We start from the raw sequence: 112,646 nt of genomic DNA on the forward strand, positions 1-112,646 counted from the left end.
GTCGAGGCGCTGCGCACCATCGAGGCCGAGGCGTCCCGCGCGCTTGCCGAGATGCGCGCGATGGTCCGCGTCCTGCGCCGCAACGAGCCCGCCGATCTGGCGCCCAACCCGCAGGTAGCCGACATCGGGCGGCTCGCCGGCCAGTTCCGCACCGGTCCGGCCGTCGACGTGGAGCTGCGCGGCGACCTCGACGACCTTCCGCCCACTGTCGGCTCCGCGCTCTACCGCCTGGCCCAGGAGTCGGTCACCAATGCCCGTCGCCACGCGCGCCACGCCACCCGGATCGAGGTCAGCGTCGCGGCCGATGACACGTCAGTGCGTTTGCGGGTCAGCGACGATGGCGAGGCCGGCGCCGCCCGTCCGACCGGCTCGCCCGGTTTCGGCCTGGTGGGCATGATGGAGCGCGCCGACCTGCTCGGAGGCACCTGCGAGGCCGGCCCCGATCCCGACAGTGGATGGACCGTCACGGCCGTGCTTCCGCGCGAGGGGGTCGGCGCGTGACGGTTCGCGTGCTCGTGGCGGACGACCAGGAGATCGTCCGTACCGGCCTCACCATCATCCTGAACACGCAGCCCGGCATCGAGGTCGTCGGTGGAGCGGGCGACGGCCGCCAGGCGGTCGAACTCGCCCGGCGGCTCCGCCCCGACGTGTGTCTGTTCGACATCCGGATGCCGGGCTTGGACGGCATCGAGGCCACCCGGGCGCTCGCCGGGCCAACGGTCCCGGAGCCGCTCGCGGTGGTCGTCATCACGACCTTCGACCTCGACGAGTACGTGTACGCGGCGCTGCGGGCCGGCGCCCGCGGCTTCCTGCTCAAGGAGGCCGGCCCTGACCTGCTCAGCCAGGCCGTGCACGCCGCCGCCAACGGGGACGCGCTGATCGCGCCGAGCGTCACCACGCGGCTGCTGAAGGCGTTCGCCGACGTGGATCCGGCCGCACCGCGCACGCAGCCCATCGAGGCGCTCACCGACCGGGAGGAGCAGGTCCTGGTCGCCGTCGCGCGGGGACGCACCAACCAGGAGATCGCCGACGAGCTCTACATCACGTTGAGCACTGTCAAGTCGCACGTCACCAGCCTGATGACCAAGCTGGGGGTGCGTAACCGGGTCGAGGTGGCGATGTGGGCGTACGAGACCAACCGCCGTCGACGGCACTGGTGACCGGCGGAAGTACGACGACCGTCTCCGACCATGGGCCAACCCGATCGCGGCCCTTGTGCCGATGAGCGGGGGCGGGTGCGGCGTCCACCATCGGTGGCATGACGATGCGCGAGTGGCGGCTACCGGCCGCGTTGATCCTGCTGGGCCTGATACCGATGCTCGCCGGCGCCGGACGCCTCACCGAGCTGGGCAGCGGACCGGAGGTCACCGCGGCCAACGCGCGCTTCGTCGCCGATCCGCTGCCGGTGGTGCTGCACATCGTCGGCGCGGTGGTCTACACGATCCTCGGTGCGTTCCAGTTCGTGCCCCGTCTGCGACGTCACTCTTGGCACCGCCGTGCCGGCCGCGCGCTCGTCCCCTGCGGGCTGACGGTCGCCTTCACCGGCCTGTGGATGGCCGTCGCGTACGACCTACCGGCCCATGACAACGACGTGCTCGCCGGCATGCGACTCGTCTTCGGCTCGGCCATGGCCGGCGCGATCCTGCTCGGCCTCGCCGCCGTGCTCCGCCGGGACATCGCCCAACACCGCAGATGGATGGCGCGCGGCTACGCGATCGGCCTCGGCGCCGGCACCCAGGCGTTCACCCACGCGCCGTACCTCATCGCGACCGGTGAACAGCCCAACGGGAACCTCCGGGCCGGCCTGGTGGTCGCCGGCTGGTTGATCAACCTTGCGGTGGCCGAGTGGTACCTGCGCCGTCCGGCTCCGGTCGTCACCGCGGCGGCCCTGCGCCGAGCTGAGCCCGAGCGGCAGAAAGGCTGAGGGGCTGCGGTCCCCCTGTCGCACCTGACGGTGTGGCTGCCGTGCCGGCGGTACGGCAGCCACACCCTGGCGTCACCTGTTCTGCTTCTCCTGGCACGGCACGCAGAAGCGAGCGTGCGGGAGAATTTCGAGCCGCTCGGCCGGGATGCTCTGGCCGCACCTGTGGCAGGCACCGTAGGTGCCGTCGCTGATCCGGTTCAGCGCACCGGTGATCTGCTCGATGTTCTGACGGGTGGCCAGCAGCAGCGCGGCCTGGTTGTGGGCCTCGCCGGGGTCGCCGGTGTCCGCGTTGAGCTCGGTCAGTTCCCGCAGCCGAGCCGTCTGGGTGGCGAAGTCGTCCGCCAGGGACGCTCGCAGGTCAGCCAGCCAACCCTGGTCGAGAGTAGGACGATGATCGACGCTCATGATCTGCCTTTCAAGGGGAATGGGCGGGAAAACAAAAAGGGCCGAAGCTTGGATAGCTTCGCCCTGGCGGTCGTTCTGGATATGCAACGACTCCGCAGGTGGGCCTCGGCCGGTTCGCGTCGGGCTCAACATTGTGTGCGTGGGCACGGTGTGCGGCGCGCGGACGACCGGCACCCGCATGTCGGCCTTGGGACGGGTCGCCGTCGGCACGCGCACAGCAGCGCCCGCCGCCACCTCGGTGGCGGCGGGCGAGCGGAGAGTCACCGGCGGCATGCCCCCACCATAGAGCGGGGTTGCCCTAATGCCAACGGTCGCGGTGGGACCTCGTTCCACCACTTTTCGCCACAATAGGGCCGTTGCCCGAACTCGGTCGGCGACCGTCCGGTTCTCCGTCGGCACGGCGTCGCCGGTTGGTCAGCTCGGGGTGAGGAGGCAGAACTCGTTGCCCTCCGGGTCGGCGAGCACCCGCCACGGGACGTCCTGCCCCAGGTCGATGGGGGTCGCGCCGAGACTCCGAAGCCTGGTTTCCTCGGCCTCCGGGTCGTCACCGGGGTACGGACGGACGTCGAGGTGGACGCGGTTCCACACGCTCTTCACATCAGGGGTACGGACGAACTCCAGGTAGGGGCCGACGCCCTTGGCGGAGCGCAGTCTCGCACCCTGATCGGTCACCTCGTGCAGTGTCCAATCCGTGGCCTCGCTCCAGAACCGGGCCATGGCTCGCGGGTCAGCGCAGTCGACCACCACGGCGGCGATCGGTCCGGTGTCCCGGTAGAGCTCTCGGGGCTCCAGCACGCAGAACTCGTTGCCCTCCGGGTCGGCCATGACCGTCCACGGCACGCCGCCCTGACCCACGTCGGCAACGGTTGCGCCCAGATCCGTCAGGCGGGCGACCACCTGCGCCTGGTGGGCCGCCGAGGTGGTGGCGAGGTCCACGTGCACGCGGTTCTTCACCGTCTTGGGCTCCGAGGAGACGACGAGGTCGACGCAGACGGCGACGGGGTCAGGGTAGACGAAGCCCTCGGGTTCGAGGTTGGTCACGCCAGGTCCCTCACTGGAGATTTCCCAACCGAGCGCCTGCGCCCAGAAACCGCCCAGTGCGGAGTCGTTCCGAGCCTTCATGTTGATCTGAACAAGCCGTGTCGCCATGCCGCGATGCTAGGGCCTGCGTCGAGGTCTCGCTGACCGTCATCGCCGCCGACCCCCGCTACCGTCTGCGCTCGTCCGGGGGCTGTTCCTTCGTCAGGTGCAGCAGCCACCCCTCGCCGGTGCGGATGAGCGCGTATCGCCGGCGACCGGCGCGGCCGTGCAACGTGAACAGCATCCGGCGGTCGGTGCGGTCATGCTCCTCCCAGGTGCCGATGTCGGCGATCGACTTGTCGACGTCCTCGTAGGTGAGGTGATCGAGGTCGTGGTCGGGCACGGCGATCGCGAGGCGGTTGTCGCTGGGGCTGTCCGGTAGACCGCGGGGCACCGCCCACGAGCGCAGCACACCGTCTTCTTCGAGCCGCAGGTCGAAGTGCGGTCGTGGCTTGCGGTGATGATGCAGGACGAAGGCGGGTGCCACTCCCTCATTGTCGGTGCCGACCGGCCCTGCCGCTTGTTAACGCGGCCACCTTATGAGGCCTGGTACGCCTTCCAGTCCTCGATCTGCGTGAGCGGAACCGGCACGGGCCGCTCCACCACTGTCGTCAGCTCGATCCGCCGGCCCTCGGCCGCCGACCGGAGCAGGCTGGTCATGGTTTCGAGTACGTGCAGTGCGACGTCGCCGTCAGCGCGCGGTGGGCGCTGACCGTCGGCCCTGACCAGGTCGATCAGACCGATGCCCCGGGAAGCCTCGGCGTAACCGGCCCGCGGGTCGAGAGCTCGCCATTCGGTGTCGCCGAGCGCGAAGAGGCGGACCTCACCGTCGAAGTAGTTCGGATCGGGTACGGCGAGCGTGCCGGCCTCGCCGTGCACCTCGATCGGCGCGGCCGTCGTCCGGACGCCGTCGAAGCTCGTCGTGATGGTGGAGAGCGCACCGTTGGTGTGCTCGAGTACGCCGGTGAGGTGAGTGTCCACCCCCACCGGGATCCGCTGCCCGGTGCGGGGGCCCGAGCCGATGACGCGCTCGGCGCGCAGGCGGCTGGCGGCTCCGGTCACCGCCCGGACCGGCCCGAGCAGGTGGATGAGCGCCGAGATGTAGTACGGCCCCATGTCCAGCAGCGGGCCGCCGCCCGGGGCGTAGTAGAAGTCGGGGTTGGGATGCCAGCGTTCGTGACCCGGAGTGACCATGACGGCCGAGGCGGACATCGGGCGGCCGATGACCCCGCCGTCGATCGCCGACCGTGCCGTCTGCGTACCCGTACCCAAAACGGTGTCCGGCGCGCACCCGACGCGGACACCGGCCGACGCGGCACGTTCGATGATCGAGCGACCGTCCGAGAACGTCACGGCGAGCGGCTTTTCCCCATACACGTTCTTGCCGGCGTCGATAGCGCCCAGCGAGATGTCGGCATGGGCGGCAGGGATGGTGAGGTTGAGCACGGTCTGCACGTCCGGGCGGGCGAGCAGACGCTCGACGCTCATCGCCTCGGCTCCAGGAATCGTGGCCGCGACCTCGGCCGACCGGGCGGCGTCGAGGTCCGCCACCGCGACGATGTCGACCTCGGGGTGGGCCGCGAGGGTGTCCAGGTACGCGCGGGAGATGACCCCGAGACCTATGACGCCGACGCGGTGCGGGTCGCCCACACCATTCCCCTCTCGATCACGGTACGGACATCCGCGTGCTCCAGCACGTCGAGGCTGTGCCCCGGGGTCGTCACGACGATGCGCCCGGCACCCCACTGTCGGGTCCAGATCGCCGGTGAGGTGACCGGCCGACGCCACGGATGCCAGGCCTGCGTCGGGTGGGTGGTCACGGCCAGCACGTCGATCAGGTCATCGTGCAGCACCCAGTACTGTTCGGTGACCAGGTCGAAGTCCTCGATGCCCGCGGTGATCGGGTGCTCCCGGCCGAGGTCGGTGACGCGCACCGTGTGCGGCAGGAAGTTGTCCTCCGGGCCACCGTGACGCTCACACGGCTCCCGGCCCGGATGGGTCGCGAACTGGCCGCCCACCAGGTGCAGGTATTCGGATGACGCGCGGAACGAGTCGACGATGCCGCCGTGCCAGCCGGTGAGACCCGTGCCGGCGATGACCGCCGCGCTGAGGCCCGCCACCTGGTCCGCGGTGATCTGCGACATCGTCATGCACTGCACGACGAGGTCGGTCTCGGCCATCTCGGCGGCGTCGGCGTAGATCTCCGTCGACTCCTCGACCCGCACGGCATAGCCGCTACGTTCGAGGAAGGGGAGGAACAACTCCGTCGCCTTGACCGGCTGGTGCCCCTCCCAACCGCCCCGAACCACCAGTGCTCTCCGCTGCGCCACCGTCGCTCCCTCCCACGGGTCCGTCGCCACCGGGCTGGCCGCTCCCGCCCCGACGACGTGCCGCCGATGCCCGTACGTGTCGAGCACCGAAACCCTACCCGTGGTAGCCGACGAAGCCGACTGACGCGAGCTTCCGGATTCCACTGTGGCCGGTCGCCGTACGATGCACCGGTTCCGGACCGGCGCAGGGGATCCGAGCCGGTCGGGTCGCAATAGCGGGTGCCGTGGCGGGATCTGCTGATCAACCGCTACGGCGGTTACCGTACTGGCGAGGGCTCTGGACCGAGCCGCGGCCACCGAGGTGCTGACCCTTTCCATGCGGCTGCGGCGAGGCCACCTTGCCCTTCGCGCGTCGGGCAGCCCGATTCGTGGGAACGGCAGACGCCTCCGCCTCCGCCTCCGCCTCGGCCTCGGTCTCGGCCGTTGTCGAGGTGTCGGCAGCCGCCGTGGGGTCGTCTTGGGCGGGTTCGTGCTCCGGCATCGGCTTCTCCTTGGATGTGGTGGGGTCCTGCGGGCCATCGACGGCCGGCGGCCGTGGACTGATCGACGCCGAGGTGCGCGCCTTGACGGTAGCGCAACGCCAGACCCAGGCGAGGTGTTCCCCCGCTCCGTGCTGGCGGGCACGCTCGTCGCCGCCAGCCCCGCCCACACTCGCAGCCAGCCGGAATGCGAGTCCTCCCGCCTCGGCCGTCCGCTGCCGTGACCGCCGCTGCCTAGGCCACGCCGGCGGTGACAGCGCAAACGCTGTCACCGCCGGCTCACCACCGTGCGCCGTGCTGGTGGACACGAGTCCGTTACTACGCCGGCTTCGCGTTCCGGGGCCACTCCGCAGCCTCCGGGAGCAGGTCGAAGATGCGGCCCATGGAGTACGGCTGGTACGTCGTCTGGGACTCGGCGATCTTCTCCCAGTCGGAATTGGTGAACTGGAACATCCACAGGGCGTCCAACTCGAAGTCACCGTGCCCTTCGGGAAGGTGTTCGAACTCCTGCTTCATCTCGTCGACATCGAGGCCGGCACTCGTCGTGTGGCTCTCGAGGTGAGAGCGCGCTGCCTCGTCGAGCATCAGCAGCTCAGCGATGGTGTGTGGCACCGGCGTCACTCCCCTGGCCAGCAGGTCACACAGGTCGACGCAGGTCTGCGCGAGCCGAACGAAGAATTCTGGCGGCTGAGCGATCAACGAAGCCGGAAACCCGACCGCGGGACCTTCGATCCCCCACATGAGGCCATCCGCCTGATCAACGAGGACCTCCGCCATACCGCACAACGACTCGTAGAGAGCAGCAGCCCAGCGAGGGCCGACGCCCCACATGGGACATACGCACACTTCTTCGTCGTCGTCCGCGCTCTCCATCAGGCAGCGGCACGATCCGCCGGGACCGCACTGGCCGCTGCCGACATCATCACCTCGGCGTTCGGCATACGATGGACAGCCGTCGCAGTAGTCGCACCCATCGGCGGGACACTGCGCGGCGGGAAACAACCCCGCCCAATCGATCTTGCTGCCATCCCTCGGCAGGTCGGGGACGTCGAGTTCGCTCACGAACCAGGTGGCAAGGAACTGCCGTTCATCGGTGACGTCGACGCGCTGTTGCGCTGCTTGCTCAAGCCCGGCTCGGACGCTTGCCGGCAGACTGAGCCAGAGGCCGGAGAAGTTCTCCTGCCCCTTGTCTGGAGAGTTCAACAGGTTGCAAATGGCGATCGCCTGGTGTGGCCAATCGAGCGTCGCGATGGCATCCAACTCGTTGCCGTTGCCTTTGTCGACGATTGCCATGACACGCGACTTGGTGGTGGTGTGTTGGGGCACGAAGGCGATTACTTCTCTGGGCACGACAGCTCCTCCCGGGCGCGCATGAGGGCACGCTGGGCTACGAAGTAGGAACAGAGGTCCGCGCTGGTTGTCCCGGTGCTTCCGTGGACTCCGCTTCGCGGGACATCAAACTAGCATGCCTGTCAATTGCAGGACCGGGCTGCGAGCCGGAGCAGAGCCGATCGCTGAGGATCCGCATCCGCCACGAACGGGTAGTTGCCGCTGAGCAGCCTGCCGTCGAGCCGGGTGAGATAGCGCAGCGGGCCCCGGTTGACGGCGTCGCCGGTGCGCCCGACGCGGGCCGTCCTCCGGACAACGACGGATCGCCGACATGCACAATCCATCGTTGTCCGGCCGGGACGACCACAGTCAAGTGGCCGTCACGTCGAGACGACCGTCAGACGGTGGTGCGGGACCACTGCTGGTTGGTGCCGGAATTGCACGAGTACTGCTTGAGGACCACCCCGTCCGCGGTCGCCGCGGCCGGTACGTCCACGCACTTGTTGCTGTGTCGTGCCCGGAGCTGGAAGTAGCCGCCGTTGGTGACCATCTGGAACTGCTGGTTGGTGCCGGTGCCGCAGGTGTACTGGACGAGCTCGGCGCCGTCGGCGGTCGACGCGCTCACCACGTCGAGACACTTTCCGCTGTTGCGGCTGACGATGCGCCAGTAGCCGCTACCGGCGTCCTGGAACTGCCACTGCTGCCACGCACCGCCGCTGTACGTGTACTGGCCGACGCGCGCGCCGTTGTCGGTGTTCGGCTGCTGGACGTCCATGGCCTTGCCGCTGTGCCGCGCATCGATCCGGTAGAACGTTCCCGTCGTGGGCGGAGGCGTCGTCGGGTCGCCGCCGCCGATGGTGTCGCCATAGGCATAGCGGATCCGGTCGGCGCCAGAAGTGTTGCGGATGGTCAAGTTGAGATTGGTGCCGCTGCCGCTGAGGGCGAACATCGAATACCAGTCGTGACCGGAGCCGGAGTTCTTGCCGCCGAGGGCGGGCCAGTAGGTGCCGCCCATCTGGTTGTCACGCATGACCTGAGCCATGGCGCGGATGTGGCGCACGAAGTTGTCGGTGCTGTTCGCGTCGGCGTAGTTGAGGCCGTTGTCCATGGGCCCGCCGAACTCGGTCGCGACCGCCCGGGAGGCACAGTTGCCCAGACGCGTCTGCATGTGGCTTCGCCAGGCGTCGTAGGTCATCGAGCCGTAGAAGAAAGCGTAGTGGTGGAAGGACAGCAGGGTCGAGTTGAAGCGGCTGTCGTTGCAGATGTCGCGCAGGTCCTGGCTTGCGCCAGTGCCGCCGATGAGCACCCGGCTGGGCACGGCCGAGTAGTGGGTGCTGAGCCAGTTGGCTGCGATGTCGCGCCACTGTGCCGAGCTGTAACCGCCCGGCTCGTTCATTGGCTCGAAGTACACGTTGGTGTTCGAACCGTAGGCGCTGGTCACGCTGGACCACATCGTGTTCCACGCGGCGAGGTTCGCGATCCTCGCGCCGGAGGAATGGTCCGTCCAAAAGGCGAGGATGACCTTGAATCCACGGGCAGTTGCGGCGTCAATGGCGCCCCGGTAGGCGTTCCACCAGGTGGTGTTGGCCACTGTCTGAGTGTTGATAGGCAGCCGGACGGTGTTGATCCCCATGGTGGAGGCCATGTCGTCGTAGAGGGCGTTGGCCTTGGCCTGCACTGTCGCGTAGCTGTCGGATTGGCTCAGGCCCTGCACGACGAGCGGGCTGGTGCTGAAGTTGTCACCCAGTTGAGCCCAGTTCATGCCTCGGAACTGGTTGGTGGCGGCGGCGGCGGGCGACGACGCGACGACGATCACGCCGCCAACCATCGCCGTCATGGCGGCCACCAGGGCGATCAACGTCCGGCGCATCGACCGGCTGATCCGTTTCATGCGTTGTCCAATCACTAGTTCGTGCCTCTCCGGGCCCGACATGTTGAGGGGTTAGCTGGTCACGCGGAAGGTCGCGTCGGCGCGGCTCTGCGCGTCGGACACCGGGTCGAGCCGGAGCAGGTAGGCGTAGTGCCGGAGGTAGCGGTCCGGGTGGCTGTAGGACTGGAACGACGTCCACGAGGAGTTGGCGAGACCGGCGACCTGCCGGAAGGTGGCGTCGGCCGCGAAGGTGGCGGTGCCGTCGTTGGCTTCCAACCGGAAGTCGTATCCGTAGTGGCGCAGGTAGTGGCCCGGATAGTTGACCGACTGGATGGAGACGGTGCCGGAGCCGACCAGGCCGGGCACCACCCGCCACTGGCCGTCCTGGGCGGGGCTGACGTTCGGGTCGATGCGGACGTCGTAGTCGTAGTGCCGCACGTACCGGTCCTGGAAGTTGTACGACTGGATCCGGTTGACAGCTGCGGCGGGCCAGCGGGCGAGCACCCGGTTCTGTTCGGCAGCGGTCAGGTTGAGGATTGAACCGTGCCGCTTCTTGGTGCCGCCCATCGCGTACGAGCCGGACGCCGGCAGCCGGTAGGCGCTCGGGCTCGACGGGTTGGTGGTCAGGACGGGCAGGTAACCGCGTCCGCTGGCGTACTGGTCCAGGTAGAGCACCCACTCGTTACGGGCGTTGACCTTCATCCACATCGGCCCTTCGACCTGGGCCCCGGTCAGCCCGATGCCGGACAGGTTCCCGAGGTTCGTCCAGGTGCCGAGGAGCGAGTTGCTGCCCTCGAGGGTGATCTGGGCGTCCCGGGAGGCCCGGACGTAGCGGTAGGCGCCGACACCGGATGGCACCTCGACGATCTGCGTGTCGATGATCTCCTGGTTGCCGGGTCGGCTGACGTAGATCTGCGGAGTGGTGATGCCGCGGAAGTCGGTCGTGCGCGCGTAGTAGATGCGGTGCTTGGCCGCACCGTTGAGCGGGACGTTCGTCGCCCAGTAGAGGACGTAGTCACCGGTGTCCGGGTTCCAGATCGCCTCCGGGGCCCAGGCGTTGCGTCCGTCCGGGATCGCGCCGGCTACGTTCAACAGCCACGGTGCCGACCAGTTGACCAGGTCGGTGGACTCCCACACGACGAGGCTCCGGCTGCCGTTGTTGATCGCGTTCGACCAGTCCTGACCGCACGCGATGCACAGGTCGGTGGCCACGATCCAGTACCGGTCACCGCCGGGTGAGCGGACCAGGGCGGGGTCCCGGACGCCCCGGGTGCCGATGGGTGAACGCAGCACGAGCCCACCGTTGTTCAGGTCGGTCCAGCGCAGGCCGTCGGTGCTGTGGGCGAGGTAGATCTGCTGGTCGGTCGACGACTCGCCGGTGAAGTGCGCCATCAGGTAGCCGACGGTCGGGTCGAGCGCGGCTGCCACCTTCGGTGTCGCCGCCGACCAGGTGGTGAACAGCAGGCATGCGGCGATCGCCACCGCGCAGAGCCGGGCGAGGACTCTCGACATGGGTCTTCTCTCCTTCGCGGGGCGCGGACGAGTCAGCTAGAGGGTCGGTACGACGGGGCGGATGGTGCCGTCGGCGTTGAACTCCATCCGGTCGATGGCGGTCTCACGGTTGGTGCCGTTGCCGGTCGGCACGGCGAACCGGTGGTAGGCGATGTGCCAGGTGTCGCTGCCGGGTGCGCGGACCACTGAGTGGTGGCCGGTGCCCTTGATGCCGACGTCGAGGCGTTTTTGCAGCACCACGCCGCGCCTCGTCCACGGCCCGAGGGGTGATGAGCCGGTGGCGTAGGCGACCCGGTAGTCCTCGCTGCGCGTGTCGTTCTCCGACCACATGAAGTAGTAGAGACCGTTGCGCTTGAACACGAACGGGGCCTCGTTGTAGCCCGACGGGGTGATGACCCGCGCCTGCGCCGCGTCGAAGGAGACCATGTCGGCGTTCAGCCGCACCGCCCGCGCGACGCCCTGCCCCCAGTACAGGTAGGACTGGCCGTCGTCGTCGGTGAACACCATGGGGTCGATCGTCTGCCCGCCGGAGAACTGGTCGCTGCGGATCAGCGGTCGGCCCAGCGCGTCACGGAACGGTCCGGTGGGGCTGTCGGCCACCGCCACGCCGAGCTGTTTGGCCGTGTTGCCGCTGGCCGCGCCGCCGCTGAAGTAGAGGTAGTAGCGGCCGTTGGCGGTCGCCACCGCCGGCGCCCAGGCCGAGTTGTCCGCCCAGGACACGTCCGGACCGTGGTCGAGGATCACGCCGTGGTCGGTCCAGTTGACCAAATCGGTGGAGGAGAACGCCTTGTAGTACGTGCCGGCCCAGCTCGCGTAACCGTCGGTGGTCGGGTACAGGTAGTAGCGGCCGTTGACGACGGCGATGTGCGGGTCGGCGAAGAGGCCGGGGATCACCGGCCCCATGGTGGTCCTGGGTGCCCAGGGCGCGACGGGGCGGAAGGAGCTGTCCGCTCGGAAGGCGGCCGTGTCCTGGTAGGCGTCGAGCCAGAGCGCGAAGTCGCGGTGCCGGATCCGCCGGTTCGGGTAGTTGTACGAGACGAGCGCCACCGATCCGCTGACCGAGCCCTCCACGGCGCAGAAGGTGGCGTCGGCCCGGAACGCCGCGTCGCCGGTGTTCGCGTCGACCCGCAGCCGGTAGTCGCGGTGCCGCAGGAACATGCCGGTCTTGGTCTGGAACGAGTAGCAGATCGGCGACGCCAACCCGTTGACCACTGTGAAGGTGGCATCCAGCTTGGTCTGGTTGGTGCTGCTGGAGGTGACCGGGTCGAGCTGACCGAGATAGTCGATGTGCCGCACGTACCGTCCGGACTGGTTGACCGCCTCCAGCGAGACCGCTCCGGTCGGCAGCGTGGCGGCTTGGGCCGGCCCGTCGGCCACCACCACAACAGCTGCGGTGGCCACGGCGGAGAGCACGAGGAGGCAACGGAGACGCGTGGTCGATGCCACTGTCATACGTCGTGGAACCACCATCCCGACCCCTCTCGAAAGATCATCTATGTTAGCGTTAACAAGAACGGGCCGTACCCTGGCTCGGGTTTTAGCGGTTCAGGTAACCGGCGACGCGCCCGCACGGGGCACCCCTGGCGTGACACGCGACTACAGGCACAATGTGTTCGGTTCGTAAATTTCGCGTTGCGGACAAGTGTTAGCGATCGCATAGACCAGTGTCAAGGGATCAACCGTGGTCGCTCCCCGGCATCCGGCGAAGCCGGTTGTCACGCTCGATCCGCTTCGTGGGTGCCCTGCTCTCTGAGCGCCTGACGCACCTGCCTGAGCGCGAAGCGGGCCGATCGTGGGGTGCTGCGGGATCTCGCGTCGTGGGCCCCGATCGCCTCGGAGCAGGTCATCCGCGACGCGCAGCGGGTCCTGCGGCAGTGACACCCGAATCGTCGAGTCCGACAACACGGACCCCCAGTCGCCGGGTGTGCCCACTGTGTCTCTGCCGGCGAAACCTGAACTGGCCGCGGTGTCGTCGACAGTGGTGCGAGGGTTAGCCGTGTAGGGCGGCGATTAGCGCGTCGGGTTCGACGGTGGTTGGCCGATCGCTGACCTGCCCGTCGCCGAGTTCGATAACCCGCCACACGCCGTCGGCGCGTAGGGCGAGGTCCACTGTGACAAAGGGCAACCCGAGCCCGGCGATCATCGGGGCGACCGGCTCCAGGTCGACCTCCACCGAAGGGAAATCGTTCGGGGTGTCCGGATGTGGGCCGACCAGGACGCACTCGCCGTTGACCCACCAGGTGCGTACCTCGGCGGAGGTGAACCGCTCGAAGCGACGCAGCACGAACCCGCCCACGAAGTCGTCCTCACGCAACTCCAGGAACCGGCTCGCCACTCTCCGGACGGCCACCGCGTCGTCGAGTTCGGGGATGAAGGCGGCGTCGTCCCAGTAGTGCTTCATCGACTTGGTGTAGTCGCGCAGCACCGCCGGTCCCGCACCGAGCGCGACACGCGCACGGTCAAGATCTGCCTGCTCCGAGCCGTGGGTCCACACCGACGCCGGGGTGACTGCCGCCAACGCGGCATACCAGCCGGGCAGCTCGTGTGCCCGCCGATACTGCTCACCACCGGTTCTCAACACCACACCGCGCTCGGCGAGAGCCTCGGCGAACGCCGCGTACCGCTCGCTGCGCAGCATCCAACCGCGGTAGACCGCCACGCCGCTGCCCGAGACCGAGGCCACCGCCCGACGTACGTCAGCGCCCCGCGCCAAGGCGTCGTGGTCGACCACCGCCACCTGGAATCCCGCAGCACGGGCCGCTTCAGCCTCGGCCACGAAGTGCTCGTCCGGGCGGCGTGGACGTAGCGGGTTCGCGGGAACGATCAGGATCACCTCCGTATCCTGCCCGCGGAAACTGGTTGCCTGTCGCCGGGGTCGCGCCGACGATCAGTCGATGCCCAGTGACCAGGCAACCCCTGACTTCTCGATCAAGCCCACCCTCACCGGTGAGCGAGTGATCCTGCGGCCCTTCGTCGACGACGACCTGGACACCTTCTGGGCGGCGGTGGCCGACCCCGAGGTGGCCAGGCTGACCGGCAGCCCGGCCGACGACGCTCCCGACGAGGAGCGAATGCGTTCCTGGTACGGCAGCCGCAACGCGCAGACCGACCGACTCGACCTGGCGGTCGTGGACCGCGCCACCGGGGCCTGCGTCGGCGAGGTGGTCCTCAACGACTGGGACCCCGACAACCGGAACTGCAACTTCCGCACGCTGCTCACCGCCGCCGGCCGCGACCGGGGCCTGGGGACCGAGGCGGTACGCCTGGTCGTCGGCCACGGTTTCGAAAGGCTCGGCCTGCACCGCATCTCGCTGGAGGTGTTCGCCTTCAACCCCCGGGCCTGGCGGGTGTACGAGAAGGTCGGCTTCGTTGCCGAGGGTGTGCTGCGGCAGGTCCTGCGCGACGGCGACGACTGGGTTGACGCCACTGTGATGTCGATCCTCGCTCCCGAGTGGGCGGAGCACCGGGGACACCCCGAGCGCCGAGGCTCGTAGCAGCGGTCGAGGACCGAGGGCGTCAGCTCTGGATGGAGAACGTCGCGACAACACCGTTGTGGTCCGACCTGGTGCCACCGACGATGTCGTAATCGGTCATCCACATCAACTGGCGTTCGGGCAACCGCTTCCAGAAGTAGACGTAGTCGATGTGCCGGTTGCCGTGCGTTCCGGTGCCCTTCTCGCCGTACAGGTTGTAGTTGGAGCGCAGATTCGGTAGCTCGTTGGCCTCGAAGACCTGCCACGGGAACTTCGCGTACCCGTAGCTCCGGTCGGCACTGAAGTCGACGTTGAGGTCTCCGCTCACGATGACCTGGCCCTCGTCCTGCTTGTCGACCGCCAGTTCCTTGAGACCCTGGAACTGCGCCTCGGCGCACCTGGTGCGCGGCAGGTCCTCCGGCCGGCCGGCGGTTTCGATGCTGGCCACCGCGTGGGCGTTGATGTGGGTCACGTTGCGGCCAGTGGACTTGTGCCGGTACGTGACCCAGTTGTTGTACCGCGCTGGCGGCACCTCGCCCGGACCGTTGGTGTCACAGACGAAGATCGAGCCCCTGTCGAGTACGTCGAACATGCTCTTCTTGGCGATCAGCGCCTCGCCGGCCTGGTTGGTGCCGCCCGGCGCGTACAGCCACCAGCCGTTGTCGGCGGCCCAGTTCGCCAGGAAAGCCTTGCGGGCGCCGACCTCGTTGAGTCCGACGAGGTCGGCCTTGGACGCGATCAGGTTCAGGTCGTGCACGAAGTCGGCCTGGCTCAGCCCGTAGTAGATGTTCAGCGTGGCCGCCTTGAAGCCCACGCTCGCGGCAGCGGCTGGTGCGGCCGGCAGCAGGGCCGCCACCAGCGCGACCGCGCCCGCGAGAGCGACCAGGGCGCGGGTCGCCCAGTCCGTTGTGCTGCGCATCGAATTCCCTCCGGATAGGCCGCCGGCGATGGCCGGCCAACGGACACTATCGACTGGAGCCGACGCGACGCCGAACATCCGGTGACGAAGCACCGACAGACCTGCGTCGGCCAGTGCCGGTCGACCAGATCCCCCATCGGCAGTGGTGGAGCTACGCGAAGGTAAGGCCGTCGGACCGGGCGCGTTTGAGCTCGGAGAAGGCCCGGCAGCCGGCGAGCAGGCGAGCGCCGTCGAAGACACGGATGGCCTCCTCGCCACGAGGGATCGAGGTCAGCACGGGGCCGAAGAAGGCCACGTCGTCGACGACGACAGTGGGGGTGCCGAGGTCCTCGCCCACCAGTTGCTGCGCGTGGGCGGTGCTCGCCCGCATCTGCGGGTCGAGGTCGCTGCGGTGGGCGGCGTCGGCCAGGTCGGCCGGGAGGCCGGCCTCGACCAGGGCCAGCGGGACGACGGTGTCGAAGTCCTTGTCGTCGGCGTCGTGGATCCGGCGGCCGAGCGCCGGGTACAGCCGCGCGAGGGCGGCGGAGCCGTGTTGCGCGGCCGCCGCCACACACACCCTGGCCGGCCCCCACGCCCGGTCGTTGAATTCGCGGTACCAGGGCTCCAGGTCACGGTGTTCGTTGATCACCGCGAGGCTCATCACCTCGAACCGCAGGGTGAGCGGCCGCATCTTCGCGACCTCCATGAGCCAGCGGGAGGTGATCCAGGCGAACGGACAGGACGGGTCCACGTACGCGGTGACCACTGGAGCTGACGTTCGAGGCAATTTGTCTTCCACGGAAGACAATTTATCTTCCTCGGAAGGTAAGATGCAACTGTGGAAGACGACCGGATCGCCGACATCGTTGGGCAGTGGGGTCGCGAGCGACCAGACCTCGACCCCACCCCGCTGCTGATCATCGGTCGCATCCAGCAGTTGGCCGCCGTACTCGATGAGGCCCTGCGGCCGCCGTTCGCCGCGGCGGACCTCGGCAACGGCGACTTCGACGTGCTCGCGGCGCTGCGCCGCGAGGGTGAGCCCTACACGCTCACGGCGGGCCAGCTGAGCCAACGGATGCTCGTGACCACCGGAGCCGTGACCAAGCGGGTGGACCGACTGATCGCCCGCGGCCTCGTGTCGCGCTCGGTCTCCACAGCCGACGCGCGCGGCAGAGTGGTCGGGCTGACGCCGACCGGCGTGGCGTTGACCGACCGGCTCATCGAGGAACATCTGGCCAACGAGGCGGCCATCCTTCGCGGCCTGACCGACAGCGACCGCCGAACCCTCGAGCGCCTCCTGGAGGTGATGAATCGAACCCTGACCTCCGGAGATCGTGGACCCGGGGGCGGCGGCCACGACGGGTGACGCCCTCGGTCATGATCGGCCAGTCCTCGGATTACCATTCCGCCATGGACGACACCACCGGCGGCGTACGCATCAGACGCGGTGGCCCGGCCGACGCGCCCGCCGTACTGGACATGCTCGACTCCGCGGTGGTCTGGATGAACGACCGCGGCAACACCGAGCAGTGGGGCACGACGCCGTTCTCGGAGAAACCCGAACGGGCCGCACAGGTCGATCGGTACCTGACCGAGAACCTCCCGTTCATCGCGGAAGTGGACGGGACGCCGGCCGCAGCCCTGGTGTTGGATTCCGGGCCCGACCCCCGGGCACCGATCGCGCCCGCTGAGGAACCCGAGCGGTTCGTCCGCCTCCTGGTCTCCGACCGACGATTCGCCGGCCGGAAACTCGGGTCGGCTCTGTTGGCACACGCAGTGGAGGAAACCCGGCGAGCCGGCGTGCGGTTGCTCCGGGTCGACTGCTGGGCGGGCGGTGACGGCGAGTTGGTGGCGTACTACGAGCGCCACGGGTTCACTCCCACCGAGACCTTCCTGGCCGGATCCTGGCCGGGGCAGGTGCTGGCCCAGCGGGTCGATTGAGCCGTGCGCCCTTTGCCACTGAGCGTGGGGTGGGGGCCATCGGACCGATATTCGGGCGTCTCGCCGGGGCGCGTCCACTAGCGTCCCGCCTCATGGAGAACACCACGGTACGCACTGAACGCCTCGAACTCCGCCCGGTGCGGGACGAGGACATCGATCGGATCCTGGAGTACCGAAACCTACCGCAGGTCACGCGCTGGCTACTCCGTACGCAGGTCGACAGTGCGTCCTTCCGCGCGGCATGGCGACGCGCGGCCACCGACCCCGACGATCACAGCATGGCGGCCACGCTCGACGGCGTGGTGATCGGAACCGTCTCTCTCGGCGTCGTCGACGGCATGGGTCAACCCGGCATGCCACAACGGACCGAGGCTGAGCTCGGCTACATCTTCGATCCCGCCTACGGCGGACGTGGGTACGCGACCGAGGCGGTGACCGCAGTGGTGGCGCACGCGTTCGACCGGCTGGGCGTTCGGAGAATCACCGCCGGCTGCTTCGCTGACAACCTCGCCTCGGTGCGAATCCTCGAGAAGGTCGGCATGCGTCGTGAGCAGCACGGCGTCGGCGACTCCTGGCACGCCGAACTGGGCTGGGTGGACGGCTACACCTACGCGCTCCTCGCCGAGGCATGGCATCGAGAGGCGGCACCGTCGGAGCAGCCGGTCGCGTCCATACCGGTGCCGCGAGCACGGTGAACCTGTAGCGTCACGGCGAGCTGCCTGCCGGCGGTGGCGAGGCTAGCCGCTGGTGGACTCCAGCTGATCGAAGGCCATGCTCCACCAGGACTTCGGGTCGGCGAACGCGGACGAGTCGACGCCCATCAGTTCCTCGCGGATCGCGGCAGCGCGGGCGGCTCGAGCCCGACCGCCCGGGTCCGTGGCGATGAGCTGCCCGAGCCGGTAGAGGAACTCGACGAACGCCGCGAATGTCGCGTTGACCGCCTCGAAGTTGGGGGTCTCCAGGTCCAGCAACACGACGGCTCCGGTCAGCGCGTCGAGGCAGAAGAGCAGCTGCGGGTCCTCCGGTGAGCTGCCGAGGACGATGTGGATACGAGGGCTGGCATCGCCGACCTCGATCTTCAGCTTGGAGAACAACTCCATGCCGGAGACGTTGACGTCGACCGTGAACAGGATCGGCACGTCGACCGGGATGGCCCCGAACGGCGGGAAGACCTCTGGCGTCAACGGGCCGAGGACGTCCTCGAACCGGTCGAGCGGGAAGTAGACCATCCCGTCGGCGCCCCAGAGCGCCGTGAGCTCCTCATGTGTGGCGGTCAATCGTCCGTCTCCTCGTCCTCGTCGCCGGGCGTGGTCAGGCCCTGCTCGTCGAGGAAGCCCCACCAGTCGTCGTCGTCGTAGCCAACCTCGCCGTACCCGGCGCCGAAGACGTAGTAGGCGAGGAACGAGTCAAGGTCCGGCGCGACTTCGAAGAACGCCTCACGCATGAACCACTCGTCGGTCGTCTCCGCCGGGAAGTACCAGACCGCGCCGGTGTCGCGGCGGATCAGCAGCGGCTCTTCCTTCAGTGTGCCGAAGACCAGCCACTCGGCGGGTTCGTCAGCGACGCCGGTGAACTCGGGCATCTGATCGAGGTAGCCCTGGATCTTGCCGATGTTCGCGGCTGCGGGCAGGTCGAACGAGCCAGCCAGGATGCCGTCGGCGGTCTCCAGCAGCTCCCGGACCGACTGCGGCAGACCAGCGGGTATCCGCTCAGCCGGAGCGCCCTGGTCGATCTGTGCCCAGACCAGCGTCGCGGGCTGGTCCGCCTCCAGGTCGGTGCGCAGCTCCGCGATGAGCTCCCGCAGCTCGGGATTCAATCCACTACCTCTATTCGGATCGGCGTGCCGTCGGGCAGCTTCATGATCTGTTGCCAGATCTGCTGACCGACATCCCGGTTCGTGTCGCCGTGCAGCAGCTTCAGATTACTAACGTCGTCGGGGCCACCGAGTTGCAGCTCCCACACATGGTCGGGCTGCTGCAGGCGGAGCCGCTCGGTGAGTTTGTTCGACAGCTTCTTGTCGTGGGGCCAGTACTTGTCGAAGATCTTCTGCCGGATGCGCGCCTTGTAGCCTTTTGTGATTGTTTCGTCCCGGGCGACCGGATTGGCCTGCTTGAACAGCTTGCCCTCGTCGCTGAGCTTCTTCAGCGCGTTCATCTTGCGGTCGAACTGGGCCCGCGCGTGCATCGACTTGCGCTTCACCTTGATCGTGACCTCGGGCAGGTCGTTGTTGCGCACCACCGGCTTGGCGGAGGCCTTCTGCACCGCCGCGCGGACAAGCTTGCCGCCCTTCGGCTTGCCCGACCCGCCACGTTGTTTCGAGCTTTTCGGCGCCCTGCTAGGCATCGAGAAGCTCCTGGATCACCTGATCGATCAGCAGGCCGACGATCTCCCGCGTGATCATCTGGAAGATCGGGATCTCGGCCAGCGACACGCCGAACGTGACGACGGCGGTGGCGATCGCCTGCGCCACCGCGAACGCGAGGATCGCCAACTGCACGATCACCTGGATCTTCAGCGCGAGCACCATCGCGGCGGCGATGATCATCCCGGTGCCGATCAGCATCGCGGCCTGGGAGTAGTCCGGCAGCGCGCCGGGACCGCTCTCCGGTTTGGACCACCACTTCTGGAACGCCTGCATCGACTCGCCCTGGTGCTGCGACCAGACCGCTGCCGCAGCCGAACCGGCCTCCCCGGAGGCGTCCGCGACCGTGCCGGAGAAGTCCAGCCAGGCCTGGCCCATCTCGAACAGCTTTTCCTCGTCGGCCTCGGGCCAGGTGTAGCCGATCCAGCTGAGCGCCGTGATCAGCTCACCCGGCAGTTGCAGTCCCATGTCGTCACCCCAGCATTCCCTGGATGTCTCGCAGCGCGCTCACGGAGGCTTCCTCGACCAACTCGAAGTTGTCGGCCATCTTTGTCAGGTCGCTACCGGCCGAGCCGATCTCTTCGGCGGCCACGCCGATGCAGTCCAGGACCCAGGCTGAGGTCTCCGTGTACGCGATGCCGATCAGCGAGCCGATGTCGTCGGCGCCCCACGGCTCGCCGTATCCCTGCATCTGCGCCTCGAAGCTCTCCAGCTGCCCGATGAAGCGTTCGGCGGCGCCGATGACCTCGTCGCCGCCGGAACGCAGCAACGCGGGCTCGACCTCGAAGCCGTTCATCGGGAACCTCCCCGGGCCATCCGCTCCTGCGCGTCAGTGAGCGCCTGCAGGAACGCGCCGAGCCGTGGCACGGCCGTGTCTCGAACCTGCTCCAGCTGCTCGGTGAGCTGCGAGAGGTCGCCGGAGGCCGGCACCGGGCCGGTGCCGCGCATCGAGTCGATCGCCGCGTTCACGGCCGCGATCACGTGGTCGCAGACCTCGGCCGAGCCGAGCCGCATCATCCGCGGGTCCAGCGTCAGCGACTCCAACCGGCCATCAGCGCCAAACTCGGCACGGACCTGTCCCTCGGCGGACTCACCGACCCGACGCAGGCGCGCGGCCTCCTCGTCCTCCGGCGCGTTGCCGGCGGCGCGCAACGCGCCGACCGTCGCGTCCAGCATGCGAGCGAACTCTCCGCTCGCCGGCTCATTCACCGACATGCGCCCTCCATCGATCGCCTCCGAGACAGTGGAAAGCGTAGTCAGACCCGGCAAATCGTGTGGTCCCGGGAGACGGGTACCCCATCGAGGGTTGTCGAACGGTGCGAGCCGTCTACGGACCGGGGCGACCGGGTACCCCCCCGCGCGCGCTGTGGGTGAAGCTGGCCGATGGCGCCACCGTACGTTGCTTCAGGCGGTCGCCAGACGGACCATGAACTGGCAGCCGTCGGAGGTGTTGCGCACCTCGACCCGACCGCCGTGCGCCTCCACCAGGCCATGGACGATGGCCAGGCCGAGCCCTCCGGACGCCCCGCCGTCACCGGGGCCGGGCGTGCGGGCCGGTTCACCGCGGAACGCGATGTCGAACAGGCGGGGAAGGTCGGCCGGGGGGATGCCGCCGCAGGTGTCGGCGACCGACAGCCAGGCGTGGTCGTCCTCCCGGCCGGCTTCGATGCGTACGGTGCCGTCCTCAGGGGTGTAGCGGACCGCGTTGAACAGCAGGTTGGCCACGACCCGGGCCAGCTCCGGTTCGCTCGCGGCGACCGTCGGCCACCCCGACTCGCTGGCGATCAACGTGATTCGGCGAGCGTCCGCCAACGGGATGGTGCTGGCGAGCGCGTCCGAGACCACCTCTCCGAGCGGCACCGCCGTCAACGACAACCGCAACGCTCCCGCGTTGATCCGGGACAGCTCGAACAGGTCGTCGACGAGTCGGGTCATCCGGTCGGTCTCCAGTCGGATGCGTCGGTGGTACTCGTCGACAGTGTCCGGATCACGCACCACCCGGTCCTCCAACGCCTCCGCCATGGCCCTCAGCCCGGCGAGCGGGGTCCGCAGGTCGTGGGAGACCCAGGCGACCAGGTCACGCCGGCCCTTCTCCAGTTGCCGCTCCCGCTCCCGGGCCTGGTCGCGCCACACCGCGGCGCGGGCCAGCCGCCGGCCGAAGTGCCCACCGACGGCGAGACTGACCACCGCTGCCGCCGCGACGGTGATCAGGACCACCTCAAGGTCGTGCGCGGAGAGGAACATCGCTTCCGCGACCGCCATCACCCCGACGGCGACGGCGACCACAGTGGTGGTGAGCAGCACGTTGAGGTGCACGGTGATCGAGCTGCGCCGGAGCGCACGGAGCAGCACCGCGCCGGCGAGCCCGATGCCGAGCGCCGCGCCGAGGGCGATCGCGAAGATCAGAAGTACGTCACGCATGGGCGGGCTCATAGCGGTAGCCGACGCCCCAGACCGTCACGATCCGCCGCGGATCGGCCGGGTTCGCCTCGATCTTCTCCCGCAGCCGGCGTACGTGCACTGTCACTGTCGAGTGGTCCCCGAAGTTCCAGCCCCAGACCTGCTCCAGAAGCTCGGCCCGGCCGAACACCCGGGACGGATGCCGCATGAGGTGGACGAGCAGGTCGAATTCGCGCAACGTCAGGGCCAGATCCGCACCGGCGAGGCGGGCGGTTCGGGAGGCCGTGTGCACCACCAGGTTGCCGTCGGTGAGCGCCTCTGGCCGCTCGGGTGGCGCCCCGGCGCCGGCGCGACGGAGCACCGAACGGACCCGCAGCACCAGTTCCCGGGGTGAGAAGGGCTTGGTGAGGTAGTCGTCCGCGCCGAGTTGCAGCCCGAGGATCCGGTCGGACTCGTCACCGCGCGCGGTGAGCATGACGATCGGTACGCCGTCCGGCCGTACCCGCAGCGCCCGGCACACCTCCAGGCCGTTGATCAGCGGCAGCATCAGGTCGAGCACTACCAGGTGTGGCGCCTGCCGCTCCACGGCCGCCAGTGCCGCCGCACCGTCGGCCGCGAGGCTCACCTGGAAGCCGTCGTTCTCGAGGTAACGACGGATGACGTCGCTCACGGTCTGATCGTCGTCGACCACCAGCACACGCTGTGTCACGGACCGTCCCCGTTCCGCCCCGTCAACGTCTCCCCCAGATGTCCATCGGCCCAGCGTAGCCAGGCACCAGACTCCGCCCGCACCGGCAAACCTTGCGAGGTTCTTACGGCTGCGCGCGGAGACCCGCCCAGGCGTACGCGAGGTCATACGGTGACCGGAATGCGGATCCTTGTCACCGGTGCGGCCGGGTTCATCGGCTCACACGTCGCCGACCTGCTCACCGACGACGGGCACGAGGTGGTGGCGGTGGACGCCCTCCTGCCCGAGGCGCACGCCTCGACGGCGCCGCAGTGGACCGAACGGCACGACCTGGTGGTCGGTGACGTACGCGACGGCGAGCTGCTGACCCGGCTACTGGCCGGCGTCGACGCTGTCTGCCATCAGGCAGCCATGGTCGGCCACGGCGTCGACCCCGCCGACGCCCCCCGGTACGCCGCGCACAACGACCTCGGCACTGCCACCCTCCTCGCGGCGATGCACGCCGCCGGGGTGCGCCGATTGGTGCTGGCCAGCTCGATGGTGGTCTACGGCGAGGGTCGCTATCACTGCCCCAGCCACGGGATCGTCCGGCCAGCCAGCCGCCGGGTCGTCGACCTGGCCGAGGGCCAGTACGAGTCGACCTGCCCTCGCTGCGACCAGGCGCTCTCCCCCGGTCTCGTGCCCGAGGACGCGCCGTTGGAGCCGCACAGCACGTACGCCGCCACCAAGCTGGCCCAGGAACACCTCGCCGGCGCCTGGGCCCGGCAGACCGGCGGATCGGTCTGGGCCCTGCGCTATCACAACGTCTACGGCCCGCGAATGCCCCGCGACACCCCGTATTCGGGCGTCGCGTCGATCTTCCGGTCGGCGCTGGCCGCCGGACGACCGCCCCGGGTGCTGGAGGACGGCCGGCAACGTCGCGACTTCGTGCACGTGACCGACGTGGCCACTGCCAACCTGCTGGCCCTCACGACACCGGCACCGGATCCCCTGACCCCGATCAACGTCTGCTCGGGCGAACCACACACCGTCGGCGAGTTGGCCCACGAGCTGGCGTCGGCGATGGGCGGGCCACCGCCGGTCACGGTCGGGGGCGGGCGGGCGGCGGACGTACGGCACGTCGTGGCCGACCCGGCACGCGCCGCCCGGGTGCTCGGTTTCACCGCCCGGGTCGGCTTCGCCGCTGGCATCGCCGACTTCACCACCGCGGTGATGCGGGAACCGGCATCGGTCACGACACCGTCCACAGTAGGTGGTTGACGGCGAGAGCCGTGGCGGCCTGGGCGGCCAACCACCACCGTCGGTGACAGTGGGGCAGGTGCGCGGTGGCTACCAGCAGCCAGACGGCGAACGGTAGCCAGATCCGCTCGACCTCGGCCTTGCTGAGCCCGGACAGGTCCGCCGCGAGCACCGCCGCCGTCGCCGCGAGGGGCAGCCACACGGTGGGTCCGGCGCTGGCGATCCGCTGTCGGAGGGCCGTCGCGAACGGTGCCTGCGGTGCTCGGATCGACACGGCGGCCACCGCCCGCCGCAGCGCCGGCCCGACCACCGGGCCGGCCGAGAGCAGCAGGGCGGCGAGATTCGCCCAGACCCAGTAACCGTACGGACGTTCCGCCGCCCAGCCCTGGTAGTAACGACGTGCCACCAGGTGGTAGCCGTCCAGCCACCAGAAGCCGGCGACAGTGAACACGGCGACGACGGCCGCGACCGCCGTCGCCGCGACCAGGAACACGGCGAGGCGGTCCCGCGCCCGGAGCAGCACCACTGTCAGCGCGAGCAACCCGACCAGGACGAACCCGTACGACAGGTAGAGCGCGAAGCCGAGCAGCAGCCCGCCCAGTGCGGCCCCTGGTCGGCCACCCACCGCCAGCAGCGCCAGCCCGGCGGCGACCACCGCGGCGAAGATCCCGTCCGCGGACGCGCCCACCCAGACCGCCCCCGGGAGGAGCACCAGGAACGGCCACACCGCTCGGGCCGCGTCCTCGGCGCCGAGTGCCCGCAACGTCACCGGAACCGACACCGACACCGTGGCGCCGAGCAGGACGCAGGCGAGCCCGGCGGCGGTCCCACCACCCAGGCCGATCCGCTCCAGCCAGACGAAGAACAGCAACGCTCCCGGTGGGTGGGCGGCGGCGTGGGTGGACCACGAGTCGGGCTGGAAGTCGAGAATCCGGTCGGCGAAGCCGGACAGCATGATGCCGACGTCCGTCACCCGGGGCACCTCGTGCAGGTACTCGGCCTGCACGGTGAGCCGCTCGGTCAACCCCGCGGACCAGCCGTCCACCAGGGCCAGCGACAGTGTCCAGAGCAGCGAGGCGAGGTAGCCGACCGCCAGCAGCCGCGGCCACGGCGTGTCGGTTCCCCAGCGCACGCCCCGCCAGACGAACAGCGCCGCGACGAGAAGCGCGGCGGGGGTGCCGGGCCCCAGATGGGGCTGCCAGGTCGCGTAGAGCGGCGCCGCGTCGGCGTGTAGCCGTACGCCCTGATGGTTGAGCAGGGCGCCGACGGCGACGGCGAGGGCGAGCACTGCCACCTCGGCGCCGAGGACGATCAGGTCGGCGGACCGGGTTCGTCCCGGCCGGGTCATCATGGTCATGGTGACGGCCGACGATACGACCTCCTACCAGGCATTCGGCGGCCAGACGGTGAGACGTCAGCGAGTCGTAAGATCCGTTGCCGTGTAAGCGATTCGTAAGGAGAAACGGCGGTCCGGACGCGCGGTGGCGGGCCTAGCGTCGCCGGTATGCACACAACGATCGACGTGGTGTTGCCGTGTCTGGACGAGGCGGCCGCACTGCCTGCCGTACTGAGCGGGCTACCGCCCGGCTACCGCGCCATCGTGGTCGACAACGGCTCCACCGACGGTTCGCCGGTCGTCGCGGCCGAGTACGGGGCCCGGGTCGTCCATGAGCCGCGACGCGGGTACGGGGCTGCCGTGCACACCGGCCTGCTGGCGGCGGAGGCGGATCTGGTCTGCGTGCTCGACGCGGACGGTTCGTTCGACCCGGCCGAGTTGCCCAGGCTCGCCTCGGCGGTGCTCGACGGGCGGGCCGATCTCGCCGTGGGGCGGCGTCGGCCGGTCTCGGCGGACGCCTGGCCGTGGCACGCCCGCGCCGGGAACGCGGTGGTCGCGGCCCTGCTGCGGCGTCGCGGCGTGCCGGTGTACGACATCAGTCCGATCCGGGTGGCCCGCCGGGCGGCGCTGCTGGGCCTCGGTGTCGACGACCGCGCGTTCGGCTATCCCCTGGAGTTGCTGCTGCGTGCGGCCGGAGCGGGCTGGCGGATCCTCGAACTGGACGTCGCGTACGCACCCCGGGCCGCCGGGACCCGCTCGAAGGTCTCCGGGTCGGTCCGGGGCACGCTGCGGGCGACCCGGGACTTCGCCGGAGTGCTGCGGGCCGACGCCGGTGGTGGCCGGTGAACGTCCTGCTCCTGGTCGCGAAGGCGCCGGTCCCCGGGCAGGCAAAGACGCGCCTCTGCCCGCCAGCCGATCCCACCCAGGCAGCCCGGATCGCGGCGGCGTCGCTGTTGGACACCCTCGCGGCGGTGCGCGCCACCGCCGCGACCATTCCCGTGTTGGCCCACACCGGTCGATTCGCCGACGCCGAGTACGGCGCGGAGTTGACCGCCGCGTTGGCCGGTTGGCACCTGCTTCCGCAGCGCGGTGACACGTTCGCCGACCGCCTCGCGAACGCCCACGCCGACACCGCTGCGGCATTTCCCGGACGGCCGGTGCTGCAGATCGGCATGGACACCCCGCAGATCCGGCCGGCAGTGCTCACCACCGCGCTCGACCGGCTCGCCGAACACGAGGCGGTGTTCGGGCCGGCGCTGGACGGCGGTTGGTGGGCGCTCGGGTTGCGCGATCCGAGGCACGCCAGCGCATTGCGCGACGTACCCATGTCGACAGACGACACCGGGCACCGCACCCTCGCCGCGCTGCACGGGCGCGGCGTAGACCCGGCGATCCTGCCCGTGCTGCGGGATGTCGACGACTGGTCGACGGCGCTGGCGGTCGCGGACGACCTACCTGGCACCCGGTTCGCGAACGCCGTCGCGTCGGTGGGCGGCCAGCTGCTGAGCGGACACCCCCGGTGAACCCGACGATCAGTCTCGACGGTTTCGACGTGGTGCTGGGCAGACTCGGCGGGTGGGCCGCCGACCAGGACGCGTACGGCACGTCGGTCGGCCCGAGACCTGCGACCCCACCCGACCACTGGCTGGTGCACACCGACGGGCGACGTGACCTGTTGCCGGTACGGCGCTGGCACGGTCCGCCCGAACCGGCAGTCGAGTCGGTCGCGGCACGCTGCACCGGGCCCACGATCGACCTCGGCTGCGGCCCTGGCCGGTTGACCAGGGCACTCGCCCAGCGCGGCCTCGTCGCACTGGGGGTGGACATCTCGGCCGAGGCGGTACGTCTGACCCAGGGGCGGGGTGTGGTGGCTCTACGACGCGATGTCTTCGAACCCCTTCCCGGCGAGGGGAGGTGGGCGCACGCCCTTCTCATCGACGGCAACATCGGCATCGGTGGCGACCCGGTCCGCCTGCTGCGCCGGTGCGGCACCCTGATCGCGGCCGACGGAACGCTGCTGGTGGAGGTGGAACCCCCGGGGGCCGGGCTGTGGCAGGGACAGGCGTACGTCCTGTCCGGGACCTCCGGCGATCGGGAACTGCGCGGGCCGGCGTTTCGCTGGGCGCGGGTCGGGGCGGAGGCGGTGGCCCGCGCCGCCGCCGCTGCCGGCCTGCGCGTCGTCGACAGTTTCCGGTTCGGTCAACGCTGGTTCGCCGAGTTGGCACGCTCTTGATCCGCCGGCCCCGCGTCCCCGCCCCCGAGGACTTCACCGCGCCCTCGCACTCACCGCTGGTCACCGCCCGGCTCGGCCTCTGGCTCGGGGTGGCGTTCGGGCTGTGTTTCGGCACCGGGCTTCTCAGCCACTACATCCAGCACCCGCCGGGCTGGTTCACCTGGCCGACCCGACCGGTCAACCTGTACCGGATCACCCAGGGCGTTCACGTGCTCTCCGGTGTCGCGGCGATCCCGTTGCTGCTGGCCAAGCTGTGGAGCGTCTATCCCCGGCTGTTCGTCCGTCCGCCGGTGCGTCAGCCGATCCGGTTGTCCGCCCACGCCCTCGAACGGATCTCCGTTCTGGTGCTGGTCTGCGGCGCGTTCTTCGAACTGGTCACGGGTCTGTTCAACGTCGCCCAGTCGTACCCGTGGGGGTTCTTCTTCCCGACGGCGCACTACGCGGTCGCCTGGCTGGTGGTCGGGGCGATGCTGCTGCACGTCGCGGTGAAGCTCCCGGTCGCCCGCGCGGCGCTGAGCACCCCACTACGGCGCAGGAGGGCGGTGCCGACTGCGACACCGGGGCCGGACGATCGGGAGTCGTCGGAGCGACGGGCGTTCCTGCGTACCTCGGCGGGCGTCGCCGGCATCGCCGTACTGGCCACCGCCGGGGTCACAGTGCCATGGCTGCGTCGGGTCTCGCCGCTGGCGTGGCGTTCCGCGTCCGGGCCGCAGGGCGTACCGATCAACCGCACGGCGGCTGCCGCGCGCATCGTCGTTCCCCCGGACTGGCGTCTGGAAATCGTCTGGTCGGGCGGGCGAGGCAGCCTTTCCCTGGCCGACCTGGCGGCCCTGCCGCAACGGACGGCAGAACTGCCGATCGCCTGCGTCGAGGGCTGGAGCGCCTCGGCCCACTGGACCGGCGTGCCCGTCGTTCAGTTGCTCCGCTGGGCCGGCGCCCCGACCGGCCGACCGGTTCGGGTCACCTCACTGGAGACCGACGGCCTGTACGCGGCCAGCACACTCCCTGCGGCCCATGCCCGCGACCCGCTGACCCTGCTCGCCCTGCGGATCAATGGTGAGCAACTGTCTCCCGACCACGGTTACCCGTGTCGACTCATCTCGCCGAGCCGGCCGGGAGTCCTGCAGACCAAGTGGGTGGCCCGGCTGGAGGTTCTGCGGTGAGAACCGTTCGGCTGCTCCTGTTCGTGGTCGGTGCCGCGGCCACCGCGTACGGCGGTTGGTTGCTCCTCCCCCAGTTCGGCCCCGCCCTGCCGTGGCTGATCGGCGGCCCGGTGCTGCACGACGTCCTGGTGGCACCGCTGGTCGGACTGGTCGGGGTGGCGCTGGGTCGACTGGTGACGAACCGGCTGCGCCTGGCGTGGATCGCCGCGGGCCTGCTGGCCAGCGCCACGTTGGTGCTGGTCGCGGTGCCCCTGCTGTGGCGACCGCCCTCGGCGCCTCCGAACCCGGGCCTACCGGACCGCGACTACCCGTTGGGGCTCGCCGTCGGGCTGGCTGTCCTCTGGGCCGTGATCGTGGTCGTCCTGGTCGTCGCCGCCATTGTCGACCGACGCGTCGCGCACCGACGGGCCGACCGTCGCTGAGTCGACCCCCAGCCGCTTTTCACTGTTCGCCCAGGAGGGGTTACACATGTCAGCAGGAGACACCAGCACGACCGATCGCCCGCCGGTCGCCGTGATCGGTGGATCGGGGTTCTACGAGTTCCTCGACGACGTCGCCGAGGTCACAGTGGACACACCGTACGGACCGCCGAGCGACGTGCTGTCCGTCGGGAGTGTCGCCGGGCGGCCGGTGGTGTTCCTGCCGCGCCACGGACGCGGGCACGCCCTTCCCCCACACCGCATCAACTACCGGGCCAACCTGTGGGCGCTGCGGGCACTCGGCGTCCGCCAGGTGCTCGCACCGGGCGCCGTGGGTGGCCTGCGACCGGATCTGGGGCCGGGGACGCTCGTCGTACCGGACCAACTGGTCGACCGGACCAGCGGCCGGGAGCAGACCTACTACGACGGACAGCCGCGCGCGGACGGGAAGCCCTCCCAGGTCGTTCACGTGTCCTTCGCCGACCCCTACTGTCCGGTCGGACGAGCTACCGTCCTCGACGCCGCCCGATCCGCCGGTTGGCAGCCGGTCGACGGCGGAACCATGGTCGTCATCGAAGGGCCCCGATTCTCCACCCGTGCCGAATCGCGCTGGTACGGGCGGGAGGGCTGGTCGGTCGTCGGCATGACCGGCCACCCGGAAGCGGTGTTGGCCCGCGAACTGGCACTGTGTTACACCGCGCTGTCAGTGGTGACCGACCACGACTCGGGCGTCGAGGTTGGCCAGGGCGTGACCCAGCAGGAGGTGTTCACTGTCTTCGCCCGGAACATCGACCGCCTGCGGCTCCTGCTCGGCGACGCGGTGAAGACGTTGCCGGAGGACCAGGGAGCCTGCCCGTGCGGACAGGCGCTGGCAGATATCGAGCGGTGAGCGTCGTAAGAGTTCCGAAAGGGTTCGCGAACAGTTCGACGGCGGTTCCGGCCGTACGCTGCGGGGGTGATAAAGCGGATGTTCCGGTCGCCGGTGGTCCGAGCCGGTCTCGCCGTCGTTGTCGTCGTGGCGATGCTGGGCCTCTACTGGTTCCAGCCGTGGAAGCTGTTCACCGACACCTACGTCGACGAGGCGATTCCCCGCGTAGCGGCGACGTCGGCCGCGCCGACTCCGGCGTCCGCGACCCCGGAGTCCTCGACGCCGGCCCCCGCGACCTCGGCAGCCACCCCCGCGGCGAACGAGATCCTGACCGTCGGCGAGTTCGTCACCCATGAGCACCGGACGACCGGCACTGCCGAGATCCACCGGCTCGCCAACGGGAACCACCAGCTGGTTATCCGAGACCTGAACACCTCGAACGGTCCGGACCTGCGGGTGTGGCTGACCGACCAACCGGTCATCCGGGGCACAGCCGGCTGGCGGGTGTTCGACGACGGCGAATGGGTCGAGCTGGCGAAGCTCAAGGGCAACAAGGGCAACCAGGTGTACGAGCTACCGGCGTCAGTCGACCCAGCCGACTTCCGCAGCGTCTCCATCTGGTGCAAGCGGTTCGCGGTCTCCTTCGGCGCGGCAGATCTCACGAGCGCCTGACCGGCCCACCCGGGGCGCAACCTGCCGGACACGGCATTGACATCTTTCACTGCGCGATCTAGCGTCGGGGCGAATCGATTCGACGCCGAGTCGGGTGTTTCGGCACCGTCGGGCGAACGGTCACGTGGTGTTCGGGCGCACTGTGATGGCCACCATCGATTCGACGACGGACTGGTCCTGCGTGGGCGGCGAGACCAGTGACGGAAACCTGTGTCGATGAGCCGGCCGGGGCGCCGCCGGCACATCGCGTCCTCTGGGGTTCGCCCGCGGCGAACGTGGTCGACGGGGTGACCAGCGGTGGCGCGTCGTGGCGGCGTACGGGTTGCCGTGGACCCCTTTCAACCAGTTCGTGCCGAGTGGCGGGAGCCCCTTCATGACAAGACGTAGACCCATCCTTGGACTGCTCGCGACGGCGGTGGCCGTCGTCGTGACAGTGAGCGCGGGAGCACTGGCCGGTGGCGCGAGCACCACCGCGTCGGCCGCGAACATCGGAGTGGCCGCAGCGACCGCCGGGTGCGGCAAGGCGCCCACGTTGACCAGCGGCCAACGGTCCATCCAGAGCAGCGGCCAGAACCGTAGTTTCATCCTGAGGATTCCTGACAACTACGACAGGAACCACGCCTACCGGTTGATCTTCGGTTTCCACTGGAACGGCGGCACCGCCAACGACGTCGACGGCGGTGGGTCCGACGGGGCAGCCTGGTCCTACTACGGGCTGCGGCAGCAGGCGAACAACAGCACCATCTTCGTCGCCCCCCAGGGCAACGGCAACGGCTGGGCCAACCCAGGCGGCCAGGACGTCACCTTCGTCGACGACATGATCAGGGTGATCGAGGCAGACCTCTGCGTCGAGACCACGCAACGCTTCGCGCTCGGCTTCAGCTACGGCGGCGGCATGAGCTACTCGCTGGCCTGTTCCCGACCAAGCGTCTTCCGCGCTGTCGCTGTCTACTCCGGCGGGCAGCTCAGCGGGTGCGGCGGCGGCACCCAGCCGGTCGCGTACATGGGGATCCATGGCATCGGGGACGCGGTGCTCAACGTCTCGGCCGGACGGTCCCTGCGCGACACGTTCGTGCGGAACAACGGGTGCACCGCACAGAGCCCACCCGAACCGAGGGCGGGCAGCCTGACCCACATCACCACCACCTACTCCGGCTGCCGGTCCGGCTATCCGGTGGTCTGGGCCGCCTTCGACGGCGGGCACACCCCCGGCCCGGTGGACGGCGGCGGCGACAGCGGAGCCAGGACGTGGACCAAGGGCGAGGTGTGGAGGTTCTTCACCCAGTTCGGCGGCAGCACCGACCCGACGACGCCGCCACCGACCACCCCGCCACCGAGTGGCACCTCGGCCCTGCGCAGCACGTCCTCCGGACGCTGCCTCGACGTCAACGGCGCCTCGCAGACCAACGGCGCGGCGGCGATCATCTGGGACTGCCACGGTCAGAGCAACCAGAGCTGGACCTCGACCGCCGCTCAGGAGCTGCGCGTCTTCGGCGGCAAGTGCCTCGACGTCAACGGCGCCGGCACGGCGAACGGCAGCTCGGTGATCATCTGGGACTGCAACGGGCAGTCCAACCAGAAGTGGCGGCTCAACACCGACGGCTCGATCACCGGAGTTGGTTCGGGCCGGTGCCTGGACATGGTCGGCAACGGCACTGCCAACGGCACGCGCGTCCAGATCTGGGACTGCACCGGCGCGGCCAACCAACGATGGAGCCGGAGCTGAGCCCGGCGAGGTTCCCGGGACGGGGACCGGCCCAACAGATGTTCCACCACCCACAAGGAGGCTCAACCGTGCCACTTCGCAGACTCTCCGCCCCCTGGCTGGGGGCAGCCATGGCGGTCATGGTTCTGATCGCCGTCGGAATGTACGTCCTCGCGACCGTCGCGCCGGCGGCGGCGGCCACCACCGCCGGCTGCGGCAAGGCGCCCGGACTGAACAGCGGCACCCACACCATCCAGAGCAGCGGGAAGAGCCGCAGCTTCACCCTTCGGCTGCCGGACAACTACAACAACACCTACGCCCACCGGCTGGCCTTCGGGTTCCACTGGTTGGGCGGCACCGCCAGCCAGGTCGCGGGCGGCGGCTCCGACGGAGCCGCGTGGGCCTACTACGGCATGCTCTCCCAGTCGAACAACACCACGATCTTCGTCGCCCCGCAGGGCCTCAACAACGGTTGGGGAAACTCCAACGGTGAGGACGTCACCTTCACCGACGACATGATCCGTATGATCGACAACGCTCTCTGCGTCGACACCACCCAACGATTCTCGGTCGGGTTCAGCTACGGCGGCGCGATGAGCTACTCGTTGGCGTGTTCCCGGCCGACGGTGTTCCGTGCGGTCGCGGCAATCGCGGCCCCGGGGGCGATCAGCGGATGCAGCGGTGGCACCCAGCCCGTGGCGTACCTGGGCATCCACGGCATCAACGACAACATCCCCAGCGGACGGTCGCTTCGCGACAGGTTCGTCCGCAACAACGGATGCGCCGCACAGAGCCCACCCGAGCCGAGGGCTGGGAGCCTGACCCACATCACCACCGCGTACTCCTGCCAGCCCGGATACCCGGTGCTCTGGGCCGCGTTCGACGGCGGCCACCAGCAGGGCCCGGTGGACGGGTGCGCCGGCTGTGAGAGCGGCGCGCGAAGCTGGGTCAAGCAGGAGGTGTGGCGGTTCTTCACCCAGTTCGGGTCGGACGTGCCGCCCACCACTCCCCCGCCGACGACCCCGCCACCCGGCCAGCAGAACGTGCAGATCGTGGGAAGCCCGTCCGGCCGGTGCATCGACATCCCCAACTCCAGCACCGCCAACGGCGCCCGCCCGCAACTGTGGGACTGTCACGGTGGCACCAACCAGCGCTGGACCCACACCGCCAACCGCACCCTGACCGTCTACGGCAACAAGTGCCTGGACGCCAGCGGCGCGGGCAGCAGCAACGGCACCGCGGTCCTCATCTGGGACTGCAACGGCCAGGCCAACCAACAGTGGAATCTGAACTCCAACGGCACCATCACCAGCGCCCAGTCCGGGCTGTGCCTCGACGCCATCGCCTCCGGCACGGCCAACGGGACACAGCTTCACCTCTGGGCCTGCCACGGCGGGGCCAACCAGCAGTGGGCCAGGCGCGCCTAGTACCGCACCACCCGCCATGTCGGAGACGCGCCGCTCGGGTCCTGTCCCGGGCGGCGCGTTGCCGTCAGGCGGTGACGCGGCGCAGACCGAGACGTGCGCGGTGACGATCCGCCAGCCGACGGGCAGGCGTATCCAGGCCCGGGTCCGCCGACCGGATCCGGCGATGAGGGCCACCACCGCGCGGTCAGGCTCGGTGGGATGGGGCACCGATGGCCAGCACAGCGGTGTCGTCGGTGAGTCCGGTGCCGAAGGTATCGAGGAGAGCGGTGACGGCGGTGACGGCTGCGGCGGCGGTCGTGGGGGCGAGAGAGCGGGCAAATTGGGCGAGAGCCGCCGCTCCGTAACGGCCGTCGGCGGTCTCACTGCCGACGGGACGAGCCTCGGTGAGTCCGTCGCTGTAGAGGAGGAACGTGTCGCCGGGGTTCACCACCACTGTGGTGTTGGTGTATCGGGAGTCCGGGAAGGCCCCCACGATGCGGCCCTTCGTGGGGTGGTAGTGGATTGAGCCGTCGGCCCGCAGTAGCAGTGGCTCCGGGTGCCCACCACTGGCGATGACAGCGGTGAAGCCGCCGACGGCGGTCGTGGGTGTGAGGATGCCGCACACGACGGTGCAGTAGCGGGCGTCCTCGCGGTATTCCTGCCAGAGCACCGTGTTGAGGTTGCGCAGCGCGGCGGCGGGGTCGGGGTCGGGGTCGGTTGCGGCCCGCAACGTGTAGCGGGCCAGGGCGGTGACGGCAGCCGCTTCGACGCCCTTGCCGCTGACGTCGCCCAGGAAGAACCCCCAGCGGCCGTCGACGAGGGGGAACAGGTCGTAGAAGTCGCCGCCGACATGGTCGGTGGAGGCCGCCCGGTAGTACGCGGCGCTGTCCAGTCCGGGTGGAGTCTGCAGCACGGCGGGGAGGAGACTGCGTTGGAGCTTGCCGACGAGGTGCCGTAGCCGTTCGTCCTCGCGCTCGGCGGCCTTCCGGGCATCGAGGAGCTCTCGTTCGTAGGCACGGCGCATTGTGGCGTCGAAGATCGCCGTCCGGATGAGTTGGGGTTGACCCTCGCTGCCGGCCTTGACGATCGACGTGACGAGGACCGGCATCCGGGAGCCGTCCTTGGTACGGAGTTCGAGGGACACACCGCCGATCTCGCCCTGCAGGGCCAGAATCGGCGCGAAGTGGGTCTCGTGGTAGATCCGGCCGCCACCGGTGAGGAGATCGCTGAAGCGGCGCTGACCGACGAGTTCCTCGCGGTGGTAGCCGAGCCACGTCAGTAGGGTGCCGTTGATTTTGGCGATGGTGCCGTCCAGGAGGGTGGACAGGTGCCCGCAGGGCGCGTTCTCGTACAGGTCTTCGAGGTCGTCTTCCAGCAGGGCGGGGAACCCTACTTCACTCGGCTGGGCACTCCTGTCCTCGCCGGGACGTTGGCCGTGAGGGTCGTGCCCCGCAGTGGCGGTCATCGGTAGGCGGCCCTGCAAAACGACGTGATCGCCGCGGCGGTGGCCTCCGGCGCGCTCAACTGGGGGCAATGCCCTGTCGCATCCACGGTCACGAGCCGACTTCCGGCTATCTGCGCATGCACGAACGCGCCGACTTCGGGCGGCGCGATGGCGTCCTGAGCACATTGCAGGATCAACGTGGGAACGCTCACCGCTGCGAGATCCGCACGGTTGTCGGACAGGAACGTCGCACGGGCGAACACCTGCGCCATCGCGGGATCCGTCCGGCAGAAGCTCGCCGTCAGCTCTTCACCCAGCTCCGGCCGCTCCGGGTTGCCCATGATCAACGGTGCCATGCTCGACGACCAGCCGAGGTAGTTGCTCTCGAGTGAACCGAGCAGGTCGTCGATGTCGTCGCGGGTGAAACCACCTCGGTAGTTTTCGTCATCGATGTAGCACGGTGAGGGGGTGACCAGGACAAGCGCGGAGAAGCGGTCCGGTTCGCGGTTCGCCGCGAGGACCCCGATGCTCGAACTGACCGAATGCCCCACGAAGACCGGTTGCTGGAGGTCGAGGTCCCGGCAGATGTTCAGCACGTCGTCGGCGTAGCCGTCCAGGGAGGAGTACCGGTCAGCGTCCCAGGCCGCCGGATCGGCTTGGCCTGATCCGACGTGATCGAACAACACCAGCTGGGCCCACTGTCCGATTTCGGCTGCCACGTGGCGCCACATGTGCTGGTCGCAGCCGAAGCCGTGCGCGAGCACAACGGTAGGGCCGCCCTCACGACCGGTCACCAGCACGTTGTTGCGGTCGCGTACACGCATTCGCCTATTTTCCATCACCCGCATCCCCGTACCAAATGTTGGTTCACCTGGGCGAACGTCGTCGCACGAACGACCTGGCAGACCCGATGGGCGATGATCACCAGGATCGGCAGGTGAACCGCTCCGTGCTGGCGATGGCCGGCACGGCGGCGGACAATTCGTGTCCTATCCGTTCGACCTTCGCCGCCGCCAGGACCTGTGCCACGCCGAGGGCCGCCAACGCCGGACGGGTCTCGGCCACCACGCCGCCCGAGGGGACCGGCCCGGCCCAGAGCGTTCGGTGCCGGGGCCGGTTGACGGGTGGCCCCCACCACGCCGGTGCCACCGGCCCGAAGAGCAGGACCGATGGCGTGGTGGAGGCGGTCGGGCCTCGACCCCGGTCGCGGAGTGGGCCGCGCCGACCAGAACCAGAGCCGCGCCCACCACAACGCCTGCACCGCTCAGGTAGGGCCACTCCCCCGATCGGCGCTCCCCAACCGAGAAGGGGACCACCGACCCGCGTTGGCCACCGGGATGTTCAGGTCTATCCCGGCGCTGCTCACCGCCAGCAGGTAGCTGACGCACGGAGCGGGGGCGCGCAGAGCCAACGTCACCTCGGCAGACTCCGCCGCGCGCTGTGTTCGCAGCAGGGCGCTGATGCCGTGGGCGCTGAAGAACGTCACCCCGGAGAGGTCGAGCACCAGACGAGCGGGTCGCCGGGTGATCACGTGTTCGGCCAGCTCACTGATGAGATGAGCGGTGCTCATGTCGACCTCGCCGGAAACGACGATCAGTGGCGCGTGCCGATCATTGCGCAGGTCGAGCGTCATGATCGGTTTGGCGGGCCGAGCGTCCTGCCGCACGGGCTGGGCGTCCTGCCGAGTGAGTTGAGCGTGCTGCCGAGTTGGCTGTTCGAGGATGGACATGACGCCTCCCGATCTGGTGCATCGGTGAGTCGGACCCTCCCGCGGCGACGAGGCGCGGACGGCGGACCTGGGCGCATGTCTTGACCCGCGAACCACCCTACCCACGATTTTCGCCGCCGACACCATTCGAGCGGTGGGCGAACCTCGATCCGGCGGCGATGGCGGGAATCCCCGAAGAGGTGCCGCTCGTCCGGTTTGGTCCGCCGGCCCGGGGTAGGGCACATGCTGAAGGGCGGTCGAGGCGAGGAGGCGACGGTGGCGGACGCGACGGTGGCGGACCTGGTGGTGGCTCGGTTGGCCGACTGGGGCGTGGACCGCGTCTTCGGCTACTCCGGGGACGGTATCGATGGGGTGATGGGGGCCCTGCGTCGGGCCGGTCGGCCCGAGTTCGTGCAGGCCCGGCACGAGGAGACGGCGGCGTTCATGGCGTGCGGGCACGCCAAGTACACCGGCGGGCTGGGGGTGTGCCTGTCGACCCAGGGACCGGGCGCTGTGCATCTGCTCAACGGCCTCTACGACGCCCGGCTGGACTCCCAGCCGGTGCTCGCCCTGGTCGGCCAGCAGGTGACGTCCGTGCTCGGGAGCGGCTACCAGCAGGAAATCGACCTGGTACGTCTCTACGGCGACGTGTGCGCGCAGTTCGTGCAGACCGCGTACACCCCGGAGCAGTTGCCGATGCTGCTCGACCGGGCGATCCGCACCGCCCTGGCGACCCGTAGCCCGACCTGTGTGATCCTGCCGCACGACGTGCAGACCGCCCCGGCCCCGCACCTCGGCGCACAGGAGCACGGGATCATGGTGACCAACCCGGGGTTGCCGGTGCCCGAGCTGCGGCCCCGCGCCGATGATCTGCGGGCCGCCGCGAACCTGCTCGACGCCGGGGAGCGGGTGGCGATCCTGGTGGGGCAGGGTGCCCGAGCCGCCGCCGACGAGGTGGTCGAGCTGGCCGAGGCCCTCGGCGCCGGCGTGACGGCGTCGCTGCTGGGCAAGCCGGTGCTGGACGAGGCGCTGCCCTTCCACACCGGCGTGATGGGCCACCTGGGCAGCACCGCCAGCAGCATGGTGATGAGCGAGTGCGACACCCTGCTGATCGTCGGCAGCAACGATCCCTGGTCGGAGTTCTACCCGGCGCCGGGGCAGGCTCGGGCGGTGCAGATCGACATCGACGGTCGACGCCTGGGGATGCGCTACCCCGTGGAGGTGCCGCTGCTCGGTGACGCCGCCGAGACCATCCGGGCGCTGCTGCCGCTGCTCACCGCCCGGCCGGACCGGAGCTGGCGTCAGCGCGTCGAGGGCGAGGTGACCCGCTGGCGGGACATCGCCCGGCAGCGGGCGACCGCTCCGGCCGAGCCGGTGAACCCGCAGTACGTCCTGCACGCCCTCACCGACCGGCTACCCGCAGACGCGCAGGTGGCGGTGGACGTCGGGTCGGTGACCTACTGGTACGCCCGGCACCTGCGGCTGCCCGCCGGTGTGGACGCGCACCTGTCCAGCACCCTGGCGTCGATGGGCTCGGCGCTGCCGTACGGGCTGGCCGCGAAACTCGCCACCCCGCACCGACCGGTGGTGGCACTCGCCGGGGACGGGGCAATGCAGATGAACGGGCTGGCCGAGTTGCTGACCGTCGCGCACCGGTGGCGGGACTGGGCGGATCCCCGGTTCGTGGTGCTGGTGTTGCACAACCGCGACCTGGCCGAGGTGAGCTGGGAGCAGCGGGAGATGGAGGGCGATCCCCGCTTCGTCGACTCCCAGCGCCTGCCCGATGCTCCGTACGCCCGGTGGGCGGAGCTGCTGGGCCTGCGCGGCGTCCGGGTCACCAGCCCGACCGAGGTCGACAAGGCCTGGGACGAGGCCCTGTCGGCGGACCGGCCGACGCTGATCGAGGCGATCGTGGACCCGGCGATCCCGCTGCTTCCGCCCGCGCAGCCCTACGAGAAGGTCGCCACCATGTACGAGGCGCTCGGTCGGGAGGACACCGACCTGGGCCGGCGGGCGCTGGCGCACCTGCGCCGGGAACGGGCCACCGAGGGCTTCGACGATCCGCAGTGACACCGGGCAGGCATGACGAACAAGATTCGGGAGAAGGATCCTGAGCAGGCGCGGAGCGGCACGAGCGACAGGGGGAACGTGATGGGCCGAGTGGGGCGCTCCGCGCACGCCTTCACCGGCGGCGCACTGGCGGTGGTGCTCGCCGGGCTGGTCGCACTCGTCACCCACCAGCCGTGGCTGTTTCCCAGTCTGGGGCCGGCGGTGATGTTGCACGTGGAGAAGCCGGCGTCGCCGGAGTCCTCGCCGCGCAACACGTTCATCGGGCACGGGGTGGCCCTGCTGGCCGGTTACCTGTTCCTGGTGGCCTGCGGGCTTGCCGACGAACCCTCGGCGCTCCAGGAGGGGGTGACCGGGATGAGGATCGTGGCGGTGGCCGGGTCGCTGGCGGTGACCGCATCGGTGCTGGTGCTGCTGAAGGCGTCGCACGCCCCGGCGGGCGCGACGACACTGATCGTGAGCCTGGGCCTGCTCCGTACCCCGACCCAGTTGCTCGTCGTGGCCGGCGCGGTGGTGCTGGTCACGGTCGTCGACTGGCTGTACGGACGGGTGTCGGGCCGGCCGATGCCACTGTGGGCGGCGCCCGCGCCGTCACCGGAAGGGGGACATCGTGGTAGATCGGATCGCTGACCCGTGGGGTGAGCGGACCCCGTACGGGCCGGGACAGCAGTGGCCGGTGCGGGTGGACCGGTACCTGGCCGACGGCCGGACCGACGCCGACGTGGACCGGTGGGTGCAGTCGGCTTCGTACACGCTCGGTGTGATCGGTAAGGCCGGCGCGGTTCTCCATCGCCTTCTGCATGTGCCCGGCCAAGGTGGCCTGGGTTTCGTACAGGTGGGCGTTGGCCAGGCCGACGGCGGCGAACCCGGCGAACGTCTGAGCGATAGCGATCGCGTCGTCGTCGAAGGCGTTCGACGTGGTGGCGTAGATGTTCAGCGCACCGGTGACGTGCTCGTGCACGGGCAGCCCGACCGACAGGGAGCTGTGCGCGCCGGCCTGCGCGGCGGTCTGGGCCCAGCCGGGCCACCGCTGCTCGCTGCTGGTGTCCGGCACGATCAGGCTGGAGGTGCTCTCGGCGGCCTGCAGGCACGGGCCGTAGCCACGTTCGTACTGCTTCTCGTCCAGGGCACGGGCGAGTTCGCCGGTGAACGCGGCGGTCTGCGGCTTGTTGCCGTGCAGCAGGGTGACACTGACCTCACTGGCCCCCGGGATCGTGCGCTTGGCCAGCTGCGCGATTCTGTCCAGCAGGGCGTCGAGGTCAACGTCCGCGAGTCGAATCCGGCCGAGCTCGGCGAACGCCTCGTGCGGGTCCATGGGTTCGACGTGCGTCATCAAAGCGTCCTTAACGAGGGCGCGTGTCACCACCAGCCGCCTGGGGTGGGGTGGAGTGCGCGGATCGCTGCAGGACTCCGCAGGCGGAGTCCGGGATCCGCGCCGCTTCTTGACGCTGGTCTCGACGACGCCCATCGAAGGCGCCGTGCCACAGGCTTCCAGCCTACCCGTACCGGAACCTCGGGCGGGCATCCACGTGCCGCGGTGGCGGCGCGCCGCCCCTCGCGACGATCGACGGCGGTTCCCGAAGGCGCGCACGCTCGGGGTCTGTAGTCGACGCCTGCAACCGTCGACCGAACCATCGTCAAGCAGCGGCGTAGGTCTAGGCCCCCCCGGAGCGGGGGCCTGCAGCGACCTACGCACGCCGGCCCCGCCGAGGGCGCCGGTGATGTGCCCTTTCCACACCCCGGCGTGTACCGGCGGCCTCGCCCTGACCCTCGACGAGTCGCAGTACGCGCTGGGCGAAGGCCCGTGCCTGCAGGCCGCACGTGCCACCACGATCGAGTCCGTCAGCGACATGGCAACCGAGAGCCGGTGGCCGGGTTGGACCGTCGGCGCGCTGGGGGCAGGAGTCCGCAGCTCCCTGTCCATCGGGTTGCCGGCCCGCGCCACGGGCGGCGGGGCGCTCAACCTCTACGCCACCGACCCCCACGTCTTCGACGCCGGCACCGTCGACGTGGCGCAGGTCTTCGCCAGCTACGCCACTCTCGCCATGGCCAACGACCATCTCAACGACGCCCAGGTGACCCTCTCGCAACACGTGAGCGCCGCCCTGGACAGTGAAGCCGTCATCGAACAGGCCAAGGGGATCATCATGGGCGAGCGGCGCTGCACCCCCGAGCAGGCCTTCGCCGGCCTGACCACGATGGCGCGCGACACCAACCGAACCGTCCGCGAGGTTGCCCACGCCATTGTGGAGCACACCGCCGAAACGGCCGGACAGTAGCCAACGGCGGCTCGCCCGCGCTTAATTGTCCCGGTTAGGGGAAAAATTGGCGACGATGCCACAGCCGCTGCAGCGGCGGGCATCCCGCGGCCGCCGGTCGAGAAGCCGGCCGGCGGCCACATGCGGGTGCGGCCCCGCTCCTGGCCTCACGCGACGCAGAACTCGTTTCCCTCGGGGTCGAGCATGACGACGTGCCCGAGGACGTCGCCGTACCGCTCCTCGCGGACCACAGTCGCGCCGGCGGCAACCAGTTCGGGCACCTTCTGCCGGATCAACCGGGCCCGCTCGGCCATGTCCCCGGAACCTGGGCCGGCCACCCGGATGTCGATGTGCACACGGTTCTTGGCGGATTTGCCCTCGGGGACCTTGAGGAAGCTGATGGCGGGACCCCTGCCGTCCGGGTCGACGATGGAGGCGTTGTCAGGCTCGTCGAACCCGGCCTCCTTCACATAGCCGAGGGCCAACGCCCAGAAGGCGGCGATCCGCTGGGGATCGTCGGCGTCGCATCCCAGGGTCCAGAGAGTGGCCACCGCGCCAACGTACGTCAGCTATGAGGCCCTGTCACCGACCCGGCTGACGCCCGGAGCGCTGGGGCCTTGGGTACGGCGGTGGTGGCTCAGTGGCCGCGGAACGCCTCCTCCAACCACCATGAACCGCGCGCGGCGCTGACCTTGGCGTCGATCACCAGCGGCCGGGTACGGGGACCAGCGAGCCACCGGCGTACCGGTTCGAGATCGTCGACGGTCCGGACGGTCAGCCCGTCGCAGCCGTAACCGCTGGCGATCGCGGCCAGGTCGGTCTCGGGGAAGGTGACGGTCTCCAACGGGTGCCCGTCCGGGCCGAAGTGGTGCACCTCGGCCCCGTAGGCCGCGTCGTCGTAGATCACCACGAGCAGGGGTAGCGCCAGCCGGACGGCGGTGACCAGTTCGGTAGCGGACATGACGAAGCCACCGTCGCCGACCGCGGCGACGGTGAGCCGGTCCGGGCGGGCGACCGCCGCGCCGAGCGCACTGGCCAGACCGAGCCCGACCGACTGGAACGCCTGGGTGAAGCAGAATCCGGCGACGTCCGGCACGTCGAGCCACATCGACGGGTAGCCCATGAAGTTGCCGGAGTCGACCACCACCGTCCGGTCGGCCGGCAGCAGGTCGTCCAGGGCGGTCGAGAGCGTCCTCGGGTCGATCGTCGCCGGGGCTCCGCCGCCCTCGTCCTGGTAGGGAACCGTCCGCCACCGGCAGTGGTCACGGATCCGTCGGGCCAGTTCCGGCGTACGCCATCCGCCGGTGGTGGCGTCCCCGGCCCCGGTGGAGCCGACGCTCAGCCGAGCGAGCAGCGCCTCGGCGACCGCCGTCACCTCGCCGGCAACCGTCAGGTCGACCGGACGGTGCACTCCGAACGCGGCCGGGTCGTGGTCCACCTGGACGACGACGGCGGAGGGCGGGATCAGTTCGCCGTGCCGGGTGGTCCACATGTTCAGCGTGCTGCCCCAGGCGACGACCAGGTCCGCCGTGCCGATCAGCTCGGCGGTGAGCGGGGTGGCGAAGCCGCCGGCCACGTCGAGGTTCCACGGGTTCCCGGCGAACAGTCCCTTCGCGGCGGCCGAGACCGCGAGCAGCGCGCCGCACGCGTCGGCGAGCCGGGTCAGCGGTTCCCGGGCCGACCGAGCGCCCCGACCGGCGATGAAGACCGGTCGGCGGGCGGCGTGGAGCGCGGCCAGCAACGGCTCGACCTGCGGGGCGGTGACCGGGGTCGGCGCGACCGTAGGGACCGGGCCGGACCACGGTTCGGTCACGGCTTGCTGCACCTCCAACGGGAGACCCAGCACCACTGTCGCGCCCCGGGCGGCGGCCCGGTACGCCCGGCCCGTGTCCTCGGCCGCGTGCGTTGCGCGTACCCGGTGGAAGTCAGCCCCGACCGCGGCGGCGAGCGCCGGTAGGTCGATGAAGAAGTTCGACAGCGGCGCTGTCGCCTCCGGGGCCAGGACCACCATCGGGGTACGGCTCTTCGCGGCCTCGGTGAGGCCGGTCAGCGCGTTGGTGACGCCTGGGCCCTGGTGCACCGAGAGCAGTCCGACCGTCCCGGCGGTGCGGGCGTACCCGTCGGCCATGCTGGCCGCGCCGCCCTCGTGGGCCGCCGCCACGAACCGGGCACCGGCCGCGACGAGCGCGTTCGTGACATGGAAGTTGCCACTGCCGACCACCCCGAAGACGTGCCGTGCGCCGTGTGCGTACAGGACCCGCCCGACCACCTCCCCTACCCGCATCGGTGGCCCGGCCTACCGTTCGACGAGAGCGAGGACCCGACACGGGCTGCCGGAGCCGGAGACGATCGGCAGTGGCCCGGCGATCACCACCGCGCCGGTCGCCGGCAACTGCGCCAGGTTACGGAGCTGGGTCAGGCCGTACTTGTCCTGGCCGAGCAGGTACGAGTGGCACGGGAACGGCGGGTCGAACGAGTGCGCGGCGCCAGCGTCGGTCCCGACCGTCTCCACCCCGACGCCCTGGATCGGTGACTCCTCGGCCAGCCACCGGGCGCACTCCACCGAGATGCCCGGGGTGCGCCCGGCGTTGGCGTACCGCTCCGGGTCGTCGCCGTACGCGTCCCAGCCGGTGCGGTAAAGCAGCCAGCCACCGGTGGGCAGGGCGCCGTGTTGCGCCTCCCAGGCCTTGACGTGGTGGACCTCGAGCAGGAAGTCAGGATTGTCGGCGGCGTCGGCGGCGTGGTCGATCACCACCGCCGGGGCGATCAGCTGACTCACCGGGACCTGCGACACGTCCGCGCCCTGTTGACCGGTGACCCAGTGCACCGGGGCGTCGAAGTGGGTGCCGGTGTGCTCGCCGGTGGAGAAGTTGTTCCAGTACCAGGCCGGGCCCCGGTCGTCGTACCGGCTGATCTCGCTGAGCTGAAACGGCCAGGTCTGGCCGAACTGCTCGGGCAGACCGAGGATCGGGGTCTGGTCCGAGAGCGGAGCGGTGAGGTCGACAACCTGGATCCGGCCGCTGGAGAGAGCGGCGACAAACTCCTGGAGCACCGTCATGCGGCGACGGTACACCCGCACATGCCTCCGAATTGGACCGTGGAATTGTCATCCGAGAGTGCTGCGGGTGCGTGCCGCGATGCGGATGGTGGTGCCTGCGGGTCCGCTGTCGACAAGGAGGTAGTCAGCCATGTTCCCGACCACCCAGAGGCCCATTCCTCCGGTGTCGGACAGCGGCGGTCGCTCGGCGCACGGGACGTAGCGAGCGGCGCGGAAGCCCCGTCCCTGGTCAGTGACTTCACAGGTGAGCTGACCGTTCAGGAGCAGGCGTAGGTCACCTTCGCCGCCCCCGTGCCGAATCACGTTGATCATCAGTTCGTTGACCGCGATGACCCAGTTCTCGATCTCGTCGTGGTCGAGGCCGCACCGGCGACTGACGGCCTCGACCTCGTGTCGGACGCGGTTGAGGTCGGCGAGGGTGAACGACGTCGAGAGCAGGGGCTTACCGACGGTGGGAGTGTGGTGGTCGAGCGGCGGGTTCGCCACTGCTTCCCCTCCCTGTCGGACGTGGAGCCGGTGACCTTACCGGTGGCACGAGGGAGGATAGCTCTCCGGAACGGGCTCACCAGTCGGGCACTGCGTCGATGTGACATCGGAAGGTACCCCGCATCGACGGCACGACACTGTTGATCTCGCTCCTGACGTGCCATCGGCGGCGTGCCGGCGTCTAGGCTGCCTGGGTGGCTGACGCCGAGGTGGTGACGAATGAGGAGCGGCTGCGACGCATCGAGGCGATCACCGATGCCGCCCTGTCGGGGCTGAACGTCGCCGACCTGCTCGACGAGCTCCTCGAACGGGTCCGGGATCTGCTCAAGGTCGATACCGCCACCATCCTCCTGCTGGACGACCACACCGGCGAGCTCGTCGCGACCGCGGCCAAGGGCCTGGAGGAGGAGGTACGCCGCGGGTTCCGCATCCGGGTCGGACGCGGCTTCGCCGGGCGGGTGGCGGCGACACGCGCGCCGGTCACGATCCATGACGTCACACCCGACGACGTGGTCAATCCGATCCTGCTCGCCACTGGCATACGTGCCCTGCTGGGTGTGCCCATGCTCGCCAACGGCAACCTCGTCGGCGTGCTGCACGTCGGCTCCCTGGCCCTGCGGCGCTTCGGCTCCGAAGACGTGAAACTGTTGCAGCTCGTCGCCGATCGTGCCAGCCTCGCAGGTCAGGCCCGAGCGCAGGTCCTCGACCGGCAGGCAGCGCTGGCCCTGCAACACAGCCTGCTACCGGGCCGGCTACCCGACATTCCCGGCCTGGACCTGGCCGCCCGGTACGTGCCCGGCCATGACCTGGGCATCGGCGGCGACTGGTACGACGTGTTCACGTTGCCCTCGGGCTGGCTGGGCGCCGTCATCGGAGATGTCTCCGGCCACGGGCTGCCATCCGCCGTTGTCATGGGACGCATCCGCAGCGCGCTACGCGCCTATGCCCTCGATTCCGACGATCCCGCCGTGGCGCTGACCTCTCTCGACCGCAAGATCCACCACTTCGAGGCGGGCACCCTCACCACCGCCGTCTACGCCCTGATCGCGCCCGACCGGGCAACGGTGCACCTCTCCTCCGCAGGCCATCTGCCACCGCTGCTGGCTGTACCCGGTCATCCCACCCAGCTCGTCAGCCTGACGGTGGACCGGCCACTCGGCGTGGGCCGACCATCCACCAGTCGCCGCACCACAGTTCTGGACCTACCGCCGGGAGCGACGCTCGTCTTCTACACCGACGGACTGGTGGAACGCCGCAGCGAACTGATCGACACCGGCATCGAGCGCCTCGCCGACGCCGTGCGGTCCGGGCCCGCCGAGGCGTTGTGCGACCACATCATGGTCACCACCGCGGAGGAGCACCCCAACGACGACATCGCCCTGCTCGTCATCCGCCGCCAACCATCATCGGACTAGACCGCCGGGGCTGGCATGTGGCGAAGCTGGATCTAGCCGCTGTGCCGGCTCGTCTGTGGCCGACGCCTCTCCGGGTGTCGACGATCCGGCGTCGTGGACGGCGGAGCGACAAAGGTTATAGTTGCCGTCGAACAAGTTCTACCTTCAGCAGCGAGGGACCATGACTGCCGCTTCCGCGGGAGGTACCTCGTGCACCCTTTCTCACCCGGTCAATGTCCGACTGAGCAATGCCTCCTGCGGGTCGACGTACACATCGAGACCTCGACGCGGGCCCGAGTCACCGCCGTCGGTGAGCTGGACGGCTGCGTTACCGATCACTTCGAACAGGTTGTGCAGGGCATCCTTCGCGAGCACGACATTAGAGACATAGAGGTGGACTTCGCCGGCGTGAGGTTCATCGACTCTGCCGGCATCAGGTGCCTGCTCACCTGCCAAGAACACGCCTACGAGACAGGATGCCGGCTGCGTCTGAGCAACCTGACTCCGACCGTGCACAGGGTCTTGGCCATCACCGGGCTACTGGGTGTCCTCGGCGTGCCCGACCGCTTGTCCCCGCCGTCTCGATCCGAAGCATGAGGGACACAGAGGGGGCGTTCACCGGGGCGTGCGCTGGGCCAGTTGGCCCGTCGCCGTCAGGGAGCTTGCGACGTCGACGAGTTTCCGGTTGGTGTTCTGACTGGCCCGCGCCAGGACAGCGAATGCCTGATCGGCGGTCAGCTTGTGACGCTCCATCAGGATGCCCTTCGCCTGCCCGATGACGTCCCGCACCGAGATCGCCTGATTCAGCTGTTCGAGATGCTGCGCGCCGGACATCGCCACCGCGGCGTGCGCGGCGAACAGCAGCCCCACGTGCGCCGAGTCGTCATCGAAGGCGTGCGTGCGCGACGAGTACAGGTTCAGCGCGCCGAGGTTGTCCTCCTGCACGTACAGCTGGAACGACAACATGCTCGACACGCCCAGCTCGGCGGCGCGCCGGGTGAACCGGGGCCACCGCTCCTCGACCGTCATGTCCGGCACGTGCACGGTCTGCTGCTCGTACACCGCGCTCAGGCACGGGCCCTCACCGACTTCGTACTGCACCCGATCCACCGCGTACGCCAGGTCGGCGGTGCCGGCCCGAGTGTGGACCTCCCGGCGGTGTTCCACCACGGACAGGGCGGCGTAATCCGCGCCCGGCACCGTGCCCACCGCTGCGCCGGCACTCGCCTGCAGGGTCGCTTCCACGCTGTCCTCGTGCTGCAACGTCCGAGCCAGGTCACTCAGCTTCGCCGCGAGATCGTCCACCGCTACGGGCCGTGGCTCGTCGGTGCCCGCATCGCTGTCACTGCCAGCCATCCCGCTGCTCCCTCACCTAGGCGGGCGGCCCCGGACGGGATTTCCTTACCGGCCGGGCCTGACCGGGGCACTTGTCGCGAACCGCGCCCCAGCTTGCCCAGGCCATGACGTCAAGACCACCGTCACGGAGCCGGCAACGCCGCCAGCGATAATCCACGCTAGCTGGTCACCCGCACCTTGCTGCGCGGATTGCGGATTGCAGCGAAACCCGGCTCGTTAATGGTTGTCCCGACGCAGATGTCAGGAAACCCGTCCGGCGGCTCCTGCGGATCCCTCGGCTCAGCCGGCTACTCGGACGATGCGTAAGCCGCCCCCGTCGGGGCACTGGACCATCGACTGCCGAAGGAGATTTTCTATGAGGAAGCCGCCGTACTCACCGCCGGGATCCCGCCGGGAAGTAACTGGCTGGCTCGCGGACGCGCTGGTCAGCCTCGCCGAAACCCCGAGTGACGCCTCGTTGATCGATGATCTGTTGCAGCGGATCGTGCGGCTGACCGCTGACCTCGTGGCTCCGGTGAGCTATGCGTCGGTCACCCGGACGCGCGACGGCGCGCCGACGACGGTCGCCATAAGCAGCGAGATCGCGTTCGCTGTCGACCGCGCCCAGTACGCCGACCGGGCCGGGCCGTGCCTGGACGCGCTCGACGCCGGTGTGCCCGTCGCCGTGCCGGACATCGCGGCAACCATGACCTGGCCCGGGTTCCGCGAGGCGGCGCTGAACCTGGGCCTGCGGGCATCGCTGTCCATCCCCCTGTTCGCCGGTGCCGGTGTGACAGTCGCCGCGCTCAACCTCTACGGCCATGACGCCGACGCGATGGCCCCGCTGACCGACCGGGTCTGGACGGTGTACGACCCGGAGCGCACCCGCACCGGAGCCTCGGACCCACCGTCGGCGGACCCGGGCACCGAGGAACTCGTCAGCGGACTCATCGAGGCCTTCGCCGTGCGTGCCGTGATCCAGCAGGCCCTCGGCATGATCATGCACCAGCGGCGCAGCACGGCCGAGGAGGCCTACCTGATCCTGCGGGTGAAGGCGGCCGAAACCGGCAGATCACTCATCGAGACCGCAACCTCCACGAGACACCACGATGACAGGCCCATACCCGAAACCTAGGACGACGGGCCAGCTGCCGAGGTCACGCCCTCGCCGTTTCGGGACGGCGAGGGCGCCGTCGGCCCAGCGCGGCCGGATCCACCGACCGCCGCAGGGCACCGGCCCGCACCTCACGGGATGGCGGTGAGCTGCATCCTCAGCTTGGCCAGCGCGCGGGTCAGCAGCCGGGACACGTGCATCTGTGACACCCCGATCTGCTCGGCGATGCCCTGCTGGGTCAGGTTGCCGTGAAAGCGCAGTGCGACGACCCTCCGTTCCCGGTCGTCAAGGACCGCCAGCGCCGACGTGAGAGCCACCCTGAGTTCGGCGAGGGCAAGTTCGTTGTCGTCGCCGCCGAGAGTGTCGCCCAGTTCCCTGGACGTGGTGCCATCGCCGAACGGGGTGGACAGTGAGACCGCGTTGTAGGCGCGGGCGCCTTCCAGCCCTTCGAGGATCTCCTCCTCGGTGAGGTCGAGATGTCGGGCGATGTCGGCGACGGTCGGTGAGCGGCCCAGCAACTGGGTGAGGCTGTTGTTGGCCTCGCCGATGGCCATCCGCCGCTCCTGCAGCCGCCGGGGAACACGGACGTCCCAGGTGCGGTCGCGGAAGTGGCGCTTGATCTCCCCCACGATGGTGGGGACCGCGTAGCTGACGAATTCGATCCCACGAGAAGGGTCGAACCTGTCGATCGCGTTGATCAATCCCAGTGCTGCCGTCTGGCTCAGGTCCTCGTTCGGCTCGCCACGGCCGTTGTAGCGCCGGGCGAGGTGATGGGCCAACGGAAGCCAGGCCTCGATGGCCCGGGCGCGGGCGGCGGGCCTGGACGGATGGCCAGTCGGCAGCGCGACCATCACGGCGAGGAGGTGGCTGGCCGGCGACTCGGGCGTGGTGCTGCGGTCAGCCAGGCTGTTCGTCGGTGCGGGCCGGCCTGTCGACGTGATGGTCATGGGTTCCTCCGCTGTCCGGTGTGGGCGTCGTCGCGACCCCCCGTGCGGGGAGGTCGCGTCGTGCTCAGACCGGGGCGGGTCGCCAGCCGTCGGCAAACCTGCGTCAATGGACATCAGGTGGGCCTTCACGGCCGCTGCGGTCGCTGGCTCGTCGGGTCACGTGCGGACCTCCCGAGACTCGGGATGGTGTCGGGCACGTGGCTTGACCCAGAGGAAAGCCTAGAACGGTGGGCGAACTTCTGCCACCGGTCAGCAGCTGCGGTGGGTGTCGCTCCGGTACCGGCAGGGCTGACTCACCGCTCAACCCAGCTCCGGTTTGCCGGCAAGAGGCAGGGGTACCAATTTCGTGGCGCTTCGGCCGGGCGCTGGGCGGCAAGCGGGTCGACCGCGTACACCACCCTCTCGATCCGATCCTCGTCGCCGCCCCCCTGGGCGCTGGCCGCGGGGGTCGCCTATCTGGCCCTCCGCCGAGTCGCCGGCACACAAAGGATCTAGGTCGACCCCTGCGGTAGAGCCGCGTCGAGGTCGGGTGGGCGTCGACCAGTGTGATTCGGCGGTGGCGGAACCGTCCACTGTTGAACGTGCTCGGTCGTCGGCGGCCGACATGGCACGATGGCCGTGTCCTGCGCCGCCGGTGGCCGGGCACGACACTGATGGAGTCGGGATGTCAGAGCTGGCCGGCCCGCCGGTGCCAGGGTTGGCGAAACTGTGGACGCACGACCCGGTCACCGCCGGCCCCTATCGCCTGGTCGGGCGGTTGGGCGCGGGTGGGCAGGGGGTCGTCTATCTCGGCGAGGACGACGCCGGTGACCGGGTCGCGGTCAAGATGGTCAACGTCGATCTGAGTGATCCACGGGCGCGGTCGCAGTTCGTCAAGGAGATCGCCGCCGCCCGCCGGGTCGCCCCGTTCTGCACCGCGCAGGTGCTCTTCGCGGAGGTGGACGGCGAGCGGCCGTACGTGGTCAGTGAGTTCATCGAGGGCCTGACCCTGCACCGGCACGTCCGCGAACGTGGTCCGGTGACGGGTAACGCCCTGCACCGGCTCGCGGTCGGCACCGTCACGGCGCTCGCGGCGATCCACAGTGCCGGGGTGGTGCACTGCGATCTGAAGCCGGACAACGTGGTGCTGGGCGAGGACGGTCCTCGGGTGATCGACTTCGGTATCGCCCGGGCGTTGGGCAACACGGAGACGGCGTCGAGCCGGGTCATGGGGACCACCGCGTACATGGCGCCGGAGCGGTTCCGCAACGACCCGATCGGTCCACCCTGCGACGTCTTCGCCTGGGCGGCCACTGTCGCCTTCGCCGCCGGTGGTCGGCCGCCTTTCGGCAACGACTCGCTCTTCGCCGTGATGCACCGGGTGCTGAACGATCCGCCCGACCTGCCGGCGATGCCTCCCGTTCTGGACGAGCTGATCCGGGAGTGCCTGGCCAAGGATCCGGCGGACCGGCCGGCCGCCGAGCGGGTGTTGGTGCGGCTGCTTCGGCAGGACGGCAGGGTCACCGAGCCGCTACGTCGGGAGAGCCTGCTCGAGGTCGGCAACGAGACGGCGGGCGCGCCGACTCCCGACCAACCGCTCCCCCAGCTCACGCCGACGGCACCGCAACCGGGCGCTACGCAGCCGCAGGTGCCGGCCCGGCCGACGGTGCCGACCCAGGCCCGACCGGTCCAGCCGGCGCACCTGCCGGTGCAAACCCAGCCGGCGCACCTGCCGGCGACGGAGCCGGGCGTTGGTGCTGGAGGCGGCGGCGGGTTGCGGCGGTTGCGTCGTGAGGCCCTTGACGCCTGGGGCATCTCGACAGCGCTCTTCCTCGCTTCTGTTGGTGCCGCCGCCGGCTACGTGGCGTCGAGCGCTGTCGGCCCGGCCGCCGCTGTCGGTGCTGTCGCCTTCGTCGTGGTCTACCTGGTTCGACTGCTGGTCGCGACGGCCCTCGGGAGGCGGTCCGACCGCTGGTGACCGGCACGCCGGGGGCGGGGTCGCCGACTGGCGCCGCATCGATAGGTTGACTGCCACCAGCCGCCCGCCGAGGAGGACGTCCCGATGGCCCCATCCGCTACGCGTACGCGGCAGTGGTTGCCGTACACCGCCGCCGTCACCGCCGGGCTGGTGGTCATCGCCGGGGCGTTCGTGTTCGTTCGACAGCGCGAAGCGGGCAACGACTGTGCGACCATCCTCCAGGTCAATTCCTCGACGGAGAAGGCGGCTCTGCTGGTCGACCTGGCCGAGCGATACAACGTGAGCGAGCGGTCGATCAAGGACGGTGGCTGCGCCCAGGTGCACGTCAGCGCGTTGAACTCGGGCAAGGCCACCGAGGCGCTGGCCACCGACTGGGCAAACACCGGCCTGCCGCAACCACAGGTCTGGCTGCCGACGTCGAGCCTGTGGACCGGCCAGCTCCGGCTGCTCGACGAGGCCGCCGGGCGGGAGTTGCAGACTCCGGACGACTACCCGTCGATCGCCAACAGCCCGTTGGTGATCGCCATGCCACAGCCGAAGGCCGAGCTGGTAGGCAAGCGGGGGGCGCTGGGCTGGGGTGAGATCCTGGGCCTGTCCGGGCGGGACGGGTGGGCGGACTTCGGCAAGCCGGAGTGGGGTCGGTTCACCTTCGGCAAGGACAACCCGAACCTGTCCACCTCCGGGCTGGCGGCGACCATCGCCACCTACTACGCGGCAGTGCGACGGGCCAATGACCTGACCGAGTCCGACCTGGCCGACCCGGCGGTGACCCAGTTCGTCCGCCGGATCGAGGCCAACGTGTCGCACTACAGCGACGATTCGGTGGACCTGCTGCGCAGCCTCGCCGAGGCGGACCTGACCGGCGGCGCGGGCAGCACCGAGGACATGAGTGCCATCGTTCTGCAGGAGGAGTTGGTGGACCTCTACAACACGGGCGCGCTGAGCCCTCGGCAGGAAGGGCAGGAGCGGGGCCGCCGGCCGAACGTCCCGCTGGTCGCCGTCCATCCCAAGGAGGGCACGTTCAACCTCGACCACCCCTTCGTGGTGCTGCCCTCCGCCGACAATCGGCAGCGCGCGGCAGCGGCCGACTTCCGGACGTTCCTGACCGAGGACGCCCAGCAGGAGAGCTTCGCCCGCCTCGGTTTCCGGGACCACGAGCGTCGCGCCTCGGCGGAGCTGCTCGCCAGTGTCGGCGCCGAGCCCACCGGCGGGCTGAACTACTTCGAGCCACCAGAACCGCAGGTGGTCAGCGCGATGCTGGACGGCTGGCGCACGCTCCGCAAGAAGGCCAACATCCTGATCACCTTGGACACCTCGGGGTCCATGCTGGCGAAGGTCGGCACCCGTACCCGTTTCCAGGTGGCCGCGACGGCAGCGAGCAAGGGCCTCGCGCTACTCAACACCGAGGACCGGGTGGGTCTCTGGTCGTTCTCCTCGGAGACGCAGCAGCGACCGAAGAGCCCCTACCGGGAGGAGGTTCCGCTCGGCGGGTTCGACCAGAAGCGGATCAACAGCAAGATCGCCGGCCTGCAGGTCGCTGGCGATACCGCGCTCTACGCGACGATCCGGGCCGCACACCGAGAACTGCTCGACCGGTACGACCCGCAGCGGATCAACGCGATCGTGGTGCTGACCGACGGCAAGAACGAGTACAGCAAGGACAACGACCTGGCCCGGTTGCTCGCCGAGGTCGCCCTGGACCCGCGGCGTCCGGTGAAGGTGTTCTGCATCGCCCTCGACCGGGAGTCGGACTTCGCCACCCTGGACCGGATCGCCAAGGCGTCGTCGGGCAAGGCCTACGACGCCACCGACCCCGCCAAGATCGACGAGGCGTTCGTGAAGCTGGTCAGCAGCTTCTGACACTTCCCGCTGGGACAACCAGACCGGTGGGGGCCAGGCGCTCGGCCTGCCCCCACCGGCTCTGCCGTCAGACGAGTCGGCGGCGGACCCACCAGAGGGAGAACAGGGACAGCACGGCGGTCAACGCGATCAGCACGCCGAACTCCCGCCACTGCAGGCCCCAGAACTTCGAGGCGGGCACGTAGCTCACCTTCAGGCTGAGGTTCTGCTCGCCCAGCCACCTCTGGCACGCCTCGCGCCCGCCGAGCGCCCTCGGTCCGCACCGGGTCATGTCGGCCGGACCGGTGAACTCCGCTCCGGTCGAGGTGATCGTGGTGCTCGACACGACCCAGTCACCCCTACGGTCGGGCTCGACGTGGACAGTCATCCGGCCGGTGTCGGAGCTCATCGAGATCCCGAAGTCGCCGTCGAACGTCAGAGGGGTGACCGTGGTGATCGGCTGGGCCAGCCAGGGGCGCACCACGAACGGCGCGGCGATCTGGAGGCTGACCACCACCAGCAGGGTCACCGCCATCGCGCCCAGGGTCCGCCGCAGCAGCAGCCCGGTGGCGACACCCACCACGAAGGCCAGCGTCGCGTAGCCAACCGGGACGATCCCCCGGGCTGCGAACACCAGCGGGTTCATCCGGTCCGCCGAGGCCCCGTCGATCGGCTGCGCCCACTCGGTCAGCACCAGGCTGAGCAGGCCGGCACCGAGCGCGGCGGCACCGACGCCGATCGCCAGTTTGACCAGCAGCCAACGCCCGCGGCTGACGGACTGGCTGAAGACCATGCGGTACGTGCCGGACTCCAACTCCCGGGCCACCAGGGGCGCGCCCCAGAAGATGCCCACCAGGGCAGGCAGCAGGTAGAGGGCCCCGATGGCGGCGATGTGGAACTCACTCGCCCATCCCGGTTGCAGCGCCTGGAGGAACGCCTCGCCGGCGGCACGGCAGGCGTCGCCCTGGCAGCCGGTGTATCCGGTCTGCGTGGCCAGCTCGGTCACCTCCGACCAGGTCAGCGCCAGAGCGCCCAGCAGCGCCAGCAACAGGGTGCCGGTGGCCAGGGCCGGGGTGCGGAACTGCCGCCAGGTCATCCAGATCATCGCTGCCCCTCCAGAACCCGACCCGTACCGTCGTTGGTGGCACCGCTCATGTACGCCAGCACGATGTCCTCCAGGTCCAGCCGGTCGACCTGCCAGGACGGGTCGACGATCGGCGCGGTGCTGCGCACCACCAGTGTCGACTGCACCTCGGTGTGACTCTGCTCGACCAGGGCTCGCCCGGCGCCCAACTCGGCGGTGTCTCGCCGCCGCCCGACCAGGCGGTGGTGGGTGGCGAGCAGGTCGTCCACGTCGCCGGCCACCCGCACGCGGGAGGCGACCAGCACGATCAGGTGGTCGCAGACCCGTTCCAGGTCGGCGACCAGGTGCGAGGACATCACGATGCTCATGCCCTGCTCGGCGGTCAGCTCCATCAGCCCCTGCAGGAAATTGCGCCGGGCGAGCGGGTCGAGGGCCGCCACCGGCTCGTCGAGCAGCAGGAGATTGGGCCGCTTCGCCGCGGCGACGGTCAGGGCCAGTTGGGCGCGCTGGCCGCCGGAGAGCTTGCCCGCCTTCTGTTTCGGGTCCAGGCCGACCTGGGCGATGCGCCGCTCGGCGAGCGCGGCGTCCCAGGACGGGTTGAGGTGCGCGCCCATCCGCAGGTGGTCGGCGACGGTCAGGCCGGCGTAGACCGGGGTGTCCTGCGCGACGAACCCGACCTGCGGCGACCCGCTGACCGGCCGCGCGCCGAGCACCTCGATCCGCCCCGCGGTCGGATCGAGCAGCCCACAGGCCAGTTGCAGCAGCGTGGACTTACCGGCGCCGTTCGGCCCGACCAGGCCCACGACGTGGCCGGCCGGGATGTCCAGAGTGCAGTCCTTCAGTGCGGAGCGCCGCCCGTACCGCTTGGTCAGGCCGTCCGCGATCAGGGCGCTAGTCATCCTCGGGCCTCCGAAAATGACCGAAAGCTGCTGAGGAAGAGCGCCTCGATGCTCTCGTCGTCCAGGCCCGCCTCCCGTGCCTCGGTCAGCCAGCGGGCCAGGCCCTGCCGCAGCGGCTCGTGCTTGCTCAGCGAGTCGCCGACCAGCGTGCGGGTGACGAACGTGCCCAGCCCGGGCCGGGCCGTGACCAGGCCCTCATACTCCAACTCGCGGTACGCCTTGGACACCGTGTTCGGGTTGATGGCGACCCGGGCCACCACCTCCTTGACGGTGGGCAGCTTGTCGCCCTCATTCAGGACCCCGAGCCGGAGCGCGTGCCGTACCTGTCGGATGAGCTGCATGTACGGCGCTACTCCGGACCGCGCGTCCAGGTGAAACTCGATCACCTCGCCACCCCATTCTACTAGTTGCCTAGTAGAATAGGGCCATGGAGGAGCTGTCCGCTACCTCGTTGCGATGGGTCCCACCAACGTGACTACAGGCCCAGGCCCCGCAGGGTCGGTACGGTCTGACCCACCCAGGCGAGGTCGGTGTCCTCGCGAGCACCCTGGGTGCGTTGTGTGCCGGCCAGGAACCACAGGAAATAGGTGGTGTAGCCGGGTGCGCTGACCACTGTGTGGTACCCCTCGGGCATCATCTGCATCACATGGTCACGGATGGTGACGTTCTCCTCGTACCCGTCGTCGGTGTAGACCCGGCTGATGCCGAACCCGTTCGCCGGGTTGACGCGGTAGTAGTACATCTCCTCGTGTGCTGCCTCGGCGGGCAGGTCGTCGACCTTGTGCCGGTGCGGCGGGTAGGTGCTCCAGTTGCCCGAGGGTGTGTAGGTCTCGCCGACGATGAGCCGGCGGGCTGGCAGCTCCGGCTGGGAGATCTCGGTGAGGATCTGGTGGTAGGTACGGCCGAAGTTGGCCGCTCCCCAGCGGCCGCCCACGACCTGCTCCGGCGCGATCACATAGGGGTCTGTGGCCAGTTCGCTGGGTGCGCTGGGTAGGGCTATCTCCACGGCGGTGACCGCCTCGACGGTCACCGAGGCGCCGGCCGGGATGTAGACCGAGTGCGGCTTGCCGGAGAAGACGTCCGGACGCTTGCCGACCTGCGGGAAGTGGTGGCCGGCGACGGTGAAGCTGGCCGTGCCACCGAGGATGACGGCCAGGATCTCCCGGTCACCGGACTCGCCCGTCCAGGATTCGCCGGCCGACAGCCGCAGCAGTGTGAAGTCCAACAGCCGGCAGGGATTGAAGGGCAACGTGTTCCGGCCGTCGACGGCGGGAATGGAACAGTGGTAGCGGTAGTCCATGATCACCTTTCGGGGATGCGGGGCGGAGCGGGTCGGTGCGCGGTGGTCACCAAGGGCTGGTCCAGCCGGGAATCGTGGCGCGGGTGAGGGCTTCCAGGTAGAAGTAGTCGCCCCACAGGGTTCCCTCGTCGACGCCGACGCTCTTGGGTTTGTCGTAGACGCCGTGCAGGATCAGCGCGTTCGAGGCCGGGTGGCCGCCGGTGGAGTAGTGGCCGATGAGCGAGCGCAGGATCTCGGCTGCGGCTTTCCGGTACCGGTCGGCGCTGGCCGTGTCGTCGGTGAGGCCGTCCGCCAGTTCGATCAGGCCGCAGACGGCGATGGCCGCGGCCGAGCTGTCCCGCTCCTGGCCGCTGCCGTCGCCGAACTCCAGATCCCAGTACGCGACGTGGTCGTCAGGCAGGTGAGCGAGGAAGCGGTCGGCGCAGGTCCTCGCGGCCGCGAGCAGCGCGGGGTCGCCGATGTGCCGGTGGTTGAGGCTGAACCCGTAGATGCCCCATGCCTGCCCACGTGCCCAGCAGGAGTGGTCGGAGTGGCCCTGCTCGGTCTCGCCGCGTAGCGGCGCGCCGCTGGCCGGGTCCCAGTAGAAGGTGTGGAAGGTGGTGCCGTCCAGACGCAGGATGTGCTGGCGCAGCTGAGCGGTGTGCCGGCGGGCCGCGGCGGCGTAGCGGTCGTCGCCGGTGCTCTGGCTGGCCCAGAAGAGCAGCGGCGTGTTCATGAGGCTGTCGATGATCGTGCGCCCGCGTTGGCGGGGGTCGTTCAGGTCGCCCCAGGCCTGGATGATTCCGGCTGGTTCGAGGACGCGCGTCATCAGGTGGTCGGCGGCGGCGAGGGCCGCGTCTCGGGCCTGTGGATCGCCGGTACGGCGGGCCGGGGTGACGCAGGCGAGGGTGTAGAGGAACCCGAGGTCGTGGGTGTCCAGGTCGATGCCGTGGGTCATCCGGGCCGCGAAGCTGTCCACGTGGGAGATCGCCGCCCGCAGGTGGCGCTCGTCGCGGCTCAGGTCGTGTGCCAGCCAGAGCATGCCGGGCCAGAAGCTCGTGGTCCAGCCGACGTTGGCGCCCTCGGGCTGGCCTGCGCTCGGTGGCCGGAGCGGGTAGCGGTTGGCGTCGGTGGTGTCCGCGGGGTACCGGTCGCCGAAGGTGGCGATGTTCGCGTCGACGGTACGTATCGCGGCGGCCACCGCGGCCGCCGTGGCTGCTGCGTCGGAGTTGGGACGGACGTCGGTCGCCGTCATGGATGCTGGTCTCCCTCGTGGGTCCGGTCCGGTGCCGGGCAGGTGTGTCGTCGGTGGGTCGGCTCGGTGGCCGGAACCTGGTGCTCAGGTGGTCTGGGGTGCGGTCGTCGGTGGGTCGAGGGCGGCGCGCAGTGTGAAGCGGCTGTTGGCCCAGACGACGTAGAGCAGTGGCGCGGCGGCGAGGCCGAGCGCGATCGCGGGGCGGGCCGCCAGGATCTGGGCGAGCAGCACGAGGACGAGCAGTGACACTGCGGTGAGGTACCAGCGGCGCACCGCCAGGTACACGCAGGCGCGGGCCACCTCACGCAACCGCGCGGTGGGTCGGTCGGCGAGGGTCACCAGCCCGAGCAGCGTCGTCGCGACGGTGAGGACGATCAGGGTCGCGAGGACCGGCAGGGCGAGTGCCCCGACCCGGTGGCCCCACGCGGCGCGGGCGTCGACGGCGAGCACGACCAGGGCAGCCATGGCCGCCGCCGTCCAGAGCATCGCCGGCCGGGCGGTGGCTCGCCAGGCGCGGCAGTAGGTGCGCAGCACGCCGCCGGTGTCGCCGGCCGAGTAGGCGGACATGACAGCGAAGGCCGCACAGAGCCCTGGCGCGCAGAGCGGAGCGGTCAGCGCGTACAGAGGCCAGGACCGCGCCGCGTCGGTGGTGAACGCGAGCGTCACCAGTGGCAGACAACCGAGCACCAGCAGCAGGTTGGTGGCGAGCGCGACGTAGAACCCGTCGAAGACGGCGGTGATGGTGTGGTGGCGCGAACGCATGGGCCTCAACCCTTCAGTCCGGTCGAGGCGACGCCCTCGATGAAGTAGCGCTGGCCGAGCAGGAAGATGACAGCGACGGGCAGCACTGACAGCACCGAGCCCGTCATGATCAGCGCGTACTCGGCGTTGTACTGGGAGATGAAGGTGTTCAGCCCCAACTGGATGGTGCGCAGCTCCGGACTGCGCAGGTAGACGAGCGGGCCGAGGTAGTCGTTCCAGGTGGTCGTGAACATCAGCAGGGCCAGACTGGCAAGCGCCGGCCGGGACAACGGCAGGATGATCCGTCGGTAGATGCCGTACTCGCTGAGCCCGTCGACCCGCGCCGCTTCGCTGAGCTCCTCGGGGATCGTCTCGTAGAACTGCTTCATCAGGAACACGCCGATCGCGCCGAACGCCTGTATCGCGACGATCGACCACAGCGTGTTCGACAGGTGCAGCTTCGACATGAGAATGAACTGCGGGATCATGTACGACTGCCAGGGCACCGCGATCGTCCCGACGTACGCCAGGAAGAGCAGGTTGCGGCCGGGGAAGCGGACGCGGGCGAAGCCGTAGGCCGCGAAGCTGCCGGTGAACACCTGCAGGAAGGTGACGATCACCGACAACAGCAGGGTGTTCCACAGCCACGTCGTCATGTCCGAGCGCTGCCAGATGTCGACGTAGTTCCGCCACACCACGGGATCGGGGAGCCACGTGATCGGGATGGTGAAGACGTCATTGTTGGTCTTCAACGACGCCACCACCATCCAGAAGAACGGCAGCAGCAGCCCGGCCGCCGCGAGCACGAGAGCGGCGTACCCGAGGAGCCGCCCGCCCAGGGACCGGACCGGTCGGCGGGGCGCGCGGCGATTGCCGGGCGCGGCGACGGCCGGGGCGGGCAGGGAGAGGTCGGTAGCGGTCATCAGCTGTTCCTCCGCTTGTTGACCATGAACTGGATGACCGTGATGCCGAAGCAGATGGCGAACAGGACGACGGAGACCGCCGAGGCGTAGCCGAACTGGTTCTCCTCGAAGCCCTTCTGGTAGATGTACTGCGAGAGCACGAGTGTCGACTGGCCCGGTCCGCCGCCGGTCATCACGAGGATGAGGTCGAAGACCTTGAAGCTCTCGATGGTGAGCAGCACCGTGACGAAGAAGGTCGTGGTTCGTAACCCGGGGAGGGTCACGTGCACGAACCGCTGCCACGGTGAGGCGCCGTCGGTCTCGGCCGCCTCGTAGAGCTGGGCCGGGATGGTCTGCAGGCCGGCCAGGAACAGCAGCATGTAGTAGCCCATGTAGCGCCAGGTGCCGACGATGATGACCGCCGGCATCGACCAGGTCGCCGACGCGGTCCAGCCCGGCGGATCGTCCACGCCGACGGCACCGAGAAGAGCGTTGATCGGGCCGTACTCCGGGCTGAACAGCTGGTTCCAGACGACCGCGATCGCCACGATCGAGGTGATGTAGGGGAAGAAGGCGATGGTACGGAAGAACCGCACGCCGCGCAGTTTGCGGTTGAGCAGCAGTGCCAGCCCGAGTGCTGCCACGAGGGTCAGCGGGATGTGGAAGACGGCGTAGTAGACGGTGTTGCGCAGTGCGGTCCAGAAGCTCGAGTCGTCCCACATCCGCCGGAAGTTGGCGGTGCCGGTCCACTCGGCCACCCCGAAGACGTTCCAGTTCGTGAAGGCCACGTAGAACAGCACGACGACGGGTACCAGGGTGAGCGCGGCGAAGCCGATGAAGTTGGGAAGGATGAACGACCAGCCGGCGACCGTGTTGCGCGACACCAGCCGCCGGTTTCTGGGTCTCGTGCGCGGCAAGGTTGCCATAGGGAGTCTCCGGAAGCGTTCGGCCTGGGGGCGGGACCGGCGTGCGGCACAGGCGCGCCGGGCCCGCCATCGGCTCACTGGTTGAGGACTTCGTTCTTGGCGCGGTCCCGCGCCTTGCTCAGCTCCGCGTCGACGCCCTTGCTGTCGGAGAGGATCGCCGAGTGCGTCTCGTTGAGGAGGTTCTGCAGGCCGGCGGTGTGCTTCGACACGGGGTTCTCCGGCTTGATGGTGTGCTTGGAGTAGGCGAACTTCGACAGGTCGTCCTGCGGTACGCCGTTCAGCCCGAACAGCGACGCGGTGACCGCGTCGGTGACCTGGGCCGGGGTGATGCCGATCCCGGCCAGCGCCTTGCCGGCCTCCGGGCCGGCCGCGTACTTCAGGAAGTCCTTGGCCGCGGCGGTCTTGGACTTGCTGATCTTCGGGTTGATCCCCAGGCCGGTCGGGTCACCGAAGGTGACAGGTGTGGCGGAGGTGCCGGTGGTGGACTTGTCGAACTGCGGCGCCGGGGCGATCCCCCACTGGAACGTGTCGGCGTCACCGCTCTGTCGCTGGTTGAGCAGCGTGGCCACGTACCAGGTGCCCATCAGCAGCATCGCCGACTGCTGCTTGCCGAACTGCGCCTGGTAGGTGAGCTTGTTGGTCTTCGCGGTGCCGAAGCTCGGCTGCGCGCCGGCCGCCTGCAGGTCGAGTGACCGCTCGTAGTACGGCTTCAGATAGCCGAAGTCCCCGGAGAGCAGGTCAGCGTTGGGGGTCTGGGCGAGCGCGAATCCCTGCACTGTCGACTGGAAGGTGTGCTGGTACGCGCCGGTCGCGTTCGAACCGGCCCCCTTCAGCCCGGTGTGCAGTCGCTTCGTCGCGTCGGTGTAGTCGTCCCAGGTCCAGCTGCCGTCCGGCGGCGCCACCTTCGCCTTCGCGAACAGGTCCTTGTTGTAGAACAGCACCCACGAGTCCTGCCGGTACGGCACCGCGTACGCCTTGCCATCGACCTGGTACGACGCGAGCGCCGGGCTCGAGCCGAGACCGGAGGTGGCGTCGGAGACGTCGAGCAGCTGACCACCGCTCTGGTACGTGTAGAAGTTCTTGAGGTTCTTCATGACGTAGACGTCCGGGGCGGTGCCGGCGGCCAGGTCCGTGATCATCTGGGTGTCGTAGTCGTTGCCTGGGGCGTACTCCTTGAGCTCCACAGTCACGTTCGGGTGGGTCGCCTTGAAGCCGTCGGCGAGCGTCTTGAACTCCGGCGTGGACGACAGGCTCCAGCCGGCCAGGCTGATCGTCACCGGGGCGTTGGGGTCGACTGGCTCGTCTCCGCCGCCGCAACCGGCGAGAACAAGCGTCAGGGCCGTCGCAGCGCTGATGACGGCCGGTATCGCTCGCTTCATCCCTTTCTCCTTCAGGTCAAGGGGCCCGGACGGGCCCGCACTGCTACCAGGACGCCTGGGTGGGCCTGGCATGCTCGGTGTCCAGACGTGTCGCCGTGCTGATCCCGTCGGGCCAGTCGACCGCCAGGTGAAGGCCGTCGGCGTCCTCGTCGACCGCGACCTGGCATGCCTGCTCGGCCGTGGCCACCGGCACCCTGGACAACTCGGTGAAGGTGGCGGCCCACGCGCCCGGCCGGACGGTGTGGTCCAGCCAGGGCACGACCAGCCCGCCGGCCAGGGGCCCGCCGTGCGCAACGGCGGTCACGCCGGCCGTTCCGCCGCCGTGCAGGCTTTCGAGCCGGCTGGTCAGGTCGGCCCCGGTCACGACCGCCACACCGCCGCCGGCGGTGGCCGTCGCATCCCCGGCGATGGCCCAGCCGCCGATCCTTAGCCTGAGCGCAGCCGCCTCGACGCCGTCGGCGAGGCCGTCGACACGGGTCAGACGTAGTTCCCAGGGGCCGCGGACCAGCGAGTACACAGTGAGGTGCCCGGCCGGTCGGGACCTGCCCACCCGGCCGCCGCCGTGATCGCGCTGACCGGGATCCGGGTCGACCCAGTGGGCGAGGGCACGTGACCCGGCCACGCCCACGCCGTCGCTGCCGACGCGAACGGTCAGCAGGCGCATGCCGGCGCGGTGGGTGACCCGGCCCGCGTCGTCGACGAGAGTGACGGACTGGTCGAGCGGACCGTCCCAGCCGCTGTCGTCGAGGACCGGGGTGGTGGCGGTGGAGTAGCCCAGTCGGGCGTAGAGCGGGGAATCTGAGACGGTGGCACCCTCGACGGCGTGGTCGGTGCCGTGGTTGACGACGCGGACGATGCCGTCGGCACGGGTGCCAGAGATCAGCCAGCCTGGCGCGTGTATCGCCCGCACCGCGTCCCGCTCCTCGACCGGCAACGGCTCCTCGGGAGCCGTCCAGATCGGATGGTCGGCGGGTAGCGCGATGCCGAGCAGGCCCTTGCTGGCCCAGTACGGCGAGCCCGGCCCGGAGTACGACTGCGCGAGTCGCGGCCACGGCCCGTGCCAGCCGAGGGTGAGCAGGCCTCGTTGATCCAGGGCGCCGTTGGCCACGAAGTGACGCACGATGCGGGTGGCCGCGCCGCGCAACCGGCCGAGGCTGACCGATGGCACACCGGCGATGGCGCCAACCCAGAACGGCGCCGCCGCGGCGAAGCGGTAGGTCAGGCTCCGCCCCTGAATCAACGGTGATCCGTCCGCGCCCACGAGCGCGACCGCGTCGCTCAGAAAGCGGTCGAGGCCGGCCACGTCCCGCTCGCGGCGCTGCTCGGCCAGGTCAGCGGCGCCGGCCATCCGCGCCCACAGCGTCGGGTAGAGGTGCAGGGCCCAGCCCACGTAGTGGTCGTAGGCACGGTCCGGCCCGTCGGACATCCAGCCGTCCCGGCGGGCGAAGCCGTCGTGCGAGCGAAGGTCCTCGGCCATCTCGTCGAGCGAGTGCGGCCCGCCCACCGAACGCAGAAACGTCTGTACGACCAGCCGGAACCAGACCCAGTTGATCCGTGGGTACGTGTCGTCGCCGACTGCCGGGCGCAGGTAGTCCACCACCCGCTGGCGCACCACGGATGGCAGTCGATCCCAGATCCACGGGCGGGTCATGTCCAGGACCAGCGCGATGGAGGCGGCCTCCACCTTGGCCTGGGGGTGCTCGTCCAAGCGCACCCAACGGTCGGCGGAGGTTGGGTCGGTGCCGGCGGTGATGCCTGCCGCGTACCGGTCCACGAGCTCGTCCACGCCCACCCCTCGGGCACCCGCGATGCGGAACCCGGCCAGCAGGAAGGTGCGGGCGAAACCCTCCAGTCCGTCGACGGCCCGCCCGTAGCCGCCCTCCGGCCCGGGGAAGGTGACGAGGGCGTGCCCGGGAGACGCGAACGGTCGGGCGGCGGCGAGGATCCGGTCGGCGAGGGCCAACCAGTCATCGCGGCTCCAGGTCGCGGCGGTAGCGACATCCGAGTCCGTCGCCGGTGCCACCCGGCCGGTCGTCCTGAACGTCATCCGTGGTCCTGTCGCATCGATCCGTCTCCGTCGACTGTGGCGAGCGGGGCGTTGCCCATGAATGTGACGTGCAGGCATCCGCAGGGTTTCCGAAGTAAAACGCTCACAAAGGAGCAAGTCAATGCCGTTCCCAAACCGATGTGAACACACTCGATCAAGAAGGCGCACAACACCGCCGTGACGCGCCAAGTGCTCTGATACGCTCACAATCGTTCATAGCCGCTCCACTACCGAAGGAGTCATGACCGACCCGGCGGAGCACGACTCCTATGCTCATCGTCGGTGGGGGAGATCAGCCGATCCGGCTCGCGATCGACGCCACCGCGTTCGGCCGGGCCGGCGAGGTCGTCCGCACCCTGCAAGAGTTTCCGCCGCACGAAGCGTTCCTCGGAGGTCCCCCATGACCAAGGACAGCCCCGTCGTCGCCACGGCGGAGGCCCCCCGAGGGCCGCTTCAGGTCGCCCGCCGCCAGCAACTGTTGGCAGCCCTGCAACGCGACGGCTCGATGCGCATCTCTGACCTGTCCCATGTGCTGGGTGCCGCGCCGGTCACCATCCGGCGCGACATCGCGGAACTCGCCGCCGAAGGGTTGGTTCGCCGGGTCCACGGTGGGGTCGCCCTGATCCTGCCGGACGACGTCCCGGCAGCCGACGAGCCACCCGCCGCTGGTCGGGACCCGCTGGTCGGGCGCGCCCTCGGCATGCTCGTGCCCTCCTTGGACTACTACTGGCCGGACGTGGCGCGCGGCGTCGAGGGGGCCGCCCGCGAGCTGGACATGCGTGTGGTTCTGCGCGGCTCCTCCTACGACAGTGAGGACGACCAGCCGCAACTGGCCCGCATGGTGGGGCGGATGGGCGTCAACGCGCTGATCATCGCGCCGAGCATGGACACACCGACCGCCGAGCGCACCGTCGAGTGGCTCGACCAGGTCGGCGTCCCGGTCGTCCTGCTGGAACGCACCGCCACGGTAGGCAGCCACCACGCTGTCATGGAGTCGGTGGTCACCGACCACGCGCTCGGTGCGGCCATGGCGGTACGCCACCTCACCTCGCTCGGACACCGCAAGGTCGGCCTGGTGCTCGACGCCAACAGCCCCACCAGCCAGCACGTACGGCGCGGCTGGCTCGACGCCACCTCCGAGTGCGGCCTCGACTCGGACGCGACGGTCGTGGCTGTGGTGCCCGACGCGCGGTCGCCCGAGCGGGACAGCGTGCTCAACGGCATCCTCGACCAGTGCCAGGCGACCGGGACGACGGCGCTGCTGGTGCACGCCGACGCCGAGGCGATCGCGCTGGTGCAGCACTGCGAGGAACGGCACCTGTCCGTACCCGGCGACCTCTCGATAGTGGCGTACGACGACGAGGTCGCCGGGCTCTTCAGCCCGCCGCTGACAGCGGTCCGACCGCCGCGACGCTCGATCGGACGAGCCGCCGTGCGTCTCGTCGCCGACCGGCTCGCCGACCCCGACCGCCCCACCCACCGGGTCGTCATCAGCCCGTCGCTGCGGATCCGGGAGTCGACCGCGCCGCCACCCGCGTAGGCGGCCTTTGCCGTGCCGAGACGTTCGCCGATCACGGACCAGCCGGGCGGCGGCCGCCGACCTCCAGGTCAGACGTAGTCCCGCCGCCATCCTGCCGGCGAGCGCGCATCCACCGGATGCGGCTACGTGAGCGCGTCGCTACCATGGGTCAGCAACCCAGAGGGAAGGGGTCGTGCCCGCGTGCGAAGTCCCGTCAGCGGAACCGCGTCGGCGTCTGCGCCGGACCGGTCCGCGCCGCTTGCGGCCGGCCGGTTGCGCAGGCTCGCCCGGCGGTTGGCGCTGATCGCGGCCGCCGTCGGGGCCGGTTTCGTCGTGGCCACCCTGTTTCAGGGGCCGGCCGCCGCCGACGGGATGCGTAGCGGGTCCGGCGACGAGCCCCATCGCAGGATCGGCGGTCTGGTCGGGTCGGTCGCGCGGCTGACTGTCGCCGAGCGCCCCAACCAGGACCGTCAACGGGCCCCGGCCGCCGACGACCGCCGCCAGGACAGGCCCCGTGCCCCGCTGGCAGTACCCACCGACTCGGTGGCCGCCCCCCGCGAGGATCCCCCCTCGACGGAGCCCCGACGGTCGGCGGGTGCGTCGAGGCTCGGCGCACCCGTCTCAGCCGGCACGCCGGAGCGCGAAAGACTCCGACCGGCCTCCATGACCCGCGCCGCTCATCGTTCGGCTCACCGGGTGGACCTGTCGCGGCCGGCCGCCGATCCGCCGCGACGGCCGACCACCGCCACCCCCGATCCGTCGGCGGTGCGGACGGCGCCCGGTCCGCCCGTGGTCGGCTTGGTCACCGCTCCCCTGCCGTACGTCGTCGACATCGTGCGCACGGTGCCGATCAGGCCCGTCGTCATGGCGCTCCTCCGTGTCGTCGATGCCGTTCTACCGCCGGTTCCCGGCCCGGTGATCGTTCCGGCGGCGACACCCGCACTGCCCGTTCCCCCGGTGCTCGGGCCAGCCGCCCCGCCGGTGACCCAGCCGGCTCCCGTACTGACAGCTCCGACGTCACCGGTGGTTCCGGCAGTGGCATCCGTACGCGCCACGGCGCCGCCGACCCCGGCCGCGCCACCGCCGAATTCCGCCGACGGCCCCGCGCGTGCCGCGGCCCCGACGGGGCACCTCGCCGCACGCCCGGTACCGGTGGCCGCGAGGGGTGTGTTTCCTGGCCAGCCCGTCGCACCCACCGACCAGGACGCCGTTCGTGTCGACAATGGACCGACTCCCGGGTCAGGGCTGGTCCGACCGCTGGACCGGCAGTCGCACCTCGGCGCCGGGCCACGCTGCGATCTCGTGCCACCTCTGGTCGAGAGCCGAACCCCGTCTGCGATCGCCCGCCCAGGCTGAGGCGGGTCGACCGACCCCGGTGGCTGGCCCGAGCGGCCAGCCTGTTCACCCGCTGGTCGGTCGATCAGTGCCCGCGCCCGTCCGCCGCGACGGTGCCGCGGGCCGATGCCCACCCGTCTGTAGCGCACGATCGCCCTGACCAACCCGTGGATGCTCCGGGATCGGTGGCCGTCGTGACGCGTACCGGAGATCGGAGAAAACGTGGTGATCCACGTTGTCGTCGCCGAGGACATGGGTTTGCTGCGCGGGGCGCTCTGCGCCGCGCTGTCACGCGAGGAGGACATGGAGGTGGTCGCCGACGTCGAGGGTGTCGGTGAGCTGTTGACTGTGGTCCGGCGGTGCCGACCGCAGGTGGTGGTGCTGGCACTGACACCGGAGCTGCCCGACCCGGTGGCGGTGGTCGCCCGGATCGACGTCGAGGCGCCGCACGCCGCCGTGCTGGCGATGAGCCCTCGGTGGAGCCCGGCACTGGTGGAGGCGGCGCTGGCAGCCGGCGCGCGCGGCCTTCTCGGGAAGGACAGCTCGCTGGCCGAGTTGGTGCGGGCGATCCGCGCGCTCGCGGCCGGGGAGCGGGCGATCGACCCGGCTGCGGCGATCGCGGTGCTGAGCCCTCCGGAGACGCCGTTGACGCCTCGGGAGATGGACGTGCTGCGGATGGCGGCCGAGGGCCTACCCCTGAAGGAGATCGCCGTACGCCTCTACCTGGCACACGGGACGGTGCGCAATCACCTGTCGGTGATTCTGCGCAAGACCGGGGCCCGCAACCGACTGGAGGCGGTGTCGCGCGCGCGGCGTAACGGCTGGCTGTGACAGTTCGGGGGCGGGTCCGGAGTTTCCGGGCCCGCCCCGTCGCCGTGCGGCCCCACCGGTTGCGTGTTTGAATGTTGACGTTGTGTGATCGCCATCGCAGTGCGGGAAGGTTCATCGTGATCCGTACCCTGCTCGCCTTGGACGGTGCCCTGGTCCTGGGCGCGCTGTCGTTGGTCCTCGCCGCCGAGGACGACATCCGTGTCGTGGCGGAGGTGGATCGCGGCGACGCGGTCTCCGCGGCCGTCCGCGCCCAACGCCCCGACGTGGTGGTGGCCGACCTCGACTTCGTCGAGGGAGTCGATCCCGACCGTCTCGACCGGTGTCCCGTCCTGGTGTTGGCCCACCCACGTCGGGCCCGGCGGCTGCGAGGCATGGTGTGCCCGACGAGGGCTGTCGGCATCCTGCGCAGTGACGCCGCGCCCCAACGGGTCATCGACGGGATCCGGCGGCTCGCCCGCCGGGAGCCCGTGCTCGACGCGGATCTCGTCGTCGCGGCGCTGCGCTCGGACGGCCCACTGACCAGCCGTGAGACGGAGGTGTTGCGGCTGACGGCCGCGGGCGCGCCGGTCGCGGAGGTGGCGGTGTCGCTCGGGCTCACCCGTGGGACCGTCCGCAACCATCTCGGTCGGATCGCCCGCAAGGTCGGCGCGCGTACCCGGGTGGAGGCAGTGCGGATGGCCGGCGAGGCGGGCTGGATCTGACCGGATGCGCGGGGTTCAGCCCTGCCGCGCCGGCGCCGCCGGGGACTGCGCCGCCGAGTCGTCCCAGCAGCCGACGAGCACCCCGTAGGTGGCCGAGCGGGCCATCAACTGGTCGTGGGTCCCCACCACGGGCTCGTCGCCGTCGAGGACCAGCACCCGTCCGGCCCGCAGCGCGGAACTGATCCGGTGCGCGATCACCACGAGGGTGCCGGGCCGCCGGGCGAAGGCCGTCTCGACCGTCGCTTCCAACACCGGGTCCAGGTGGCAGGTCGCCTCGTCGAGGACCACCAGCGGAGCGGGTGCCAGCCAGGCCCGGACCGCCGCGATGAGCTGCCGCTCGCCGGCGGAGAGCAGGGCCGGTGCGACAGGCGCCCCCAGGCCGCCCAGGCGGGTCGCCAGGGGACGCGCGCCGAGCGCGTCGAGGGCGCCCTCCAGTGTGTGATCGTCGGCGTCCGGCCGGAGGTAGCGGAGGTTGTCGGCCAGGCTGGCGGTGAAGACGTACGCCTCCTGGGGGACCAGCACTCGCATCCGGGCGAGAACGGCCGGCTCGATCTCGGCGACCCTCGTGCCGGCCAGGTGGACGGTGCCTGCCTGCGGGGGCACCACACCAGCCATCAGGGCGGCCAGTGTGGATTTGCCCGCACCGCTCGGGCCCACCACGGCGAGATGGTCCCGGTCGGCCAGTGTCAGCGAGAAGTTCCGCAGGACGGGCCGGGCGCGCGGGCCGTACCCGAAGGTCACTCCCCGGACCTCGAGGGCTGGCGGGCGACCGGCAGGACCGACGGGTGGTCCGGGGCGGGGCATCCGGGCGGCGAGGGCCGGTGGGCGCTGGTCGTCGGAGCCCGGATAGGCGCGCAGGATGTTCTCCAGGGTGACGGCGTAGCGGAGCCCGCCGCCGCCGAGGCCCTGCACCAGTGTGTGCAGGGCGGGTTGCAGCCCGGTGGAGACGTAGATCAGCGCGCCCAGCACCGCGCCGGCCGTGAGACCACGCTCGACCAACCACGGGGCGGTCACCATCAGCAGCAGCAGTGGCAGCCAGCCGCCGATACCGAGGCTGAGGCTGCGGATCGCCGCCATCCGGGCGAGCATACGTTCGGCGGCCGCCTGCGCCGACACCCAGCCGGCCACCTCCTCCGACACGCGGGTCTGGGCGCCGCAGGCCAGCACGTCGCGATGACCGGCCAGCGCTGTCGCCGCCGACTGGCCGAGCTGCTCACCGGCCCGGACGTAGGCGCGCTGGTGCGTGACCATCGCCGGCAGCGCGGCGAGGAACACGACCAGGCCGGCGACCAGCGGAGCGACCGCCAGCGCCGCCACCACCGGCGCGAGGGCGAGCAGGCCGAGCACTGCCGCGCCAGCGGAGAAGAGGAAACCGCGGGTCACCATCAGCAGACCGGCGAAGGTGTCGCGGACGATCTCCATCTGATGGGTCAACCGGGTAACGGCGGCGCTGTCCGGACGGCCACCCGCCCTGGTGGCGTCACGTAGCGCGCCCCGGATCACCTGGGCGGCCACCTCGTCGCGGAACGGCTCGACCACGGCGCCGAGGCTCCGGTACGTCCGACCGGTGGCCGCCGCGCCGACCAGTACGGCCACGGCGAGGACCCCCAACCAGGCCAGGCCGTTGAGCAGACGTCCGGCCAGGAAGCCCTCGTCGACGGCGCGGGCGACCAGGTAGCCGGCGAGCAGCGCGGGCAGCGACTCGACGAGCGACCAACCGCCGAGCCCGGCGAGTTCTCGCCGCCGGGCCCGCAGCGCCCGCCAGGTCACCCGGCGTACGCCGGGACCGTTCACGACCCACCGCCGGCCGGCTGGAAGACGGCACGGTAGTCCGGGTCGGCCCATAGTTGCCGGTGCGGTGCCAGGTCGCGCAGCCGACCGCCGTCCAGCCAGGCGACGAGGTCGGCCGCCGCGGCCGCCGCGGTCCGGTGGGTGACCACCAGTCGGGTACGCCCCCCGGCGCGCCTGAGAACCGCCTCGGTGATCCGGTGTTCGGTAGCGGTGTCGAGGCTGGACGTCGCGTCGTCCAGGATGAGCAGCCGTTCGGCGGCGAACGCGCGGGCCAGGCCGAGACGTTGGGTCTCGCCCCCGGACAGCGGTGTGTCCACCAGCGGGGTGCGGTAACCGCCGGGCAGACGCTCGATCACGTCGGCGACCGCCGCCATCCGGGCCGCCCGCAGAACCGCCGGTGTGGCCGGGCTCCGATCGGCCGGCGGCGCCGCCGAGTCGACCGGCAGCGCCAAGCCGATCGCGTCGTGGACTGTCGCGCCGATCAGCACCGGCCGGTCGAAGGCGTAGCCGACGGCCCGGCGCAGCGCCGTCGGGTCGAGGTCCCGCAGCGGCACCCCGTCCAGTCGCACCTCGCCGCCGTCGGGGTCGTACAGCCGTCCCGCCACGGCCGCCAGGGTCGACTTGCCGGCACCGGACGCTCCGACGACGGCCACTGTCGCGCCGGCCGGCACGTCCAGGTCGACGCCGTCCAGGATGGGCCGGCCGTCGTCGGCATGCACGCACACCCCGCGCAGTCGCAGGGCGCCGCCGCCGGGTGGAAGGGACCGGTCGCCCGCCGACGTGGCGGGCTGCGTCAGCAGCTCGGCGACCCGGTGTGCTCCCGCGCGGCTGCGGACCAGGTGGTTCAGTGTGGCGAGCACTGCGCCGAGCCCGGCGCCGATGGCCGCGTACCGGACCGCGGCGACCAGTTCACCCGGCGTGAGCCAGCCTGCGGTCAGGGCGTACCCGCCGACCGCGATGACGCTCAGGTTCAGCAGCGGCGCCACGGCCGAGGTGCGCGCACTCGCCCGGGCCAGCAGTCCCCAGGTGCGCCGGCCGTGCCGGTCCAGCTCCGGTAGGGCCGCCAGCACCCGGGCCTCCTCGCGGCGGGTGGTGCCGGCGGCGGCGATGGTCCGGGCGCCGGTGAGCGACTCCAGCAGTCGGCCGGCGATGGCGCCGAGCACCCGTTGGTACCCGGCGGTCGCGGTCGAGGCGTCGGCCACGAAGGCGCGCATGAGGACGGCGAGCAGGCCGAGACCGGCGAGCAGCGTAACCCCGAGGACCGGTTCCATGATGGTGAGCGCGACGACGCTGCCGAGCGGCGGAAGCACCGCCACGATGGCCAGGACCACGGCGTTGCCGGCCTGTCCCGCGTCGGCGGCCTGGCCGACCAGCCGGCCGACGAGGTCACCGACCGGATGCCGGCGGGTGGCGCGGACGTCCAGGGCGAACAGGTGACGCAGTAGCCGCCGACGCAGCCCGGCGGTGGCACGCGCCGCGCCGAACCCACTGGCCAGGTCCGTCAGGGTGTCGACGCCGATGAGGACGACGACCAGGGCGCCGGCGGACACCGCCCACCAGCCGGAGCCGCCGGCGAGGGCGGCGTCGACGGCGCGGCCCAGGGCCGCGGGGAGCAACAGTTCGGCGGCCGCGCCGAGCAGCGCGACCGCCGCGAGTCCGGCGGTCCAGCCGCCGCCCGCCAGGACCGTCTGCCGTAGCAGCCTGTCCCCCACGGCGAACGTCGGCATCGGTCCTCCCGTTGGTACGCGGGTGCCCTGGGTGGGCACGTCTACCCACCCAGGGCCCCACGTGTGATGGATCAGTTGCAGGTCGTGACGGAGAGCGAGCTGTCGCCGCAGAGCAGCAGGCTCGCCCGGCTGCCGCCACCGGTGCGGTCGGCCGGAGCCATCTCCAGGCCCTGGAGGTCCAGAAGTGCCATGTCGTTCACCTCCCTTCCTTCCGTTCGCCGATCAGGTCGCCCCCGCTGTCGCGGGGGAGTCTGTTCGCGCCCGGCAGGGGCGCGAGGAAGGGCAGCGCCGGCGGCTGGTCGTGCTCCGCGCTGGCCAGCGCGTACAGCACGCCGGCGGTGCCGGTGCCGAAGTCCATGGAGAGCCGCAGCAACTGCTCACCGGGGAAGGCGGTCCCCTCCCGGTACGGCAGCGCGTGCCAGGCCAGCCGATCCACCTGCGCGCGGAGTTCACGACGGTCGGCGTCGTCGGTCGAGGCGGCGAGGTAGGCGATGATGCCGGCCCGGCCGGCGAAGAGCCCGGACTGTGCGTAGAACGGTGACCGGGCGGCACGGCGTACCCCCGCGCTCGCCTCGGCGAACCGGTCGTCGGCCCGGTGGCGCAGGTACTCATCGAGGACCAGCCCGATCCCGACACTGCCGTGCGCCAGGTAGGGCATGGTGCGCCAGCCCTCATTGACCTCCAGCGCACCGTCCGGGCGTAGCACACACCGGCGCAGATCCTGGCGCAGCGCCGTGGCGGCGTGCCCCAGCAGCTCGTCGTCGCCGCTGAGCTCGTAGAGCCGCACCAGCATCAGCGCCGGTCCGGTCCGGCCGCGCAACAGCCCTGCGTACGGGTTACGTCCGCCGCTGACGTCCGGGCCCGGGTCGTCGGCCAACTGGCCGATCACCCGCTCGGCGGCCCGCCACGCGGCGTCGCGCAACGACACCTCCCCGGTACGCGCGGCCATCTCGGCCAGGTTGAGCGCGATCCCGGACAGTCCGCTGGCCAGGCTGTGGTCGAGCCCGTCCAGAGGTTCCCGCAGGCAGATGTCGAGAACGTCCAGCGCGTCCTGCCGGCGTCCGAGGTGGACGAGCGCGTACGCGACGCCGTGCAGCCCGTCGTAGAAGCCGCAGCGGGTGCCGGACGGGGGCGCTGTCGCCCGCCGCACCAACCAGTCTTCGTGCTCGGGCCACCGTCCGGCACCGCTCCTGTCGAGCGCGTACAGCACTCCCGCCGCCCCGTGGGCGAGGTTGAGGCCGCCGCTGCGGAACTGCTCGATGTCACCGGGGAAGAGCCGGTCGTCGCGCTCGGGGGTGGCGCTGGCCACGATCGCCGTCGTCAGCCGGTCCCGCATGGTGCGCCAGTCGTCGGCGTCGAGATCCCCTCGCGGTTCGGCGGTGAGGCGCGGCTCACCGGTGATTTCCTCGACCGCCGGGTCGAGGAAGGACCTCGGCACCGGGAAGTTCGCGGCGATGATGTCGGCCAGGTGGGTCACCTTCGCCGGGGCGAGCCGGACCAGCTGGGTCAGTGGCAGGAACAGCGCCAACCGCAGGCACGCCAGGGCGTACCGGTCGACAGCCGGCCCGCTGCGGTCCCTCGGTGCCGCGAAGCCCTGGTTACGCAGCCCGGGTCGGCGGTGCCCGGCGATCGGGGCGGCCACCTCGAAGTCGACAAGGGCCACCCGGTCGTCCGGCCGGATCATGATGTTGAACAGGTGCAGGTCCCCGTAGACCAGGCCGCGCTCGTGGATCGCCGCTACGACGGCTTCGACCTGCTCGTAGGTCTGGCGGGCCCACCGGGTGTACGCCGCCCGATCGCCGTCGGTCGCGTCGGCGTCGATCAGCGGGTACCTGTCGACAAGCACCTTGTTCAGCGGTCGGCCCTCGATGAACTCCAGCGCGAGGAACCGGTGCTCGCCGAGGGCGAACTCGTCGTGCACCCGAGGCACCTGGGGCAGGTCGGCGAGTTGCCGCAGGGCCTGCGCCTCGCGGGCCAGCCGGGCGACGGCGTCGGTGCCGTCGGCGTCCAGGCCGGCGTGCGGTCGGGCCTCCTTCAGCACCACAGCGGTGTCGGTACGCAGGTCCCTGCCCACGTACAGGCCGCCGCCGTTCGAGAAGTGGATCACCCGCTCGATCCGGTACGGCACCTGGTCCGTGCTGGTGCCGCTGCGGGCGGCCAGGTGCGGGCCGAGGAAGTCGGGCACTGTGACCCAGGACGGTACGTGAAAGACGGGCTCCCGCCGGTCCGGCACCAGCGTGCCGGAGTCGTCCTCGATCGCCGGCACCACCTGGCCGTCGGGCGAGTGGCAGTAGCGGGCGGCGAAACCGCCGTAGCGCACGTGCACCGGGCCGGCGCCGTAGCGGAGGTCACTGAGGATGTACGGCCCGGTCTCGCCGGTGAGCAGTTCGTCGAGTTCCTTGCAGGCCAGCTCCAGCTCCGCGTCGTCGCACGGATAGACGGTGATGAACTTGCCGCTGGCGGCCCGGGCGGCGTACTTGGAATTGCGCAGCAGCAGCGTGCGCGGCCCGCGCAGGAACTTGAAGGACAGGCCGCGGGGGACGCAGTAGTTCCAGACCGCGTCCAGCACCCGTTCGGCGTTCGCCAGACCCGCCGACACATGAATCTTCCAGCCCTGCTGCGGCAGCGAGCCGCCGTCGGGCGCGTAGATCAGCCAGTCGTCGAGCGGCTCGCGGCGCCAGCCGTTCGGCGTCGGCCGTTCGGCGGCCGGGAAGACGGGCTGTGCGACGGCGCTGCCGAGCGAGTCGTAGAACAGCGGATCCGCGGCGCAGTAGCTGTCGTAGCGTTCGTCCACCGTCTCGCCGCCCCTCGAACTCGGCCGGCTGGTGTTCCGGCGTTGAATCGAGTCTCATCGACGGGACGAGTGGGCTCCAGTGCGCTTAGTCACGACGTTCGATGCGGGGTGCACAGGTACTCATGACATTAGTCAGGTCCGCGCGCCGTAGACGGCGGCGCCCATGGGCTTGTCGACGTCGAGGTCCGTTACCGCGGCGACCCGGGCGATCATCATGTACTGCCCGATCACCATCAGGAGTTCGACCACCTCGCGCGGGGAGAGCAGCCCGGTGAGTGCGGCGGTGGTGTCGTCGGGCGGGCGGACGTCGCGGACGACCTCGGTGGTGAAACGCAGGACGATCCGCTGGTCTGCGGTGAAACAGTCGTCCCCGATCTCGTTGCGCCCGAGCGCGTGGATCATCTCGTCCGTGGCGCCGGCGGAGCGGGCGATGGGCTCGTGCTGAGCCCACTCGTATGTGACGTCGCTCAACTGGGCGACTCGCAGGATCGCGATCTCGCGGAGCAGTGGGTCGAGGGCAAGGTCCTTGAGCAGCGTGCCGCCCCAGCGCATCCAGTCCGGAAACGCGGTCTCGGCGTGGGCCATGACGCGGAAGAAGCTCAGGGGACGCGCGGCCTGCAAAGCGTCGCGGACCGGTGGCGGGGCCTCGGCCGGGTTCACATATGGCAGGCGACTCATGGTTCCCCTTAGAAGCGGCAAATCGGTTGTCACGGACCATATCCGATCCTGGTTGCGCTCGCGGCGGATCCCGTTCGGGGAGACCGGCGGCGGTGTGCCGATGAGCATTCGTGCGCGACGAAGGCGCGGGTGACCTGGGCAAATCCACGCTGATGCTCGTCGATGTTGCCAGAGCCGGCCCAGACGTGTTGGAATGGCTGATATCGCCGCAGCGCGGGGGCAACCGCGCTGGGAACGGCCAGCACGGGAGCATCGCAGCGCCGGCAGCGCGCCGCCTTGGCGGGCGCTCGCCTGGCGGATCGCCGGGCCATCTCTACGACGGCGGGGCACCTTGCCGGGCAATCATCCTCGCCCGCCGTCGGTAACCCCCGGCACGTGTCCCCCAACGGCTGACGCGCTCGACGCCCGACCCGACGGGGAGCGTCCGATTCGGCCTGCCAGCACCAGCACCGGCGACGAGGTGAGAAGCAATCATGATTTCCCGAGAGAACTTCGCGGGTTGGTACCGAAACCGCTTCGTGTGGGTGGCGGTGATCCTGCTGGTGGTATCGGCCGGCGCGGTCGTACTGGTCAACCGGGCCGATTCGGAGGCGAAGCCGGCGGATCTGCAGTCGCAGATCATCGCCCGGATGCGTACCACGCTCGAACAGGCGGACCCGGGGCAGCACAACCACGCCGGACACGGCGCCCAGCAGGCGGCCACCACGGAGAAGCCGGCGGTGATCTGCGGGGTCCGCGTCTACGGCTACGAGCCGACCGAGGCCGCCGCGCTCGCCGACGTGCAGACGGTCTACGGCTTCCACCTCTGCGGGGTCGCCGAACAGAAGCGCCCCTGGGATGTGGCTGTCAAACTGGCCGGCCCCGTGATCATGGACATGTCCACCCAGCCTCCGGGCATCCAGGTGGTCGAGGCGACCGCCGAGGTCATGTTCACCGACCGGGTGCGGCAGATGCTCCCGCCCAAGTACGCGGATCTGGCGCTCAAGGAGGCGCTGTCCGAGTCGGAGATGGCCGACCAGCGCCGCCGATACGACGCCGCAGCCGGCCTGTGACCCCGCCAGGCGAACGGTGGCGCGGGCGTTACCCGCACCCGGATCCGAACCGGGCGGCTGCGGACACCCCGGTCAGCTCGATCCACATCCGACCATAGATAGATAACGGTTGATATTTAAGTCGTGAGATGCAACAGTTGGCTTGGGAGCGTTCCCATACCGATAAGTAGTCCCGAAGAGCGGAGGATGAACAGTGCGTTCACTCAAGTCCGATCGATCCGGCGGACGATCCCGGTCACCAGTCCGTCGGTCGCTGCGAGCATTCGTCATGGTGTTCGCCATCGTGGCCGGCATGCTGCCCTTCACCGGGGCAGCCCAGGCCCACGGCACGATCATCAACCCGATGAGTCGCGCCTACCAATGCTGGAAGGCGTGGGGCAACCAGCACATGAACCCCGCCATGCAGCAGCAGGACCCCATGTGTTGGCGGGCGTTCCAGGCCAACCCCGACACCATGTGGAACTGGATGAGCCAGCTGCGCGACGGCCTCGGCGGCCAGTACCAGGCCCGCACCCCGGACGGCCAACTGTGCAGCAACGCCCTGTCCAGGAACGACAGCGTGAACCAGCCCGGGGCGTGGAAGACGACCACCGTCAGCCGCAACCTGACGGTCCAGCTGTACGACCAGGCCAGCCACGGCGCTGACTACTTCCAGGTCTACGTCACCAAGCAGGGGTTCAACCCGTCCACCCAGAAGCTCGGATGGGGCAACCTCGACCTGATCACGACGACCGGGCGCTACGCGCCGGCGCAGAACATCTCGTTCAACGTCTCGCTCCCGTCGCGCAGCGGAAACCACATCCTGTTCGTGCTCTGGAGGGCGTCGCACCTCGACCAGACCTACATGTGGTGCAGCGACATCAACGTCACCTGATCGGCGGCACCAACAGCTACAGAACTATTCCGGCTCAGGGCGTCAACGCCCTGAGCCGGATTGGTTGTCTCAGGTGGAGGTCACGCGTCGGCTTCGAGAGCGAAGGTGTTGCCGTCCGGGTCCTGGAACCAGGCGATACGTCCGCCTCCGGCCCGCGCGGTAATCCCCTTGTCGTCGTGCTCGAACTGCTCGTAGCGAACGAACTCGACGCCGGACGAGGTGAGTTCGTCGACGATCTGGTCGATGTCGTCGACGTACCACGTCGCCACCGTCGCCGAGGTCTGCCCGGCAGTGAACGACTGGTACACGTTCAGCGCCGGCCCGCCACCGGAGCCATAGACGCGGCTACCGTCGGCGATGGTGGCGCTGGGGCCGGACCGCAACGCGCGCAGGCCCAGCGCGCCTTCGTAGAAGGCCACGGCCGTCTGAATGTCGGACACGGCGACAGAGGCTCTGAGGTGGTACGTACTCAAGGGCATGAACCACTCTGGCAGGTGCTCGACGAATCGGGGCGTCGAATCGGAGACCGTCAGGTCCGCGCCCTGCGGGCAACGCGGCAGAGCACCTGGGCAGTGGTTGTCAGCGACGACGGCTCTCGCCACCGCCCACCCGGGCGATGCCGACCGGGCCGTGCCACAGGCCGGGGATTCGCTGTTTCGGGGTGCGGTTGATCGCCGCACCCGACCACAGTGTGCAGAAGGTGCGAAAGTTGAAGGAAAGGCCGAATCCCGACAGATGCTTCGGATCGCCTCTACATAGGCTCTGAGCAGGGAATTCATCCCTGCACCGTCGCCAGAAACGGCGTCGGATTCCGCCGAGGAGTCCGTCGGTGCATCTGATCAAGGAAGTGCCTCTCATGCACCGTACGCTTCGCCGAGGGCTGCTCGTAGCCGCCACGATGATGGTCGCCAGCATCGGAATCACCGCGACGCCAGTAACCGCCGCCCCACCAAGCCACAGCACAGCAGCGAGCCTCCCGGCGCGCGGCCTGCCCTCGTTGGGCAATGGGACCTGCACCCTGCTGTGGGACCTGCTGAACGCCGGAGGCCGCAACGGGCTCATCGCCATCGGTCTCACCGCCAACCAGCAGCTGATCAAGTTCGCCGCCAACCGCCCCGCCCTCGCCTGCACCATCGGCACAGTCGACCTGCCCGGCAGCGAAGCGCTCATCGGCATCGACTTTCGCGTCCAGGACGGACGTCTCTACGGCGTCGGCAACAACGGCGGCGTCTACGCGCTGAACACGCGCACCGCGGCGGCCACGACGATCAGCCAACTGACCGTCGCGCTCAACGGCACGTCGTTCGGCGTCGATTTCAACCCCGCCGCCGACCGACTCCGCATCATCAGCGACACCGGCCAGAACCTGCGCCACAACATCAACCCCGGCGGCACGACACTTGTCGACGGCTCGCTCACCTACCCGCCCAGCACCGCCGCCGTCGGTGTCACCGCCGCGGCGTACACCAACAACGACCTCAACCCCGCCACCGCGACCACACTGTTCGACATCGACACCACACTCGACCAGGTTGCCCTGCAATCTCCCGCCAACTCCGGGCAACTGGTGGCCACCGGCGCACTCGGGGTCAACGCGACCCTCCAGGCTGGCTTCGACATCCACAGCCCGCTGAGTGGAGACCGCGCCGTGGGGAACAACGCCTGGGCCGTCCTCAACGGCATCGCCGGCTCCCGGCTGTACCGGGTCGACCTGCTCACCGGTGCGGCTCAGACGACCGGCGTGTTCAACGGGCACGTGGTTCTCGATCTCGCCCTGCTCCTGCGGCAGTGACCGGCCACCGCCGCGTCAGTCGAGGCGGATGCTTGCGAGGGCCAGTCGTTGGAAGGGCTCGGTCTCGTTCCACCGGCTGTCCCGTGTGATCCAGGACAGGCTGTAAGCGCGGGCCCTGCTGTCGTTGACCAGCAGCCGGCGGGCGTGCAGCCGCACCCCGCCGGCCTGGTCGCAGGTGTACTCCCACTCCGCCGCGCCACCGGGGCGGATGACCGGCCCGATGCTGATCTTCTGGTAGCCGGCCAGCGCCCCGGTGGTCAGCGCGTCGCGCTCGGCGGCCTCCCACCGCCTCGACGGTACGGAGGAAGCCGCGGCGGCGGGGTCGACGGCGATGACCCGCACCTCGGCGGGGTCGCGGAAGCACACCAGTGCGCCCTCGGTGTGCCGGGTCCATCTCTCGGGCACCGCCAGCAGAAACCCGGCGGGGTCCTGGTGCCACGCCCACCCGTTCGGCAGGGCGTACGGCAGCGGCGCGTCGGCCTCCCGCAGAGGCTCGGCCTCGCTGAAGGCGGCATCGTCAAGGCAGGGGTGGGCCGGCGGTGCCGTCGCGGTCGACTCCACCACGCCGGCGGCCGCACCGCCTGGTTCGGCCGCCGCAGTGCTGTCCTGGCCGCGCCAACCGCCGATCACGACGCCGGTTGCCGTGACGACGACGGCCACGACCCCCAGCAGGCCCACCACGGCGCCAGCGAACGCCCAGCCGGTCGTCCGATCGCGGGTAATGGGTGCCAGGACCGGAATAACCATAGTGGTGATCGCGTCCGCGGCGATCGGATGCGTCGGCGTGACGGCCCGGGGTCGACGGCGCGAGGTGGCGCGCACACGAGGCCAGCGGCGCGCTCGCGGCACCGGCACGGGCGTCGCAGCGGCCACCTGCTCCAGTTGGTCGCGGGCCTCCTGCGCGGAGAGACGTTGGCGGGGGTTGCGCAGCAGGAGACCGGTGATCGCGGGTTCGAGCGGCGCGACGGTCATCCGGTCCGGCGTCTCGGTGGCCAGGGCGGCGAGCATGGCCAGTGTCGACGGCCGGCTCCAGGGCGGGCGGCCCTCGGCGGCCAGGTAGAGCGTCGCGCCGAGGGCCCACAGGTCGGTGGCGGGCGTGGCCCTGCCGTCGCGGGCCCGCTCCGGCGCGGTGTAGTGGACCGTCGACAGGCTCGCCGTGGTGACGGTCGCCGGATCCCGGGTGTCGAAGATCGACAGACCGAATCCGCCGAGCACGACCCGCCCATCGTCGGCAAGCAGCACGTTGTGCGGCCGGACCTCCCGATGCGTCACGCCCCTCGCGTGGGCGGCACTCAGTGCGGCGATCAGGTGCAGGCCGACGCGCGCCACCTCGGCCGGTGCCAGCGGACCATCGGTGGCAACCACCTCGGACAGGGACCGGGAGGGCACGTGCTCCATGACGAGCCACAGATATCCGTCGGTGCTCAGCACGTCCCACACCCCGAGCACGCCTGGATGATCCAGACCGGCCAGGCCGCGCGCCTCTGCGAGCGTGCCGTTCCGCAGCCGGGACCGCTCGGCGTCGCTCACCCATCCCGGCAGGGCGATCTGCTGGAGCGCGACGTGCCGGTCGAGCACCTCGTCGCGTGCCAGCCAGACTCGTCCCGGGGTCGCCGCGTCCCCGATCAGCAGGAGCCTGCGGTACCGGCCGGCGAGCAACTCGTCATCCATGCGAGTGATTCGGAGCAGTCCGCCGCCCGGATGGGTGGGTTGACCAGATGCACCAGGGGTCGGGCAGCGGACCGGGCTGGGCCGGCCACCGGTGTGACGGCGTCCGGCCCAGCCCGGTCTCAGCTCAGCCCGACCGTACCCACGATCAGCGTGGGGGCGACCGAACCACCGACGGGCTCGTTGGACACCCCGAACGTGCCCGCCTCGCCGACCGGACCGATGACAGTGGTCGACGCCCTGTCCCCCTCGGCGAGCTGTCCCACCTTGCGGGGCTCGCTACCACGGATGAGCCAGAGCTCGTAGATCCGCCCCGCACCGGGCGCGGGCAGGTCGCGCAGCAGCACCACACCCCGGTCGCGGTCACGGGAGACCACCACCGTGGCGGCACCACCGGGCGGCAGCGACCGCTCGAACACCCGGGCGTCCGGGGCGTCCAGGACGGCGGCGATCTGCCGGGCCTGCTCGCTGCTGGCCTGCTCGTCGCTGATCCGATCGTTGCTGACGGTCCAGGTGACCGCGCTCGCCCCACCGGCGACGAGGACGGCTGCGGCGGCGGCCACTGTGAGCCGTCGCCACCTGCCCGCCTGCCGTCCGCCGCTGGCGCCCGCGCCCTCGACGCGCAGCTGCGGGGTCCGGGCCGCCTGGGCGAGGGTCCGCTCCCGCAGACCCGGCGGGGTCGCCTCGATGACGGTGTCGTCGGCGAGGCGTGCGACGGTTTCCCGCAACTCGGCCACCTCGACGCGGCACGGCTCGCACTCGGCCAGGTGCCGCTCGAACGCAGCCCGCTCGACATCGTCGACCGCGTCCAGGACGTACGCACCAGCGAGGGTGTGAACATCGGCGCTCATGCCCGTCCCTCCATCTCGATGCCCAGGCAGTCGCGCATCCGGATCAGTCCGTCGCGCATCCGCGTCTTCACCGTCGGCAGCGGCGTCTGCAACTTCTCGGCGACCTCTCGGTACGTGTGACCGCCGTAGTAGGCCAGCGTCACCGACTCCCGCTGCACCGGCGTCAACCGGCCGAGGCACCGGCGGACCTGTTCCCGCTCCAACCGGGCGGTGACATCCTCGACCACCTCGTCGTACGGGACGTGTGCCTCGGTGGCGGCGACCTGCTGGGTGCGGTTGATGTGGGCCTGTTCGGAGCGCACCCGGTCCACCGCGCGGCGGTGCGCCATGGTCAGGATCCACGCCGAGGCGGAGCCCCGCCCGGCGTCGAAGCGACCGGCGGTGCGCCACACCTCGACCATCACCTCCTGCGTCACCTCCTCCGCCTGCGCCGGATCGCGTACGACCCGCCGGGCCAGCCCGAGGACCCGGCCCGCCATGGCGTCGTACAGCGTGGCGAACGCCGCCTCGTCACCCCGCGCCACCCGTGGCAGCAGCTCGTCGGCGTTCGGCGGGGTCGCGGTGTCCGGCGGCACCGAACGCAACCGCCGCCCCTGTTCCGGGTCACCGCTCATTCTCGGCATGTCCTCTCCTGTGCTGTCGGCGGCTCCGGTGTGCCGCCGCACTCGTGTCTAGGCGGGATGAGCGTGGGCGAGGCGCGCGTAGACGATGACATTGTCGCGGTAGTGCTGGGTGGTGTCGTCGAACTCGCCGCCGCAGGTGATCAGGCGTAGCGCCGCGTGGTCGGTCGCCCCGTACACCTCAGCGGTGGGGAAGCGGTCCTTGGGATGCTGCTCGACCTTGGTGACGGTGAACATCGCGGTGCTGCCGTCCTGACGGTCGACGGTGATCCCGGCGCCGACGGGCAGCTTGCCCAGGTCGAAGAACGTCCCGCGCCGGCCCTTCCAGTCGACGTGCCCGGCCAGCACGGCCGGGCCGAGAGCGCCGGGCGTCGGCGCCTTGGTGAACCAGCCCACGTCGGTGGCGCTGTCGGGAACCTGCATCGCACCGTCCGCCCGCAGGCCAAGGGCGACGATGGCGGCGGTGGCCTTCAGCGACGGGATCGACACCCGCGTCGGCGGTGAGCCGGCCATCAGCGGTCCCGAGGTCAGCTCACCCGGCCCGCTCGCCTGGGCAGGCGACGCGTTCGCGGCTGGTGCCGCAGCGGACGCGTCGGGTCCGGGTGGGTCGCCGCCCCGGTCGGCGACTGCGACACCGATCGTCAGGGCCGCCGTCGCGGTGAGGATGCCGGCCGTCGCCAGGAGCGCGCGGCGCCCCCGGCGACGGCCGGCCGGCACTGGTGCGTCACCGGTGTCCATCACGATCGCCGCCGGCTCAGCTCTCGCCGGCTAGCCGGCGTCGCGCGACGACCGCACCGGCGGCCCCGAGCAACGCGAGGCCACCCACGGCGTAGATCATCATCGGCGATCCGCCGGAGGTGCTGCCGTCGCCGGTGGCGACACCCCCAGCGGGTACGGAGCCGGCGGCCGCGCCGCTGACCATGCCGCACGTCGCGGGGTCGGTGGCCTCTGCGGGGATGCCGTTGACGCCCACGGACTTGGCGAACATCGACTCCCCGAGCGCTTCCATGTCGTATTTGCCGTTCTTGTTGGCGTCGATGCCGTGCTGCACGAGGTGCAGGTCCTTCAGGTGCGCGATCGTGCCCTGGGGCAGGTCCGCGGCGGGGATGGTGCGCTCGTAGCTGAGGTTGCCCTTCGCGTCGGCGGTCGGCATCCGGTCCACCGCCAGGCCGCTGGCCTTTGTCGTGTCTCCGGTGGTGGTCAACGAGATGAAGATGTCCCCGTACATCTTGAGGCCCTCTTCGGTGCTGACGTAGCCGTTGCCGTTGGCGTCGGCGGACTTGTCCGGGCAGTGGAAGTCCATGCCGTTCGCCGCGCCGTGCACGTGCTGGGCGTGCGGCGAGTTCGGCGTCATGCCCTTCGAGCGGATCATGACCTTCAGGTCACCGCCGCTGGTGGCAGTCAACGTGGCGGTACCGGTCGCGCCGGTCTCGTTGAGGTCCTGCAACTGGACCTGCACGCTCTCGTCGGCGTGCGCGACGCCCGGAAACGCGAGGACCAGCGCGGCGGCGGGCACGGCGAGCAGGGCTCGGGACAATCTCACAACGAATCTCCGTCTCCGCCTGGGTACGGCGTCGATGCTCAGGTGCTGTCATGGGGGATTCGTCGCCTCCCGTCCACCGGATTGGTCCGGGCCCGGATTCTTTTCCGGCCCGGACGGCGACCCGTCGGGCGCACCAGGTCAGGTGATGGTGACGGTGGTGCTGTGCCAGCCGGTCGCGCCGTCCGGGAAGGGCGCGGCCCGTTCGTCGGTCTGGGTGGCGCCGGTGGCATCGGTGGCCCGTACGCGCAGTGTGTGACTGCCGGAGGTGGCGTCCCAGCGGTAGGTCCACTGCCGCCACAGGTCCGGCGATGGGCCGTCGGCGAGGCGGGCCTGCCGCCACGGCCCGTCGTCGATCTGCACCTCGACGGCGGTGATCCCGCGCCGTTGCGCCCAGGCGACACCGGCGATCATGACCGGGCCGGCGCGCCGTTTGGCGAAGGGTTTCGGAGTGTCGATGCGGGATGCGGTCTTGACGGGCGCCTCGGCGGCCCACCCGCGCTGCACCCAGTAAGGATCGAACGCGTCGAAGGTGGTCACCCGCATGGAGGTGAGCCACTTGCAGGCACCGACGTAGCCATAGAGACCGGGGACGAGCATGCGGACGGGAAAGCCGTGCTCCAGGGGCAGGGGTTCGCCGTTCATGGCCACTGCCAACAGCGCGTCGCGGCCGTCGAGGATCGCCTCGAGCGGAGTGCCGATGGTCATGCCCTCCACGGAACGGCTGACGAGCTGGTTCTGCCCGGCGCGGATGCCCGCCTCGCGGAGCAACGGCGCCAGGGGGATCCCCGTCCAACGGGCGGTGCCGATGTAGGGTCCGCCGACCTCGTTGGAGACGCAGTTGAGGGTGATGTCGCGCTCCACCAGGCCACGGGCGAGCAGGTCATCGAAGGTCCAGGTACGGGGCCGGTCGACCGCTCCATCCACTGTCAGTCGCCAGGTTTCCACGTCGACCTGCGGGACGGTGAGGGCGGTGTCGACGCGGTAGAAGTCCCGGTTGGGGGTGAGGAACGCCGGGACCCCGTCCACGCCAACCGCGACGCCGCCGGGTAGCGGCGGCGCAGGTCGCGCCGGCGGCGGTATGCGAACGGCCGCTCGGGAACGGGCACCTGCGGCGCTGCGACGACCGACAGCCTGACCGATGGTTGCTGTGGTCCCGGCGGTGACCGCTGCCCCCGCCGCCGCGGCCAGGAACTGGCGGCGGTCGAGCAGCCGGGGCCGACCCGAGCCAGGAACCGGGACCGTCCCAGCGGCGCGCGCCATCACCAGCATCGCTGCCGTCCCGATGCCGGCGCCCGCCAGGACCGGCAGGACGTCCACGTATGTCGCCGTCGGGCGGGACAGGGCGGCGGCGACACCGACGGCAGCGAACGCGCCAAGGCCCGCCAGACCGTACCGGCGTCGTCGTAACGTCGCCGCGCCGAGCAGGACCGCGCTCAGGGCCAGCAGGGTGTAGACACCAGCGAGCAGGGCGACCTTGTCGTTGGCGCCGAAGGTGCGGATGGCGAATGCCTTGACCGGTTGCGGTGCCAGGTCGACAGCGACACTGCCGACTGCCAGCACCGGGTCGGCGGCCGGATCGACCAGTGCCGCGACGAGGTGCGCCACGCCGAGGGTGACCCCGGCGCTCAGCACGCCGACGACGAGGCCGCGGGCGGCGGTCATGCTTCGGGACGGCCCCGACCGGCGAGTCGCCGGTCGGGGCTCGATGGTGGTGGACATCCTCAGCTCTTGGGCATCAGGACACTGTCAACGATGTACACGGTGGCGTTGGCCGTCGAGACGTTCCCGCAGACCACCATCGAGGTGCCGTCGACGGAGAACGACGTGCCACTACCGGTCACCGTGACGTCGTCGCCCTGCAACGTCTTGTGGGTGCCGGCCAGGGTGTCCGGGGACAGCTGGGTCGTCACCACGTGGTAGGTGAGGATCTTCTTCAGCATGGCGTCGTCGGCCAGAACCTTGTCCAGGTCGGCCTTCGGGATCTTGGCGAACGCGTCGTTGGTCGGCGCGAACACCGTGACGCCCTGCGCGCCGTTGAGCGAGTCCACCAGGTTGGCCTTCTTCACCGCCGTCACCAGCGTCGACAACAGCGGATTGCCGGACGCGGCGGTGGCCACCGGCACCTTCGCCATCGCCTCGAAACTTCCCGGGTTGGACGCGTCGGTCGGCACCGCCGCGCACCCCGAGCCGAACTGACCAGACATCATCATCGACGGCGAGGCCGAGGCCATCGGTGCGCTGGCGGACGTGCTCGGCGCGCCGCTGGCGGTGTCCTCGCTGTCGGTACCGCCGCAGGCGGACAGGGCCAGCACGGCGATTACGCCGACCGTGGCAAACAGGCGCCGCTTCATACGAACTCCTCAGATGCTTGTACTCGATTGCTGCTGTCATGAGGCATTCGAGGCCGCCCCGCAGACGGATGGGTACAAGATCGGGAATTGTTTGCCGCCACCGATGACGAGCGCCCCGTCGGGGCAGGTCGACGGACCCATGGTCGGCCCGAGCGGACGTGGGGCCTACCCCTGCGAGAGCCCGTCGCCCGCAGTGGCGGTACGCAGCTCCTTGAGCACGTACGTGGCGGCCTTCTCGACGACGCGGATGCCCTCTTTCTGGCTCACGTGATGATCGGAGAGCACGGCGATGAGCCAGTCGTGACGGGCCTCGACGATCCGTCCGATGCTGTTGACCAGCCAGCGGCCGCCGTCGACATCAGCGGTGTCCCAGCCGTTCTTGACGTACGCGGAACGGCTGCCCGGCTCCCGCGCGGCGGTGACTCCCCACCGCTGCTCGGGGATCACCTTCTTCATGAGGCCCATGACGAAGGTACGGTCCTGCGGGGTCAGCGGTCCCGTCGGTGACGTGAGCGCGGTCAGCAGACGGAGTTGGTCGGCGACAGTTGTCGTGGTGAGTCCCCACTGCGAGTTGGGCTTCGTCTCACGCAGACCGAGCGCGCGGTTCGCGGCGGTGAGGCCGCGCGAGCCATCGATCCGCTGCCACAGGGCGACCGCCGCATCGTTGTCACTGGACACGATCATGGCCTCGGCCAACCGCCGGGTGTCAGAACTCAGGGCCTTTCCCGGCGGGTTCTGGCGCAGCAGAAGGGCCGCGAGGATGTTGACCTTGACGATGCTGGCGGTCTCGAACCGTTTGGCGCCGACCGTCACCGCAGCAGTTCCTTGTCGATCCAGTGCCGCGACCGCCAGGTGGCCGTCGTATCGCTGCACGTAGGCCTTGATGCGCGTTCTCACCTCCTCGATCCGGTCGATGGCCGGCGTCGTGGGGATCGGGCTGGTGGGCGATGGGCCGTGCGATGGTCCGACTCCGTCGCCGTCGCCACCGCGCGTGGCACCGAAGGCGGCCGTCCCGACGCCGGCCAGCGACATGGCGACCGCGGAGACGACCCACCGTCGCGGCAACTGCCGCCCTTTCCGCTCAACCAAGGCGGGCCACCGCCCTCGCCGCGATCTCGTCCACCGCGGCCTGGCTGCCCGGATCGGGCAGGCGGATCGTCGAGACCGTCTCGCCTCGTTTCAGCATCACGAAGTACGTGATGGTGTTCGGGATCTCCGCATGCGCGATGCGACCTCGAACGAGCATGCCGGTGCCCTCCAGATAGTGCGGATCGACGACGTCGAACGAGACCTGCGATCCGAGGACCGGGTAACTGGCGCACCGCAGGAGGACCCGACGGACGTCATCGACATTCCGCTCGGCCCACCCAGGTTCGTACGTCTCCACGACGTGGTGGGCCGGCGGCGAGCCGTCAGACGGCCGGTAGTAGCGCTGCACGGCAGCGCGCCGATGCGACTTGGCCAGGTAGTCGCTGCTCTTGTAGTTGGGGCAGCTGTCCTGCTCCCACGGCCAGGACGCCAGACCGGTTCGCGCCTCGTCCTCATGCCAGTCCGCTCCCAGATCGCCCGCCCCCAGCAGCGGGCTCCGGTCGCCCCGTTCCGCGTTTGCGGTGTGCAGCTCGTCGGGGGCGACACCAGGCTCCCCCCGATGGCACCCTGCGGCAATCAGCATCAACGCCGACAGGACCGCCGGCACGACCGCGACCGAACCTCGGCCTCTGCCGCGAATCCGGCCCCAGCTCGTCCTGCTACTCGATACGGACACCGAAAACCTCCCCCAGACGCAGGTACTTGGCCACCGCGGGTGGCGCCTCAGCCGACGACGCGCGGCGGCACGTTCGTCGCCGCCGCGGCACCGACCCGACGGTTACCGGCCGACGGTCCGACCCCATCGGGGATCCGCCGCACCCCGGCCGCAGGCGGGACCGGTCAATGGCGCTCCTCGGCGAACAGCTCGGAACGGGTCTCGCCGAGCAACTCACGCAGGCGGTTGAGGGAGCGCATGCTCTGGCTCTTGACGACGGCAGTGGAGACGCCCACAACCTCGGCGGTTGTCTCCACGCTCAGGTCGTCCCAGTAGCGCAGGACGATGATCGCCCGGTCCCGCAATGGCAAGGTGGCGACCGCGTCCAGCAACGTCATGCGCAGCTCGGCCGGATGTTCCTCGCCCCGTTCCGGCGGCGCCGACATCGCCAACTCCCGGCTGGAGCGACGCCGTTGCTGGTCGATCATGCAGCGCAGCAGTATCTTGCGGGCGTACGCGTGGGGGTCGTCGGCCCGGCGGACCCGCCTCCAGTTGGCGTACACCTTGGCCAGCGTCGTCTGGGTGAGGTCCTGGGCGAGATGCCAGTCGCGGCACATCAGGAACGCCGCGTCGCGCAGGCGGCCAACGGTCGCCTGCGCGAACTCCACGAAGTCTTCGTCAGCCATTCGACCGGGCCAGCTTCGGGAACCTCTTGGTCCCGTTGACGACGTACTCGGCCGGCAGCGTCGTCCCCCAGTTCGGGTTCGCGGCGACCTCGATCGCCTCCTTCACGGAGAGGACGGGCGGTGCCGGCAAAGTCCCCTTGGCGTCCCAGACCAGACAGGTGGAGATCATGAGATCGACCTGGAGGCCGGCGTGGTGGTGCACGGTGACCGTCTGGGTCTGCACGCAGTTGTCGGGTACTTCGGTCAGCTCCACCGTTCCCGGGGCGGGGTCGCCGCCGAGGCGGTCCCGGTAGATGGAGAGCCGCAGCATGCCCGGTCCATCGCCTCGGTCCAGGTAGAGCTGGACGTACGGCATGCCGGGGCCTGCCCCGCTGCTCTCCAGACTCGTGTAACCGCTGGTCTTCCCCTTGGGCAGCAGCCTGGTCAGCAGTTCCAGGGCACCCTGCGGTGTGGTGGTCAGCAGTTCACCCTCCGGTCCTGCCCCGATCCTCACAGTGTCGATCACCGTGGTCGAGGAAGTCGGCGGCGCTGGCCGAAAGGGGTCTCTCTCAGTGCCCGCTTCGAACCCGGCCGGAGCACCGCCGGAGGATCCAGCCGGGGACGGCGTGGTGGGGTCGACCGATCCGCCCGGCAAGCTCACGTTCGCCCCGCCGGGCTGACCGGCGTCATCCGCTCCGACGCCGAGTGGCCCGGCGGCCAGGCCGATCACGAGCAGCACCGCCAACGCCGATCCGCCGGCGCCGAACTGGGCCCGGCGGCGCTGGCGGCGCAGTCGGCGGCCCTGCGCAACCGACTGCTGGACCAGGTCACCCAACGGCGGTGCAGGGTGTCGGGCCAGGTCGTCCCTGAAACGCCCACGCACGTCGCCCATGTCCCGTATTCCTCCTCGGCCGACCGCCCCCGGTGGCGATCCGTCACTGACCTGACGGGTTGACCCGCCGATTTGGTTACCGAATATCGGCGCGAACTTTCCGCAAACGCGTCGGCGGAACGCGGTGTTTTCAGTACGTGTGCGGCCACCTTCGTAGCGTCACGCTCCGCTTGTGTGAGCGGTGAGGCACAACCCGCAGACCGTCCTAGGAGGTTAGGTCGACGCTCTTCGGCGATCCGGCCGTGCGATTGACCCTCGTCGAATCGGTTCCATAAGATGACCATCGATGAGGATCGCGGGTTGGAGTCGCGCCACACCAGCCGAGGCGGCAGCGCTGGCAGCACTCTTCCAACGCGCCGAGGGGGTCGCCCCGATCGGCCTGGAGCAGCGCGCCGAGGACGTCAGAAATCGACTGGCCACTCTCGGGCCGGACAGCGCCGGACGTACCCGAGTCGGCCGCGATGACACCGGCGGCGTTGCCGCGTACGGCGAGGTCGCCGACATGGGAACAGCTGACGACGTGCTCCGGATTCGCCTGACCACCGTGTTTCATCCCGACCTTGCCGACGACGTCCGCGCAGAGCTGCACCACTGGCTCATCGACCAGGCGAAGCAGTTACGGGATGACCGGGGATCGGCACAGGCCGTCCTCGGTATCCGGTGTGCCGAGAACGACCGGGCCGGCCGCGAGCGGCTGGTCCATGGCGGCTTCGCGCTGGTCCGACACGAACGGGACCTCGTCCTGGCGGTGCCTGATGAGCCGCCGGCTCCCGCGCTTCCGCCCGGTCTGGTGCTGACACCCGTCGACGAGCGCTACGACGAGCTGGCCCGGTTGGCCCACAATGAGGCCTACGCCGACAGTCCGGCAGCGGTTCGACCAGACCAGCGCACCTGGCCCCAGCACGCGACCGGACATCCGCGGTTCCTGCCCGACCTCTCCTGCCTGGTGCTCGCCGAGGCCGACCGAAGCGACAACCCGGTGGCCGCCTTCCTCTTCGCGCTCGCCGACGGCAGCACCGACACACCGACGGCGATTCTGCACTGTCTGGGCACCCGAGCACCCTGGCGCCGCAGCGGCGTGGCCACTGCGATGATCTCGCGGGTCCTGCACCGCGCCAGCTCAGCCGGCGTCAGACAACTACGACTCAAGGTCACCGACAGCAATCAACCCGCTCTGACGCTCTACCGGAAACTGGGTTTCGTGGAGTCGGGGCAAGGGTTCGCGGTGCTGATGCGGCAGCTCACCCCCGAGGCCGACGAGCAGCCGTAAGCCAAGCGGTTCGTCGGCGCGCGCTCTGCGCCGCGTACGCGGAATGTTCCGCCATTCGCCACAGCGCGTGGAGCCCGCCGACGCGTACGTCCAGCTTGTCGCCTCCGAGCCGGTCCACCGCGCAACGCCCGGTCGACCAGCCACCGTGCGCGGGCCTCCAATCCCGCCGCCCAGATTCGTAACAGGCCCGAAACTACCGGTTGAAAACTCTGGAATTTTCTGCCAGCCTGAGAGGCATCGACAAGTGTGAACGTTAACAAGATCCGTTAGGACTGGAGGCGCTCCACGCGACCGTCGGGCCCACCCACCTGGCCAGGTGCCACGTCCACCACCGAAAGAGCGCAACGCCCGCAACCACCCCCGACGGGCGACCGGGTCTACTTGCCACCGCCCCTCTATCCGCTGGCCAGGCATCCCGATCCGACTCGCATCCGGCCTGACGCCTGACCTGGGCTCCGGCCCGCTCGGGCGGACTCACCCTCGTGCCCGCCGCCATCCGGTGGGACCTCCCAACGAAACAGCGACAGGAATCTCTTACCCCACCACAGGAGGATCAGCATGGTTCCCCGAACCCGTCCCATCGGGCGCACCCGACTGCGAACGCTCACATTTTCCGGAACGGCCGCGATAATTCTGGCCCTAGTCGTGGCACTGCTGCCCAACCTGGCCCAGGCCGCCGAGACGACCCTCGGTGCCGCCGCAGCGCAGTCCGGCCGGTACTTCGGTGCCGCCGTCGCCGCCAACAAACTCAACGACAGCGCCTACACGACGATCCTGAACCGCGAGTTCAACAGCGTCACCCCCGAGAACGAAATGAAGATCGACGCGACCGAGCCGCAGCAGAACAACTTCACCTTCGGCAACGCGGACCGGATCGTGAACCACGCCATCTCCCGGGGTTGGAAGGTCCGCGGCCACACCCTGGCCTGGTACTCGCAGCAGCCGGGCTGGATGCAGAGCATGGAGGGCACCGCGCTGCGCAACGCGATGCTGAACCACGTCACCCGGGTGGCCAGCTACTACCGAGGCAAGATCGACTCGTGGGATGTGGTGAACGAGGCGTTCGAGGACGGCAACAGCGGCGCCCGCCGCAACTCGAACCTCCAGCGCACCGGCAACGACTGGATCGAGGCGGCGTTCCGCGCGGCCGACGCGGCGGACCCGAACGCGAAGCTCTGCTACAACGACTACAACACCGACAACTGGACCTGGGCCAAGACGCAGGCCGTTTACAACATGGTGCGCGACTTCAAGTCTCGTGGGGTGCCGATCGACTGCGTCGGCTTCCAGTCGCACTTCAACGCCAACTCGCCGTACAACAGCAACTACCGCACCACCCTGTCCAGCTTCGCCGCCCTCGGGGTGGACGTGCAGGTCACCGAGTTGGACATCGAGGGATCCGGCACGACGCAGGCCAACACCTACCGCAGTGTGGTCAACGACTGCCTTGCCGTGGCGCGCTGCAACGGGCTCACCGTCTGGGGGGTGCGCGACTGCGACTCGTGGCGCTCCGGCGGCACTCCGCTGCTCTTCGAGTGCAACGGCACCAAGAAGGCCGCCTACACCTCCACCCTTGAGGCGCTGAACAGCGCGGGCCCCACCAACCCGCCCACCGACCCACCCACCAACCCGCCCACCAACCCGCCCGGCTCCGCCGGCGAGATCGTCGGCACGCAGTCGGGCCGGTGTGTCGATGTGCCCAACGCCTCGACCAGCAACGGCACCCGGGTGCAGCTCTACGACTGCAACAAGCAGACCAACCAGGCATGGACCTACACCTCGGGCAAACAGCTACAGGTGTACGGGAACATGTGCCTCGACGCCGCCGGGACCGGCAACGGTGCGGCGGTGCAGATCTACAGCTGTCACAGCCAGACCAACCAGCAGTGGAACGTCAACTCCAACGGCACCATCAGCAATGTGCAGTCCGGACGATGCCTGGACGCCTGGAGCACCGCCAACGGTGCCCAGATCCAGCTCTACGACTGCCACGGACAGACCAACCAGCAGTTCCGGCTCGCCGCCTCGGGCGGCGGCTCGACCCCGACGCCGACCCCGACGACGCCGCCGCCTACCGGCGGCACGTGTGACCTTCCGTCGTCGTACCGCTGGTCGTCGTCGGGTGCGCTGGCGCAGCCGAGGTCCGGGTGGGTGTCGCTGAAGGACTTCACCGTCGCGCCGTACAACGGCCAGCAGCTCGTCTACGCCACCACCCACGACACCGGCACCACGTGGGGCTCGATGAACTTCGGCCTCTTCAGCAACTACTCGCAGATGGGCTCGGCCAGCCAGAACGCGATGAACTCGGCGACCGTCGCACCGTCGCTGTTCTACTTCGCGCCGCGCAACATCTGGGTGCTGGCCTACCAGTGGGGCGGCCCGGCCTTCTCGTACCGGACCTCCAGCGACCCGACCAACCCGAACGGGTGGTCGTCGCCGCAGACGCTGTTCAGCGGCAGCATCTCCAACTCCAGCACCGGTCCGATCGACCAGGCGCTCATCGGTGACGACCAGAACATGTACCTGTTCTTCGCCGGGGACAACGGCCGGATCTACCGGGCCAGCATGCCCATCGGGAACTTCCCGGGCAGCTTCGGCTCCAACTACACGACCATCATGACCGACACCACTAACAACCTCTTCGAGGCCGTTCAGGTCTACAAGCTCCAGGGCCTGAACAAATACCTGATGATCGTCGAGGCGATCGGTTCGCAGGGCCGGTACTTCCGTTCCTTCACGGCCACCAGCCTGGGTGGTACGTGGACGCCGCAGGCCACGTCGGAGAGCAACCCGTTCGCCGGCAAGGCGAACAGCGGCGCCACCTGGACCAACGACATCAGTCACGGCGAACTGATCCGCAGCAACGCCGATCAGACCATGACCGTTGACGCCTGCAACCTGCAACTGCTGTACCAGGGGCGTTCTCCCAGCTCCGGCGGCGACTACGGCCTGCTGCCGTACCGGCCGGGTCTGCTGACGCTGCAACGCTGACGACCGGACAACGCCGGGGCGGGCAGGCTCGGCACCACGCCGGGCCCGCCCGCCCCGCACCCATCCACCACCACCACCAGGAGGTAGCGATAGTGCGAGGACACGGGCACCACCCCCCGCCCGCGGGCAACACCCACACCGAGCGAGTGTCCCCCCGTCTTCGGGGACGGCTGTTCAAGCTCGCCGCGGCAGGGATCGCCGCCGCGGTCGGGTTGCTCACCATCACCGTGGCGACCGGATCGGCGTCGGCCGCCGACAACCCGTACCAGCGGGGCCCGGACCCCACCCGGACCAGCGTCACCGCCGTGAACGGCCCCTTCGCCAACACGTCGGTCAGCGTCCCGACCGGGTACGGTTTCAACGGCGGCCGGATCTACTACCCGACCGACACCAGCCAGGGCACTTTCGGGGCCATCGCGATCTCGCCGGGCTACACCGCGTTGTTCTCCGCCGAGCTGGCCTGGATGGGACCGTGGCTGGCGTCGCACGGCTTCGTCGTGATCGGCATCGAGACAAACAGCCGCAACGACTTCGACACTGCCCGAGGCACCCAACTGCTCGCCGCACTGGACTACCTCACGCAGCAGAGTCCCGTACGTGACCGGGTCGACCCCAACCGGTTGGCGGTCGCCGGTCACTCGATGGGCGGCGGTGGCGCGCTGAGTGCGGCCACCCGACGCTCGTCCTTGAAGGCAGTGGTCGGCATCGCGCCGTACTCGCCGTCGTCGAACCTGGCCAACGACCGGGTGCCCACCATGATCTTCTCTGGGCAGGCGGACACGGTGGTCACCCCGTCCTACGCCACCGGCCTGTACAACAGCCTCCCGGCCACGACGGAGAGCGTCTACCTGGAGGTCGCCGGTGCGGATCATGGCTTCATGGTCGGACGGTCGAACCCGGTGATGGTCCGGACCATGCTGCCGTTCGTCAAGATGTTCATCGACAACGACACCCGGTACAGCCAGTTCCTCTGTCCCCTGCTGGACTCCAGTGGCGTGGTCACCTACCGCAGCACCTGCCCGTTGCTGCCCTCGACGCCGACCGATCCGCCGACCGATCCGCCAACCCCCACCGATCCGCCGACCGTTCCGCCCGGCTCCGCCAGCGAGATCGTCGGCACGCAGTCCGGCCGGTGCGTCGACGTACCCAACGCCTCACGGAACAACGGCACCCGGGTCCAGCTCTACGGCTGCAACAAACAGACCAACCAGGCATGGACCTACACGTCGACCAAACAACTGCAGGTGTACGGCACCATGTGCCTCGACGCCGCCGGGACCGGCAACGGCGCCGCAGTGCAGATCTACAGCTGCCACAGCCAGACCAACCAACAGTGGAACGTCAACTCCAACGGCACCATCAGCAACGTCCAGTCCGGACGATGCCTCGACGCCTGGAGCACCGCCAACGGAGCCCAGATCCAGCTCTACGACTGCCACGGACAAACCAACCAACAGTTCCGGCTCGCGCCGCTCGCAGGCTGATCGCGGCCGCGTTCGCACAGCACCTGTTCGGGGGTCTGCGGATGGACCAGCGGCAGGGCGAGATCCCGCACACCTGAAACGGGCGGACCCGGCGTCGCGCCGGGTCCGCCCGCATCACGTCGCCGAGGTGCGGCGACGCCCGGCGTCTCGCACCAGCGTCAGGGCGATGACGAGAAGACCGAGCAGGGCGACGACGGCATTGGCGGTTGTGAGGAACACCTTCTCGCCAGGGGTGGCGTGGTGCAGATGGGTCAGGTGGAAGAAGAAGTGGGGTATGGCGAAGGTGGAGAACGCCGCCGCGGCGGGGATGGTGAAAACGGCCCGAGGTGCGACGAGCGCTATGCCGAGGACGACGGCCAGGCCGAGGGTGGCTCCGCCGAAGTCTCGCGCGTAGTGCTCGCTGAACGGCGGGGTAAGGCTGACGGTCGGGAAGTTGTTGTAGAAGCTTTCGGGGAAAACCTGGTTCCAGAACCCGACAACGAGTTCGTCGAGGAAGAGGACGGCCAGGGCGATCCGGATCAACGCGGTCAGCGCGGTGTCGCGCCCCTCTGTTGACGTTGCCCGCGGTGCGGCGGGGGTGGGTGACCGGCCCTCGTTCACCGGGTCCGTCCAGCGTCGTTCCGCGCTGCCGGGCTCGCCAGCCACTGGTCGAAGGTTTGTCTGCCTCGCGGACCGGGGCCGGTGGGCAGCAGGCCGTTTCCGGCCATGGCTCGACCGGTCGCTCCCGGAAGTCGGACGGGCAGGACAAGGCGGTGACTCCCGCGGGTGCGGAGCAGGCGGCGGGCCATGGCAGACATGCGCAACTGCTGCGGGCCGGCGATGTCGGGCGCCCGGCCGGCCGGTTCTGCCAGGGCGAGGTCGACGAGACAGTTGGCGACGTCGTGGGCCGCGATCGGCTGCATGAGCATCTGGGGCACCACCGCGATCGGGCCGGGAATGGTGGCGAGCATCTGCGCGGCCAACTCGTAGAACTGCGTCGAGCGGAGCACCGTCGCGGGTACCGCACCGCCCAGGACGAGGCTCTCCTGGCGTCGTTTGCCCGCGTAGTAACCCCAATTGACCCGGTCGGCGCCGACGACCGACAGTGCGACGTGGTGCCGCACCCCGGCGCGCTGGCCTGCGGCGAGCAGGTTCGTCGTCGCCGCGCCGAAGAAGCTTTCCGACTTCTTCCGGTTGATCGTCGACACGTTGCTGACGTCGATCACGACCGGCACGCCGGTCAGCGCCTCGTCCAGCCCGGAACCGCGGATCAGGTCCACGCCCGTGGAGCGGGCGAGGATGACCGGCTCGTGGCCGGCGGACCGTACGGCGTGAACGACGAGACGTCCGACGCCGCCGGTCCCGCCGGCTACCGCGATACGCACTGAGCTACCTCCCGATCCGCGTTCGCCGTTACGCCGCGCTGGCGGGTGGCCCGGACCCGGGGCCGGGGTGAGAGGGGGATGAGCCGCTGTGATGTCACCGTTCTACCTTTCCGAGACTTCCTGTTCACGACATAGACCGCGCAATAGCCCTAAAGGGTGGAACCTTCGCCTGGGTCGGTGCGCTTGCTGGCGGCGTAGACACCACGGGAGAGCGTCATGATCGCGAGGAGGAGAGCCAGTACCACTACACCCGAGGCGGCGTACAACGCGACGACGCCGCCGTGCGTGAGACGGGCCCGAAGCGGATTCGCCGCTGCGGCCGCCGCAGCCGCCGCTCCCACTGTGAACTCCGCGGTGCCGGCCACCGGGTGTCCGTCGGTGAAGGTCGCTCGCCAACTGATCTCGTACCAGCCGTCAGGCATATCCGCTCTCACCTGATGGCGCAGCGTCGCCCCCTGGACAACCGGCCGACCGCCTGTCCAGTCCGTCCCCGTGTGGTCCGTCACCGTGACACTGCTGTCGGACGTGATCTCGCCAGCGAACACCACCTCGACCCGCTGCGGGGCCTTCGCGAGCCTGGCACCGGCGGTCGGCGTGATCGAATGCGTCGCGCCGTGCGCGAACGCGGGCACGGGCGTGACCGCCAGCGGGAAACCGGCAGCGAGCGCCACCGTGACAATCAATCTGACGGTAGGACGAATGCGAGACGCCCGACCGGTGTCTGACGTGTCGGTCACGCGAGCCGCAGTGCTTCTCTTCATGGCGTGCTCCCCTCCGCCGCGAACGACCGCGGCGTCTGCGAACAGGACCGAGCGGCCCCCCGATTCGTGACAGCAGAGGCCGCGGCCGGGGCCCTGTGTCACGAATCGGAGACCTGCTCGGTCCGTACCTGGTGACACTCGCCCACCACCGGTACAGCGCAAGGAGCGACGATCATGACCGCCATCATCCGCATCGCACTGGCAATCGTGTTTCTCGACAATTTCGTGGTCGGGGCCTGGAACGCGATCTGGCCGGCCAGCTTCTACGCGAACTTCCCGACAGTGGATCTCACGCCGCCGTTCAGCGAGCACTACGCGCGGGACTTCGGTACGGCATCACTGGCGATCGCCCTGCTGCTGGGCATCGCGGCGGTCAAACCCAAGGCCCACTTCGTCATCCCCGCCGCGGCTGCCTATTCGGTCTTCGCGCTCCCTCATTTCTTCTATCACCTCACGAACATGCAGGGGGCGACAGTAGGTGAGGCGATCCTCCTCACCACCGCAAACGCGGCCGTGGCGCTCATCGGCCTGGTGATCATCTTGCTGACGGCGCTACGCGACCGTTCGGCCGCTCGGCGCGACCTCGCCTCGGCTCGGGCCGCCCACTGAACCTGCTGCGTCAACCACTGGGAGAGCCGATGGTTCCCGAACCCCTCCGGCCACTTCGGCCAAACGCGCTACCCAGCGCGTTCTGCGTCGTCGTCGCCGAACGACGCCTCCTCAAGAACCTCGCGTACCAGCTGCTGGGTTCAGTCGACGTCGCTGAACACGCGGTACAAGCGACGTACACCGTCTGGTACACGATGCCGGACGACGAACAGGATGGCATCGACAGTCCCTTTACCTGGCTCGTCGGCAGGCTCGTGCAGGTCTGTATCGGTCTGCTCACATCGTCGCCGACCCAAGCCGCTGGCCAGAACACCGCTCAAGTGCTGTAGTACGGCCCCGCAAGGGGTACCTGTGTGGCTGGCGCTCAACAGACAGCAGCGATATCGGCGGCAGTGCGAATTCAGGGATAGGGGCGACGAGGCGGCCATGGCAGGGCAAGGAAAAGGCGGGGCACTGGTCGACGCGTTGGCGGTGTTCGACGCGGTCCGTCCACGGCTCTTCGGCATCGCCTACCGGATGCTCGGCAGCGTCGCCGAGGCGGAGGACATCGTGCAGGAAGCCTGGCTCCGGTGGCAGCAGACCGAACGCAGCCAGGTACGGGACCCGGTCGGGTTCATGGTCACGACGACTTCTCGGCTCGCCCTGAACGCCGCGACGTCGGCCCGCGCCCGCCGCGAGCTGTATCCCGGACCGTGGCTGCCCGAGCCCGTCGACACCTCCGCCGACCCGACACTTCAGGCTGAACGCAACGAGTCACTCGAACTCGCCGTGCTACTCCTGTTGGAACGGCTCACCCCGGCCGAGCGGGCGGTGTACGTGCTGCGGGAGGCGTTCGACTACCCATTCCGGCGGATCGGCGAGGTACTCGACGTCAGCGAGGCGTACGCACGACAGCTCGGCCACCGCGCCCGCACGCACCTGGCCCGGCAGCGGCGCGAACCGGTCGGCCACGCCGACCGCGACCGCCTGCTGTATGCCTTTCTCGCCGCGGCCCGCTCCGGTGAGCTTGCCCAGCTCGAGGAACTGCTCGCCGAAACAGCCATCTCCTACGCCGACGGCGGCGGCACCGTCCGGGCCGCCCAGCTACCCGTCGTCGGACGTGACAACGTCGCGCGTTACATCCTGGGACTGATCCGGAAGTTCGGCCGCGACCTCTCACCGGAGATCGTCGAGTCCAACGGCCACGCCGCGATCCGCGTCTCACGGCCCGGGGCAACTGTCGCTCTGGTCACCATCGACGCCTCACCAGCCGGGATCGAACGAGTGTTGATCGTCCTCAACCCGCAGAAACTAGCCCAGTTCCAGCGGTGACAGTCGGCACCGGCGCCTGGCGACGCGTGGTTCGTCGACGGCACGTACGTCGAGGTCGGTGGTCTGGCGCCTGAGTCGTCGCCGAACCTGCCGGTGCCGCTCGCGCGAATGGGATCGTTGCTGAGTGACGAAGTCGCTTGACCTGCATCTGGAGTTCGATCGGAGTGCGGGTTCCCCGGGTCGCTCGCTGGAGAGCGCGTTACGGGAGAGCATTCGGACCGGCCGGCTGCGGGCCGGGTCGCGCCTACCTGGCAGCCGGAGCCTGGCCGCCGACCTGGGCCTGGCCCGGGGCACCGTGGTGCAGGCGTACGCGCAGTTGGTGGCGGAAGGGTGGCTGCTGGCGGCACCCGGCTCGGGCACCCGGGTCGCTGACGTGCTCCATGATCCGCCCCGCACGCGCGGACAACCGCGGCCGTCGCCCCCGGCCGGGCCATTGATCGAGTTGCGGCCGGGAATTCCCGACCTCGCGTCGTTCCCCCGAACGGCCTGGGCGGACAGCGTCCGCCGGGCGCTGACGACGGCTCCACGCGGCACGCTGGACTACTCCGAACCGACCGGGCTACCCGCACTGCGGGCGGCGGTGGCCGGCTATCTCGCGCGCACCCGTGGGGTGCTCTGCGACCCGGAGGCGGTGGTGATCACGGCGGGCTTCACCCAGGGCCTCTCCCTGCTGGCGCGGACGCTGCACCGGCGCGGCGTACGCGCCATCGCCACCGAGAACCCCGGTCTGGCCCATCACCGCACGGTGCTGCGTGCTGCGGGCCTGACAGTCACCCCGCTCACCGTCGGCCACGGCGGGGCCGACCCGGATGACGCGGCGGGTCAGGCCGCGCTGCTCACCCCGGCGCACCAGCATCCGACCGGAGTGGTGCTCGCCCCACGGCACCGCTACCGGCTCATCGCGTGGGCACGGAAGCACGACGCGTTCCTGATCGAGGACGACTACGACGGCGAGTTCCGCTACGACCAGCGGCCGGTGGGCGCCATGCAGGCGCTGGCACCAGAGCGGATCGTGTACGCGGGCAGCACGAGCAAGTCGCTGGCGCCGGGCGTCCGCCTGGGTTGGTTCGTCGTGCCCGAGCCACTGCGTCGTGACCTGACGACGACGATCGCGGAGGCCGGCGCCGCAGTTTCCGCGATCGACCAGCTCACGATGGCCGACCTGCTCACGCACGGCGACTACGACAGGCACATCCGCCGCATGCGCCTTACCTACCGACGTCGCCGGACCGAGCTGGCCGCCCGCCTTGCCGAGGTGACCACCACTGCGCTGGAGGGCATCGCTGCCGGCGTGCACGCGCTGCTACCGCTGGCTTCCGTGGCGGAGGAGCGCTGGCTGATCCAGGCCGGACGCCGCGAGGGACTGCGCCTGATCGGCCTGCACGGCAACGGCTACTGGCACGATCCCGCGGATGAGCGGCAGCCGGCGGCCCTGGTCCTCGGATACGCGGCGCCGCCGGCTCACGCCTGGCAGGAGGCACTCTCCGGACTCTGCCAACTGGTCCATCAGACCGGTCACCAACTGGTCCATCCTGCTGGTCCGGTCGGGGATACGTTCGACTCATGCAGACCATGAAGATCGGAAATAACGAGATCGTGCTGCTGGGCACGGCCATGCCACCGGAGTTGCCGGATGGCTCCCACGTGATGACAGCGACGATCGAACTGCCACCGGGCGACCCGGGCACGCCGCCACACCGGCACTCCGGCCCGGTCTTCGGCTACCTGCTCGAGGGCGAGATGATCTTCGAGCTGGAGGGCGAGCCCGAACGGGTGATCAAGGCCGGTGAGGCGTTCTGGGAGCCAGGCGGCGACGTCATCCACTACCGGTCCGCCAACAACCTGTCCGATCGGGTGACCAAGTTCCTGGTCGTGATGGTGTGCGCGCCCGGCCAGGAAATGCTGGTGCTGGTGAGCCCCGACGAGCTCGAACAGCGTAAGAACCGCCGCTCAATCCGGCCGAACTGACGGAAGAGGCACGTCATGCGTATCGTTCTCGCCGGTTCGACCGGCGTCATCGGCCGCCGGCTCGAGCCGATCCTGACCGCCCGGGGGCATGAGGTCATCGGGTTGGCCCGCAACGGCCCGGTCGCCGTCGACGTGCTCGACCGGGACGCGGTCGCGGCCGCCGTCCGCGACGCCCGGCCCGACGTGGTGATGCACCAGCTGACCAGCCTGAGCACCGGCGACTTCGCCGCCAATTCGCGGCTGCGCCGGACCGGGACCCGCAATCTGGTCGACGCGGCGCTCGCCGCCGGGGTACGCCGGATCGTGGCACAGAGCATCGCCTGGGCGTACGAGCCGGGCGCCGAGCCCGCGGCCGAGCAGACCCCGCTCGACCTCGACGCCCCAGAGCCACGCCAGACCAGTGTGGCCGGTGCCGCCGCGCTCGAATCCGCCGTCCAGGAGGCGCCCGAGTGGGTCCTGCTGAGGTACGGCACCCTCTACGGCCCGGGCACCTGGTACGCCCGCGACGGTCTGATGGCCCAGTTCGCCGCCGCCGGCAAGGTCCCCGCCGACGCGGACGTGAGTAGCCTGCTGCACGTCGACGACGCCGTCGCCGCCGCGGTCGCGGCTCTGGAGTGGCCCGTCGGCGTCGTCAACGTCTGCGACGACGAGCCAGCCGCCGCCTCGCAGTGGGTGCCCGCGTTCTGCGCGGCGGCCAATGTGCCAGCGCCAGCGGTGACCGAGGGCGAGCGGCATGGCTGGGCGCGAGGAGCGAGCAACCACCACGCCCGCACGCACCTTGGCTGGAACCCGACCTACCCGTCCTGGCGTCAGGGATTCGCCACCCTGTGAGGCGTCCGCACAATTTGATCTTGCAGAAGCAACGGAGACGAAGAGTCATGTTCGATCACCCCGAACTCGCCGCGCTCAGCGACGACTATGCCCGCTTCGGGCTGGAGCGCGATGCGGTACGCGAATGGGAGGACGGCGCCCGCACCGACAATCGCGCCGGGTCGTACGAGTGGTGGTACTTCGACGCCCACCTCGACAACGGCGCGAAGGTTGTCGTGGTGTTCATGAACAAGGACCTCGGCGCGGCGGGTAGCCCGCTGTCACCGCAGCTCCGGGTCAACCTGGAACTGCCTGACGGGACGACGTCCCACAACACGATCGCGATCCCCGCAGCGGACTGGTCGGCGGCGAGCGGGCGTACTGACGTCCGCATGGGGCCGGGCAACCGCTTCCACGGCGAGAGCCTGCGCGAGTACCGGATCCAGGCGACCGCCGGGGGGCTGAGGGTCGACTTCACACTGACGTCCGAGGTCCCGGCCTGGCGTCCGGCCACCGGGCACATGCTGTTCGGCCCGGAGGGCGACCTCGAGTTCAACTGGCTGCCCTCGGTGCCCCAGGGAGCCGTGCGGGGCTCGTACACGATCGACGGGGTGCGGCACGAGACGACCGGCGTCGGCTACCACGACCACAACTGGGGCAACGTCGGGCTGCCGAAAATCATCAATGACTGGTATTGGGGACGGGGGCAGGCCGGACCGTACACGGTCATCGCGTCGTTCATCACCGGCGCCGAAAAGTACGGCTTCGCCGAGATTCCCATCTTCATGCTGGCCCGCGACGGCCGGATCATCGGCGACGATCCAGCGAAGATGACGTTCGAGCGGGACGGGGTCTACACCGACGCGAAGACCGGCAAGCCGGTGGCGGGCATCGTCCGCTACACCTACGTGGACGACGACGACACGTACGTGGTGACCTTCGACCGCGAGCGCGACCTGGTCCGCAATCCCCTCACCAAGGACCTGCCCTGGCTGAAGCGGGCAGCGGCCCGGTTGGTCCGGTTCGACGGCGCCTACCTCCGCTTCGCCGGCCTGCTCACGATCGAGCACCACAAGGGCGGACAGGTGGTCGAGGCGTTCGCCGAGGACGCGATCTGGGAGCTCATGTACTTCGGGCACGCCCGCGCCACCGTCGCGGGTTCGTCAGTGCCCGGTCGGCGGGTCGCCCGGAAGCGGCACTGAGTCCATCGGCTGGCGAAGGCGCTCGATCAACTCGCGGGCGGCCTCGGCGTACCGCTGCTCCGATCCGCGGGGCCGGTGCCCCTGGATCGGAGGCGGGACGCTGTCGCCGGGTAACGGCACCACGTCGGCGGGATCCCGTAGCCGGCGGTCCACCGTTGCCGCCCTCTGGCCGACGGTCGCCGGCACTGCTGTCCGGTGGGCGGTGAATATCCAGCCGCCGATCGAGTCGGTGTCACGCCACAGGTTCACCCACCGCCAATCGACGCGAGAGCCGATCTCGTGCAGCACCTCGTCGTCGACGAAGGCGGGGAACAGTCGCGCGTAGAGTCGGCTCAGTGGCGACCCGTGGGTGAGCAGAGCGACTCGACTGCTGACCTGGGGCGGCAACTGGAGCACTGTCGCGGCGGCCAGGACCGCACCGTGGCTGTGTGCGGTGAGCAGCACGAGGTTGCCGCGTCCGACCAGATACGTGATTCGTCTGGTCAACTCCGGCACCGCTCGTTCGGCGTAGCAGGGTGGCGCGAACGGGTGGGCGGCCCGTGGCCAGAAGGTGCCCAGGTCCCACAGGACACCGACGTGGCGCCTGAATTCGGCCGTCCGGTAGGCGAAGATGCCGCCGATGATAAGGCCGAGGATGATCGCGGCGATCCCCCAGCTCCCGAACGCGATGGAGAAGGTGATCAGGTCGCCGGGTACCCGTGCGTACCGCTGCACAGACTCGCTCGGCAGCAACTCCAGCAGACCGAGGGTGGTGGTGGCCGTGCCGATTCCGGCCAGGCAGGCGTAGACCACCGCCAACGGAATCAGCCTTTCCGTGAAACGGGCCCTGGCTATCGCCTCCTGCACCTGCCGTAGTCGGGTCGCGGCTGCGGGCGGGCGGTCCGGAAAGTCGCAGGCCACGATCGCCGCCGCGGCACGACGTCGACGGCGTCGAGAGACGAGGACGACCGGAACCGCTACCACCAGCGTGAACAGCACTGTCCGGAGAAAGCCGAAGATCGCCCAGGTGAACGCCGGCGGCAGACCGGAGGCCAGGCCCTCTCCGGTCGGCGCGTCGCGATCCAGTAGATCCGCCACCCGGTAGACGAACTCAGCGGACACTGCCACCGCCAGACTGACCGCGCTGGCCGCCATCACCAGCGCGCCCAGCCCGAGCAGCGGGATGGCGTCCCGCCGCCGTACCCGGCGCCAGAGCAGCACAGCGCCGAGGGCGGTCAGCAGGGTCGTCTGGGCAACGAACAGCGAGGTGAGGAGTGCGCCGTAGCCGGGTAGGCCGCCCCCCTCGTGCCACGGCGCCGGGCTGGCGAGGACGTGGACCGCCACCACGATGGTCAGGGCCACGGTTACCGTCCGCACCGTGCGGGTGATTCGGTCCAGTCGCTGATCCGAGGCGGCCCGGTCGAGCAGCGCGGGCAGGCAGAGCAGGACCACGCAGCCGGCCAGCACCGTCCCGGTGGCCACGGCCAACACGATCGTGCTGGCCGAGGCGCCGTTCGCGGCTCGGGCGGCGAGCAGGGCGACGTCCAGTGTCGCGAACGCCGCCGCGACGTGAATCGAGCGCAGCCGACCCACCAGCGGCCCGGCGTCCCACTGACCGATCCCACTGAGTCGGTGCTCGGAGACCTCGTCCGCCGGAGCGCGGAACGCGTCGAACATCTTTCCCGGCCGGGTGCTGGCCCGCCAGAGCAGGCCGATGGCGACGGCCGGAACCACAGCGAGTACCGCGAGGCGCAGGCCCACAGGTTGCCCACCCAACCAGGACAACCAGGTACGCCCGGCCAGGCAACGTGACGAGCCCATGCATTTCCACGCGATCAGGTCCAGCGTGACGCCGACGAAGGCCAGCACGTACAGCGCGGTGAGGGTGAGCGCCAGCAACCGGCACAGGGATCTGACCGTCGCGTCGGAGCCAGGGCTCGCCGGTCGCATCCAGATCGCCAGGTTGGCCAGCATGAACGGCAGGAGGAACACCAGCGTCAGTGTTCGGACCACGCTTCCGGCGGGAAGGTCACCCCAGCGGTACGCCTCAGTCACCCGTTCGCCGCCGCCGCACGAACATGGGCGTCGGGGTCGGTAGAAGCCCCCACTGCGGTCGCCCGCGACCTGCTCGACCTGCGCCACGTTCAACACCTGGGCGGCGCTTGCGCTGGCGGCGCCGTGTACCCGCAGTTCCACCACGTCATCGGACGTCCCGGGCCCGCCTGACCGCGCTGATGCACCCGACATCGGCCCCTCCGAAGCACCTTCGGTGGCCAAACCGGGTGAACCCAGCCCCCGCGCCACTCGCGGCGGTGTACCCCGCCCGGCCGAGACCAACCGTGCGCCCGCCGCACGGCTGGCTCAGCGCTTACAGGTCCTCGGGCCGCACAAAATTCCTGTGTCGATCTGGTAGGCGGTGGCTAGCGTACGCGGATGAGCATCGTCCCAAGGACCGGCCTGCGGCTGCGGTTCCTCAGCGATCCGGGCGAGTTCCTGGCCGTTGCTGGTGACTACCTGCGCGCCGATCCGGTCGTCAGCACTGTCGTGACCACCATCGCGCACCGGCTGTTGTCGCAGCGGACCGAGGGGATCCCGCAGCCCGACCGCAACTGGTGGCTGGTGGTCAGCGACGACTCCGGTGCCGTGGTCGGCGCCGGGATGCGCTCGGCGCCGTATGCCCCCTATCCCCCGTTCCTGCTGCCCATGCCCGACGAGGCGGCCGCTGCGCTGGCCCACGCCCTGCACGAGCGCGGGGAGGAGGTCCTCGCTGTCAACGGGGCCCTGCCTGCCGCCGAGCTGTGCGCCGCCGCGCTGGCCCGGCTCAGCGGGGGTGACGTTCAGGTCGCCCAGCACACACGACTGCATGAGCTCGGCGAGCTGACGTGGCCACCATTGGTACCGGGCAGCCTGGTTACCGCGACCGAAGACGACGCGGGACTGGTCACGCAGTGGCTCGCCGCGTTCATTGGCGACGCCGACGAACAGGCGGGCCGCCCGCCCGGTACGAGTGCGCACGAAGCGCCCGACCACGCGGAGGTGCTGCGTCGGATCCGAGCCGGACGGCTGTGGTTCTGGGTCGACGAGACCGGGGAGCCGGTGCACCTCACCGGCGCGAACCCACAGTCGTTCGGGGTGGCCCGCCTGGGCCCGGTGTACACACCGCCGGCCCAGCGCGGACGCGGTTGGGCCAGCAACGCGGTAGCCGAGGTTTCCCGCCGAATCCAGGCCGAGGGCGCGCGGGTCTGCCTGTTCACCGACCAGGCCAACCCGACGTCGAACAAGATCTACGCCGCCCTCGGCTACCGGCCGGTCGTCGACATGGCCAACCTGGTCATCGTCCGATGAGCAACTGGCGGAGCGGCTCCACCGCTCAGGTCGAGGTTTGCTCGCGCAGTTCGCGGGCCGTTCATCACTGGGCGAGCCCGTTCGGCCAGCCAGAGTTCACTGTGCTGATGCTCTGTGACCGCGACGACGAGGCGACTCTGTTGCGGCAGGAGATCGCCCGCGCGGACGCCGGTACGCCTCACCGAGACGGGTTCGCTGATCGTCGGCCGTACGAGACGGTTGTCCCCACCAGCAACACCGCTCCTGCGAAGAAGTAGGTGTTGACTCCGATGCCGGCCCAGAACTCGCCCGTCGAGATGTCCGCCACCCCCACGAAACCACCGCGACGGACACCGCTGACCATCAGAAGATTCTCGACCATTCCCGGAACACCCCGGATGACGAGCAGGGTGCTGCCGAACAACAGTGGCGTCAGCAGCAACCATTGGGGAAGACGTCGAGCCGGCGGGCGGACTGTGGCCAGAACGACGGCTGCTCCGATGGCCGACATGGAGATGAGCACCACGTTGAAGATCACGTAGGCCCTCATGCCCCACGGTCCATCACCGGTTGGATCGGGCCCGGGGAAGAACACCAGGATCACATGGGACACCACAAAGAAGATCAACCAAGCCAAGGCGCCGTACGCCCAGCGACGGCCTCTGCGAGCGGACATACCAGCACTCTCGCCAAGGCGGCACCGTGACGCCTCCCGCCCTGGGTGGGTTTCGCTCCCCCAGCAGAGCGAGGTGCGGGAGTGTCGAATGCTGCTACCGGGGTGCCACTCTCGGCATGATTCTCCGTTCGCCGGTGGCGGCCATCGAGTGCATCGCGCCGCTGGCGAGCGGAATCAGCCGAGCCAGGCCCGCCTGTCCGTTGCGTCGCGCCAGATCGGGCCCGAGACGAGCCATCAGCAGGGTGAGCGCCGGCAAGGGCCGGACGTAGAGGGTGATGTCGCTGATCAGGCCGTCGGCGCCCAGACGCAGGCGCTGGGCTTCGTAGAGACGCACCGCGCCGACCTGCGCCTCGTAGAAGAGCGCGACGGTGCGGCCCTCGGCGACCTGGTCGGTGTAGGTGATGTCGTCGATCGCGGCCAGGGCCACTTCGAGCAACGTGTGTACCTGCTGGCGGCCTTGAAAGGTGAACTGCTCCGTGATCGGCGAGACCACTGTGACATCAGGGCTGAGGGCGGCGACCGCGCCGGCGGCGTCACCGGCCTCGCCGGCGGTCCGCCAGGCGGCGACGGAGTCATACGACTGATTCACGGGCCCTCCCCCATGTTTGCTGTGGACACCGGAGGCTCTGGTACTGCATGCCGCTGTCACGTCAGGGCCGCCTTGGGGAGACGGCTCTCCGCCGTCGGCACGTTCGTCCCGCAGCGATCGTTCGGCAATCAGGGCTGGGGTGCGTACGTCCAACGTAGTTGGTGAATGGCGTACACGACGTCCCGCGTTCGACAACCGGGCTCGCCGCTCGTGCAGCCAGACCAGCACCACCATGGCGACGTGGAAGGCAACCGGCGCCGCGATCGCCACTTCGGCCCGTCTACAGCCAGTCGTGTTCGCGGGCGTAGCGGGCCGCTTCGTGGCGGGTCCGGGTCTGGGTCTTGCGCATGGCGTTGGAGAGGTAGTTGCGGACGGTGCCCGGCGCGAGGTGCAGGCGTGCGGCGATGTCGGCGACCGAGTAGCCCTCGCCAGTGACCCGCAGGACGTCGGCTTCACGGTCGGTAAGTGGGGAGTCGTCGGTGACGGCGAGCGTGGACACGTCCGGGTCGATCCAGCGTTTGCCCGCGTGCAGGGTGGCGATGACCGAGGTGATGTGGGCCGGTTCGGCGGACTTGCTGACGAAGCCCTGGACGCCGAGCTTCAGGGCCTTGCGCAGCACGCCGGGGCGGGCGTGTCGGGTCAGCATGAGGATCACCTGCTCCGGTCGCTCGCGGCGGATCTCCGCGACCGCGCCCAGGCCGTCCACGCCGGGCATCTCCAGGTCGATGACCAGCACGTCGGGCCGGTGGCGCAGGGTGGCGGCGATCGCCGTGCGGCCGTCCTGCGCCTCGGCGAGAACGGTGATGTCGCCCTCCATCGGCAGCAGCGCGGCCAGGGCCGTGCGGAGCAGCGCCTCGTCGTCGGCGAGCACGATGGTGGTCATCGGCCGTCCTTCCCGGTAGCCGTCGGGGGCGCGTCGACCCGAGTGGGTGGGAAGGTCGCTGCGGTCAGGAACCGCCCGTCCTCCTGTTCCACAGTCAGCTCACCCCCATCGCCCGCCACCCGTTGCCTCAGCGCCGCCAGTCCCCTGAGTTCCGGGGGCGTGCTGGCGGTCGCGCCGTCGTTGACGATGGTGATGCCCGACGCGGCGAGCGTGATCTGCACCTGGGTGGCCTGGGCGTGGCGCAGGATGTTCGTGGTCGTCTCGCGCAGCACCTGCCCGAGCAGTTCGCTGGCCCGGGCGTCGACCTCGGCCTCCCGGGTCACCCGGACCCGGATTCCGGCGGCCTCGAACAGGTTCTTCGCGTTCTCGATCTCGGCGGTGAGGTTGAGCCGCCGTTGCGCGTAGGCGAGTTCCTTGGTCTGCGCGATGGTGTCGCTGACCAGCGTGTACGTCTCGCGCAGTTCCTTCTCCGCCCGAGCGGTGTCGCGGAGCAGCAGTCGCTGGGCCAGGGCTATCTTCAGCTTCACCACGTGCAGGGTGTGGCCCTGGATGTCGTGCAGGTCGCTGGCGAACCGCACGCGCTCCCGCACCACGGCCAGCTCCGCCTCGCGTTCCCGGGTCTGTTCGAGCTCCCGGATGAGGTCGTAGAACCGCTCGCCCACCACCGTGAAGACCGTCACGACGATGGTGAGGGCGGTCGGGATGAGAACGTAGGTGACCAGGACGTGACCGACGTCGTCCCGCTGCACCAGCAGCCGCGCCGCGCCGACGACAGCGACGTAGGTGAACAGCCCGGCCATCACCAGCTTCCGGCGTCGTCGCACCTCGCGCAGGGCAAGTGAACCTACGGCGCAGACACCCCAGTAGGCGTTGGGGCTGCCGGTCACCAGGACCCCGAGCGGCCAGACCGCTGCCGCCACGACCAGACAGGGCAGCGCGACCCGGGCGAGGTCGTTTGCCGTCCACCGTTCGAACGCCACCACGGCCGCCACGGCCCCCGGGGCCAGGACGACGACGTGCCACCAGGCACGCGCATCGGTGTAGAGCAGGACCACCGCGGCGAACACCACCGGCGGCAGTGACGTGGCCAGGTTGAGCCGGCGCAGCCTCCCCTGCGTCGACTCGGTGAAGCGCGGCGATCGAGCGGTCACCACCTCAGTATCCGGCAGCCAGAGGCGCCGACCAGTGACACCACGTCACATGCGGTGATGACGTGGTGCCACTGACGGGTCGGCCGCGCCCGCGCTGTCATTGGTGCATGTCCACCACACCCGTCATCGACGTCGAACGGCTGAACCTCACCTACGGCGACTTCCACGCCGTCAAGGACCTCTCCTTCCAGGTACGACCCGGAGAGCTGTACGCGCTGCTGGGCACCAACGGCGCCGGAAAGACCTCGACCCTGGAGGTCATCGAGGGACACCGGAGGCCAACCTCGGGCTCGGTACGCGTCTTCGGGCACAGCCCCGACGCCCGGAGAGCGGTACGTCCCCGAATGGGCGTCATGCTCCAGGAGAGCGGATTCTCCCCGGACCTCACCGTCCGTGAGTCCGTCGGTCTGATCGGCCGGCTCAGCGGGCGTAGCGACGACGTCGACCGGGTGCTCGACATGGTCGACCTCACCGGCCGAGCCGGCCGCAAGGTGTCGCAGCTCTCCGGCGGAGAGAAGCGGCGGCTGGACTTCGCCACCGCCGTCTACGGCACCCCGGAGCTGATCTTCCTCGACGAGCCGACCACCGGCCTGGACATCCAGTCCCGCGACGCCGTCTGGGCGACCGTCGACCGGCTCCGGGAGAACGGCGCGACCATCGTGCTCACCACCCACTACCTGGAGGAGGCACAACAACGCGCGGACCGGATCGGCCTGATGCACCAGGGCACCCTCCACCGGGAAGGCACCGTGGCCGAACTGACCCGCACCCTGCCCGCGGTCATCCGCTTCTCCCTTCCGGCACCGGCACCGACGCTGCCGGTGCGGGCCGCCGTCGACGCGGCCGGGAAGGTCGTGGTCGAGACCTTCGAGCTGCAGAAGGACCTGCACCTCCTGCTCGGCTGGGCGCAGGACCACGCCGTGGAGCTGCGGGACCTGGCGGCAGGGCCGACCCGCCTCGACGACGTCTTCCGCGCCATCAACAGTTGATTCGATCTTCCGCGAGGAGCCTCACCGTGTTGTCCATCGCGTCCAGCGAACTGATCCAGATCTTCCGCAACCGGCTCGTGCTGATCACCAGCCTCATCATCCCGGTCGCGGTCTGCGTGTTCTTCGTCCGTCAGCACGAGACGTACGCCGCCATCGGGAGCCTCGGCTACATCGCCGCGATCGTCACGTTCACGGTGGCCGCGTTCGGGCTGTACGCCACCGCCGTCACCACCCTGGCGTCCCGGCGACAGAATCTCTTCCTCAAGCGGCTGCGCTCCACCGCCGAAGGCGACGCCGGCATCCTCGCCGGCCTCCTGCTGCCAGTGGTCGTCCTCGCCGGGGTGCAGGTGACAGCGATCCTGACCGCCCTGGCCGTGGTCGCCGACGCACCGGCGAACGTCGCCCTGCTGGTGGTGGCGGTCCTCGCGACAGTGGCCATGATGATCGGCCTGGCGCTGGCCACGGCCGGATTGACGAACTCCCCCGAACACGCCCAGGTCACCACCCTGCCCGTTACCCTCGGGGTGATCGCCATGGCCAGCTGGGTGGGCATCACCGGCACCGAGAACCTCGCCTGGCTCAAGCGGCTGCTGCCCGGCGGCGCGGCCACCGAACTGACAATGAACGCCTGGAACGGCGGCGTCGCCGTGACCGACTCCCTGTTCCTGCTCGCGCCCACGCTCGGCTGGGTCGTCGTCGCCGTCGCTCTGGCCACCCGACTCTTCCGCTGGGAGCCGCGCCGATGACCATCGAAGCCCGATCCGACGCGCCGACAGTGGTGGAAGATCTCCTACTACTCCTGTTCCAACCCAGATCCGGCACCATCGCGGGAGAGAACACCCTCTTCTACGTCCTCGGCGGCGCCGTTCTCGCGGACCTCGCCCTCGGCGACCACCTGACCACTGCGGACCGAGGGCGGCTCAGGAGCGTGGCAGGTCACCCACCGACCGATGGCCTCCTGGGCTCCGCGTGGGACTACCTCGCCGAGAAACCGAGGGGGGTGCAGACGGCCCTGGCCGCGATCGGTCCAGCCCTGCGCCAGCCGGTGCTGGAACGGCTCATCGCGCGGGGCGACATCGACCAGGAGCCCCGTAAGGTGCTCGGCCTGTTCCGGACGACGGCCCTTCGGGAGGGCAGGACCGAACGACGGGCCCGCCTGCTCGCCGACGTTCGGCGGGTCCTGGTGGACGGCGCGGAGCCGCAAGCCCGTGTCGCCGCGCTCGCGGCGCTGCTCTCGGCGAGCGGGACGCTCCCGCAGTTCGACCGCGAGATCCCGTGGACGTCACCGGTGATCAGCCGGGCCAAGGAACTCGAGCGGGGCAACTGGGGTGCCGACGCCGCGGCGGCGGCCGTGACCCGCACCGTGACGGCCACCGTCGTCAACAGCGCCATCGCGGCCATCACAGTGCTTCCTCGAAGCTAGCTTCGAGGAGAGCGCGGGAGGCGCTGGCGGCCGTGGAGACCGTCACACGGCCGGCAAACTGGTGCTCACTGTCTCCGTCTGACGACCGGCGACCCGCTGCCAGGGTGCGGCAGCACACCGCGCCCCGGCAGCGGCCTCCGCAGGACCGACGGACGTGTGCGGGTCGGTGGAAGCCTTCTACGCTCCCTCTCGGGTGTTGGACGGGTGCGGCCGTTCGGGTGGTTTCCCCTTGGCGTGGACGGCGTCGGAGGCGGCGATGCCGGCGAGGACGATGACGGCGGTGACGGCCACGGCCAGCGGCGGCAGAAGGATCATGAACGGTGAGGCGGCGGCGAGCGCCAGAGCGCCGACGATCCGGGAGCGGGACACCCGGGCGAATACGGCATGTTCCACCAGGGCTCGTCCAATCAGGAAGAGCATCGGCCCGCCGAGGACGACGAGAACCCACGCCGCGTTGGTGTGCCCGAACGGATGTTCGATCACGATTTCGTACCCCACGGCAACGGCGACGATCCCGGCCACCATGAGTACGTGCGCGAGGAAAGCCTCCCGGATGAGGTGCGCGGGCTCAGCGGCGACCCTG

At 70.0% G+C, this 112,646-nt stretch carries 115 protein-coding genes (2 of these 115 only partly in view); 45 read left to right on the top strand and 70 right to left on the bottom strand.

All coding sequences use genetic code 11. The annotated features are described in order from the left end of the window. The 3 genes from NIE111_RS09845 to NIE111_RS09855 form a co-directional block, all read left to right on the top strand. Positions 1–501 carry the final stretch of a sensor histidine kinase gene (locus tag NIE111_RS09845; protein WP_238684079.1) on the top strand. The gene continues 639 nt to the left of window position 1, outside the view, so 501 of the gene's 1,140 nt are visible here — the last part of the coding sequence; its start codon lies off the left edge, out of view; it ends in the stop codon at positions 499–501. Continuing rightward, positions 498–1,160, top strand: a complete 663-nt coding sequence (locus tag NIE111_RS09850) for a response regulator (protein ID WP_238684080.1) — start codon at positions 498–500, stop codon at positions 1,158–1,160. Before NIE111_RS09845 ends, NIE111_RS09850 begins: the two co-directional genes overlap by 4 nt. 98 nt (positions 1,161–1,258) lie before the next feature. Next, positions 1,259–1,924, top strand: a complete 666-nt coding sequence (locus tag NIE111_RS09855; protein ID WP_238684081.1) for a DUF2306 domain-containing protein — start codon at positions 1,259–1,261, stop codon at positions 1,922–1,924. A gap of 72 nt (positions 1,925–1,996) precedes the next feature. Here NIE111_RS09855 and NIE111_RS32395 read toward each other — a convergent pair whose 3' ends face one another. From NIE111_RS32395 to NIE111_RS09910, 11 genes are all read right to left on the bottom strand, one after another. Next, positions 1,997–2,602, bottom strand: coding sequence for a TraR/DksA family transcriptional regulator (locus NIE111_RS32395; protein WP_372488298.1), 606 nt, complete (start codon positions 2,600–2,602; stop codon positions 1,997–1,999). 141 nt (positions 2,603–2,743) lie between these two features. After that, on the bottom strand, positions 2,744–3,478 hold the full coding sequence (locus tag NIE111_RS09865) for a VOC family protein (protein WP_238684082.1): 735 nt from the start codon (positions 3,476–3,478) through the stop codon (positions 2,744–2,746). Positions 3,479–3,536: 58 nt separating this feature from the next. Then, positions 3,537–3,896: a DNA polymerase ligase N-terminal domain-containing protein gene (locus NIE111_RS09870; RefSeq protein WP_238684083.1), complete on the bottom strand. Its 360-nt coding sequence runs from the start codon at positions 3,894–3,896 to the stop codon at positions 3,537–3,539. 50 nt (positions 3,897–3,946) lie between these two features. Next, entirely contained in the window at positions 3,947–5,059 is a 1,113-nt protein-coding gene (locus NIE111_RS09875; RefSeq protein WP_238684084.1) for a Gfo/Idh/MocA family protein, read from the bottom strand. Continuing rightward, positions 5,029–5,739, bottom strand: a complete 711-nt coding sequence (locus tag NIE111_RS09880) for a ThuA domain-containing protein (RefSeq protein WP_238684387.1) — start codon at positions 5,737–5,739, stop codon at positions 5,029–5,031. Before NIE111_RS09880 ends, NIE111_RS09875 begins: the two co-directional genes overlap by 31 nt. A gap of 241 nt (positions 5,740–5,980) precedes the next feature. Next, the gene (locus NIE111_RS09885) at positions 5,981–6,220 is read right to left on the bottom strand and encodes a hypothetical protein (protein WP_238684085.1); all 240 of its coding nucleotides are present in this window, start codon (positions 6,218–6,220) and stop codon (positions 5,981–5,983) included. A 316-nt stretch (positions 6,221–6,536) separates the two neighbouring features. Then, a complete protein-coding gene (locus NIE111_RS09890) occupies positions 6,537–7,568 on the bottom strand; it encodes a hypothetical protein (protein ID WP_238684086.1) in 1,032 nt (343 codons plus the stop codon). Between the two features lie 376 nt (positions 7,569–7,944). After that, the gene (locus NIE111_RS09895) at positions 7,945–9,438 is read right to left on the bottom strand and encodes an RICIN domain-containing protein (protein ID WP_238684087.1); all 1,494 of its coding nucleotides are present in this window, start codon (positions 9,436–9,438) and stop codon (positions 7,945–7,947) included. 51 nt (positions 9,439–9,489) lie between these two features. Then, positions 9,490–10,929, bottom strand: coding sequence for a glycoside hydrolase family 43 protein (locus NIE111_RS09900; protein ID WP_238684088.1), 1,440 nt, complete (start codon positions 10,927–10,929; stop codon positions 9,490–9,492). Positions 10,930–10,965: 36 nt separating this feature from the next. Further along, positions 10,966–12,342: a family 43 glycosylhydrolase gene (locus tag NIE111_RS09905; protein ID WP_238684089.1), complete on the bottom strand. Its 1,377-nt coding sequence runs from the start codon at positions 12,340–12,342 to the stop codon at positions 10,966–10,968. Between the two features lie 577 nt (positions 12,343–12,919). Continuing rightward, positions 12,920–13,762, bottom strand: a complete 843-nt coding sequence (locus NIE111_RS09910) for an ATP-grasp domain-containing protein (protein WP_238684090.1) — start codon at positions 13,760–13,762, stop codon at positions 12,920–12,922. Between the two features lie 61 nt (positions 13,763–13,823). Between NIE111_RS09910 and NIE111_RS09915 the strand changes: the two genes are divergently transcribed. Next, positions 13,824–14,423 carry a GNAT family N-acetyltransferase gene (locus NIE111_RS09915; protein WP_238684091.1) on the top strand — a complete coding sequence of 200 codons (600 nt, stop codon included), beginning with the start codon at positions 13,824–13,826 and terminating at the stop codon, positions 14,421–14,423. Between the two features lie 22 nt (positions 14,424–14,445). Here NIE111_RS09915 and NIE111_RS09920 read toward each other — a convergent pair whose 3' ends face one another. Then, positions 14,446–15,321, bottom strand: coding sequence for an endonuclease/exonuclease/phosphatase family protein (locus tag NIE111_RS09920; RefSeq protein WP_238684092.1), 876 nt, complete (start codon positions 15,319–15,321; stop codon positions 14,446–14,448). Positions 15,322–15,472: 151 nt separating this feature from the next. After that, positions 15,473–16,099, bottom strand: a complete 627-nt coding sequence (locus tag NIE111_RS09925; RefSeq protein WP_308193654.1) for a mycothiol-dependent nitroreductase Rv2466c family protein — start codon at positions 16,097–16,099, stop codon at positions 15,473–15,475. A gap of 39 nt (positions 16,100–16,138) precedes the next feature. On the opposite strand from NIE111_RS09925, the gene NIE111_RS09930 reads away from it, so the two are divergent. From NIE111_RS09930 to NIE111_RS09940, 3 genes are all read left to right on the top strand, one after another. Next, positions 16,139–16,666: a MarR family winged helix-turn-helix transcriptional regulator gene (locus NIE111_RS09930; RefSeq protein ID WP_238684093.1), complete on the top strand. Its 528-nt coding sequence runs from the start codon at positions 16,139–16,141 to the stop codon at positions 16,664–16,666. A 44-nt stretch (positions 16,667–16,710) separates the two neighbouring features. Continuing rightward, entirely contained in the window at positions 16,711–17,241 is a 531-nt protein-coding gene (locus NIE111_RS09935) for a GNAT family N-acetyltransferase (protein ID WP_238684094.1), read from the top strand. Between the two features lie 92 nt (positions 17,242–17,333). Continuing rightward, positions 17,334–17,936 (top strand): GNAT family N-acetyltransferase, encoded by a 603-nt coding sequence (locus tag NIE111_RS09940; RefSeq protein WP_238684095.1) that lies wholly within the window; start codon positions 17,334–17,336, stop codon positions 17,934–17,936. Positions 17,937–17,978: 42 nt separating this feature from the next. Here the strand turns inward: NIE111_RS09940 and NIE111_RS09945 are convergent, their stop codons facing one another. From NIE111_RS09945 to NIE111_RS09980, 8 genes are all read right to left on the bottom strand, one after another. Continuing rightward, positions 17,979–18,518: an SUKH-4 family immunity protein gene (locus NIE111_RS09945; RefSeq protein WP_238684096.1), complete on the bottom strand. Its 540-nt coding sequence runs from the start codon at positions 18,516–18,518 to the stop codon at positions 17,979–17,981. Beyond that, positions 18,515–19,057 (bottom strand): SUKH-4 family immunity protein, encoded by a 543-nt coding sequence (locus NIE111_RS09950; protein WP_238684097.1) that lies wholly within the window; start codon positions 19,055–19,057, stop codon positions 18,515–18,517. The genes NIE111_RS09945 and NIE111_RS09950 overlap by 4 nt, the downstream gene beginning before the upstream one ends. After that, positions 19,054–19,584, bottom strand: coding sequence for an endonuclease (locus NIE111_RS09955; RefSeq protein WP_238684098.1), 531 nt, complete (start codon positions 19,582–19,584; stop codon positions 19,054–19,056). Before NIE111_RS09955 ends, NIE111_RS09950 begins: the two co-directional genes overlap by 4 nt. Continuing rightward, positions 19,577–20,071, bottom strand: a complete 495-nt coding sequence (locus tag NIE111_RS09960; protein WP_238684099.1) for a WXG100-like domain-containing protein — start codon at positions 20,069–20,071, stop codon at positions 19,577–19,579. The genes NIE111_RS09955 and NIE111_RS09960 overlap by 8 nt, the downstream gene beginning before the upstream one ends. Before the next feature lie 4 nt (positions 20,072–20,075). After that, entirely contained in the window at positions 20,076–20,399 is a 324-nt protein-coding gene (locus NIE111_RS09965; protein WP_238684100.1) for a hypothetical protein, read from the bottom strand. Beyond that, positions 20,396–20,818, bottom strand: coding sequence for a YbaB/EbfC family nucleoid-associated protein (locus NIE111_RS09970; RefSeq protein WP_238684101.1), 423 nt, complete (start codon positions 20,816–20,818; stop codon positions 20,396–20,398). Before NIE111_RS09970 ends, NIE111_RS09965 begins: the two co-directional genes overlap by 4 nt. Positions 20,819–21,007: 189 nt before the next feature. Further along, positions 21,008–22,024 (bottom strand): sensor histidine kinase, encoded by a 1,017-nt coding sequence (locus NIE111_RS09975; protein WP_238684102.1) that lies wholly within the window; start codon positions 22,022–22,024, stop codon positions 21,008–21,010. Then, positions 22,017–22,712, bottom strand: coding sequence for a response regulator transcription factor (locus tag NIE111_RS09980; protein ID WP_238684103.1), 696 nt, complete (start codon positions 22,710–22,712; stop codon positions 22,017–22,019). Before NIE111_RS09980 ends, NIE111_RS09975 begins: the two co-directional genes overlap by 8 nt. A 159-nt stretch (positions 22,713–22,871) precedes the next feature. Here NIE111_RS09980 and NIE111_RS09985 point away from each other — a divergent pair, with 159 nt between their 5' ends. Beyond that, positions 22,872–23,951 (top strand): NAD-dependent epimerase/dehydratase family protein, encoded by a 1,080-nt coding sequence (locus tag NIE111_RS09985; RefSeq protein WP_238684104.1) that lies wholly within the window; start codon positions 22,872–22,874, stop codon positions 23,949–23,951. Here the strand turns inward: NIE111_RS09985 and NIE111_RS09990 are convergent. Continuing rightward, the gene (locus tag NIE111_RS09990; RefSeq protein WP_238684105.1) at positions 23,923–25,287 is read right to left on the bottom strand and encodes a hypothetical protein; all 1,365 of its coding nucleotides are present in this window, start codon (positions 25,285–25,287) and stop codon (positions 23,923–23,925) included. The genes NIE111_RS09985 and NIE111_RS09990 overlap by 29 nt on opposite strands. A 147-nt stretch (positions 25,288–25,434) precedes the next feature. Here NIE111_RS09990 and NIE111_RS09995 point away from each other — a divergent pair, with 147 nt between their 5' ends. The 9 genes from NIE111_RS09995 (at position 25,435) to NIE111_RS10035 (ending at position 33,753) form a co-directional block, all read left to right on the top strand. After that, entirely contained in the window at positions 25,435–26,112 is a 678-nt protein-coding gene (locus NIE111_RS09995; protein WP_238684106.1) for a glycosyltransferase family 2 protein, read from the top strand. Further along, positions 26,109–26,789: a TIGR04282 family arsenosugar biosynthesis glycosyltransferase gene (locus NIE111_RS10000; RefSeq protein ID WP_238684107.1), complete on the top strand. Its 681-nt coding sequence runs from the start codon at positions 26,109–26,111 to the stop codon at positions 26,787–26,789. The genes NIE111_RS09995 and NIE111_RS10000 overlap by 4 nt, the downstream gene beginning before the upstream one ends. Continuing rightward, positions 26,786–27,499 carry a class I SAM-dependent methyltransferase gene (locus tag NIE111_RS10005; protein WP_238684108.1) on the top strand — a complete coding sequence of 238 codons (714 nt, stop codon included), beginning with the start codon at positions 26,786–26,788 and terminating at the stop codon, positions 27,497–27,499. Before NIE111_RS10000 ends, NIE111_RS10005 begins: the two co-directional genes overlap by 4 nt. Further along, on the top strand, positions 27,496–28,662 hold the full coding sequence (locus NIE111_RS10010; protein ID WP_238684109.1) for a molybdopterin-dependent oxidoreductase: 1,167 nt from the start codon (positions 27,496–27,498) through the stop codon (positions 28,660–28,662). The genes NIE111_RS10005 and NIE111_RS10010 overlap by 4 nt, the downstream gene beginning before the upstream one ends. Next, positions 28,659–29,084: a hypothetical protein gene (locus tag NIE111_RS10015; protein ID WP_238684110.1), complete on the top strand. Its 426-nt coding sequence runs from the start codon at positions 28,659–28,661 to the stop codon at positions 29,082–29,084. Before NIE111_RS10010 ends, NIE111_RS10015 begins: the two co-directional genes overlap by 4 nt. 46 nt (positions 29,085–29,130) lie before the next feature. Then, the gene (locus NIE111_RS10020; RefSeq protein WP_238684111.1) at positions 29,131–29,970 is read left to right on the top strand and encodes an S-methyl-5'-thioadenosine phosphorylase; all 840 of its coding nucleotides are present in this window, start codon (positions 29,131–29,133) and stop codon (positions 29,968–29,970) included. Positions 29,971–30,036: 66 nt separating this feature from the next. Next, a complete protein-coding gene (locus NIE111_RS10025; RefSeq protein WP_372488299.1) occupies positions 30,037–30,621 on the top strand; it encodes a DM13 domain-containing protein in 585 nt (194 codons plus the stop codon). Positions 30,622–30,994: 373 nt separating this feature from the next. Beyond that, on the top strand, positions 30,995–32,347 hold the full coding sequence (locus NIE111_RS10030) for a ricin-type beta-trefoil lectin domain protein (RefSeq protein ID WP_238684112.1): 1,353 nt from the start codon (positions 30,995–30,997) through the stop codon (positions 32,345–32,347). Positions 32,348–32,466: 119 nt separating this feature from the next. Next, positions 32,467–33,753 carry a ricin-type beta-trefoil lectin domain protein gene (locus tag NIE111_RS10035; protein WP_238684390.1) on the top strand — a complete coding sequence of 429 codons (1,287 nt, stop codon included), beginning with the start codon at positions 32,467–32,469 and terminating at the stop codon, positions 33,751–33,753. Between the two features lie 184 nt (positions 33,754–33,937). Here the strand turns inward: NIE111_RS10035 and NIE111_RS10040 are convergent, their stop codons facing one another. The 4 genes from NIE111_RS10040 to NIE111_RS10055 all read right to left on the bottom strand — a co-directional run bounded on the left by NIE111_RS10040 (position 33,938) and on the right by NIE111_RS10055 (position 36,905). Further along, positions 33,938–35,197, bottom strand: coding sequence for a PP2C family protein-serine/threonine phosphatase (locus tag NIE111_RS10040; protein WP_238684113.1), 1,260 nt, complete (start codon positions 35,195–35,197; stop codon positions 33,938–33,940). Then, complete coding sequence (locus NIE111_RS10045; protein ID WP_238684114.1) at positions 35,194–36,000, bottom strand: alpha/beta fold hydrolase; 807 nt, start codon at positions 35,998–36,000, stop codon at positions 35,194–35,196. Before NIE111_RS10045 ends, NIE111_RS10040 begins: the two co-directional genes overlap by 4 nt. 97 nt (positions 36,001–36,097) lie before the next feature. Further along, positions 36,098–36,244, bottom strand: coding sequence for a hypothetical protein (locus NIE111_RS10050; RefSeq protein WP_238684115.1), 147 nt, complete (start codon positions 36,242–36,244; stop codon positions 36,098–36,100). Positions 36,245–36,440: 196 nt separating this feature from the next. Then, positions 36,441–36,905: an STAS domain-containing protein gene (locus tag NIE111_RS10055; RefSeq protein WP_238684116.1), complete on the bottom strand. Its 465-nt coding sequence runs from the start codon at positions 36,903–36,905 to the stop codon at positions 36,441–36,443. 222 nt (positions 36,906–37,127) lie between these two features. Between NIE111_RS10055 and NIE111_RS10060 the strand changes: the two genes are divergently transcribed. Together NIE111_RS10060 and NIE111_RS10065 are read left to right on the top strand one after the other, a co-directional pair. Further along, the gene (locus tag NIE111_RS10060) at positions 37,128–38,954 is read left to right on the top strand and encodes a thiamine pyrophosphate-requiring protein (RefSeq protein ID WP_274530872.1); all 1,827 of its coding nucleotides are present in this window, start codon (positions 37,128–37,130) and stop codon (positions 38,952–38,954) included. Positions 38,955–38,966: 12 nt separating this feature from the next. After that, positions 38,967–39,581, top strand: coding sequence for an HPP family protein (locus NIE111_RS10065; protein WP_238684118.1), 615 nt, complete (start codon positions 38,967–38,969; stop codon positions 39,579–39,581). Here the strand turns inward: NIE111_RS10065 and NIE111_RS10070 are convergent. Further along, positions 39,472–40,284 carry a GAF domain-containing protein gene (locus NIE111_RS10070; RefSeq protein ID WP_238684119.1) on the bottom strand — a complete coding sequence of 271 codons (813 nt, stop codon included), beginning with the start codon at positions 40,282–40,284 and terminating at the stop codon, positions 39,472–39,474. The genes NIE111_RS10065 and NIE111_RS10070 overlap by 110 nt on opposite strands. A gap of 388 nt (positions 40,285–40,672) precedes the next feature. Here NIE111_RS10070 and NIE111_RS10075 point away from each other — a divergent pair, with 388 nt between their 5' ends. Further along, on the top strand, positions 40,673–41,230 hold the full coding sequence (locus NIE111_RS10075) for a GAF and ANTAR domain-containing protein (RefSeq protein WP_238684120.1): 558 nt from the start codon (positions 40,673–40,675) through the stop codon (positions 41,228–41,230). Positions 41,231–41,376: 146 nt separating this feature from the next. On the opposite strand, the gene NIE111_RS10080 is transcribed toward NIE111_RS10075, so the two are convergent. The 4 genes from NIE111_RS10080 to NIE111_RS10095 all read right to left on the bottom strand — a co-directional run bounded on the left by NIE111_RS10080 (position 41,377) and on the right by NIE111_RS10095 (position 44,753). Next, positions 41,377–41,760 carry a VOC family protein gene (locus NIE111_RS10080; RefSeq protein ID WP_238684121.1) on the bottom strand — a complete coding sequence of 128 codons (384 nt, stop codon included), beginning with the start codon at positions 41,758–41,760 and terminating at the stop codon, positions 41,377–41,379. Between the two features lie 86 nt (positions 41,761–41,846). Next, positions 41,847–43,493, bottom strand: coding sequence for a thiamine pyrophosphate-binding protein (locus tag NIE111_RS10085; protein WP_238684122.1), 1,647 nt, complete (start codon positions 43,491–43,493; stop codon positions 41,847–41,849). Positions 43,494–43,505: 12 nt separating this feature from the next. Continuing rightward, positions 43,506–44,267 carry a cyclase family protein gene (locus NIE111_RS10090; protein ID WP_238684123.1) on the bottom strand — a complete coding sequence of 254 codons (762 nt, stop codon included), beginning with the start codon at positions 44,265–44,267 and terminating at the stop codon, positions 43,506–43,508. Between the two features lie 48 nt (positions 44,268–44,315). Then, on the bottom strand, positions 44,316–44,753 hold the full coding sequence (locus NIE111_RS10095) for an ATP-binding protein (protein ID WP_238684124.1): 438 nt from the start codon (positions 44,751–44,753) through the stop codon (positions 44,316–44,318). A gap of 194 nt (positions 44,754–44,947) precedes the next feature. On the opposite strand from NIE111_RS10095, the gene NIE111_RS10100 reads away from it, so the two are divergent. Beyond that, a complete protein-coding gene (locus NIE111_RS10100) occupies positions 44,948–46,168 on the top strand; it encodes a PP2C family protein-serine/threonine phosphatase (protein ID WP_238684125.1) in 1,221 nt (406 codons plus the stop codon). 189 nt (positions 46,169–46,357) lie between these two features. Then, complete coding sequence (locus NIE111_RS32400) at positions 46,358–46,744, top strand: STAS domain-containing protein (protein ID WP_372488306.1); 387 nt, start codon at positions 46,358–46,360, stop codon at positions 46,742–46,744. A gap of 18 nt (positions 46,745–46,762) precedes the next feature. Here the strand turns inward: NIE111_RS32400 and NIE111_RS10110 are convergent, their stop codons facing one another. Next, on the bottom strand, positions 46,763–47,503 hold the full coding sequence (locus NIE111_RS10110; RefSeq protein ID WP_238684127.1) for a GAF and ANTAR domain-containing protein: 741 nt from the start codon (positions 47,501–47,503) through the stop codon (positions 46,763–46,765). Positions 47,504–47,858: 355 nt separating this feature from the next. Between NIE111_RS10110 and NIE111_RS10115 the strand changes: the two genes are divergently transcribed. Continuing rightward, positions 47,859–48,617 carry a GAF and ANTAR domain-containing protein gene (locus NIE111_RS10115; protein ID WP_238684128.1) on the top strand — a complete coding sequence of 253 codons (759 nt, stop codon included), beginning with the start codon at positions 47,859–47,861 and terminating at the stop codon, positions 48,615–48,617. 110 nt (positions 48,618–48,727) lie between these two features. On the opposite strand, the gene NIE111_RS10120 is transcribed toward NIE111_RS10115, so the two are convergent. Continuing rightward, entirely contained in the window at positions 48,728–49,543 is an 816-nt protein-coding gene (locus tag NIE111_RS10120; protein ID WP_238684129.1) for a SigB/SigF/SigG family RNA polymerase sigma factor, read from the bottom strand. A gap of 664 nt (positions 49,544–50,207) precedes the next feature. On the opposite strand from NIE111_RS10120, the gene NIE111_RS10125 reads away from it, so the two are divergent. Continuing rightward, positions 50,208–51,500, top strand: coding sequence for a serine/threonine-protein kinase (locus NIE111_RS10125; protein ID WP_238684130.1), 1,293 nt, complete (start codon positions 50,208–50,210; stop codon positions 51,498–51,500). A gap of 84 nt (positions 51,501–51,584) precedes the next feature. Then, positions 51,585–53,360, top strand: coding sequence for a vWA domain-containing protein (locus NIE111_RS10130; RefSeq protein ID WP_238684131.1), 1,776 nt, complete (start codon positions 51,585–51,587; stop codon positions 53,358–53,360). Positions 53,361–53,427: 67 nt separating this feature from the next. Here the strand turns inward: NIE111_RS10130 and NIE111_RS10135 are convergent, their stop codons facing one another. From NIE111_RS10135 to NIE111_RS10180, 10 genes are all read right to left on the bottom strand, one after another. Next, positions 53,428–54,444 (bottom strand): ABC-2 membrane transporter-related protein, encoded by a 1,017-nt coding sequence (locus NIE111_RS10135; RefSeq protein WP_238684132.1) that lies wholly within the window; start codon positions 54,442–54,444, stop codon positions 53,428–53,430. After that, positions 54,441–55,322 carry an ABC transporter ATP-binding protein gene (locus NIE111_RS10140; protein WP_238684133.1) on the bottom strand — a complete coding sequence of 294 codons (882 nt, stop codon included), beginning with the start codon at positions 55,320–55,322 and terminating at the stop codon, positions 54,441–54,443. The genes NIE111_RS10135 and NIE111_RS10140 overlap by 4 nt, the downstream gene beginning before the upstream one ends. Next, complete coding sequence (locus NIE111_RS10145) at positions 55,319–55,708, bottom strand: GntR family transcriptional regulator (protein WP_238684134.1); 390 nt, start codon at positions 55,706–55,708, stop codon at positions 55,319–55,321. Before NIE111_RS10145 ends, NIE111_RS10140 begins: the two co-directional genes overlap by 4 nt. An 89-nt stretch (positions 55,709–55,797) precedes the next feature. Continuing rightward, on the bottom strand, positions 55,798–56,622 hold the full coding sequence (gene iolB, locus NIE111_RS10150; protein WP_238684135.1) for a 5-deoxy-glucuronate isomerase: 825 nt from the start codon (positions 56,620–56,622) through the stop codon (positions 55,798–55,800). Positions 56,623–56,668: 46 nt separating this feature from the next. Continuing rightward, on the bottom strand, positions 56,669–57,856 hold the full coding sequence (locus NIE111_RS10155) for a glycoside hydrolase family 88 protein (protein ID WP_238684136.1): 1,188 nt from the start codon (positions 57,854–57,856) through the stop codon (positions 56,669–56,671). Positions 57,857–57,940: 84 nt separating this feature from the next. Further along, entirely contained in the window at positions 57,941–58,618 is a 678-nt protein-coding gene (locus NIE111_RS10160; protein WP_238684137.1) for a hypothetical protein, read from the bottom strand. Between the two features lie 5 nt (positions 58,619–58,623). Beyond that, positions 58,624–59,520 (bottom strand): carbohydrate ABC transporter permease, encoded by an 897-nt coding sequence (locus NIE111_RS10165; RefSeq protein WP_238684138.1) that lies wholly within the window; start codon positions 59,518–59,520, stop codon positions 58,624–58,626. Beyond that, complete coding sequence (locus NIE111_RS10170; protein ID WP_238684139.1) at positions 59,520–60,383, bottom strand: carbohydrate ABC transporter permease; 864 nt, start codon at positions 60,381–60,383, stop codon at positions 59,520–59,522. Before NIE111_RS10170 ends, NIE111_RS10165 begins: the two co-directional genes overlap by 1 nt. 116 nt (positions 60,384–60,499) lie before the next feature. Continuing rightward, positions 60,500–61,804 (bottom strand): ABC transporter substrate-binding protein, encoded by a 1,305-nt coding sequence (locus NIE111_RS10175; RefSeq protein WP_238684140.1) that lies wholly within the window; start codon positions 61,802–61,804, stop codon positions 60,500–60,502. Between the two features lie 43 nt (positions 61,805–61,847). Next, complete coding sequence (locus NIE111_RS10180) at positions 61,848–63,851, bottom strand: DUF2264 domain-containing protein (RefSeq protein WP_238684141.1); 2,004 nt, start codon at positions 63,849–63,851, stop codon at positions 61,848–61,850. A 400-nt stretch (positions 63,852–64,251) separates the two neighbouring features. Here NIE111_RS10180 and NIE111_RS10185 point away from each other — a divergent pair, with 400 nt between their 5' ends. Next, on the top strand, positions 64,252–65,391 hold the full coding sequence (locus NIE111_RS10185; protein ID WP_238684142.1) for a substrate-binding domain-containing protein: 1,140 nt from the start codon (positions 64,252–64,254) through the stop codon (positions 65,389–65,391). Between the two features lie 668 nt (positions 65,392–66,059). Here NIE111_RS10185 and NIE111_RS10190 read toward each other — a convergent pair. Next, positions 66,060–66,236, bottom strand: coding sequence for a hypothetical protein (locus NIE111_RS10190; RefSeq protein WP_238684143.1), 177 nt, complete (start codon positions 66,234–66,236; stop codon positions 66,060–66,062). A 691-nt stretch (positions 66,237–66,927) separates the two neighbouring features. Here NIE111_RS10190 and NIE111_RS32225 point away from each other — a divergent pair. Together NIE111_RS32225 and NIE111_RS10200 are read left to right on the top strand one after the other, a co-directional pair. After that, complete coding sequence (locus NIE111_RS32225; protein WP_238684144.1) at positions 66,928–67,536, top strand: response regulator transcription factor; 609 nt, start codon at positions 66,928–66,930, stop codon at positions 67,534–67,536. A gap of 116 nt (positions 67,537–67,652) precedes the next feature. Further along, positions 67,653–68,237, top strand: coding sequence for a response regulator transcription factor (locus NIE111_RS10200; RefSeq protein WP_238684145.1), 585 nt, complete (start codon positions 67,653–67,655; stop codon positions 68,235–68,237). A gap of 15 nt (positions 68,238–68,252) precedes the next feature. Here the strand turns inward: NIE111_RS10200 and NIE111_RS10205 are convergent, their stop codons facing one another. The 5 genes from NIE111_RS10205 to NIE111_RS10225 form a co-directional block, all read right to left on the bottom strand. After that, positions 68,253–70,031, bottom strand: a complete 1,779-nt coding sequence (locus NIE111_RS10205; protein WP_238684146.1) for an ATP-binding cassette domain-containing protein — start codon at positions 70,029–70,031, stop codon at positions 68,253–68,255. Next, on the bottom strand, positions 70,028–71,755 hold the full coding sequence (locus NIE111_RS10210; RefSeq protein WP_238684147.1) for an ABC transporter ATP-binding protein: 1,728 nt from the start codon (positions 71,753–71,755) through the stop codon (positions 70,028–70,030). Before NIE111_RS10210 ends, NIE111_RS10205 begins: the two co-directional genes overlap by 4 nt. A gap of 71 nt (positions 71,756–71,826) precedes the next feature. Then, the gene (locus NIE111_RS10215; protein ID WP_013734295.1) at positions 71,827–71,946 is read right to left on the bottom strand and encodes a SapB/AmfS family lanthipeptide; all 120 of its coding nucleotides are present in this window, start codon (positions 71,944–71,946) and stop codon (positions 71,827–71,829) included. Positions 71,947–71,951: 5 nt separating this feature from the next. After that, a complete protein-coding gene (gene lanKC / locus NIE111_RS10220) occupies positions 71,952–74,549 on the bottom strand; it encodes a class III lanthionine synthetase LanKC (RefSeq protein ID WP_238684148.1) in 2,598 nt (865 codons plus the stop codon). Positions 74,550–74,681: 132 nt separating this feature from the next. Then, entirely contained in the window at positions 74,682–75,227 is a 546-nt protein-coding gene (locus NIE111_RS10225) for a carboxymuconolactone decarboxylase family protein (RefSeq protein WP_238684149.1), read from the bottom strand. 473 nt (positions 75,228–75,700) lie between these two features. Here NIE111_RS10225 and NIE111_RS10230 point away from each other — a divergent pair, with 473 nt between their 5' ends. Continuing rightward, positions 75,701–76,279 (top strand): hypothetical protein, encoded by a 579-nt coding sequence (locus tag NIE111_RS10230; protein ID WP_238684150.1) that lies wholly within the window; start codon positions 75,701–75,703, stop codon positions 76,277–76,279. 268 nt (positions 76,280–76,547) lie between these two features. Next, the gene (locus tag NIE111_RS10235; protein ID WP_238680842.1) at positions 76,548–77,153 is read left to right on the top strand and encodes a lytic polysaccharide monooxygenase auxiliary activity family 9 protein; all 606 of its coding nucleotides are present in this window, start codon (positions 76,548–76,550) and stop codon (positions 77,151–77,153) included. A gap of 80 nt (positions 77,154–77,233) precedes the next feature. On the opposite strand, the gene NIE111_RS10240 is transcribed toward NIE111_RS10235, so the two are convergent. Then, the gene (locus NIE111_RS10240) at positions 77,234–77,593 is read right to left on the bottom strand and encodes a VOC family protein (protein WP_238684151.1); all 360 of its coding nucleotides are present in this window, start codon (positions 77,591–77,593) and stop codon (positions 77,234–77,236) included. A 416-nt stretch (positions 77,594–78,009) separates the two neighbouring features. On the opposite strand from NIE111_RS10240, the gene NIE111_RS10245 reads away from it, so the two are divergent. Next, positions 78,010–78,945, top strand: a complete 936-nt coding sequence (locus NIE111_RS10245) for a DUF4394 domain-containing protein (RefSeq protein ID WP_238684152.1) — start codon at positions 78,010–78,012, stop codon at positions 78,943–78,945. A gap of 15 nt (positions 78,946–78,960) precedes the next feature. Here the strand turns inward: NIE111_RS10245 and NIE111_RS10250 are convergent, their stop codons facing one another. The 11 genes from NIE111_RS10250 to NIE111_RS10300 form a co-directional block, all read right to left on the bottom strand. After that, positions 78,961–80,616 (bottom strand): serine/threonine-protein kinase, encoded by a 1,656-nt coding sequence (locus tag NIE111_RS10250; protein ID WP_238684153.1) that lies wholly within the window; start codon positions 80,614–80,616, stop codon positions 78,961–78,963. 119 nt (positions 80,617–80,735) lie between these two features. Beyond that, complete coding sequence (locus NIE111_RS10255; RefSeq protein ID WP_238684154.1) at positions 80,736–81,464, bottom strand: anti-sigma factor; 729 nt, start codon at positions 81,462–81,464, stop codon at positions 80,736–80,738. Next, positions 81,461–82,087 carry a sigma-70 family RNA polymerase sigma factor gene (locus NIE111_RS10260; RefSeq protein WP_238684155.1) on the bottom strand — a complete coding sequence of 209 codons (627 nt, stop codon included), beginning with the start codon at positions 82,085–82,087 and terminating at the stop codon, positions 81,461–81,463. Before NIE111_RS10260 ends, NIE111_RS10255 begins: the two co-directional genes overlap by 4 nt. A 48-nt stretch (positions 82,088–82,135) precedes the next feature. Next, on the bottom strand, positions 82,136–82,822 hold the full coding sequence (locus NIE111_RS10265) for a class F sortase (protein WP_238684156.1): 687 nt from the start codon (positions 82,820–82,822) through the stop codon (positions 82,136–82,138). 16 nt (positions 82,823–82,838) lie between these two features. Further along, positions 82,839–83,627, bottom strand: a complete 789-nt coding sequence (locus NIE111_RS10270; protein WP_238684157.1) for a GVDTG sorting domain-containing protein — start codon at positions 83,625–83,627, stop codon at positions 82,839–82,841. A 138-nt stretch (positions 83,628–83,765) separates the two neighbouring features. Then, positions 83,766–85,346, bottom strand: a complete 1,581-nt coding sequence (locus NIE111_RS10275) for a molybdopterin-dependent oxidoreductase (protein WP_372488301.1) — start codon at positions 85,344–85,346, stop codon at positions 83,766–83,768. A gap of 2 nt (positions 85,347–85,348) precedes the next feature. Next, entirely contained in the window at positions 85,349–85,978 is a 630-nt protein-coding gene (locus NIE111_RS10280) for a fasciclin domain-containing protein (protein ID WP_238684158.1), read from the bottom strand. 165 nt (positions 85,979–86,143) lie between these two features. After that, positions 86,144–87,067: a serine hydrolase gene (locus NIE111_RS10285; RefSeq protein WP_238684159.1), complete on the bottom strand. Its 924-nt coding sequence runs from the start codon at positions 87,065–87,067 to the stop codon at positions 86,144–86,146. After that, a complete protein-coding gene (locus NIE111_RS10290) occupies positions 87,060–87,674 on the bottom strand; it encodes a hypothetical protein (RefSeq protein ID WP_238684160.1) in 615 nt (204 codons plus the stop codon). Before NIE111_RS10290 ends, NIE111_RS10285 begins: the two co-directional genes overlap by 8 nt. 233 nt (positions 87,675–87,907) lie before the next feature. Next, entirely contained in the window at positions 87,908–88,408 is a 501-nt protein-coding gene (locus NIE111_RS10295; protein WP_112639157.1) for a SigE family RNA polymerase sigma factor, read from the bottom strand. Beyond that, a complete protein-coding gene (locus NIE111_RS10300) occupies positions 88,401–89,279 on the bottom strand; it encodes a hypothetical protein (RefSeq protein ID WP_238684161.1) in 879 nt (292 codons plus the stop codon). Before NIE111_RS10300 ends, NIE111_RS10295 begins: the two co-directional genes overlap by 8 nt. A 286-nt stretch (positions 89,280–89,565) precedes the next feature. Between NIE111_RS10300 and NIE111_RS10305 the strand changes: the two genes are divergently transcribed. From NIE111_RS10305 to NIE111_RS10315, 3 genes are all read left to right on the top strand, one after another. Beyond that, complete coding sequence (locus NIE111_RS10305) at positions 89,566–90,549, top strand: GNAT family N-acetyltransferase (protein ID WP_238684162.1); 984 nt, start codon at positions 89,566–89,568, stop codon at positions 90,547–90,549. A 558-nt stretch (positions 90,550–91,107) separates the two neighbouring features. Further along, positions 91,108–93,540 carry a non-reducing end alpha-L-arabinofuranosidase family hydrolase gene (locus NIE111_RS10310; protein WP_372488302.1) on the top strand — a complete coding sequence of 811 codons (2,433 nt, stop codon included), beginning with the start codon at positions 91,108–91,110 and terminating at the stop codon, positions 93,538–93,540. A 146-nt stretch (positions 93,541–93,686) separates the two neighbouring features. Further along, positions 93,687–95,024: a poly(ethylene terephthalate) hydrolase family protein gene (locus tag NIE111_RS10315; protein WP_238684163.1), complete on the top strand. Its 1,338-nt coding sequence runs from the start codon at positions 93,687–93,689 to the stop codon at positions 95,022–95,024. Positions 95,025–95,138: 114 nt separating this feature from the next. Here NIE111_RS10315 and NIE111_RS10320 read toward each other — a convergent pair whose 3' ends face one another. The 3 genes from NIE111_RS10320 to NIE111_RS10330 all read right to left on the bottom strand — a co-directional run bounded on the left by NIE111_RS10320 (position 95,139) and on the right by NIE111_RS10330 (position 97,149). Then, the gene (locus tag NIE111_RS10320) at positions 95,139–95,669 is read right to left on the bottom strand and encodes a DUF1993 domain-containing protein (RefSeq protein WP_238684164.1); all 531 of its coding nucleotides are present in this window, start codon (positions 95,667–95,669) and stop codon (positions 95,139–95,141) included. Further along, positions 95,621–96,388 (bottom strand): SDR family oxidoreductase, encoded by a 768-nt coding sequence (locus tag NIE111_RS10325; RefSeq protein WP_238684165.1) that lies wholly within the window; start codon positions 96,386–96,388, stop codon positions 95,621–95,623. The genes NIE111_RS10320 and NIE111_RS10325 overlap by 49 nt, the downstream gene beginning before the upstream one ends. 149 nt (positions 96,389–96,537) lie before the next feature. Then, positions 96,538–97,149, bottom strand: a complete 612-nt coding sequence (locus NIE111_RS10330; protein ID WP_238684166.1) for a copper resistance CopC family protein — start codon at positions 97,147–97,149, stop codon at positions 96,538–96,540. A gap of 174 nt (positions 97,150–97,323) precedes the next feature. On the opposite strand from NIE111_RS10330, the gene NIE111_RS10335 reads away from it, so the two are divergent. The 7 genes from NIE111_RS10335 (at position 97,324) to NIE111_RS10365 (ending at position 103,049) form a co-directional block, all read left to right on the top strand. Then, entirely contained in the window at positions 97,324–97,758 is a 435-nt protein-coding gene (locus tag NIE111_RS10335; RefSeq protein ID WP_238684167.1) for a hypothetical protein, read from the top strand. Positions 97,759–97,787: 29 nt separating this feature from the next. Beyond that, on the top strand, positions 97,788–98,087 hold the full coding sequence (locus NIE111_RS10340) for a hypothetical protein (protein WP_238684168.1): 300 nt from the start codon (positions 97,788–97,790) through the stop codon (positions 98,085–98,087). 97 nt (positions 98,088–98,184) lie between these two features. After that, the gene (gene sigJ / locus NIE111_RS10345) at positions 98,185–99,069 is read left to right on the top strand and encodes an RNA polymerase sigma factor SigJ (RefSeq protein ID WP_238684169.1); all 885 of its coding nucleotides are present in this window, start codon (positions 98,185–98,187) and stop codon (positions 99,067–99,069) included. 124 nt (positions 99,070–99,193) lie between these two features. Beyond that, positions 99,194–100,645, top strand: coding sequence for a MocR-like pyridoxine biosynthesis transcription factor PdxR (gene pdxR, locus NIE111_RS10350; RefSeq protein WP_238684170.1), 1,452 nt, complete (start codon positions 99,194–99,196; stop codon positions 100,643–100,645). Further along, positions 100,633–101,037 carry a cupin domain-containing protein gene (locus tag NIE111_RS10355; protein ID WP_238684171.1) on the top strand — a complete coding sequence of 135 codons (405 nt, stop codon included), beginning with the start codon at positions 100,633–100,635 and terminating at the stop codon, positions 101,035–101,037. Before pdxR ends, NIE111_RS10355 begins: the two co-directional genes overlap by 13 nt. Positions 101,038–101,052: 15 nt before the next feature. After that, positions 101,053–101,868, top strand: coding sequence for an NAD-dependent epimerase/dehydratase family protein (locus tag NIE111_RS10360; RefSeq protein WP_238684172.1), 816 nt, complete (start codon positions 101,053–101,055; stop codon positions 101,866–101,868). 47 nt (positions 101,869–101,915) lie between these two features. After that, complete coding sequence (locus NIE111_RS10365) at positions 101,916–103,049, top strand: lipocalin-like domain-containing protein (protein WP_238684173.1); 1,134 nt, start codon at positions 101,916–101,918, stop codon at positions 103,047–103,049. Here the strand turns inward: NIE111_RS10365 and NIE111_RS10370 are convergent. After that, on the bottom strand, positions 103,011–105,224 hold the full coding sequence (locus NIE111_RS10370) for a hypothetical protein (RefSeq protein ID WP_238684174.1): 2,214 nt from the start codon (positions 105,222–105,224) through the stop codon (positions 103,011–103,013). The genes NIE111_RS10365 and NIE111_RS10370 overlap by 39 nt on opposite strands. Positions 105,225–105,461: 237 nt before the next feature. On the opposite strand from NIE111_RS10370, the gene NIE111_RS10375 reads away from it, so the two are divergent. After that, positions 105,462–106,373, top strand: coding sequence for a GNAT family N-acetyltransferase (locus NIE111_RS10375; RefSeq protein ID WP_238684175.1), 912 nt, complete (start codon positions 105,462–105,464; stop codon positions 106,371–106,373). 178 nt (positions 106,374–106,551) lie between these two features. Here the strand turns inward: NIE111_RS10375 and NIE111_RS10380 are convergent, their stop codons facing one another. The 4 genes from NIE111_RS10380 to NIE111_RS10395 all read right to left on the bottom strand — a co-directional run bounded on the left by NIE111_RS10380 (position 106,552) and on the right by NIE111_RS10395 (position 109,651). Beyond that, positions 106,552–106,902 (bottom strand): hypothetical protein, encoded by a 351-nt coding sequence (locus NIE111_RS10380; RefSeq protein WP_238684176.1) that lies wholly within the window; start codon positions 106,900–106,902, stop codon positions 106,552–106,554. Positions 106,903–107,122: 220 nt separating this feature from the next. After that, positions 107,123–107,617, bottom strand: a complete 495-nt coding sequence (locus NIE111_RS10385; protein WP_238684177.1) for a nuclear transport factor 2 family protein — start codon at positions 107,615–107,617, stop codon at positions 107,123–107,125. A gap of 280 nt (positions 107,618–107,897) precedes the next feature. Then, positions 107,898–108,500 (bottom strand): response regulator transcription factor, encoded by a 603-nt coding sequence (locus NIE111_RS10390; RefSeq protein WP_238684178.1) that lies wholly within the window; start codon positions 108,498–108,500, stop codon positions 107,898–107,900. Further along, positions 108,497–109,651, bottom strand: coding sequence for a sensor histidine kinase (locus NIE111_RS10395; RefSeq protein ID WP_238684179.1), 1,155 nt, complete (start codon positions 109,649–109,651; stop codon positions 108,497–108,499). Before NIE111_RS10395 ends, NIE111_RS10390 begins: the two co-directional genes overlap by 4 nt. Before the next feature lie 107 nt (positions 109,652–109,758). Here NIE111_RS10395 and NIE111_RS10400 point away from each other — a divergent pair, with 107 nt between their 5' ends. The 3 genes from NIE111_RS10400 to NIE111_RS10410 are packed head-to-tail and all read left to right on the top strand — an operon-like array spanning position 109,759 to position 112,063. Continuing rightward, complete coding sequence (locus tag NIE111_RS10400; RefSeq protein ID WP_238684180.1) at positions 109,759–110,640, top strand: ABC transporter ATP-binding protein; 882 nt, start codon at positions 109,759–109,761, stop codon at positions 110,638–110,640. 26 nt (positions 110,641–110,666) lie between these two features. Next, positions 110,667–111,386 (top strand): hypothetical protein, encoded by a 720-nt coding sequence (locus NIE111_RS10405; RefSeq protein ID WP_238684181.1) that lies wholly within the window; start codon positions 110,667–110,669, stop codon positions 111,384–111,386. After that, the gene (locus NIE111_RS10410) at positions 111,383–112,063 is read left to right on the top strand and encodes a GOLPH3/VPS74 family protein (RefSeq protein WP_238684182.1); all 681 of its coding nucleotides are present in this window, start codon (positions 111,383–111,385) and stop codon (positions 112,061–112,063) included. Before NIE111_RS10405 ends, NIE111_RS10410 begins: the two co-directional genes overlap by 4 nt. Positions 112,064–112,240: 177 nt before the next feature. Here the strand turns inward: NIE111_RS10410 and NIE111_RS10415 are convergent, their stop codons facing one another. Then, positions 112,241–112,646 carry the 3' end of a low temperature requirement protein A gene (locus tag NIE111_RS10415; protein ID WP_238684183.1) on the bottom strand. The gene runs 803 nt beyond the window's last position, so the window shows 406 of its 1,209 coding nt (coding positions 804–1,209); its start codon lies off the right edge, out of view — the gene reads right to left on this strand; its stop codon occupies positions 112,241–112,243.

This window comes from Micromonospora hortensis (genome assembly GCF_022230935.1).
GTDB classification, from domain to species: domain Bacteria; phylum Actinomycetota; class Actinomycetes; order Mycobacteriales; family Micromonosporaceae; genus Micromonospora; species Micromonospora hortensis.

Coding starts and splice junctions, on each gene's coding strand:
- NIE111_RS09855 (WP_238684081.1), top strand. CDS start 1,259: ATGACGATGCGCGAGTGGCGGCTACCGGCCGCGTTGATCCTGCTGGGC.
- NIE111_RS32395 (WP_372488298.1), bottom strand. CDS start 2,602: ATGCCGCCGGTGACTCTCCGCTCGCCCGCCGCCACCGAGGTGGCGGCG.
- NIE111_RS09865 (WP_238684082.1), bottom strand. CDS start 3,478: ATGGCGACACGGCTTGTTCAGATCAACATGAAGGCTCGGAACGACTCC.
- NIE111_RS09885 (WP_238684085.1), bottom strand. CDS start 6,220: ATGCCGGAGCACGAACCCGCCCAAGACGACCCCACGGCGGCTGCCGAC.
- NIE111_RS09895 (WP_238684087.1), bottom strand. CDS start 9,438: ATGAAACGGATCAGCCGGTCGATGCGCCGGACGTTGATCGCCCTGGTG.
- NIE111_RS09900 (WP_238684088.1), bottom strand. CDS start 10,929: ATGTCGAGAGTCCTCGCCCGGCTCTGCGCGGTGGCGATCGCCGCATGC.
- NIE111_RS09915 (WP_238684091.1), top strand. CDS start 13,824: ATGCCCAGTGACCAGGCAACCCCTGACTTCTCGATCAAGCCCACCCTC.
- NIE111_RS09920 (WP_238684092.1), bottom strand. CDS start 15,321: ATGCGCAGCACAACGGACTGGGCGACCCGCGCCCTGGTCGCTCTCGCG.
- NIE111_RS09935 (WP_238684094.1), top strand. CDS start 16,711: ATGGACGACACCACCGGCGGCGTACGCATCAGACGCGGTGGCCCGGCC.
- NIE111_RS09940 (WP_238684095.1), top strand. CDS start 17,334: ATGGAGAACACCACGGTACGCACTGAACGCCTCGAACTCCGCCCGGTG.
- NIE111_RS09955 (WP_238684098.1), bottom strand. CDS start 19,584: ATGCCTAGCAGGGCGCCGAAAAGCTCGAAACAACGTGGCGGGTCGGGC.
- NIE111_RS09960 (WP_238684099.1), bottom strand. CDS start 20,071: ATGGGACTGCAACTGCCGGGTGAGCTGATCACGGCGCTCAGCTGGATC.
- NIE111_RS09965 (WP_238684100.1), bottom strand. CDS start 20,399: ATGAACGGCTTCGAGGTCGAGCCCGCGTTGCTGCGTTCCGGCGGCGAC.
- NIE111_RS09970 (WP_238684101.1), bottom strand. CDS start 20,818: ATGTCGGTGAATGAGCCGGCGAGCGGAGAGTTCGCTCGCATGCTGGAC.
- NIE111_RS09975 (WP_238684102.1), bottom strand. CDS start 22,024: ATGCGTGACGTACTTCTGATCTTCGCGATCGCCCTCGGCGCGGCGCTC.
- NIE111_RS09985 (WP_238684104.1), top strand. CDS start 22,872: ATGCGGATCCTTGTCACCGGTGCGGCCGGGTTCATCGGCTCACACGTC.
- NIE111_RS09990 (WP_238684105.1), bottom strand. CDS start 25,287: ATGACCATGATGACCCGGCCGGGACGAACCCGGTCCGCCGACCTGATC.
- NIE111_RS09995 (WP_238684106.1), top strand. CDS start 25,435: ATGCACACAACGATCGACGTGGTGTTGCCGTGTCTGGACGAGGCGGCC.
- NIE111_RS10020 (WP_238684111.1), top strand. CDS start 29,131: ATGTCAGCAGGAGACACCAGCACGACCGATCGCCCGCCGGTCGCCGTG.
- NIE111_RS10030 (WP_238684112.1), top strand. CDS start 30,995: ATGACAAGACGTAGACCCATCCTTGGACTGCTCGCGACGGCGGTGGCC.
- NIE111_RS10035 (WP_238684390.1), top strand. CDS start 32,467: ATGGTTCTGATCGCCGTCGGAATGTACGTCCTCGCGACCGTCGCGCCG.
- NIE111_RS10040 (WP_238684113.1), bottom strand. CDS start 35,197: ATGACCGCCACTGCGGGGCACGACCCTCACGGCCAACGTCCCGGCGAG.
- NIE111_RS10045 (WP_238684114.1), bottom strand. CDS start 36,000: ATGCGTGTACGCGACCGCAACAACGTGCTGGTGACCGGTCGTGAGGGC.
- NIE111_RS10055 (WP_238684116.1), bottom strand. CDS start 36,905: ATGTCCATCCTCGAACAGCCAACTCGGCAGCACGCTCAACTCACTCGG.
- NIE111_RS10060 (WP_274530872.1), top strand. CDS start 37,128: ATGCTGAAGGGCGGTCGAGGCGAGGAGGCGACGGTGGCGGACGCGACG.
- NIE111_RS10065 (WP_238684118.1), top strand. CDS start 38,967: ATGACGAACAAGATTCGGGAGAAGGATCCTGAGCAGGCGCGGAGCGGC.
- NIE111_RS10070 (WP_238684119.1), bottom strand. CDS start 40,284: ATGACGCACGTCGAACCCATGGACCCGCACGAGGCGTTCGCCGAGCTC.
- NIE111_RS10075 (WP_238684120.1), top strand. CDS start 40,673: ATGTGCCCTTTCCACACCCCGGCGTGTACCGGCGGCCTCGCCCTGACC.
- NIE111_RS10085 (WP_238684122.1), bottom strand. CDS start 43,493: ATGCGGGTAGGGGAGGTGGTCGGGCGGGTCCTGTACGCACACGGCGCA.
- NIE111_RS10090 (WP_238684123.1), bottom strand. CDS start 44,267: ATGACGGTGCTCCAGGAGTTTGTCGCCGCTCTCTCCAGCGGCCGGATC.
- NIE111_RS10110 (WP_238684127.1), bottom strand. CDS start 47,503: ATGGCTGGCAGTGACAGCGATGCGGGCACCGACGAGCCACGGCCCGTA.
- NIE111_RS10115 (WP_238684128.1), top strand. CDS start 47,859: ATGAGGAAGCCGCCGTACTCACCGCCGGGATCCCGCCGGGAAGTAACT.
- NIE111_RS10120 (WP_238684129.1), bottom strand. CDS start 49,543: ATGACCATCACGTCGACAGGCCGGCCCGCACCGACGAACAGCCTGGCT.
- NIE111_RS10125 (WP_238684130.1), top strand. CDS start 50,208: ATGTCAGAGCTGGCCGGCCCGCCGGTGCCAGGGTTGGCGAAACTGTGG.
- NIE111_RS10130 (WP_238684131.1), top strand. CDS start 51,585: ATGGCCCCATCCGCTACGCGTACGCGGCAGTGGTTGCCGTACACCGCC.
- NIE111_RS10135 (WP_238684132.1), bottom strand. CDS start 54,444: ATGATCTGGATGACCTGGCGGCAGTTCCGCACCCCGGCCCTGGCCACC.
- NIE111_RS10140 (WP_238684133.1), bottom strand. CDS start 55,322: ATGACTAGCGCCCTGATCGCGGACGGCCTGACCAAGCGGTACGGGCGG.
- iolB (WP_238684135.1), bottom strand. CDS start 56,622: ATGGACTACCGCTACCACTGTTCCATTCCCGCCGTCGACGGCCGGAAC.
- NIE111_RS10155 (WP_238684136.1), bottom strand. CDS start 57,856: ATGACGGCGACCGACGTCCGTCCCAACTCCGACGCAGCAGCCACGGCG.
- NIE111_RS10160 (WP_238684137.1), bottom strand. CDS start 58,618: ATGCGTTCGCGCCACCACACCATCACCGCCGTCTTCGACGGGTTCTAC.
- NIE111_RS10165 (WP_238684138.1), bottom strand. CDS start 59,520: ATGACCGCTACCGACCTCTCCCTGCCCGCCCCGGCCGTCGCCGCGCCC.
- NIE111_RS10175 (WP_238684140.1), bottom strand. CDS start 61,804: ATGAAGCGAGCGATACCGGCCGTCATCAGCGCTGCGACGGCCCTGACG.
- NIE111_RS10180 (WP_238684141.1), bottom strand. CDS start 63,851: ATGACGTTCAGGACGACCGGCCGGGTGGCACCGGCGACGGACTCGGAT.
- NIE111_RS10185 (WP_238684142.1), top strand. CDS start 64,252: ATGACCAAGGACAGCCCCGTCGTCGCCACGGCGGAGGCCCCCCGAGGG.
- NIE111_RS10190 (WP_238684143.1), bottom strand. CDS start 66,236: ATGACGACGGGCCTGATCGGCACCGTGCGCACGATGTCGACGACGTAC.
- NIE111_RS10210 (WP_238684147.1), bottom strand. CDS start 71,755: ATGCCGACGTTCGCCGTGGGGGACAGGCTGCTACGGCAGACGGTCCTG.
- NIE111_RS10215 (WP_013734295.1), bottom strand. CDS start 71,946: ATGGCACTTCTGGACCTCCAGGGCCTGGAGATGGCTCCGGCCGACCGC.
- NIE111_RS10225 (WP_238684149.1), bottom strand. CDS start 75,227: ATGAGTCGCCTGCCATATGTGAACCCGGCCGAGGCCCCGCCACCGGTC.
- NIE111_RS10230 (WP_238684150.1), top strand. CDS start 75,701: ATGATTTCCCGAGAGAACTTCGCGGGTTGGTACCGAAACCGCTTCGTG.
- NIE111_RS10235 (WP_238680842.1), top strand. CDS start 76,548: ATGGTGTTCGCCATCGTGGCCGGCATGCTGCCCTTCACCGGGGCAGCC.
- NIE111_RS10245 (WP_238684152.1), top strand. CDS start 78,010: ATGCACCGTACGCTTCGCCGAGGGCTGCTCGTAGCCGCCACGATGATG.
- NIE111_RS10250 (WP_238684153.1), bottom strand. CDS start 80,616: ATGGATGACGAGTTGCTCGCCGGCCGGTACCGCAGGCTCCTGCTGATC.
- NIE111_RS10255 (WP_238684154.1), bottom strand. CDS start 81,464: ATGAGCGCCGATGTTCACACCCTCGCTGGTGCGTACGTCCTGGACGCG.
- NIE111_RS10260 (WP_238684155.1), bottom strand. CDS start 82,087: ATGCCGAGAATGAGCGGTGACCCGGAACAGGGGCGGCGGTTGCGTTCG.
- NIE111_RS10265 (WP_238684156.1), bottom strand. CDS start 82,822: ATGGACACCGGTGACGCACCAGTGCCGGCCGGCCGTCGCCGGGGGCGC.
- NIE111_RS10275 (WP_372488301.1), bottom strand. CDS start 85,346: ATGTCCACCACCATCGAGCCCCGACCGGCGACTCGCCGGTCGGGGCCG.
- NIE111_RS10280 (WP_238684158.1), bottom strand. CDS start 85,978: ATGAAGCGGCGCCTGTTTGCCACGGTCGGCGTAATCGCCGTGCTGGCC.
- NIE111_RS10295 (WP_112639157.1), bottom strand. CDS start 88,408: ATGGCTGACGAAGACTTCGTGGAGTTCGCGCAGGCGACCGTTGGCCGC.
- NIE111_RS10300 (WP_238684161.1), bottom strand. CDS start 89,279: ATGGGCGACGTGCGTGGGCGTTTCAGGGACGACCTGGCCCGACACCCT.
- NIE111_RS10305 (WP_238684162.1), top strand. CDS start 89,566: ATGAGGATCGCGGGTTGGAGTCGCGCCACACCAGCCGAGGCGGCAGCG.
- NIE111_RS10310 (WP_372488302.1), top strand. CDS start 91,108: ATGGTTCCCCGAACCCGTCCCATCGGGCGCACCCGACTGCGAACGCTC.
- NIE111_RS10330 (WP_238684166.1), bottom strand. CDS start 97,149: ATGAAGAGAAGCACTGCGGCTCGCGTGACCGACACGTCAGACACCGGT.
- NIE111_RS10335 (WP_238684167.1), top strand. CDS start 97,324: ATGACCGCCATCATCCGCATCGCACTGGCAATCGTGTTTCTCGACAAT.
- NIE111_RS10340 (WP_238684168.1), top strand. CDS start 97,788: ATGGTTCCCGAACCCCTCCGGCCACTTCGGCCAAACGCGCTACCCAGC.
- sigJ (WP_238684169.1), top strand. CDS start 98,185: ATGGCAGGGCAAGGAAAAGGCGGGGCACTGGTCGACGCGTTGGCGGTG.
- NIE111_RS10355 (WP_238684171.1), top strand. CDS start 100,633: ATGCAGACCATGAAGATCGGAAATAACGAGATCGTGCTGCTGGGCACG.
- NIE111_RS10360 (WP_238684172.1), top strand. CDS start 101,053: ATGCGTATCGTTCTCGCCGGTTCGACCGGCGTCATCGGCCGCCGGCTC.
- NIE111_RS10365 (WP_238684173.1), top strand. CDS start 101,916: ATGTTCGATCACCCCGAACTCGCCGCGCTCAGCGACGACTATGCCCGC.
- NIE111_RS10375 (WP_238684175.1), top strand. CDS start 105,462: ATGAGCATCGTCCCAAGGACCGGCCTGCGGCTGCGGTTCCTCAGCGAT.
- NIE111_RS10380 (WP_238684176.1), bottom strand. CDS start 106,902: ATGAGGGCCTACGTGATCTTCAACGTGGTGCTCATCTCCATGTCGGCC.
- NIE111_RS10390 (WP_238684178.1), bottom strand. CDS start 108,500: ATGACCACCATCGTGCTCGCCGACGACGAGGCGCTGCTCCGCACGGCC.
- NIE111_RS10400 (WP_238684180.1), top strand. CDS start 109,759: ATGTCCACCACACCCGTCATCGACGTCGAACGGCTGAACCTCACCTAC.
- NIE111_RS10410 (WP_238684182.1), top strand. CDS start 111,383: ATGACCATCGAAGCCCGATCCGACGCGCCGACAGTGGTGGAAGATCTC.